General features: G+C 36.5%; 94 protein-coding genes, 1 pseudogene and 1 riboswitch. Of the genes and pseudogenes, 5 read left to right on the forward strand and 90 right to left on the reverse strand.

What is annotated here, in order from left to right; translation table 11 throughout:
• Positions 1–108 precede the first annotated feature (108 nt).
• The 10 genes from panD to ACFSUL_RS01870 form a co-directional block, all read right to left on the reverse strand.
• Positions 109–492, reverse strand: a complete 384-nt coding sequence (gene panD, locus ACFSUL_RS01825; RefSeq protein WP_377932167.1) for an aspartate 1-decarboxylase — start codon at positions 490–492, stop codon at positions 109–111.
• A 17-nt stretch (positions 493–509) separates the two neighbouring features.
• Positions 510–1,355, reverse strand: coding sequence for a pantoate--beta-alanine ligase (panC, locus tag ACFSUL_RS01830; protein WP_377932169.1), 846 nt, complete (start codon positions 1,353–1,355; stop codon positions 510–512).
• The gene (gene panB / locus ACFSUL_RS01835; RefSeq protein WP_377932171.1) at positions 1,355–2,191 is read right to left on the reverse strand and encodes a 3-methyl-2-oxobutanoate hydroxymethyltransferase; all 837 of its coding nucleotides are present in this window, start codon (positions 2,189–2,191) and stop codon (positions 1,355–1,357) included. The genes panC and panB overlap by 1 nt, the downstream gene beginning before the upstream one ends.
• Positions 2,192–3,097: 906 nt before the next feature.
• Positions 3,098–4,081, reverse strand: a complete 984-nt coding sequence (locus ACFSUL_RS01840) for a biotin--[acetyl-CoA-carboxylase] ligase (RefSeq protein ID WP_377932173.1) — start codon at positions 4,079–4,081, stop codon at positions 3,098–3,100.
• The gene (locus tag ACFSUL_RS01845) at positions 4,066–5,259 is read right to left on the reverse strand and encodes a CCA tRNA nucleotidyltransferase (protein ID WP_377932175.1); all 1,194 of its coding nucleotides are present in this window, start codon (positions 5,257–5,259) and stop codon (positions 4,066–4,068) included. Before ACFSUL_RS01845 ends, ACFSUL_RS01840 begins: the two co-directional genes overlap by 16 nt.
• A 17-nt stretch (positions 5,260–5,276) precedes the next feature.
• On the reverse strand, positions 5,277–6,404 hold the full coding sequence (gene bshA / locus ACFSUL_RS01850) for an N-acetyl-alpha-D-glucosaminyl L-malate synthase BshA (RefSeq protein WP_377932177.1): 1,128 nt from the start codon (positions 6,402–6,404) through the stop codon (positions 5,277–5,279).
• Entirely contained in the window at positions 6,401–7,102 is a 702-nt protein-coding gene (bshB1, locus tag ACFSUL_RS01855; protein ID WP_377932179.1) for a bacillithiol biosynthesis deacetylase BshB1, read from the reverse strand. The genes bshA and bshB1 overlap by 4 nt, the downstream gene beginning before the upstream one ends.
• A gap of 6 nt (positions 7,103–7,108) precedes the next feature.
• On the reverse strand, positions 7,109–7,510 hold the full coding sequence (mgsA, locus tag ACFSUL_RS01860; RefSeq protein ID WP_071411509.1) for a methylglyoxal synthase: 402 nt from the start codon (positions 7,508–7,510) through the stop codon (positions 7,109–7,111).
• A gap of 13 nt (positions 7,511–7,523) precedes the next feature.
• Positions 7,524–8,297 carry a 4-hydroxy-tetrahydrodipicolinate reductase gene (dapB, locus tag ACFSUL_RS01865; protein WP_377932181.1) on the reverse strand — a complete coding sequence of 258 codons (774 nt, stop codon included), beginning with the start codon at positions 8,295–8,297 and terminating at the stop codon, positions 7,524–7,526.
• On the reverse strand, positions 8,284–8,634 hold the full coding sequence (locus ACFSUL_RS01870; RefSeq protein WP_377932183.1) for a nucleotide pyrophosphohydrolase: 351 nt from the start codon (positions 8,632–8,634) through the stop codon (positions 8,284–8,286). The genes dapB and ACFSUL_RS01870 overlap by 14 nt, the downstream gene beginning before the upstream one ends.
• A 205-nt stretch (positions 8,635–8,839) precedes the next feature.
• Here ACFSUL_RS01870 and ACFSUL_RS01875 point away from each other — a divergent pair, with 205 nt between their 5' ends.
• A complete protein-coding gene (locus tag ACFSUL_RS01875; RefSeq protein ID WP_377932185.1) occupies positions 8,840–9,712 on the forward strand; it encodes a YitT family protein in 873 nt (290 codons plus the stop codon).
• Between the two features lie 97 nt (positions 9,713–9,809).
• Here the strand turns inward: ACFSUL_RS01875 and ACFSUL_RS01880 are convergent, their stop codons facing one another.
• The 32 genes from ACFSUL_RS01880 to ACFSUL_RS02035 all read right to left on the reverse strand — a co-directional run bounded on the left by ACFSUL_RS01880 (position 9,810) and on the right by ACFSUL_RS02035 (position 39,380).
• A complete protein-coding gene (locus tag ACFSUL_RS01880; protein WP_377932187.1) occupies positions 9,810–10,490 on the reverse strand; it encodes a zinc metallopeptidase in 681 nt (226 codons plus the stop codon).
• 59 nt (positions 10,491–10,549) lie between these two features.
• Positions 10,550–11,341 carry a sporulation protein YpjB gene (gene ypjB, locus ACFSUL_RS01885; protein WP_377932188.1) on the reverse strand — a complete coding sequence of 264 codons (792 nt, stop codon included), beginning with the start codon at positions 11,339–11,341 and terminating at the stop codon, positions 10,550–10,552.
• Positions 11,342–11,520: 179 nt separating this feature from the next.
• On the reverse strand, positions 11,521–12,111 hold the full coding sequence (locus ACFSUL_RS01890) for a DUF1405 domain-containing protein (protein ID WP_377932190.1): 591 nt from the start codon (positions 12,109–12,111) through the stop codon (positions 11,521–11,523).
• A gap of 179 nt (positions 12,112–12,290) precedes the next feature.
• Complete coding sequence (locus tag ACFSUL_RS01895; RefSeq protein WP_377932192.1) at positions 12,291–13,070, reverse strand: menaquinol-cytochrome c reductase cytochrome b/c subunit; 780 nt, start codon at positions 13,068–13,070, stop codon at positions 12,291–12,293.
• Positions 13,071–13,123: 53 nt separating this feature from the next.
• Entirely contained in the window at positions 13,124–13,798 is a 675-nt protein-coding gene (gene qcrB, locus ACFSUL_RS01900) for a menaquinol-cytochrome c reductase cytochrome b subunit (RefSeq protein WP_071411502.1), read from the reverse strand.
• Between the two features lie 14 nt (positions 13,799–13,812).
• Positions 13,813–14,322 (reverse strand): ubiquinol-cytochrome c reductase iron-sulfur subunit, encoded by a 510-nt coding sequence (locus ACFSUL_RS01905; protein ID WP_377932194.1) that lies wholly within the window; start codon positions 14,320–14,322, stop codon positions 13,813–13,815.
• A gap of 140 nt (positions 14,323–14,462) precedes the next feature.
• Positions 14,463–14,927: a YpiF family protein gene (locus tag ACFSUL_RS01910; protein ID WP_377932196.1), complete on the reverse strand. Its 465-nt coding sequence runs from the start codon at positions 14,925–14,927 to the stop codon at positions 14,463–14,465.
• Positions 14,928–15,169: 242 nt separating this feature from the next.
• Entirely contained in the window at positions 15,170–15,727 is a 558-nt protein-coding gene (locus ACFSUL_RS01915; RefSeq protein WP_377932198.1) for a ReoY family proteolytic degradation factor, read from the reverse strand.
• Positions 15,728–15,757: 30 nt separating this feature from the next.
• Entirely contained in the window at positions 15,758–17,017 is a 1,260-nt protein-coding gene (locus ACFSUL_RS01920; RefSeq protein WP_377932200.1) for a tetratricopeptide repeat protein, read from the reverse strand.
• Positions 17,018–17,056: 39 nt separating this feature from the next.
• Positions 17,057–17,953, reverse strand: coding sequence for a hypothetical protein (locus ACFSUL_RS01925; protein WP_377932202.1), 897 nt, complete (start codon positions 17,951–17,953; stop codon positions 17,057–17,059).
• A 277-nt stretch (positions 17,954–18,230) separates the two neighbouring features.
• On the reverse strand, positions 18,231–19,526 hold the full coding sequence (aroA, locus tag ACFSUL_RS01930; RefSeq protein ID WP_377932204.1) for a 3-phosphoshikimate 1-carboxyvinyltransferase: 1,296 nt from the start codon (positions 19,524–19,526) through the stop codon (positions 18,231–18,233).
• A gap of 15 nt (positions 19,527–19,541) precedes the next feature.
• On the reverse strand, positions 19,542–20,645 hold the full coding sequence (locus tag ACFSUL_RS01935) for a prephenate dehydrogenase (RefSeq protein ID WP_377932206.1): 1,104 nt from the start codon (positions 20,643–20,645) through the stop codon (positions 19,542–19,544).
• A 69-nt stretch (positions 20,646–20,714) separates the two neighbouring features.
• Complete coding sequence (gene hisC, locus ACFSUL_RS01940; protein WP_377932330.1) at positions 20,715–21,821, reverse strand: histidinol-phosphate transaminase; 1,107 nt, start codon at positions 21,819–21,821, stop codon at positions 20,715–20,717.
• Between the two features lie 182 nt (positions 21,822–22,003).
• Positions 22,004–22,369: a chorismate mutase gene (gene aroH / locus ACFSUL_RS01945; protein ID WP_377932208.1), complete on the reverse strand. Its 366-nt coding sequence runs from the start codon at positions 22,367–22,369 to the stop codon at positions 22,004–22,006.
• 10 nt (positions 22,370–22,379) lie between these two features.
• Positions 22,380–23,462: a 3-dehydroquinate synthase gene (aroB, locus tag ACFSUL_RS01950; RefSeq protein ID WP_377932210.1), complete on the reverse strand. Its 1,083-nt coding sequence runs from the start codon at positions 23,460–23,462 to the stop codon at positions 22,380–22,382.
• Positions 23,463–23,465: 3 nt separating this feature from the next.
• Positions 23,466–24,638 (reverse strand): chorismate synthase, encoded by a 1,173-nt coding sequence (gene aroC / locus ACFSUL_RS01955; protein ID WP_377932212.1) that lies wholly within the window; start codon positions 24,636–24,638, stop codon positions 23,466–23,468.
• Between the two features lie 280 nt (positions 24,639–24,918).
• On the reverse strand, positions 24,919–25,692 hold the full coding sequence (locus ACFSUL_RS01960) for a CheR family methyltransferase (protein ID WP_377932214.1): 774 nt from the start codon (positions 25,690–25,692) through the stop codon (positions 24,919–24,921).
• Between the two features lie 289 nt (positions 25,693–25,981).
• Positions 25,982–26,428: a nucleoside-diphosphate kinase gene (ndk, locus tag ACFSUL_RS01965; RefSeq protein ID WP_377932216.1), complete on the reverse strand. Its 447-nt coding sequence runs from the start codon at positions 26,426–26,428 to the stop codon at positions 25,982–25,984.
• A 98-nt stretch (positions 26,429–26,526) separates the two neighbouring features.
• On the reverse strand, positions 26,527–27,489 hold the full coding sequence (gene hepT, locus ACFSUL_RS01970; RefSeq protein WP_377932218.1) for a heptaprenyl diphosphate synthase component II: 963 nt from the start codon (positions 27,487–27,489) through the stop codon (positions 26,527–26,529).
• Positions 27,490–27,589: 100 nt separating this feature from the next.
• Positions 27,590–28,291 carry a demethylmenaquinone methyltransferase gene (locus tag ACFSUL_RS01975; protein WP_377932220.1) on the reverse strand — a complete coding sequence of 234 codons (702 nt, stop codon included), beginning with the start codon at positions 28,289–28,291 and terminating at the stop codon, positions 27,590–27,592.
• A 5-nt stretch (positions 28,292–28,296) separates the two neighbouring features.
• Positions 28,297–29,133 carry a heptaprenyl diphosphate synthase component 1 gene (locus ACFSUL_RS01980; protein ID WP_377932222.1) on the reverse strand — a complete coding sequence of 279 codons (837 nt, stop codon included), beginning with the start codon at positions 29,131–29,133 and terminating at the stop codon, positions 28,297–28,299.
• A 360-nt stretch (positions 29,134–29,493) separates the two neighbouring features.
• Positions 29,494–29,715 carry a trp RNA-binding attenuation protein MtrB gene (mtrB, locus tag ACFSUL_RS01985; protein ID WP_377932224.1) on the reverse strand — a complete coding sequence of 74 codons (222 nt, stop codon included), beginning with the start codon at positions 29,713–29,715 and terminating at the stop codon, positions 29,494–29,496.
• 73 nt (positions 29,716–29,788) lie between these two features.
• A complete protein-coding gene (folE, locus tag ACFSUL_RS01990; RefSeq protein WP_377932226.1) occupies positions 29,789–30,355 on the reverse strand; it encodes a GTP cyclohydrolase I FolE in 567 nt (188 codons plus the stop codon).
• Positions 30,356–30,621: 266 nt separating this feature from the next.
• Complete coding sequence (locus ACFSUL_RS01995) at positions 30,622–30,894, reverse strand: HU family DNA-binding protein (protein ID WP_071411483.1); 273 nt, start codon at positions 30,892–30,894, stop codon at positions 30,622–30,624.
• 490 nt (positions 30,895–31,384) lie between these two features.
• On the reverse strand, positions 31,385–32,863 hold the full coding sequence (gene spoIVA, locus ACFSUL_RS02000; RefSeq protein ID WP_377932229.1) for a stage IV sporulation protein A: 1,479 nt from the start codon (positions 32,861–32,863) through the stop codon (positions 31,385–31,387).
• A gap of 390 nt (positions 32,864–33,253) precedes the next feature.
• The gene (locus ACFSUL_RS02005) at positions 33,254–33,967 is read right to left on the reverse strand and encodes a hypothetical protein (protein ID WP_377932231.1); all 714 of its coding nucleotides are present in this window, start codon (positions 33,965–33,967) and stop codon (positions 33,254–33,256) included.
• Between the two features lie 21 nt (positions 33,968–33,988).
• On the reverse strand, positions 33,989–34,186 hold the full coding sequence (locus ACFSUL_RS02010) for a DUF2768 domain-containing protein (protein WP_377932233.1): 198 nt from the start codon (positions 34,184–34,186) through the stop codon (positions 33,989–33,991).
• Positions 34,187–34,964: 778 nt separating this feature from the next.
• Positions 34,965–36,017: an NAD(P)H-dependent glycerol-3-phosphate dehydrogenase gene (locus ACFSUL_RS02015; RefSeq protein WP_377932235.1), complete on the reverse strand. Its 1,053-nt coding sequence runs from the start codon at positions 36,015–36,017 to the stop codon at positions 34,965–34,967.
• A 17-nt stretch (positions 36,018–36,034) separates the two neighbouring features.
• Positions 36,035–37,345 carry a ribosome biogenesis GTPase Der gene (der, locus tag ACFSUL_RS02020; protein ID WP_377932237.1) on the reverse strand — a complete coding sequence of 437 codons (1,311 nt, stop codon included), beginning with the start codon at positions 37,343–37,345 and terminating at the stop codon, positions 36,035–36,037.
• Between the two features lie 348 nt (positions 37,346–37,693).
• The gene (locus ACFSUL_RS02025; RefSeq protein WP_377932239.1) at positions 37,694–37,879 is read right to left on the reverse strand and encodes a capping complex subunit for YIEGIA; all 186 of its coding nucleotides are present in this window, start codon (positions 37,877–37,879) and stop codon (positions 37,694–37,696) included.
• Positions 37,876–38,772: a YIEGIA family protein gene (locus tag ACFSUL_RS02030; protein WP_377932241.1), complete on the reverse strand. Its 897-nt coding sequence runs from the start codon at positions 38,770–38,772 to the stop codon at positions 37,876–37,878. The genes ACFSUL_RS02025 and ACFSUL_RS02030 overlap by 4 nt, the downstream gene beginning before the upstream one ends.
• On the reverse strand, positions 38,769–39,380 hold the full coding sequence (locus ACFSUL_RS02035) for a YphA family membrane protein (protein ID WP_377932243.1): 612 nt from the start codon (positions 39,378–39,380) through the stop codon (positions 38,769–38,771). The genes ACFSUL_RS02030 and ACFSUL_RS02035 overlap by 4 nt, the downstream gene beginning before the upstream one ends.
• A 107-nt stretch (positions 39,381–39,487) precedes the next feature.
• On the opposite strand from ACFSUL_RS02035, the gene ACFSUL_RS02040 reads away from it, so the two are divergent.
• Positions 39,488–39,622 carry a YpzI family protein gene (locus tag ACFSUL_RS02040; RefSeq protein ID WP_071411474.1) on the forward strand — a complete coding sequence of 45 codons (135 nt, stop codon included), beginning with the start codon at positions 39,488–39,490 and terminating at the stop codon, positions 39,620–39,622.
• Between the two features lie 268 nt (positions 39,623–39,890).
• Here the strand turns inward: ACFSUL_RS02040 and fni are convergent, their stop codons facing one another.
• The 9 genes from fni to prsW form a co-directional block, all read right to left on the reverse strand.
• Complete coding sequence (gene fni, locus ACFSUL_RS02045; RefSeq protein ID WP_377932246.1) at positions 39,891–40,940, reverse strand: type 2 isopentenyl-diphosphate Delta-isomerase; 1,050 nt, start codon at positions 40,938–40,940, stop codon at positions 39,891–39,893.
• A gap of 12 nt (positions 40,941–40,952) precedes the next feature.
• Entirely contained in the window at positions 40,953–42,089 is a 1,137-nt protein-coding gene (rpsA, locus tag ACFSUL_RS02050) for a 30S ribosomal protein S1 (protein WP_377932248.1), read from the reverse strand.
• Positions 42,090–42,199: 110 nt separating this feature from the next.
• Positions 42,200–42,781, reverse strand: coding sequence for a lysophospholipid acyltransferase family protein (locus tag ACFSUL_RS02055; protein WP_377932250.1), 582 nt, complete (start codon positions 42,779–42,781; stop codon positions 42,200–42,202).
• Position 42,782: 1 nt separating this feature from the next.
• Positions 42,783–43,454, reverse strand: coding sequence for a (d)CMP kinase (gene cmk, locus ACFSUL_RS02060; protein WP_377932252.1), 672 nt, complete (start codon positions 43,452–43,454; stop codon positions 42,783–42,785).
• Positions 43,455–43,629: 175 nt separating this feature from the next.
• Positions 43,630–43,818: a YpfB family protein gene (locus ACFSUL_RS02065; protein WP_377932254.1), complete on the reverse strand. Its 189-nt coding sequence runs from the start codon at positions 43,816–43,818 to the stop codon at positions 43,630–43,632.
• A gap of 54 nt (positions 43,819–43,872) precedes the next feature.
• Positions 43,873–44,520: a flagellar brake protein gene (locus tag ACFSUL_RS02070; protein ID WP_377932256.1), complete on the reverse strand. Its 648-nt coding sequence runs from the start codon at positions 44,518–44,520 to the stop codon at positions 43,873–43,875.
• A gap of 409 nt (positions 44,521–44,929) precedes the next feature.
• A complete protein-coding gene (gene ypeB / locus ACFSUL_RS02075; RefSeq protein ID WP_377932258.1) occupies positions 44,930–46,276 on the reverse strand; it encodes a germination protein YpeB in 1,347 nt (448 codons plus the stop codon).
• 14 nt (positions 46,277–46,290) lie between these two features.
• On the reverse strand, positions 46,291–47,175 hold the full coding sequence (sleB, locus tag ACFSUL_RS02080) for a spore cortex-lytic enzyme (protein ID WP_377932332.1): 885 nt from the start codon (positions 47,173–47,175) through the stop codon (positions 46,291–46,293).
• 233 nt (positions 47,176–47,408) lie between these two features.
• Entirely contained in the window at positions 47,409–48,095 is a 687-nt protein-coding gene (gene prsW, locus ACFSUL_RS02085) for a glutamic-type intramembrane protease PrsW (protein ID WP_377932260.1), read from the reverse strand.
• 90 nt (positions 48,096–48,185) lie between these two features.
• Here prsW and ACFSUL_RS02090 point away from each other — a divergent pair, with 90 nt between their 5' ends.
• The gene (locus ACFSUL_RS02090) at positions 48,186–49,160 is read left to right on the forward strand and encodes an asparaginase (protein WP_377932262.1); all 975 of its coding nucleotides are present in this window, start codon (positions 48,186–48,188) and stop codon (positions 49,158–49,160) included.
• Between the two features lie 379 nt (positions 49,161–49,539).
• On the opposite strand, the gene ACFSUL_RS02095 is transcribed toward ACFSUL_RS02090, so the two are convergent.
• The 11 genes from ACFSUL_RS02095 to ACFSUL_RS02145 all read right to left on the reverse strand — a co-directional run bounded on the left by ACFSUL_RS02095 (position 49,540) and on the right by ACFSUL_RS02145 (position 59,595).
• A complete protein-coding gene (locus ACFSUL_RS02095) occupies positions 49,540–50,502 on the reverse strand; it encodes a YpdA family putative bacillithiol disulfide reductase (RefSeq protein WP_377932264.1) in 963 nt (320 codons plus the stop codon).
• A 209-nt stretch (positions 50,503–50,711) separates the two neighbouring features.
• Complete coding sequence (locus tag ACFSUL_RS02100; RefSeq protein WP_377932266.1) at positions 50,712–51,989, reverse strand: Glu/Leu/Phe/Val family dehydrogenase; 1,278 nt, start codon at positions 51,987–51,989, stop codon at positions 50,712–50,714.
• 411 nt (positions 51,990–52,400) lie between these two features.
• On the reverse strand, positions 52,401–52,979 hold the full coding sequence (locus ACFSUL_RS02105; protein ID WP_377932268.1) for an adaptor protein MecA: 579 nt from the start codon (positions 52,977–52,979) through the stop codon (positions 52,401–52,403).
• Between the two features lie 255 nt (positions 52,980–53,234).
• Positions 53,235–53,999: a metallophosphoesterase gene (locus ACFSUL_RS02110; protein ID WP_377932270.1), complete on the reverse strand. Its 765-nt coding sequence runs from the start codon at positions 53,997–53,999 to the stop codon at positions 53,235–53,237.
• On the reverse strand, positions 53,992–54,375 hold the full coding sequence (locus tag ACFSUL_RS02115; RefSeq protein ID WP_377932272.1) for a hypothetical protein: 384 nt from the start codon (positions 54,373–54,375) through the stop codon (positions 53,992–53,994). Before ACFSUL_RS02115 ends, ACFSUL_RS02110 begins: the two co-directional genes overlap by 8 nt.
• A 126-nt stretch (positions 54,376–54,501) precedes the next feature.
• Positions 54,502–55,137 (reverse strand): CBS domain-containing protein, encoded by a 636-nt coding sequence (locus tag ACFSUL_RS02120; protein WP_071411458.1) that lies wholly within the window; start codon positions 55,135–55,137, stop codon positions 54,502–54,504.
• A 72-nt stretch (positions 55,138–55,209) separates the two neighbouring features.
• Positions 55,210–55,665: a DUF2663 family protein gene (locus ACFSUL_RS02125; protein ID WP_377932274.1), complete on the reverse strand. Its 456-nt coding sequence runs from the start codon at positions 55,663–55,665 to the stop codon at positions 55,210–55,212.
• Positions 55,666–55,781: 116 nt separating this feature from the next.
• Positions 55,782–56,462: a LysM peptidoglycan-binding domain-containing protein gene (locus ACFSUL_RS02130; protein ID WP_377932276.1), complete on the reverse strand. Its 681-nt coding sequence runs from the start codon at positions 56,460–56,462 to the stop codon at positions 55,782–55,784.
• Positions 56,455–57,060 (reverse strand): CPBP family intramembrane glutamic endopeptidase, encoded by a 606-nt coding sequence (locus ACFSUL_RS02135; RefSeq protein ID WP_377932278.1) that lies wholly within the window; start codon positions 57,058–57,060, stop codon positions 56,455–56,457. Before ACFSUL_RS02135 ends, ACFSUL_RS02130 begins: the two co-directional genes overlap by 8 nt.
• A gap of 10 nt (positions 57,061–57,070) precedes the next feature.
• Positions 57,071–58,540, reverse strand: coding sequence for a RecQ family ATP-dependent DNA helicase (locus tag ACFSUL_RS02140; RefSeq protein WP_377932280.1), 1,470 nt, complete (start codon positions 58,538–58,540; stop codon positions 57,071–57,073).
• Positions 58,537–59,595: a helix-turn-helix domain-containing protein gene (locus ACFSUL_RS02145; protein WP_377932282.1), complete on the reverse strand. Its 1,059-nt coding sequence runs from the start codon at positions 59,593–59,595 to the stop codon at positions 58,537–58,539. Before ACFSUL_RS02145 ends, ACFSUL_RS02140 begins: the two co-directional genes overlap by 4 nt.
• 373 nt (positions 59,596–59,968) lie before the next feature.
• On the opposite strand from ACFSUL_RS02145, the gene ACFSUL_RS02150 reads away from it, so the two are divergent.
• The gene (locus tag ACFSUL_RS02150) at positions 59,969–60,217 is read left to right on the forward strand and encodes a ferredoxin (protein WP_032087848.1); all 249 of its coding nucleotides are present in this window, start codon (positions 59,969–59,971) and stop codon (positions 60,215–60,217) included.
• Between the two features lie 136 nt (positions 60,218–60,353).
• On the opposite strand, the pseudogene ACFSUL_RS02155 reads toward ACFSUL_RS02150, so the two are convergent.
• The 17 genes and pseudogenes from ACFSUL_RS02155 to ACFSUL_RS02235 all read right to left on the reverse strand — a co-directional run.
• Positions 60,354–61,725, reverse strand: a pseudogene (locus ACFSUL_RS02155) (IS1182 family transposase); the annotation flags it as partial.
• 133 nt (positions 61,726–61,858) lie between these two features.
• A complete protein-coding gene (locus ACFSUL_RS02160) occupies positions 61,859–62,425 on the reverse strand; it encodes an ECF transporter S component (protein WP_377932285.1) in 567 nt (188 codons plus the stop codon).
• A gap of 150 nt (positions 62,426–62,575) precedes the next feature.
• A riboswitch (FMN riboswitch) is annotated at positions 62,576–62,713 on the reverse strand.
• Between the two features lie 173 nt (positions 62,714–62,886).
• Positions 62,887–63,801 (reverse strand): peptidoglycan DD-metalloendopeptidase family protein, encoded by a 915-nt coding sequence (locus ACFSUL_RS02165; protein WP_377932287.1) that lies wholly within the window; start codon positions 63,799–63,801, stop codon positions 62,887–62,889.
• A 546-nt stretch (positions 63,802–64,347) separates the two neighbouring features.
• Positions 64,348–65,556, reverse strand: coding sequence for a hypothetical protein (locus ACFSUL_RS02170; protein WP_377932289.1), 1,209 nt, complete (start codon positions 65,554–65,556; stop codon positions 64,348–64,350).
• Positions 65,525–66,079: an RNA polymerase sigma factor SigX gene (gene sigX, locus ACFSUL_RS02175; RefSeq protein ID WP_377932290.1), complete on the reverse strand. Its 555-nt coding sequence runs from the start codon at positions 66,077–66,079 to the stop codon at positions 65,525–65,527. Before sigX ends, ACFSUL_RS02170 begins: the two co-directional genes overlap by 32 nt.
• Positions 66,080–66,758: 679 nt before the next feature.
• Complete coding sequence (locus ACFSUL_RS02180) at positions 66,759–68,528, reverse strand: ATP-binding protein (RefSeq protein WP_377932292.1); 1,770 nt, start codon at positions 68,526–68,528, stop codon at positions 66,759–66,761.
• A complete protein-coding gene (locus ACFSUL_RS02185; RefSeq protein ID WP_071411447.1) occupies positions 68,525–69,241 on the reverse strand; it encodes a response regulator transcription factor in 717 nt (238 codons plus the stop codon). The genes ACFSUL_RS02180 and ACFSUL_RS02185 overlap by 4 nt, the downstream gene beginning before the upstream one ends.
• A gap of 158 nt (positions 69,242–69,399) precedes the next feature.
• Positions 69,400–70,584, reverse strand: a complete 1,185-nt coding sequence (gene ccsB, locus ACFSUL_RS02190; RefSeq protein ID WP_071411446.1) for a c-type cytochrome biogenesis protein CcsB — start codon at positions 70,582–70,584, stop codon at positions 69,400–69,402.
• Positions 70,581–72,221 carry a cytochrome c biogenesis protein ResB gene (resB, locus tag ACFSUL_RS02195; RefSeq protein WP_377932295.1) on the reverse strand — a complete coding sequence of 547 codons (1,641 nt, stop codon included), beginning with the start codon at positions 72,219–72,221 and terminating at the stop codon, positions 70,581–70,583. Before resB ends, ccsB begins: the two co-directional genes overlap by 4 nt.
• A 271-nt stretch (positions 72,222–72,492) precedes the next feature.
• Complete coding sequence (gene resA / locus ACFSUL_RS02200; protein ID WP_071411444.1) at positions 72,493–73,026, reverse strand: thiol-disulfide oxidoreductase ResA; 534 nt, start codon at positions 73,024–73,026, stop codon at positions 72,493–72,495.
• A gap of 328 nt (positions 73,027–73,354) precedes the next feature.
• On the reverse strand, positions 73,355–74,086 hold the full coding sequence (locus ACFSUL_RS02205; protein WP_377932297.1) for a pseudouridine synthase: 732 nt from the start codon (positions 74,084–74,086) through the stop codon (positions 73,355–73,357).
• Positions 74,087–74,247: 161 nt separating this feature from the next.
• The gene (locus ACFSUL_RS02210; RefSeq protein ID WP_071411442.1) at positions 74,248–74,778 is read right to left on the reverse strand and encodes a spore maturation protein; all 531 of its coding nucleotides are present in this window, start codon (positions 74,776–74,778) and stop codon (positions 74,248–74,250) included.
• On the reverse strand, positions 74,779–75,372 hold the full coding sequence (locus tag ACFSUL_RS02215; RefSeq protein WP_377932300.1) for a nucleoside recognition domain-containing protein: 594 nt from the start codon (positions 75,370–75,372) through the stop codon (positions 74,779–74,781).
• Positions 75,365–76,516, reverse strand: coding sequence for a D-alanyl-D-alanine carboxypeptidase family protein (locus ACFSUL_RS02220; RefSeq protein ID WP_377932334.1), 1,152 nt, complete (start codon positions 76,514–76,516; stop codon positions 75,365–75,367). The genes ACFSUL_RS02215 and ACFSUL_RS02220 overlap by 8 nt, the downstream gene beginning before the upstream one ends.
• A gap of 314 nt (positions 76,517–76,830) precedes the next feature.
• The gene (locus ACFSUL_RS02225) at positions 76,831–77,322 is read right to left on the reverse strand and encodes a DUF3907 family protein (RefSeq protein ID WP_377932302.1); all 492 of its coding nucleotides are present in this window, start codon (positions 77,320–77,322) and stop codon (positions 76,831–76,833) included.
• A 178-nt stretch (positions 77,323–77,500) separates the two neighbouring features.
• Positions 77,501–78,094: an SMC-Scp complex subunit ScpB gene (gene scpB / locus ACFSUL_RS02230; protein ID WP_377932304.1), complete on the reverse strand. Its 594-nt coding sequence runs from the start codon at positions 78,092–78,094 to the stop codon at positions 77,501–77,503.
• A complete protein-coding gene (locus tag ACFSUL_RS02235) occupies positions 78,081–78,842 on the reverse strand; it encodes a segregation/condensation protein A (RefSeq protein ID WP_377932306.1) in 762 nt (253 codons plus the stop codon). Before ACFSUL_RS02235 ends, scpB begins: the two co-directional genes overlap by 14 nt.
• Before the next feature lie 223 nt (positions 78,843–79,065).
• On the opposite strand from ACFSUL_RS02235, the gene ACFSUL_RS02240 reads away from it, so the two are divergent.
• Positions 79,066–79,605, forward strand: a complete 540-nt coding sequence (locus ACFSUL_RS02240) for a DUF309 domain-containing protein (protein ID WP_377932308.1) — start codon at positions 79,066–79,068, stop codon at positions 79,603–79,605.
• 64 nt (positions 79,606–79,669) lie between these two features.
• On the opposite strand, the gene ACFSUL_RS02245 is transcribed toward ACFSUL_RS02240, so the two are convergent.
• From ACFSUL_RS02245 to ACFSUL_RS02295, 11 genes are all read right to left on the reverse strand, one after another.
• Positions 79,670–80,026 carry a GNAT family N-acetyltransferase gene (locus ACFSUL_RS02245; RefSeq protein ID WP_377932310.1) on the reverse strand — a complete coding sequence of 119 codons (357 nt, stop codon included), beginning with the start codon at positions 80,024–80,026 and terminating at the stop codon, positions 79,670–79,672.
• A gap of 357 nt (positions 80,027–80,383) precedes the next feature.
• Positions 80,384–80,578 (reverse strand): hypothetical protein, encoded by a 195-nt coding sequence (locus ACFSUL_RS02250; protein ID WP_377932312.1) that lies wholly within the window; start codon positions 80,576–80,578, stop codon positions 80,384–80,386.
• Between the two features lie 62 nt (positions 80,579–80,640).
• On the reverse strand, positions 80,641–81,948 hold the full coding sequence (lysA, locus tag ACFSUL_RS02255) for a diaminopimelate decarboxylase (protein WP_377932314.1): 1,308 nt from the start codon (positions 81,946–81,948) through the stop codon (positions 80,641–80,643).
• Between the two features lie 209 nt (positions 81,949–82,157).
• Positions 82,158–83,636: a spore germination protein gene (locus tag ACFSUL_RS02260; protein ID WP_377932316.1), complete on the reverse strand. Its 1,479-nt coding sequence runs from the start codon at positions 83,634–83,636 to the stop codon at positions 82,158–82,160.
• Positions 83,614–84,198, reverse strand: a complete 585-nt coding sequence (locus ACFSUL_RS02265; RefSeq protein WP_377932318.1) for a stage V sporulation protein AE — start codon at positions 84,196–84,198, stop codon at positions 83,614–83,616. Before ACFSUL_RS02265 ends, ACFSUL_RS02260 begins: the two co-directional genes overlap by 23 nt.
• 20 nt (positions 84,199–84,218) lie before the next feature.
• Positions 84,219–84,641: a stage V sporulation protein AB gene (locus ACFSUL_RS02270; RefSeq protein ID WP_071411432.1), complete on the reverse strand. Its 423-nt coding sequence runs from the start codon at positions 84,639–84,641 to the stop codon at positions 84,219–84,221.
• Entirely contained in the window at positions 84,631–85,251 is a 621-nt protein-coding gene (locus ACFSUL_RS02275; RefSeq protein ID WP_377932320.1) for a stage V sporulation protein AA, read from the reverse strand. The genes ACFSUL_RS02270 and ACFSUL_RS02275 overlap by 11 nt, the downstream gene beginning before the upstream one ends.
• Before the next feature lie 320 nt (positions 85,252–85,571).
• A complete protein-coding gene (gene sigF / locus ACFSUL_RS02280; RefSeq protein WP_377932322.1) occupies positions 85,572–86,330 on the reverse strand; it encodes an RNA polymerase sporulation sigma factor SigF in 759 nt (252 codons plus the stop codon).
• A gap of 12 nt (positions 86,331–86,342) precedes the next feature.
• A complete protein-coding gene (gene spoIIAB, locus ACFSUL_RS02285; protein WP_377932324.1) occupies positions 86,343–86,786 on the reverse strand; it encodes an anti-sigma F factor in 444 nt (147 codons plus the stop codon).
• 2 nt (positions 86,787–86,788) lie between these two features.
• Entirely contained in the window at positions 86,789–87,139 is a 351-nt protein-coding gene (gene spoIIAA, locus ACFSUL_RS02290; protein WP_377932326.1) for an anti-sigma F factor antagonist, read from the reverse strand.
• Positions 87,140–87,254: 115 nt separating this feature from the next.
• Positions 87,255–88,421 (reverse strand): D-alanyl-D-alanine carboxypeptidase family protein, encoded by a 1,167-nt coding sequence (locus ACFSUL_RS02295; RefSeq protein ID WP_377932328.1) that lies wholly within the window; start codon positions 88,419–88,421, stop codon positions 87,255–87,257.
• Positions 88,422–88,912: the final 491 nt, after the last annotated feature.

The raw sequence follows: 88,912 nt of genomic DNA on the forward strand, positions 1-88,912 counted from the left end.
ACGAGGGAATTCTATCGAGATTTTTATGTTTTGTCTATTGCCAAGATTGTTTTTCAACAGTATGAAAGGATTGATTCTTTTTTAGAATCAATCCTTTCTAGTACATTTTTAAAAGATTGTTGCTTCTGGTTCATAGTTTATCATTTCGACAACATGATTGTTTTCATCCATTATTGCTACTTTAGGATAGTGGCTATTTACTTTTTCCTCGGAAATAAGCTTGTACGATATGATAATAACGGTATCATCTTTTTGAACTAATCTAGCAGCCGCGCCGTTTAAACATATTACACCGCTACCTCTTTCCCCAGCGATAATATAAGTTTCCAGCCGTGCACCATTATTATTATTTACAATCTGTACCTTTTCATTTGGGAGCATGTCCACCTTGTCCAGAATGTCTTGGTCAATCGTTATACTTCCTACATAGTTTAAATTAGCTTCTGTTACTCTTGCACGATGAATCTTTCCATTCATCATTGTTCTATACATACATAGTCCCCTTTTCGCTATACATTGATGATTATGTTATCAATAAGGCGTGCCTCTTTAAATTGCACCGCTAACGCAATAATAATTTCCCCTTGGAGCTTCTCTACTCTTTCTAGTTTAGGATAAGAATAGATTTCAATATAATCTATGGCACCAGTTATATGAAGGCTAAGAAAGTCTTTTATGGAATTCTTTACTTCCTCCGGGTCATCACGACCATTTTCTATTTTTTCTTTAGCCCTTTTCAAACTTTCATATAAAGCGGGTGCCTCTGCTCTTTCTGTTTCTGACAAATATACATTTCTAGAGCTTTTTGCTAAGCCATCTATTTCTCTAACTGTTGGTACTCGTACTACTTCAATTGGAAAAAAGTAATCTTCTACAAGTCCTTCTATTACGGCAATCTGCTGAGCATCCTTCAACCCGAAGTATACTTTTTCTGGTTGAATAATATGGAATAGTTTTGTTAAAACAGTAACGACTCCATCAAAGTGTCCTTCTCGTTTTGCCCCGCATAAGACATTAACTCTTTCTTTTACGAGCATTTTCACAGAAAGAGGTTTAGGATACATTTCAGATGCATCTGGATAGAAAAGATAATGAACCCCTGCATCCTCTGCAAGGGCAGCATCTTTTTCTACATTACGGGGATAGCATTCAAAATCTTCGTTAGGTCCAAATTGTAATGGATTAACAAAAACACTCATTACAATGATATCATTTTCTCTCTGTGCTTCTTTTACAAGGGATAGGTGCCCTTCATGAAGAGCACCCATCGTCGGGACGAATCCAATTGATTTCCCCAAACTTTTACTATATCGAATTTCCTGTTGCATTTCCTTTATATTTTGAATAATTTTCACTACTTCACACCGCCGTATAAGGATTTCAGTTCCTCTTCTTTCATCTTGAAGGTATGTTCCTCACTTGGAAATTTCCTGTGTTGAACATCCTCCACATACGAGCGAATGCTAGATAATACAACTTCATTTATATTACTATATTGTTTTACGAATTTAGGTACTCGTTCTACTCCATATGTTATAAGATCATGAAAAACAAGGACTTGCCCATCAGTTTCATCTCCAGCACCAATTCCTATTGTTGGGATAGTTATCGACTCGGATACTTCCTTTGCTATTTGCTTTGGAACACATTCTAAAACAAGAGCAAAAGCACCTGCTTTTTCACATTCTTTTGCATCTTCCACTAACTTTCTTGCCGTTTCAGCCGTTTTCCCTTGAACTTTATAACCTCCCAACACACCGACAGATTGTGGTGTTAATCCTAAATGGGCTACAGTAGGTATTCCTGCCGAAGTCAATGCTTTTATCATTTCAATAACATGCTCTCCACCTTCTACTTTAACAGCATTTGCCCCCCCTTCTTGCATCAGGGTAGCAGCTGTTTTTAATGTTTCTTCCCTTGATAGGTGGTACGTCATAAATGGCATATCCGTTACAATGAATGTGTCTTTAGCCCCTCTTTTCACTGCCTTCGTATGATGTACCATATCTTCCGTTGTAACGGGAATAGTAGAATCATAACCAAGAACGACCATACCTAATGAATCACCGACAAGAATCAAATCTACACCTGCTTCTTGCGCAAGCTTAGCAGATGGATAATCATAGGCTGTTAACATCGTAATCCTTCTGTCGTCCTTTTTCATTTTTAAAAAATCCGTTGTCTGCTTCATTTTTCTCCTCCTATTTTTCTGAAGTTAAATGAGAAAACTCTTCCCATTTTAGCGAAAACTTCTAGAACAATAGAGGTGACGAAACGGTGGATGAAAGCATTTTCATTTAATAGAACAAAAAACATTACATAGTTAGTCCTTGAAGATAACTATCTATGTTAGCCTTTTTCCTAATAATGAAAAAAATCCCCTCATTAAAAAATGACAAAGGGATTCGTGCATTCGGTATAATTGTTTCGACCCTCTGTCCCAGTCCTCGATGGATCAAGGCAGAATCATATAAAAATAGTACTATAATACACTGCAGGTGCAGTTCTTAGAAGATACTGCCCATTAAAAGTATAGCATAATCATATTGCAGTGTCAGTCTCCGACCAATAAAGTGTTTCGATAGGAAGGGAAAGTAGGTCATCTACGCTTTAATTAGATAAGAGGACAGACCCGTCTGCATTTGAAATCGGTAGTTTATATACCCGTCCAAGAGGCAGAGAGGTCTGTCCCCCATACTTGTTATAAAAAGGCTATTTTCGTAAAGATTGTTGCTTTTAACAGAAAACTAAGTTGGACCTACTGAGTTGATTCTCGCTGCGGGAGGAGAGGAAAGTGGGAGACCCCGCAGACGACGATGGCTAGCTCGCTGTGAAAAAGATAAAATTCCCAAAAGGCAAAAAGCGCCTTTAGGAAATTTTCCTATTTTCTTCACGAGCCGGGCAAGCCGCTTCCGCTTTTCTAGGAGGCTCCCATTCCTTCCCGAGGAGTCTTGTGCTCGTAGCTAAAATCAACGGACAAAATTCGTAAATAAAAACAACAATCTATGAGAAAAGAGCCTATAAAAAAGAATGATTTACATACACACTCGTCCAACAAAGTGGTCAGGACTGTAGGGGACTAACACCGCACACTACTTCAATCATTCAATTCAATATCTGCAGAATAAATTTTATGAATCGTCCCTGCTTCGTCTTCTATTTTCAATACTCCATCTTCTGTTATCCCTAATGCTTTTCCTCTAATAATCCCCGTTATCGTTGTTGCTTTAATTGTTCTTCCAATACTGATAGCATAACTTTCCCACAACAACTTAATTGGTTTGAATCCTTCCTGCAAATATACATTATAGAGATTTTCCATATTTTCAAGAATAGATTGTACAAGTGCCGGCCTACTAATATTATCGCCTTTTTCAATAGCTAAAGAAGTAGCAATCCTTTGCAGTTCATCAGGGAAATGTTCTTTTTTCTGGTTTACATTAATTCCAATTCCCATAATGATAGAATTGATTTTGTCAGACTCGGCTTGTAGTTCTGTTAATATCCCTGTCACCTTTTTTCCTGCTAATAGAATATCATTAGGCCATTTAATCTCCGGCTCAAGAGTACAAACTTCTTGTATTGCCTGTACAACCGCTACCGCAGCTAGTAATGTAAACTGTGGTGCTTTTTGCGGTGGCAATGCTGGTCTTAATATTAAACTCATCCAGACACCCGTCCCTTTAGAAGAATGCCATTCCCTCATAAGTCGGCCTCTTCCTTCAGTTTGTTCATCTGCTATAACAAGTGTTCCTTCTTCTGCACCGTTTTGAGCAAGCTTGTGTGCAATTTTCTGAGTCGATCCTACCGATTCCTCATAATGAACGACACTGCCAAGTTTTTTTGTTTTTAATCCTAATAATATTTCATTTTGCGATACTTTATCAGGTGTATCAATAATTCTGTATCCTTTTTTCCTTATAGCCTCTAGCTGAAAACCCTCTTTACGAAGTTCTTCAATGTGTTTCCAAACCGCAGTTCTAGAACAACCGACAATATCAGCCAAAGCCTGTCCTGATAAGAATTCTCCTTCAGCTTTCGTAAAAGCATCTAATATTTTCTTTCTTAAATTAGTTTGCAACGATGAAGCCACCCCCTTATAGCGTTTTTCTCATTCTGTATTTCGCCGTTAATAACTGACTTTTCTGCAGTATCCAAAATTTGTTTGATCCATCGTCCAGGTTTTTTATTTGTCCATTGTAGTAAATCATTGCCTGTTAAATCCAATTCACTCCGATTCTTTATAGGCAAACTTTCATATATAGTAGTGATGTAGTCTACCTCAACACTCTTTTTTCCTTCTAGAACAGAATATACGTTTTCTACTCGATGCGCTGTTGGTAAGCCCGCACAGTACACTAAATAGTTCGACCAGTCATTACCCAAACGTTCTTGTAAAAACGTCAGGTCTTTACACAATCTTTTTATCGTCTTAGTCGATAATCTCCACTTAATTAAAAAATGCTTCGGTTGCTCTTCCTGTAATAGATATAGAAGTAGTAGCCAGCTTTCAGCACTTGTTAATGAATGAATTGGAAGATTAGTCATTCGAATTAAAGAATCCTGTTTACTAGATAAACCAGGCAAGTGGTTATATAATTTCGAGGACAATAAGAGTTCTAGCGCTTTTTGCTTGTTTTGTCCGGATAAAAGTTTTTCAAATTCTTGCGTTACTCTTTCAATTGCAATATGTCTTAATAAAGAATGATGTTCAGCTAACGCTTTGCTTGTTTCCACTTCTAATGCAAACCCCAATTGACTGACAAAACGAACGGCTCTCATCATTCTTAAAGCATCTTCTGAAAATCTTTCTTTTGCTGAACCTACCGATCTAATAACCCTTGATTGAATATCCTCATACCCATTAAAAGGGTCATGAATTTCACCAGATATGTCCATTGCTATACTGTTCATCGTAAAATCTCTACGTTTTAAATCTTCTACTAAAGAGCGAATGAATTCAACAGCTTCTGGTCTTCTATAATCATTGTACTCTGACTCAGTCCTAAAAGTGGTTATTTCGTATTCTTCTCCATTTTCAAGTACTAAAACTGTTCCATGTTCAATCCCCACATCTACCGTATGCGGAAAAATCTTTTTTACTTCAGAGGGAAAAGCAGAGGTAGCAATATCAACATCGTTTATCTGTCTACCCATTAGATAGTCACGAACAGAACCGCCAACAAAGTATGCTTCATAGCCTGCTTGTTCTATCTTATTTAATAGTGGAATTGCCTTTTCAAAAAGAGTCGGTACCATCTGCATCCCCTCCTTGTTTAAAGTAAATTGTGATAAATTTCTTCATAGTGTTCAACGATTTTACTCCAATGAAATTTATTTCGAACAGTTGATAACGCATTTTCGGAAAACTGTTTATGTAATTCAACATTTTGCAGCAACTGTAGCGATTTTTTTCCTACTTCATCGGTATTACCCAGTTCACATATGTAGCCATTATAATTATTCTCGATAACTTCTGGAATTCCACCAATATTCGTTCCAATACAAGGAACACCACAAGCCATCGCTTCCAATGCGACAAGTCCAAAGCTTTCCTTTTCTGAAAGGAGAAGCATTAAATCACTAATCGAATATAGTTCTTCCAAGTTATCTTGCTTTCCTAAAAATAAAACTTTATCGGTTATTCCCAAGTCATTAACTAGTTTACAAATTACTGTCATTTCCGGACCATCTCCAACTAACAATAACTTTGTAGGAATAGCTGACTGGATATAATAAAAAGATCTTACTACATCTTGTACTCTTTTCACTCCACGAAAATTAGAAACATGTATGACAACCTGCTCATCTTCGTCTATCCCGTACTCTGACCTTAAATCAGTGGAATCAACACATTGATAAACTCTTTCATCAATAAAATTATAAACAGTATCTATTTCTTTTTGCGGTTGTATTAAATCATATGTTTGCCCTACTAATGATTTCGAAACAGCAGTTACATAATCAGACTTTTCAATTCCAAAACGAATTGCTTCTTTTAAAGAAGGATCATCCCCAAGTACCGTAATATCTGTACCGTGTAATGTTGTTACAATTTTAACGTCTGTACCAGACATTTGTTTTCCTAATATCGCACATACTGCATGAGGTATTGCATAATGCACATGAAGAATATCAAGATTCTCTCTTTTTATTACTTCTGCCATCTTATTGGCAAGCGCAATATCATACGGTGGGTATTGAAAAACAGAATATTGATTCACTTCTACCTGATGAAAATAGATGTTGTGATACATTTTATTCAATCGAAATGGGATACTCGATGTAATAAAATGTATTTCATGTCCTTTTTCTGCAAGAAGTTTTCCAAGCTCTGTTGCTACCACACCGGAACCACCCACAGTCGGGTAGCAAGTGATACCTATTTTTAATTTCATGGTCATTCTCCTATCAAGTCATCCTTCAATACAAGGGTCCCTTGGGAAAAAAAGCCTTCTGCATACTGTAGTCCTGCTTCTTTTCCCATCATTTTTTCCCGTGCTTTTACTGATTCAATATACCCATCTGTTAAGGGAGTCTTTACGCCGCTCTCCCCCTGAACAAATTGACTTTTATAAGACAAGAGACTATCTATTTTCCTATCTATGTATCCTTCAATATCTACTAAAAAATCGGGGTTATGGAATCCATTTATCATGTAGTAATATACTTTATTTACTTTATGTTTTTCCAACTTGGGAAGGAAATTTTTTATTCCCGCTGAAAAACAAGCCTCTCTTATTAACCTAGATGCATTGCCGTGATCGGGATGGCGATCGTGTTCATATGGAGCAAACACTGCCAATGGTTTGTACTTTCTAATCACTTCTACTGCAGCTTGTATATTATCTTGATTTAAGAAAACACCCCGATCTGGAATTTGTAACGTCTCCCGCTTTACTACTCCTAATTTCTTTGCTGCGTCAAGTGCTTCTTGCTTTCTAAGCGAAACAGTTCCATTAGATGACAATTCAGCCTCTGTAAGATCACAAATGACTACTTTCTTCCCTTCTGAAGCAAGTTTCGCAATTGTTCCTCCCATACCAATCTCTACATCATCGGCATGGGCACCGAAAGCCAATATATCAATAGTTTCACTCATGATGACTTAATCCTCCTTCTGTAAACTCCGCCACTCGATATCACCACGTTCTAATCCCTTCACGAGAACTTCTGCCGTTCCCATATTCGTTGCAAGTGGGACAGTATATACATCACAGAGCCTTATTAATGCGGAAACGTCTGGCTCATGAGGCTGAGCTGTCAAAGGATCACGGAAAAATAATACTAAATCCATTTTATCGTTTGCAATATAGGATCCGATTTCTTGATCGCCGCCTAACGGTCCTGATTTAAATCTGTGAACAGGTAGTTTCGTTTCTTCTTGAATTCTTTTGCCTGTCGTCCCAGTCGCAAATAATTGATGCTCAGAAAAAATAGGTTTATATGCTAATACAAATCGTATTAAATCGTCCTTTTTTTTATCATGAGCTATTAACGCAATATTCATGAACTCACCCTTTTTAATCTAGTATATTTTCTAAACCATATACAAGCGTTTCTAGAGTCATAATCGTATCTACACATACTTTTACACCTGACATAAAGCTTCCACGATGAAAAGAATCATGCTTAATCGTCAAAGCTTGCCCATCTGCGCCGAACATAACTTGCTGATGTGCCACAAGGCCTGGCAGACGAATACTATGTATATGCATACCATCTATATTTGCTCCTCTTGCTCCATCGATTGTTTCTTTTTCATTTGGATGTCCTTGCTGTTTCAAGTTTCTTTGTTCTCGAATCATTTCAGCTGTTTTAACAGCTGTTCCTGAAGGAGCATCCAATTTTTGATCATGGTGCATTTCCAATATTTCAACATCCTCAAAATATTTTGCAGCCATTTTGGAAAACTTCATCATCAAAACAGCCCCCACCGCAAAATTCGGTGCAATAATACAGCCTAATTGTTTTTCTTCACTAATCGCTTTTAATTCTTCAAGCTCGACCGAAGTAAATCCCGTTGTACCTACTACAGGTCTTACACCATATTCAAGAGCTGTTTTTGTATGTACATAGCCGACCTCTGGCGTAGTTAAATCAATTAATACGTCCGGCTTCTCGCTTTGGAAGCACTCCTCAATATTAGTGAATACAGGTATAGTTGTTTCCTTTTCTGGCTGCTTTCGATCTAACATACTTATTAGCTGAAAATGTTCTGTCTCCTCTACCAATTTAACTGCTTCTTTCCCCATTCTTCCTCGTGGTCCTGCTATCGTAATTTTAATTGGATTCATTATTGTTTCTCCCTTCAATTCTTGTCCATCTATCTTTATCTCTTGTATTAAATTTGTGCATCACTCTATCGTGTGCTTCTTCTAAATTAATATTTAGTGAGTTAGCCAAACAAATCGTGACAAACAAAAGATCTCCCAGCTCTTCTTCCACTGTTTTCTCTTTTTCCGTCTTCTTTTTTGGTTTCTCCCCGTAATAATGATTAATTTCCCTTGATAATTCACCAAGTTCTTCTGTTAATCTTGCAATCATTGCGAGTGGACTAAAGTACCCTTCTTTAAATTGACTTATGTAATCATCCACTTCTTTTTGCATTTGCTCCATTGATTTATTGGACATAATAGCTACCACTCCTTAACCTTACTCCAAATCCTGAATTAAACAAAATATACCTTCTCTCATGTTAGCTAAATCATTATACTTTTACAAATATTAAGTACAACTTTGATAAGTATAAAAGGCGGCTCTTATTGCTAGTTTTATCTTATTACATTATAATGTGTCTGTTATTGGGGAATATCAATAACAAGGAGGGAGAACGAACATGTTAGGATTACGATGGAAGAATATTATTTTCATTTTATTAGGTTCTGCTGTATTTGCGTTTGGACTTGTACATTTTAATATGCAAAACAATCTTGCAGAAGGTGGATTTACTGGGATCACATTATTGCTTTATTTCTTATTCAATATAGACCCTTCTTATTCCAATCTCGCTTTAAACATACCGTTGTTTTTTCTTGGATGGAAGTTGTTAGGCAGAAAGGCTTTTTACTACACTATTCTCGGAACTGTCAGTCTCTCTGTTTATTTATGGATTTTTCAACGCTATCAACTACAAATTCCTTTAGAAGGAGATTTATTTTTAGCTGCGTTGTTTGCTGGGATTTTTCTTGGAATTGGTTTAGGAATTATTTTTCGATACGGAGGAACTACCGGCGGAGTAGATATTATCGCTCGTTTGGCTCATAAATACATAGGATGGAGCATGGGAAAAACGATGTTTATGTTTGATGCGGTTGTTATCGCTATCTCACTCATCACTTATTTGGATCATCGAGAAGCAATGTACACACTTGTAGCAGTATTTGTTGGAGCAAGAGTCATCGACTTTATGCAAGAAGGAGCCTATGCAGCAAGAGGTGCTATGATTATATCAGAAAAGAATGAAGAAATAGCGGACGTTATTCTCGAAAAAATGGACCGCGGTGTAACTGTTTTAAAAGGTCATGGGTCATTCACCAAAACCGATCGTGAGGTTCTTTATTGTGTTGTCGGTAAAAATGAAATTGTCCGTCTTAAAAATATTATCACAGGAGTCGATCCTCATGCTTTTGTATCCGTAACGGTTGTGCATGATGTTTTAGGGGAAGGCTTTACATTAGATGCAGATAAAAATCCACTAGATGATCATTAATAATACTATTAACTAAATGTTTTCAATATAAAAGCTGAGTGGAATACACTCAGCTTTTATTGTTCCGCAAATCAAAGTTTTCGCTTCTATTTTTGTTTTAGTCGTCACTTTGCATTCCCGTAAAGATTAACACTAAACGAAGAAGTTCAATAACAGCTACTGCTGCTGCTGCTACATATGTCATTGCTGCAGCATTTAACACTTTACGTGCATGCCTTTCTTCTTCATTACGTATTAATCCCAAAGAAACAATTTGATTCATCGCTCTCGATGAGGCATTAAATTCAACAGGTAGTGTAATTAATTGAAAGACAACTCCAGCTGCTAGTAAAATGATACCTAGTAAGAACATTCCTGAAATTTGTGAAAAAATCCCGATTAATAAGAAAACCCATGATAGGTTTTGTCCTATATTTGCAACAGGTACAAGTGCATGACGGAAACGAAGAAATGCATAACTTTCTGCATCCTGAATCGCATGACCTACTTCATGTGCAGCAACCGCTGCACCAGCAACGGAATGTCCATGATAGTTATTTGGTGATAAGGCAACTGTTTTCGTAACGGGGTTATAATGGTCACTCAAGAATCCTCTTCCTTCCACAACCTTCACGTTATAGATACCATTTTCATCCAAGATTCTTCTCGCCATTTCAGCCCCTGTCATTCCTGATGTCGTCGCAACTTTTGAATACTTTTTAAACGTGCTCTTCACACGTAATTGTGCCCAAATTGGAATAAGAGCAATCAATAAAAAGTATAGTATAAAACCAGCCATTTAATGATAACCTCCAAAAAGTTATATTACTCAAATTTTATATGGCGATAGAGCTGTTGTCAATCTTTAAGCCTTTTTGCCTTTTTTGATTCTTCTGACTCCCCTTTATATTTTCTCCAACCTACATAGGACAATGTAAGAATAATAATGCTCCCAGTCGAAATGATTACCCACCATAATGATGGGTCACTTTCATCCTCCGTTACACCATCAAACAGGTTCTGCAAATCCTTTTCCAAATCAGAAAGGGTTTCTTGTGGGTTTGTACTTTGAATTACATCTTGACGATATTGATCTATATAAGAGATCCTTGTGTCTAATTCCTGTGCTTTATCTACAGGTATATCTAACTTCAAGCTCGGTTGGATGATATTGTACTTTGTTAAAAAAGAATTTAGTGTACTATGATACTCTTCACTATTGCCATTCTCCGCTGCTGTTTTCACTTGCTGAAAAGTTGTCATAATTGGATCTTCCATCTCCGTCCATAACGGCTGGTATTGACTCGATAATGTGTCCATAACAAGCCTAAAGCTTGTTACCGTATTTACTCTTTGTTGTAAATTCATGCTTGTACTATTTACGGCTTCTACTGCTTGATTATGCGCAACCGTTAACACTCTCAGCTCATCCATAGAAAATGAATGATGAACAGAAGCAACAGAAAACTCATCTGAAAAGTGTTGCAACAACTGCTTTGCTTCTTCTAAACGACCAACTTTTGTCATTTGCAAAGCTTGATCTGCAATATTATCTAATTCACTAATCGGAGATTCCTCAGCTAGCATTGAACTTGGAAATAAAAAAAATAGCACTAGTAAAGGTATAATATATAATCGGATAATCTTCATACTTGTCCCTCCTCAAACTACTAATAAATTGTATGAAAGGGTGGACAAGAGTAGACCAAGAAAAGTGGAAGCCCCCATTCAGTTCGCGAAGAAAATAGGAAACTCCCCCTAAAGGAGCTTTTTTGCCTTTAGGGGGAGTTTCCCTTTTTCACAGCGAGCTAGCCGCTGAAGCTAGACAACTACATAGAGAGGTCGAGCCTTTTGGTTTTTTGTGTATAAAAATAACATATTCCTATAGAGACAACGCTCAACCAAAAAGTAAAATAGCCAATATGTTGAATATATAAATATAGTTTAGAATAGACAGGAAATTGCATGTAAACATAATCAATAATATCATTATGTATAGTCCAAATGGCTCCAATAACAATATGCCACAGTTTCACACGATAAAACGATGAATACAGAATACCTTGAACTGCCATCGCAAAATGAGAGGCAATAAGCATATATCCTTCCCACGGCATTTCTCCTGAAACAATCAGTGTCAAAATATTCATAACTACCGCCCATACCCCATACTTGAAAAGTGTAATAATTGCCAGTACCTCAAATATAGGCCAATTCCTTTTTAATAAAAAAGCGATTAGAACAAAGCAGAAAAACAAGCTTGCTGTTGGACTATCAGGTACAAATACTAAGAATTCTGGAGAAGTCCTTTCAAGCTGCGGTAAGTACCATATATATCCATACACAGTACCAAGTAGGTTAATAATTAACAGCAACCAGAGAAAAGACCTTGACTTTAATACTGAAAGAATCCAAATCACGTGAACCTTTCCTTTCTCACTAAGGTATTGCCCCCCACTTAGCAAGTTTGAAGTGAGGGATCTTCTTTCGGGAAATGATAAAGTGAAACTTCAATCCGCAGGGATTCCCCTATTTCCTCAAGACACTCAAACTGAACAAAAAAGAGCCAACGCTGTGCTGGCTCTTTTTGTATAGTTAGTTATTCTGCTTTTAGACCTGAGATAAACTCACCAAGTTTATCCAGTTCTTCATCCGAACCTTTAAACAATCCTGCAGGCATGCCAGGTGGTTTACCATTTACCGCAATATCTTTTACTTCGTCAGCGGAAAGTCCAGTGTCGACTAATGCCGGACCAGCTCCACCATCAAGATTTTCACCATGGCAATTGATACAACCATTTGCTTGATCGGAATAAATTTTATAACCTTCAGACTCTTTATCAATCTCTACTTCTGCAACAATCTGACCTTGTTTCTCTGCAGCTTCCCAGTCATGATTGACAACAGACTCCCAAGTTAAGTATATTACACCTGCAACAGCAAGTAGCATAAATCCAGTTGCTAAAGGGCGTTTTAATGGTCGGCGATGTGGTCCCCTGTCGATAAATGGCGCTAACAATAAGCCGCCAAAGATGATACCAGGAATTACGAAAGCACCAATTATATTATACGGTCCTGATGCATAAGTATACTTTAACAATTGATATAGAAATAGGAAATACCAGTCTGGCAAAGGTATGTAACCAGTATCCGTTGGATCAGCCATACGCTCCAATGGCGACGGATGTGCTACCGTTAAGCATAAATAACCAATAAGAAAAACAGCACCAACTAGCCACTCTTTTAATAAAAAGTTAGGCCAAAAAGCTTCTGTTTTTCCAGGGTATTCCGAATAATCTTTAGGTATATTCGGCTTACGTTCAGAAAGTGCAGGAACACGTGAATCTCCTACAAACTTCATCCCTTTTCCTCGATGCATTGCGTCCCCCTCCTTTAAGTTAGGCTATTAGTATTCTTCAATTATGCTAGATTTTATAGTGGACCTGAGATACCTTGTTTACGAATCATCAGGAAGTGAGCCCCCATTAATCCTAGCAATGCTGCAGGCAAGAAGAACACGTGGATTGCAAAGAAACGCGTAAGTGTTTGAGCTCCAGTAATATCAGGAGATCCGGCAAGTAATGTTTTAACCATATCACCGATAAACGGTGTACTTCCCGCAATTTCAAGTACAACCTTTGTCGCAAATAAAGCTTTCATATCCCAAGGTAGAAGATATCCTGTTACTCCAAGACCAAGCATTACAAAGAATATAAGTACTCCAACAACCCAGTTTAATTCACGAGGTTTCTTGTACGCACCTTGGAAGAATACACGTAGCGTATGTAAAAACATCATTACAATTACTAAACTTGCTCCCCAGTGGTGCATTCCACGTACGATTTGACCAAAAGCAACCTCATTTTGCAAATAATATACGGATTCCCAAGCGTTTTTAATATCTGGTACATAATACATTGTTAAAAACATACCAGAAAGGATTTGAATTACAGTAATGAAGAAAGTCAATCCACCAAAACAGTAAACGAACGCGGAAAAATGATGCGCTGGGTTTACGTGTTCAGGAACTTCATGATCTGCAATATCACGCCACAAAGGCGTAATGTCCAAACGCTCATCGACCCAATCATAAATTCTATTGAGCACAGATTACGCCCCCCTTACTTAACAAATTTATTTGGTTCCGGTTTACCAAGATAAAGAAGTCCATCTTTTTCTTTAACTGGATAGGAATCCAACGGTGCTGTAGGTGGTGTCCCCGGAACGTTTTTACCGCTCTTTTCATAAAGGCCACCATGACATGGACAGTAGAACATGTTTGGATTACTTTTGTCACCATCCCAGTTAACTGTACATCCTAAATGTTTACATACTGGAGATAAAGCAACAATTTCCCCCTTATTGTCCTTATAAACCCACGCCGTTTGCGTTACATCAGATGTGTACCACGCATCTTTTTGTTCATAAGTAAAGTCTACACGCACTGGTTTTTCCGTTATCTCGTCAATTTTCTGCTTAGTAGCTTTGAAGTCTCCCGCAGCTTCAGCTGACAAGATTGGATCAACTGCAAATCGAACCATTGGCATTAGCATACCAGCAGCCATGAAACCGCCTACACCAGTTAGTGTATAGTTAAGGAATTGACGTCTTGATACACGTTGTTTGCTCATCCTTTTCCCCCCTCTATCGTAAGGTAAGTCCATCGGACATTTTTCGCACAAATATAAAACTAGGACATCACTATGATATATTAAAGTTGGTACAAGGTCAATAACTGACAGAATCAATTGATGTCAACAATGTGACGTTTTTATGAATTCTTTTGCCACTTCTGAACAATTACATTTAATAACTGCTTTACCTGATCTTCCATAATCGAATGCTTGTACTGCTCCTCCATATGTTCAAGTGGTATTGACGGTACCCAGATTAAATTATCACCGAGGTCTTCCTCAACTTTTTTCCAGCCACTATCAGACGTTAATAAGAAAGCATGTTTTATCCCACTCTGTGTCACCGCTTCTGTCCACATAGATAAATTCGCTTTTAAATCCTCCTTTGTTTGGCTTAGTAAGTATGTAAATGGGGGGGTGATAATCATACGACCTTTAAATTGTCGTTCTAAATGAAGTTGTAATAAAGAAATAAATTCATTCTGAGCAGCTGATGTTTTTATCTCATCAAGAAAATCCACAGGAATCAACGGAATAACAGCAGTATCAATAAACTCTTTTTCTCTCAATAACACATCAATATCTTTCCCAATCCAGTTCATATTAAACCCTCGCTTTTATTGTCTTATAGTACAAATCTAATCATATCATTTTTCATTCTAACAATAAATTTTTATTAGAAATGTGGAAGCTGCTTATCGCCCTCCTTTAGCCGCCCGAATTGGACAAACAAAAAAGCGAAGCACCATAGCAGGTCACTTCACTTTTTCCCATTTATTAATATCAAGTATATAAGTATCTACCGAAAATCCAATGAGACTTTCACTACTTCGTGGGGGTTTTACTAACTATAGGCTTCACTTCCCCCTACTTTTTTTAGTTGTTCTGAAAGCTTTTTAAACATCTCCTTGTCCTGACGATCTAAAGCCTCATCAATTGCTTTTAATAACCTGTCTCGCTGAAAAGTTTGGATACTTTCTTTCAAAAATTGTTCTGCGATAATCCGGTCTTTTTCATTTATTACTAAATACTTTGGCATAAAAGGATTCTCTTCTAGTACAGCGGCATATTGATAGCTTGCATTTGACTTGCTAAAATTCAACTGAATATAAATGTCCTCTTCCTTATTCAATCGAATATCATGGAAAGACTTTTCCGCATCAGTTGTCATAATGTTTTCCTTATAAAAACGAAATGGAACATCCTCTACACAATGCGTTGACATAACTAATCCTCTTGGACAGTATTGAGCTTCCTCGACGAAGTGTACTTTTTTCATCAGTTGATCGTGACTCATTAAATAGTTAAGAATCCAAACGCATTCTCTTCTTTTCAGTTGGTATCGATTCAGAAACCAACGAATAAACTCCTTCTTCTCGTTGACAGAAACAGGGGTGGTCATCGTATTCCCTCCTCTGTAAAATACATTTTCTTAGTCTCTCAAACTTTCAATCATCTCTTGCCATTCAACATTTGATGGATCCTGACGAAGTAATTCCTTATATATTTCGATTGCCTCTTCCCTCAGCCCTTCTTCGATGAGAAATTCTCCATATTCAATTAAAAATCCCTCATGATTCTTAAAGTAAGTATATGCAGTACGGTAATGATTTAATGCATCATTATATTGTTCAAGTCCTTCAAATGCTTTTGCAGAATCCCAATGAATTTGCGGGTCTTCTTCTCCTTCTGCTTTCAACATATTAATAATTTCAAGAACATCCGAATATCTCTCATTAGTGAAAAATAATTTATTTAGAGTAAATGCTGCCTCAGAATAACCTGGGTCTAATGCTAGTGATTGGCGCAGCAATGACTCTGCATCTTCCTCTAGTGCCTGCTTAAGGGCTATTTTCCCACCAAACAAGTAAAGTTCTTTATTGAACTCATCCTTACTTATTCCTTCTTGTACTGTTTCAAAACTCTCTTTCAATTTTTCTTCATGTTCGTAAGCTTTAGCTAACAATAAATATACGGAATTATATTCAGGGTCTAATTCTTTAACAGAAATAAACTTTTCAATTGCTGTTTCGTAAAACCCTGCTTGATAAGCAGTAAATCCATAACCAAAAAGCGTATTAATTTCTAAGCTGTTACTGCTAGCTTTTTCATAGTGTTTAAGAGCTTCTTCAAATGCCCCCCCGACGCTATAAGCCTCCGCTAGCCGTTGATGAATGTGTACCCCTGCAAATTCCGTTGTACCTCCTGCTAGCAATGAATTGTAAAAGCGAATTGCTTCTAGGAAACGTCCTAATTCCATATATAATTCCGCTAAAGCGAAATCAATAACCTCCTCATTAGGTAGCAACTGCTTCGCTTGTACTAATTTGCGCTCACTTACTTCATGAAGTCCTTGCATTTGATACAGGTCAGCGAGTAATAATAGAGCCCGCGGATATTCTGGATCTTGTTCAGACAATGTTAATAATAGTTCAATTGCTTTTTCCTCATTATCCATTTCAACAAAAACTTCAGATAACCCTACTATTAAGTCACCTTCACCGGGGTATTTTTTTAGAAGATTTTCGTACAGGTCCACTGTTTCCTGTAAAAAACCTAAATGCTGCAGATCTTCTGCCAACAAATATTTCTCCTCATCTGTCCCCGATTTCATTACCTTTTTATAGTCTTTTTTTGCTTTTTCTAAGTTGCCCTCTTCTAATGCAGTTATCATTTGTTCTCTGTATGACATTTGTTAATCCTTTCTTCCTTTTACTCAATTTCTCTAAACCTAAATAAAAAATCTTGGAGTATTAATAATTAGTTCTTTCCCCTCTCCAGGGTAATAAAAGGTTTGATTGTTTACTTTATATAGCTTGCCCTTATTTATAGTTAACCTTGGACAATGACTATCATAATCAATAGACCAATTATCATCAACTGATATTACCTCTGGAATTTCATATAGGTTATAACTTACTTCTCCACCAACTAAAAAATTCCCTCTTTTCGGGTAAATACCAAGTTTTTTTAATTCCTCCAACGAAAGAGGCGTTTTTTGTGATATTTCTTTTGAAAAATGAGGAATATTTTCAGATTTCATCGTTTTTTGCCAAATCTTCAATTCTTTCGCTTTACTATTATTGTCTATTTCTGACGAAAAAAAGGGGGCGAAAATAATGGGATAGTGAAATAATACGTCCTTTATCCATCCCCATTTAATATTTAAAAAGCTATCTCTACTAGATAGATCAATCCAGATAATGGGGATTTTATGCTTTTTACATAAACGTACGAGTTCAGAGGTGATTAATGATGCAGGAGCTACTGCACCTAATAGATAGTCTATGGGGCTATTCAATAGAGTCTTTTTTTTCTGCCGCAATCTTTCTTGAAAATGATGAAAAAAGTCTATTTTAAAAGAAGTTAGTAAGGTTGTACAACCTTTTGAAATAAAGTGCTCAATAAAATAATCTTTCATCATTTTGTGATTTACTGTTTCTGGTAGTGCATTATCACACATTACATGGACAGGTGTCATAATGAAAGGAGATACATCCATTTTCATGTAACGATAGCGGTCAAAGCTTTTTCTTATCGCTTGTATACGGTCCTGTTTCACTAATATGGAAGCTTGTTTCACTTTTTTGTCACTCACCCATTTGGCATTATTTATTATATAAGCCATCCTACCCTTCTCCCTTCTTTATTAGACAAGCTATGATAAAAAAGAGAAAAAAATGCCTCATTTTATCCAAAACTGAAATCACTTTGAACACCTAAAACTAAAAAAAGAAGGTTTCACCATAAGGCTACACCTTCCTGTATATCAAGATAAAGTAAAGCTTCCATTAATGAGAGGCTTTCCCCCGCTGATTGTTAGTTGAACTATTCAGGCTTTTACGAACGGTTATCTCCCCTCTATACTTTCTTCGGTTCCACTAAGTCTTGAGGAGAGAGGTTTACTACCCGTCAATGCGTGATAAAAGTTTTTTTATATCGTCAAAAAAAGTAGGGTAAGAAATATTCACCGCTGCTGAATTTTCTAATACAACATCTGTCTCACAGATTAATGATGCGATAGCTAACGTCATACCGATACGGTGATCTCCCCACGAGTCAACTTGCCCTCCAATTAGCTTTGTAGAGCCTTCAATAATCATACCATCATCTGTCGCTTCAATAGACGCACCCAATTTTTTAAGCTCTTTGACAATAGCATCAATTCTGTTTGTTTCTTTTACTTTTAACTCTTCAGCATCTTTAATAATTGTTTTCCCCTTCGCTTGTGTAGCTAATAGGGCAATAACGGGTAATTCGTCAATTAGAGAAGGAATTAATTCACCACCTATTTCGATACCTGTCAATTCAGATGTTTCTACCGTTACAGTACCGTACGGCTCTCCAGTCGATGACACCTCTTCTACTTGAAGAGACGCACCCATTCTCTTCATAACTTCTATAATACCTGTTCTAGAAGGATTTAACCCTACCCTTGTCAATGTAACTTTACTATTTGGCACAATAGCTCCAGCTACCATAAAAAAAGCTGCTGACGATACATCACTTGGCACAAAAACATCTGTACCTTTCAAGGGCTGATTTCCAATAATTTCAATGGTTCGATTATCTACCGTAACATTACCACCAAATTGCTGAATCATTTTTTCCGTATGATCTCTTGTCTGAAGAGGTTCACGAATGATTGTTTTCCCTTCTGTCTGTAATCCTGCTAAAATAATGCATGATTTCACTTGGGCACTAGCTACAGGCAATGTGTAGTCAAATGACTCCAAGTCCCCACCTCTTATCGAAATAGGGGTGAATTGCCCTTCTTCTCTACCATCAATCTTTGCTCCCATTAACTTCAACGGGTCCGTTACCCGCTTCATTGGCCGCTTCGCAATTGATTCATCACCAATAATTACCGAGTGAAATGGTCGTCCAGCAAGAATTCCTAACATTAATCTTGTCGTAGTTCCTGAATTTCCTACATCAAGAATTTCTTTTGGTTCTTCAAGACCTTCCCAACCGTTACCTTCAACGGTTATGACATTGTCTTCCTCCTTAATACTAACTCCCATGCTTTGGAAACAACGGATTGTACTAAGACAATCTTCTCCTTTTAAAAAGTTATGTATTGTCGTTTTTCCCTCCGCAATAGCCCCAAACATGACCGCTCGATGGGAGATGGACTTATCTCCAGGTACTTGGAGCTCTCCTTTAATACCATTTCTTGCGGGTTTTAATATTAGGTTCATTTATTCCTACCACCCTTATGTTAAAAATAACTCATAGCTTGTTTTATTACTTAAGCATACCCTCGCTCTTTCTCTATCTTTAGATGTCTGAAAACTTATTACTAGGACACCATATATATCTTCTCTTGTTTCCATAATTCTAATATTTGTTAAACTGATTCTTTCCTCTGCCAAATAACCTGTAACTTCAGAAATTATCCCTGGATAATCTGGTATGTCCACATATAAATCATAAAAAGAAGGAATTGCACCTTTAGCTTTAACCGGAAGTTCGTCACGAAATTGTTTTGCATCAGCAAAATACGCTTCTACCTTTTCAGCATCTTCTTGTTGAATCATATCCATTACCCTTTCCATTTCCACTTTCCATTTTTCAAGGATATGAAGAAGTACATTCTTATTTTGAAGCGATATATCCTTCCACATTATCGGACTTGAAGATGCGATTCTTGTAATATCTCGAAATCCTCCTGCTGCCAGTCTTTTTAAATGGGGGGATGTCTCGGATGCAAACTTTACCTGGTGAACCAGAGATGCAGCAACAATATGAGGAAAATGACTAATTGCTCCAGTTAATTCATCATGCTCTAATGCATCCACTTCCAAAAATTTAGCACGGGTTCCTTCTAGCCAATATTGTAACTCTATCAAAGCTTGCCTACTTGTTTCTTTAGAAGGTGTTAAAAGATAAAATGCATTTTCAAATAATAGTGTTTTTGCTGCTGCTACTCCACTTTTATGTGATCCAGCCATAGGATGCCCACCAATAAATATAATTCCTTTTTCCAAAAGTTCTTGTGCTGATTCCATGATACTTGCTTTCGTGCTTCCTGTATCCGTAATAATAACACCGTTCTTTAAAGTAAACTGACTTAACTCCTGTAACAGTTTTTTCGTTTGAAAGACAGGAGTAGCTAAGATAATTAGATCTGCACATTCAGCGGACGATTGAAAAGAGAGTGACCCTTCATCAATTACACCCATAGCACTCGCTAATCTAGTTTCTCTCTCATTTGTGTCATATCCGATAATGTTCGCTTCTGGGTGTGATTGTTTAATACAAAGTGATAAGGAGCCGCCAATAAGACCAAGGCCGACTATTAAAACTGTTCCTTTCACTAGACTCATCTCCTCCTAATCTTTCTGAGCATAGGCATACTTTGTAAAATCACTGTCAATTTAGTTAGATTAAACAATCCTATTTTTCTTAGTTGCCAAAAATCCCTTCATCACTTCAATTACTTTTTCATTTTCCTGTTGTGATCCAACAGTTACTCTGACACAAGTTGGATAGCCTAAAGCTTGACCTGATCGAACAATAAAACCTTTACTCATCAAATACTGAAAAACTTCATCTCCATCCATTTTAAAGTCTATTAAGATAAAGTTTCCCTGGGATGGAAAGTAATTTAACCCCTCTGTTTTACAAAATTCATAATACTGTTCTAATCCTTTACGATTTTCACCAACGCACTTTTCAATAAACTGTTGGTCCTGTAATGCCGCCACTACCGCTCCTTGGCCAAGTGTATTAACATTAAAGGGTTCCCTTACAGGCTCAAGCATAGCAATAATCTCTTCACTTGCAATACCATATCCAACTCTAAACCCTGCCAACCCATATGCTTTAGAGAAGGTTCTTGTTATTAGTAGCTGGGGATAATCTTTCAATAATTGTAATGCATCATAATAATCATCTGCGACAACATATTCATAATATGCTTCGTCTAATACTACAAGTACGTGCTCAGGAACATTATCTAGAAATTCAATTAGTTCCATATTTCGGATATATTCTCCTGAAGGGTTATTTGGTGAACAAAGCCAAACAACGGAAGTAGATTCATCTATTGCCTCCAACATCTTCGTTAGTTGATGTTTACCATTTTGATCTAATGATACCTCTCTTACCTCCGCTCCTTCTACAATTGCATTATGTTTGTATTGAGGAAATGTCGGTGTTGCCATTACTGTATTGTTATCCCTTGTAAGTAGAGCTTTTGAGATGATTTGAATTACTTCATCAGATCCATTACCAAATAGTAGTTGAGTAGGTTTTACCGACAAATGGTCAGCCAGAGCAAACCTTAGCGTTTTAGCATAACCATCAGGATATATATTCGGCGATAATGCAGCCTCCTGTAAAAATTTTCGAACAAGACCTGAACATCCAAATGGATTTTCATTAGATGCAAGCTTTGTGACCTTTTCTAGTCCAAACATTTCCTTCACATCTTCCATTGTCTTTCCAGGCTGATAGGCTTTTAAATTTTCCAATTGCGATTTCCATTTCATTGTTCTTCTCATCCTCCCAAAACTCCCCCTCTAATTTAGTAGAGTAAGATAAAGTAAAACTTCAATTAGTGGGGGTTTTACTACCCGTTAATGCGGGATAAAAATACTCCCCTTATTTTGCATAGAATGATCTATGAAAAACTAAGGGGGCACCTATTTTTCTAAAAACAGAGTGTAAATTATTATTCATTTAAATCCGGTCGTAATGAAACAGCCTTCTTTAAATAAACATGTTTTATTTCATCCTGTTCTTTGTCTGTATTGTAATGAATCATAATCCGAACACATTGTGATAACCCACCAGGCACAGCTAGTTCCTGCATACACATAACAGGAACATACTTCCATCCAGAAAATTGTCTTAATGTTTTTGCAGGAAATGTACTAGTCAAATCTGTTGTAGCAGAAATAAACACGGACGCAACATTTCCTGGTTCTATTTCATTTTGATTAATCAATTGTTCTACTAACTGCTTTGTTGAACTTATTACATCAAATTCATTATCCTCTTCAAATGTGGTTGCTCCCCTGATTCCCCTTATCATCATTTACTCCCCTTCATATACTGCGTATATATTGATCGGCCTCTATTAAAATTTCCTTATCGATGTTTTCAAGCAGAGGCTGACCTATTTTGTCTAATAGTACAAATTGCGGTGTACCCGCTTTTGCTTTTTTATCACGAGTCATCAACTTATACAGAAGATCAAATGATAATTCGTTCGAAACGTTTAAGTTGTATCCTAACCCTTTAATCCATTGAATGAAATTTTCTAATGGAAAGTTTAGTCCCTTAAGCTTGTTACTTAAAAATAATGCATAGACCATTCCAACCATAATCGCTTCGCCATGTGTACGATTACCGTAGCCACTTGCACTTTCAACCGCATGACCATATGTATGGCCAAAGTTAAGAAAGGCACGGACCCCTACTTCCTTTTCATCCTTTGAAACCACTTCGCCTTTAATTTCTACTCCTCTTTGAAGACAGTAGGATAAAAATTCATCCGTTAAACTAGACAAAGTGCCCAAGTTTTTGTATAGAAGTTCCAAAAAATCACCGTCAGCGATAAGAGCATGCTTAATTACCTCTGCCAACCCTGAAAGTACTTGATCTTGTGGTAATGTTTTTAGAAAGTCTAATTCGAAGAACACTGCTTCTGGCTGATGAAAGTGACCTACCATATTTTTTCCTAAACGATGGTTTATAGCTACCTTCCCGCCTACCGAACTATCATGGGCTAAAATTGTTGTTGGAACACCGATAAAAGGAATGCCTCTCATAAAGCTTGAAGCGACAAAACCCGCTAGATCTCCAGTCGCCCCTCCGCCAAAAGCAATCACAAGCGATTTACGATCGACACCATTTTCGAGTCCATGAGTAATTGCCTCCTCATACACCGTAAAGGATTTCGCTTCTTCTCCCACAGGTGCAATAAAAACAGTTACTTCCCAGGCTGTTTTCAACAATTCTACTAGTGCTTTTCCATGAAGGGAATAAACACTTTTATCGGCAATAATCCAGACCTTTGTAACATGCGAAAAATTCTTTTGCATAAACTCTTGCATTTTATGTAGAGACTGATTTCCAATAAAAACAGGATACCGATTAGATGGCGTGTTGATCACCACTTTTTCCATATCTTAAAACTCCTTCGAATATTGACGATGCTGTTCAATCAATTCTTTTAACCTTTCAAAGCGATCACTATCAAATTGTTCTGTCAACGCTTTTGCAAGTTCCCAAGACACCACTGCTTCTGCAACTACACTGGCAGAAGGAACGGCACAACTGTCTGATCTTTCAATACTCGCTTCAAATGTTTCTTTTGACTCAATGTCAACGCTTTTTAATGGTTTGTAAAGAGTAGGAATTGGCTTCATTACCCCTTTAATATGGAGCGGCATTCCAGTAGTCATTCCGCCTTCAAATCCGCCTAAACGATTTGTTTTCCGATAATAACCTTGTTCATCATTCCATGCTATTTCATCGTGAACTTCACTACCAGGTTTTCGTGCCATTTCAAAACCAAGTCCAAATTCAACACCTTTAAAAGCATTGATACTCATGATGGCCATCGCAATCTTTGCATCTAATTTACGGTCATAGTGGACATAGCTACCAATTCCAGCAGGCATACCTTCTACAACTACTTCTACAACCCCTCCAATGGAGTCACCTTTTTTCTTCGCATTGTCTATTGCATCCATCATCTCTTGAGATGCCTCACTATCAAAGCAACGTACGGGAGATTCCTCCGTAACTTCTTGCAATTCTTGGATAGATTTATAATTAGGTTCCTCTGCCTTTATGCCACCAATTTCAAGAACATGGCCAACAACGTTAATTCCTAATTGATTTAATAATTTTTGTGCTACTGCACCAGCTGCTACTCTCACAGTCGTTTCTCTTGCAGAAGACCTTTCCAGTACGTTTCTCAAATCTCTATGACCATACTTCATACCACCATTAAGATCAGCATGTCCTGGTCTTGGTCTAGAAATCTTCCGTTTGATCTCATCTTCTTCTCCTGGCTCCAACGGCTCTATCCCCATAATCTTCGTCCAATGTTTCCAGTCTTTATTCTCTACAACTAAAGCAATAGGGGATCCGAGAGTAGTCCCGTGTCTCACACCGCCTACGATGTTGACTCGATCCTTTTCTATTTGCATTCTTCTTCCACGGCCATGACCTTTCTGCCTTCTCGCTAAGTTTTCATTTATATCATCTGCTTGTAATGGTAATCCTGCGGGTACGCCCTCAATAATAGTGGTTAACTGCGGACCATGGGATTCTCCTGATGTTAAGTACCTCATCCACTTTCCCCCTTCAACTCGTTAAAGAAATTATGTATCAATATAACATATAATTCAGATTAATTCCTAGTATAAATTTTAAAATTATATGAAGTTATTCAAATTTTCTGGTAGCATCTATTCTCGAGAAAGTTCTTCTCCCTAGTATATAGAAAAACAGGACTATCCCTAAATGCTAGGAACCTTTCTTAAAATCCATACTCTTTCTCTTTATAAGTGAATGTTTTCGGATAAGGTGTCCTGCTCTTCAACTATGGGGCAGTCCCGCTCGGCAGACATATTATTTCTTTCTATAAAAAAATGTATCTTCTGTTTCAAAATTAAACTGATCAGGGTGAAAAATTTGTTCGGTGCTACCGACAAAGAGTACTCCTCCAGATTTTAACGCGCTATTGAATTTTTTATATAGCTGGTTTTTTGCCTCTTCTGTAAAATAAATTAAGACATTTCTACAAACGATTAGGTCATAGTTTTCTTCAAATTTATCTGCTAACAAGTTTTGCTTCTTAAAGGAAACAGCTTTCTTAATATCGTTTGACAGGGTATACATAGAACCTTCCTGTGTAAAAAACCTTTTCTTTATTTGGACGGGAACCTCGTTTAATGAGCGCTCTGGATACACAGCTAATTTTGCACGTTGTATTGCATTCACATCTATATCTGTTGCTGTAATAGATATTTCCGATAATGGCAGAAACTGAGAAAGAACCATCGCTAACGAATACGGTTCCTCACCTGTAGAGCAAGCAGCACTCCATACCTTCAACGATTTCTTTTCTTTTAATAGCCTAGGAATAATCTTCTCTTGCAAAACTTCCCATCTTTTATAATTTCGATAGAACTCTGAAACATTTATAGTCATTCGATCTAGAAATTCATTCATTAATTGTGGATCCTTATCTATCGTTCGAAAGAATTCATGGAAGTTCTTACATCCTTTTTTCTCATAAAGAGAAGTTAATCGTCTTTTCATTTGTGCCTCTTTATAAAGAGACAAATCAATTCCTGTTTTTCTTTTTACATCTTGTATGAATTCTAAATAGTCATTTCCCATTTTTTTCTCACTCTCTTAATAAAATCTTATATATAGTATATCGAACAAAGAAAGGTTTTTTTGAAGGAGTTTTGTAAAATTGATGAAATTTATGGAAAAAGACCTCACTCTCTAGTAGCTAGAACTAGACAATTGTATTGGTGATTTTATCCACAGGAGAATATTCTACAATACACATATAATAAAAAGGACTTGCCCATAAGTTCTGTAACTTCTCTTCTGGGCAGTCCCTTTTAACTCTTCTCATATATTCTTAAAATAAATTATCTTTGTTACCGCTTAAATTTTATTAGTAAATCCACTCATTTATTAATTTTGAATATTCAATCAGTTCATCTTCTTTGAAAAATAAACCAATTTCTCTAACAGCACTTTCAGAAGAATCAGAACCGTGGATAATATTTTTTCCGACAGTTAGACCAAAGTCACCACGGATTGTTCCTGGTGCTGCTTCCTTAGGATTAGTAGCACCCATCATTCCACGTGCTGTAGAAATAACATTTTCTCCTTGCCATACCATTGCAAATACAGGACCAGAGGTAATGAAATCTACTAATTCACCAAAGAATGGTCTTTCTTTATGTTCACCATAATGCTCTTCTGCAAGTTCTGTTGAAACGCTCATTAGTTTTGCCCCAACAAGTTGAAAACCTTTCTTTTCAAAACGTGAAGTAATGTCACCGATTAACCCTCTTTGAACACCGTCTGGTTTTACCATTAAAAAAGTTTTTTCCATCTTCCCCACTCCTAAATATGTATAGTACGCTCTAAGACGTCCCACAAAAATAGTAACATTGAAAAATGGTTTTGGCAACGTTTCCATTTTAAATTTTCTTAATATTTTCGGTTACCGATGAAATTTGCTATGTTTTTCAAGGTTTTCTTCACACGGTTATTCGGTAGCATTGATAGTTCCTTTAACGCTTTATCTAAATACATTCTACTGATCGCATGAGACCGCTCAATAACATCCGTTTCGAGCATCTGAGAAATAATCTGCTGCATCTCTTCTTTTGTTGTCTGCTCATTCACCTTAATAATTTGGTTATAAAGGTGTTTATGTTCCATTGCATACAATACAGGCAGCGTAATGTTTCCCTGAAGTAAATCGCTTCCTGCTGGTTTTCCTAACACTTTTTCACTCGACGTCAAATCAAGGATATCATCTGTAATCTGAAAACTCATTCCCACATTGTATCCGAATCGATATAGTCTTTTATGTACTTCCGTTGGTGCACCAGATGAAATAGCACCAACTTGGCAACTTGCTGCAATGAGCAAAGCCGTCTTTCTTTTAATTCTTAATAAGTAGTCTCTTAGGTTTTGATTAAATCGATACTTATCTTGTATTTGAGCAATTTCCCCTTTACACAGCTCTACCATTGTATTGGATAGAATTTGATGTGCTTCTGGAGCATCTATTCTGGTTATGTACTCTAACGAGCGGGCAAAAATATAATCACCAGTATACATGGCAATTCGGTTATCCCATTGTGATTTTATCGTCTGCCTTCCTCTTCTCATCTCTGCATCATCAATGACATCGTCATGAACAAGGGATGCGGTATGTATAAGCTCGAGCGCGACTGCTACATTCTTAACTTGATGAATATCATATTGACCAAATTTAGCAGAAAGCAACACAAATATAGGTCTAATCCTTTTGCCGCCAGCTTGCAACAAATGTAATGATGCTTCTTGCAGGACAGGGGAATCAGATTCTATAGCCGCCTCAAGTTCTTTTTCTATTTCATCAATATCCGCTTTTAAAAACGAATACATCCTATTTAGCTTCATATCTTTCCACCTAGCTATCTCGAGTTTAAACCCTCTTGTATTATATTTGAATACAGAAATGGACGCTAATCTACTCATTCAATTTAATAAAGAAAAACGTCTACTTTTCACCTAAATGCATAGCAGCCACTCCACCACTAAAAGGCTTTACTATCACTTTCTCAAAGCCCGCTTTTTCGAACATTTGGGCTAATTCTTTCATTCCTGGAAAATCCCTAGCCGATTCTTGCAACCAAGAATATTCGGAGTAGCTTTTAGCAAACAGCTTGCCGAAAACAGGCATAATAAAACGGAAATAAAAGAAATACATTTGTCTAAAACCAACCATTGTCGGCTGGGAAGTTTCTAAGCAAACCGCTTTCCCTCCAGGCTTTAAGACCCTGTTCATTTCTTTTAACACTTGCATATAGTCAGGTACGTTTCTTAAACCAAATCCGATGGTGACATAATCAAATGTGTTATCATCGAATGGTAACTCCATGGCATTTCCGTGGAGGAGTTCTATCTGCTCCATTCCAGACTGTTTCACTTTCTCCTCACCAACAGAGAGCATATTTTTACTAAAGTCTAAACCGTATACCTTCCCCTTTTTACCTACAACCTCACCAAGAGCAATTGTCCAATCAGCTGTTCCACAACAGATATCTAGAGCCGAGGATCCTTCAGCAACATTCATCCGTTTCATTGTTTCTTTGCGCCACTTTATATGTTGTTGAAAACTAATAATAGAATTCATCTTATCATAGTTATCGGAAATTTTTTCAAAAACATGATGTACACGTTGTTCTTTAGATTGTTGCATCTACTTTACCCTTCTTCCGCATATAATTTCATTTGTGGCATTGTATATGATTGTTCAACCAATTTTAGTATCTGACTATAAATAAAGGGAGATTCACTTTTCACTTGTTCTAATTGATAAAGAATTTCATTTTTTGACTGTATGAGAAGTTCATCTAAAATACTGTTCGTCATTGTAACTTGTTCTTGTGACAAAATGAAAGGATGTTCACTTTTCATGGTCTTAGAAAAATGAATCTTCACCACAGATTCAATAAAAGGAGTTGTATCTCTACTACCGAAACTCTGTTTTTCTCCAACAAGTTTTTTAAATAGAAGTACCTCCTCTACGAGTGGACTCCAACTTTCTTGATGAAAAAAAGACAGGAAATGAGAAATGATAGAAGACTCCATTATCCTAATGTTTTCAAGGAGCGATTCCATATCATTTTCTTCTTTTTTATAGATAGAAATTTTACTTTCGTTTATATCTGTAATAGCTCGTGCTAGCTTTCTAATCAGGCCTATATTATCTGCTTTGGCTAGTATTTTATAATAAAGACTACTAAAATAAACTCCTGCAAGAACAGTCAATTGTCTTTCTAGTAGTGACTCTTCATCGGAAACTGTTACCTTTTCATGGGTATCAAGGGCTACTTGTAATAGCATTGCTGTGGATATCCACTGAACAATCTCTTGCCTTGAGGACATATCAGACTCACTAAACGGCAAAAGGAGAAAATAAATCCGATCCCTGTCTACAGTAGGCTCCTTTATATATTCCTGCAAAAAGGAATGATGTAATTGTTCGTCCAAGTAATCTTGAATAATATTCGCTTGGTGGTTCCAATCAATGAATTTCATAACCCTTTTCCCCATTTCTAGTAGCTATCGAACAAAAAAATTTCAGTAATATATATTATAGCATAAAAAGTGCATATAAAGTATAAGAACCTTTATTATACACATTTCACCTAATAACAATTTATGTAAACAATTCTTGTAAGAGTAATGTTTAAAAGGCAGAGTTCCTTGACTAGCCCCAATAGGATTAAGGAGTTAGGTGCTAAAGCTAGATGAGGCAATCCTAATAGAAAAGGAACCTACAAGCACAAAAAATAAAGGGATAGTCAAATGACTTCTCCCTCCAATACTTCTAACTCTTTTCTAAAGAAAGCATGGTAGAAAGCATAGACAGTTTCCTGAGCTACAATTCTGCCACCTTTATTTCCTATTCTCACTTTCCACTTCTCCATAGCTTGTAAGAATCTTTGCTTTACCACGAACTTTTATAGCAGATGTATGATCTGTAAACTGAGCTATCATTACCTCTCCACTATCTAATTTTTCTGAGTGATGAAACCTTGTATCCGTTCCACGGGTTAATCCGATAACGTTTACACCATCTTCAATTGCTTTGATGACTACATATTCATTTTTTTCCATATTGCCACCCCTTTATTCTCTAGTTCCGGTAGATAGTTCGCTGTGAAAAAGATGATGTTACTTTTTGTATTGTCTAAGCGTTAATAAACGCAAGCACTTCATTTCTAGATTGTGCATCTTCTTTTAAACTTCCTCTAACCGCTGTTGTAATAGTTTTACTTCCAGGCTTTTTAACACCTCTCATTGTCATACACATATGCTCAGCCTCAACCACTACCATTGCACCATATGGCTCTAATGTTTCCATAATAGAATCCACAACAGTTGAAGTTATTCTTTCTTGTAATTGAGGACGCTTGGCAACCGTCTCTACAGCTCTAGCCAATTTACTTAAACCAGTTACCTTTCCATTTCTAGGAATATACGCAACATGTGCATGACCATAGAAAGGTACAAGGTGATGTTCACACATTGAATAGAAAGGAATATCCTTTACAAGCACCAACTCTTCATGATCTTCACTGAAAATAGTTTGAAAGTATTCTTTTGGCTCAACATCAATTCCTGAAAATACTTCTTCATACATTTTAGCGACACGTTTAGGTGTATCTAATAATCCTTCTCTAGTAGGATCTTCTCCGATCGCTTCTAATATTAGTTTTACTGCTTCTTCTATTTGAGCACGATTGACTTCTGCCATATTCGTTTGTCCTCCTACATTTCAAAAAAAATTTTAACATTTTCAATCTTAGCATAAGCATATAATACCATCAAAATCCTGTGCTCAGCCAAATCTTTTAATAAATTCAGAGCTTTTAATCCATACTAAAGGCAACTTAATTTATAAAAAACTCATTGGGATATAATTTCTTTCATTCAAAGCTTTCATTACCAGATATTGATTTTATCTCCTCAATAAAAAAAGGCCGCAATAATGCGACCTCAACTTACGCTCAAAGTATGTAATTATTTTACAGCATCTTTAAGCGCTTTACCTGGTTTGAAAGCAGGTACTTTGCTTGCTGCGATTTCGATTTCTTGTCCAGTTTGTGGATTGCGACCTTTGCGGGCAGCACGCTCACGTACTTCAAAGTTACCAAAACCAATTAATTGTACTTTATCACCGTCAGCTAGTGAGCTTTGAATTGTATCAAAAACTGCATCAACCGCTTTTGTAGCATCTTTTTTAGAAAGCTCAGCAGCTTCTGCAACAGCATTAATTAATTCTGTCTTGTTCATGCCATTCACCTCCTCCCAAAGGAAATGTTTTTGTCATGATTAATTCTATTATTTACATTAGTAAACAATTTTCGCGAATTCTATACATAGAGGTAGAAAAATCGCTAAAAACGTTGATGAATCAATATTCAACAACAATTCTGTTAAAAGATTATCACATAAAAATTCCCTTAGCAACAATAAACCAAGAATTAATGGGAATCTTTTCTTATTTGATACAAAAATGTAACAAAACATGATTATTTTTAACTATGCAGAAAGAAGGGCTTAGACCTCAAAAAGAACAAAAGCGGAAGCACATTAGAGTAGCTCGTGAAGAAAATAGAGATTTCTTTCAAAGAGCATTTTTGGCCTTTAGAGAAAAATATAAAATTATCTTTTTTGCAGCAAGCTAGTCGCTAGAACTAGACAAATCACTTTATGTCTTAATCATTCACATGAAAATACTTTATAATTTATTCAACAATAAAAAAGACCCTCAATTGAGAGTCTAAAGAATAATAGCGATCAGACCGCCAGAACCTTCATTGATAATTCTTTCTAATGTATCTTTTAATTTATAACGTGCATTTTCAGGCATTAACGATAGCTTTGCTTGAATTCCCTCACGAACGATGGAGCTTAAGTTGCGACCAAATATATCAGAGTTCCAAATGGAAAGGGGATCATCTTCAAAGTCCTGCATTAAATAACGTACTAGCTCTTCACTTTGTTTTTCGGTACCGATGATAGGTTCAAACTTGGATTGTACATCCACTTTAATCATGTGAATCGATGGGGCAACTGCTTTAAGGCTAACCCCGAATCTAGAACCTTGGCGAATGATCTCTGGTTCGTCCAAACTCATATCCGTTAATGAAGGGGACGCAATGCCATACCCTGTTTGTTTTACCATTTTTAGTGCATCAGCAATTTGATCATACTCTTGCTTAGCATGCGCAAAATCCTGCATTAGCTCTAACAAATGGTCTTTCCCTCGAATTTCTACTCCTACAATTTCTTTTAGTACTTCATCATATAGCTCATCTGGCGCAAATAAGTCAATTTCTGCTACCCCTTGCCCCATTTCAATACCCGCTAGTCCTGCACGCTCAATATACTCAAAATCACTGAAGTAGTCTACAACCCTGTCTACATCTCTTAAGCGTTTAATATCCTTCACTGTCTCTTTCACGGCTTCTTGATAATTTTGGCGAAGCCAGTGGTCTTCTTTAAGTACCATTACCCAGCTTGGTAGGTTCACGTTTACTTCTAGTACCGGGAACTCAAACAGTGCTTCTCGTAATACATTCAATACATCCGCTTCTCTCATACTTTCAACACTCATCGCAAGAACCGGTATGTCATATTTCTCTTCAAGCTTTACCCTTAAATCCTCTGTTTCTGGTGCATGAGGGCGTGCCGAGTTAATAACCATAATAAATGGTTTTCCTACTTCTTTTAATTCCTCAATTACTCGTTCTTCGGCTTCAATGTAGTCATTTCTGGCAATTTCCCCAATTGAACCATCCGTTGTCACAACAACACCAATTGTAGAATGTTCTTGAATAACTTTTCTAGTACCGATTTCCGCTGCCTCATGGAATGGTATCGGCTCTTCATACCAAGGGGTATTGATCATACGAGGACCATTTTCATCCTCATATCCTTTTGCACCTGGGACCGTATAGCCGACACAGTCCACTAATCTTACGTTTACATCTAACCCTTCATCAACTTGAACCGAAATCGCTTGATTTGGAACAAATTTTGGTTCAGTTGTCATGATTGTTTTCCCTGCTGCGCTTTGCGGCAGTTCATCCTGTGCCCTCGCACGTTCTGATTCATTCGCAATACTAGGAAGGACAACGAGTTCCATAAATTTTTTGATGAATGTTGATTTTCCTGTACGAACTGCTCCTACCACACCTAAATAGATATCTCCACCAGTTCTTTCAGCAATGTCTTTGAATAGGTCTACTCTTTCCAAGAGATTTCCCTCCCATCTTTATATTCCAGGGATGTTTCATCCGAATATTTTCGTTTGGACATTCTATTTTTATGATGTTGTCCTAATGACTTATGACTATTAATATGCTTTTTTTACCTCCTTATGCCTAAAGGGTATAAAATTTATTCTGTCAGAACTTTTTTTGTAAGATTTAGTGATGAATACGACCCCTTTGGGTAACGAAAAAATAAAAACCCTTCCCCTACAATATATTTTGCAAGGAAAAGGTTATGACTATTTTTGTTATTAACTTTACTTAACTAAAGAAGAAACCTTTATATTTTATTAAAGCAGCCATAGCTACTGCGGTTTAAAGCGATAATTACATTTTTAACCGTAGTTAAATCACATAAATTCAGGATCTATTACCTATTGTTGAAGAAAAATTGGCTCATTATTTTCATCAATAGTATATGGCAAAGAATACGCGGGTACAAAATAAGAGTCCTCTGTTAAGACATTTCTAATATCAGCACCTTGTTTAACGTCTAATTCTGAGTTTTTTAATTTCTCATATAAATCAACTGAATAATCAACGAAAATTTCACCATCTCCATTGATGACAAACGGTAAATTTTTGTTAGAATATGGACTTACTACAAGAGGTTCTTCCTTATATCCAAGTGTTTTATAGTTTAATGTATAGACATTACCAACTACTTGATTTTTAAACGGAGGATATCCTTGTGCCTGAATTCGAATAGTAAGTTCACGAATTTTTTCCGCTATCCGTAAATCAAAAATTTTCACTGTCGGATCTTCTTCAACATTGTATAACACATACTGAAATATACCTCCATTTTCAAAAGCGTTTCCTGGTATTTCAGGGGTGTATTGAGGTACAATCTTTTGGAAGTCAATCGGGTATTTTTGATAAATTGCTGTATCTTGGTCCCTTGTTTTTATTGGAAGTAATCCATTGTTATCTTTTTGATATTGATCGATTGCATTTTGTACTATTTTAATTTGCTCTTCATATGGCACTTGATTTTGCTGTTTTTTTTCTTCCGGAAATAGACATCCTGTTAGCATCGGTATCGTTAAGACAAGAAATAATGCCTGTCCTATTCTCTTTAAAGCCATAAATACTCCTTTCCTATCTTCTTAGTTCGTCGGACCACTAAAAACGATATAAACCATCATTAGTCCCCCAGATATCATAAATATGTAGGCTATAAGGGCAGTGATAAAACGAAAAACACCCTTTTTTAATTTGTAACGACTAAAGTATATTGATAATATCGCAAAAAACATAAAGCCCATAGAAGCAAATGAAATCCACATTTTTGTCATTGATGACATTGTAACACCCTCCTTTATTAAAAGAGTCTTCTACTTAGTAAAAGATATAATCTAAATTAATTATTCTGCAATACGGGTATTTTTAACGTATGTATTATAACATAACAATTATTTTTATTAGCCATTTATTCCGTTTGTTCATGAAAAAGTTAAAATGTTATCCTTCCGAATTTTGTTGACCACAGAGTGAACCAGCTCTCATTTTTGAATGTTTCTTAATATAGTAAAATACTATTTCTACACTTCTCCATTAGATAATGGTAATGCTTCCATTAGTCGATATCAATTATAATTATGAAAATGATGATAGGAAAAGGCTGTTTTCATAAAGTTTGTTGTTCGTGGATAATGGACCGTTCCGCTGCAAGCACTTGCTTTGCTTTGCTTTGCTTTGCTTTCCTCTCCAATTCACTCTATATTTTCAACTGTTGTTAAAAGCAACAATCTTTTAGAAATCAGCCCAATAAAAAAAGGACAGACTCTACTTTCCTAAAAATTCTAGGTTTTTTAATAACATGCAAAAGAATGCAGCATCTGCCAAGAAAAATTATTTTTTCACATGTTAAATCTCCTATTTTTTCTAGAAAGTTCGAGCTGCCCTAACTATTGACCTTCCCATCCAAAGGCAAAGCTGTTTGTCTTCAAGACAGTTTATGCAATAGATAGCACGCGTGTATCCTCGAATGCCTATTATAAAAAGATTTTATTAAGAAAAGTTATACGAACGAATTTTCCATGCATTAACATGCAGCATCCTCTAACTAATTGAGGTTTTACTTTATTCGTCTGTCATTCTTTCTCCTAATATGTTCACAAGGTCTTCCATTTCATTTGTTTTCATGCGACCCATCAATGCATCTGCTGCCACCGATGCTTCAACATTACTAAATAACACGGAGTAGAGTGCCTCTGTAATTGGCATTTTCACATCAAATCTCTTTGCTAGTTGATAGGCAGCCTTCGTTGTTCGAACCCCTTCTACCACCATACCCATGTTAGCTAAAACATCTTCTAAATTTTGTCCTTTACCAAGCATATTGCCAGCACGCCAGTTTCTTGAATGCACACTTGTACAAGTAACAATGAGGTCTCCAATACCTGTGAGTCCGGAAAATGTTAATGGGTTCGCACCCATTTTTGTACCTAAGCGGGCAATCTCTGCTAGCCCCCTGGTAATCAATGCTGCTTTTGCATTATCTCCGTAACCTAGTCCATCGATTATTCCGGCAGCAAGCGCAATAATATTTTTTAAAGCACCTCCGATTTCCACTCCGATCTCATCGGGGTTTGTATATACACGAAAATGCTGGTTCATAAACAAATCTTGGATTTCTTCTGCAGCTTTCATATTCTTAGATGAAACTGTTACTGTAGTCGGATGTCTTAAACTGACTTCTTCTGCATGACTTGGTCCCGATAATACGACTACATCTTTAAGATTATTTCCTTCCATCACATCTTCAATCATTTCAGATATCCTTAATAATGTATCTGGTTCAATCCCTTTACTTACATGAACAACAGTAAGCGGCGACTGTTGTACTTGTTGAACATTCCCTAGGACTTCACGGATTGCTTTTGTAGGAACAGCTAAGATAATTAATTCAACACCTTGAAGTGCCTCACTTAAGCTTGTGTACCCTTTTATACGAGGGGGTAGTTGTACATTTTTTAAATACTTTTCATTAGTATGATGATGATTGATTTCATCTATCTGTTCCTTTTTATGACCCCATAATCGAACTAAATGTTGATTATCAGCTAGTACCATTGCTAGAGCCGTCCCCCAACTTCCTGCTCCTATTACAGCAATGTTCCTTTTTTCATTCATAAAAAATCCCCGCCTCTCTATTTTCTTGCACGAGCAATAATCCGAATTGGCGTTCCTTCAAAGCCGAATGCTTCACGAATTCTATTTTCTAAGAAGCGCTCGTAGGAAAAATGCATTAATTCTGGTTCATTTACGAATACAACAAATGTCGGCGGCTTAACAGCCACTTGTGTAGCATAATAAATTCTTAATCTTTTCCCCTTATCTGTTGGGGTCGGATTCATTGCAACAGCGTCCATCACCACTTCATTAAGAATACTCGACTGTACTCTTTGCGAATGGTTTTCACTAACAAGATTGATGATAGGTAATAGCGTGTGTACTCTTTTTTTCGTTTTAGCAGACAGGAATGTAATTGGTGCGTAGTCTAAAAACTGGAAATGATCTCGAATATTTTGTTCAAACTTTTTCATCGTTTTTTCATCTTTTTCTACAGCATCCCATTTATTGACTACAATGACTACGGCCCTACCTGCTTCATGAGCGTATCCCGCAATTTTCTTATCCTGTTCAATAATACCTTCCTCAGCATTAATAACTACCAAGACAACATCTGAACGTTCAATTGCTCTAAGGGCTCTTAAAACACTATATTTTTCAGTAGTTTCATACACCTTACCCTTTTTTCTCATTCCAGCAGTATCAATAATGACATATTCTTGTTCATCAAACGTATATGTAGAGTCAATAGCATCCCTTGTCGTTCCTGCTACATCACTTACAATAACTCGTTCCTCTCCTAATAGCGCGTTAACAAGCGATGATTTACCAACATTAGGTCGTCCAATTAAAGAAAATTTAATAACGTCTTCTTCGTATGGATCATCTTCAATGTTTTTAAAATTTTTCACCACTTCGTCCAACAAATCTCCTAGTCCCAGACCATGAGAGCCAGAAATAGGATAAGGTTCTCCAAATCCAAGAGAATAAAAGTCATAAATCATTTCTCTCATCTCAGGGTTGTCTACTTTATTTACCCCAAGAACTACTGGTTTATTGCTGCGATATAAAATTTTTGCTACTATTTCATCGGCAGACGTGACACCTTCCCTGCCATTTACCATAAATATAATAACATCCGCTTCATCTATTGCTATTTCAGCTTGTTGACGGATTTGCTCAAGGAAAGGTTCTTCCCCAATTTCAATTCCACCTGTGTCAATCATATTAAATTCATGTGTTAACCATTCTGCTGAACTGTATATTCTGTCTCTCGTTACTCCAGGAACATCCTCAACAATTGAGATTCTTTCTCCAACTATTCGGTTAAAAATTGTCGATTTCCCCACATTTGGACGCCCTACAATGGCTACAACTGGTTTAGTCATATTAGTCACCCTTTCAAAAAGAAAGTATTGCATTCTTTTATCCGTTTTCATTTAATCATTTACCTTATTTTAAAATAATATATCCTGTAGCTGCAGGCAATCAATTGAACATTTACGGGTAGTTGTCCCTGCCTATGCTTCTATGATTTCTTAAACCTTGAGGCGGAGAGGGATACTGCCCGTTAACGCGGAATAAAGTCAGCCTAATTTAACAAGCTACTAAGAAAATCCTAAAGGAAATATTATAAAGGCTCCTACAAGTAAAAAGGCTGACCCTTAAGGCCATTGATTACCTTATGGGTCAGCCCCTAACTTTGTTATTTTATCAGTAAAAGTGGAAACTCGCAATCAATGTTTTACGATAATAAATAATCCAGGGTCTAGCTCATGGGCAATACCATCTAAAATGGCTTCAAGATTTGCACATATTTTTTGCAACTCTTCTTCGGTTTTACAATGAAAAACAGCCGTCCCACTTGGTACCCTTTCCGGGGAGGTTGTTACTGCTGCCAATATATACTTTTCTATCTTCATTTTGAATCGCTCTCCTCGTTATTGGCCTTTGATTCAGTTGGCATTCGTATGGCATTTTCGAGGGTTGGTACTTGCCCTAAAGTCGCTATTGCTTTTTCAATATCCCTGCGTTGAGGAAGAACGAAAATCCCTACACGTCCATCATCTAGATCCCTTTTCGCAAGTGGTGTTAGCGCAGGAGTACCAGAGTCTTTAAAAATCCCAAGAGATGTAGACATATCGTGTAATATTGCCTGCCTTTGCCCCAAATTTGATATTGTAGACCGTGCATCAAAACTTTTCGGAGTTAATATAAACCCCATACCATACTTTAGTATTTCTTTTTTCCTAACCTCTAAACCAATATTCATAATATAAATATCATCTACGTATAATCCCGGACCATCGAAGTGAGGTGAAACAAACTCAATGTCTACAATATCTTTCAACTTACCTCCAGCCATAAGAAAATGGGCAACAACCATCGCTAAAATACCAATCACTAAAGCTACGTAAAAATTTATTACAATATAAGCTAAAGTGGTGAGCAGGGAAGTAAAAATCACCAAATAGTTACGACTTTCAAACGCGACCGCAATACCTTCTATATACGTTTTGCCTCGAGGTACTAATTCATAGCTATCCAGCTCGGTAAGCGTTCCTCTTTCCATATTCCGGACATCCCTAAATTGTGATGCAGCTACTGTCAAAAATGTAATTGCAGTGAAGTTTTCTTCCAATAGTGCAGGTACTGCAATTGTTCCCAATCCTGCCGCAATAAACCCTAAGGCAATATGTATAATCTTCCCGTGTAGATAGGTAGGATACTGACGGTAATCCGTTCTAAGCATATAAATTCGGGTTAAAGTCCCAATTACTACACCGAAAATAACTGGATAAACATACTCATTCATAAGTTTTTCATTTCCCCTTTTCTAGTTGGAATTCTCACGATTGAGGCATGAAGTCCACTAATAATATGCATGAACATAATGCCTAGTAAACAAACAGAGAGGTAATCTAGAAACGCATAGCTTCCAATTGTGTATGGAAACCCAACATTTAGAAGAACGCTCGCCGCAAAAAACTCACCAATTATACTTCCCATAACAAGTGTTACGATTCTTTTTTTAGAAGTATGTGCATTAGAAAACAAAAGGTATACACTAACCATACTTATTATGGAGAACATCCATTTTTGGTCAACGATGACCCATACCGGGTCGTATATCGCCAGTAATTGTAAGCTTGAATAGATTAAACCAACGGTAATAGAAGATAATAGAAGGTAGAGCTTTTCCTTCAATAAAAATGTTCTACTTTTGTAAATCCCCACAGTCAACAACATTAACAATGGGGCTGATATTTTATAGGAATATATAGTCAATTCAATAGGAAAAAGAATAATAAGAACTAATAAAAAGCAAGATAATGAATATCGATAGGCTACGTTTTTGTTAAGTAAAAACGTAGTATATACCCATATAGCCCAAAGTATCCATAAATAAAATATACCTTCCATTTAACCCAACTCCCTCCTATTATTCACATTATGGAAAAATTTTATGTATTCCATTCATGTATGCAAAAATTAATTTGAAGAAAAATGAAGATAGGGAGGTGGAAATCATGGGAAAAGACCGTCAAGAAAGAAAACTTAGAAAAAGCAATAGAGTAGAAGCGGATCGGGACCAAGCTCTTCATTACGGTGGAGCAACAAGAATGCAAAGCCCCGAAGAAGCAAGAAAAGAACAACGCCGGTAAAAAGAAAAGCGGCAGCGGCTTGATCAGCTCGCGAAGAAAATAGGAAATTCCCCCAAAAGGCGCCCTCTGCCTTTAGGGGGAATTTATCTTTTTCACAGCGAGCTAGCCGGTGGCGCTAGACAAAGAAAAGCAGCAGTGGCTTGATCAGCTTGCGAAGAAGATTGACACCGCAAGTAATCAGCAGATATTAAACATAAAACTAAGCTAAACGTTAGAACTAGATAACAAAAAAAGGACAAATCCACGGAATGGATTTATCCCTTTTCTACTACCTTTGACTAAAACGATCAGGTTCTAGCCCTCTAACTTTTAACCAATGATAAACTTCCCCGGACAATATCATCGGTTTGTCTTGAAGTTCAGACACAGAAGTGCATCCTAGTGCACAAAGTAGAAATTTTAAATCATTTTGCAATTCGTTTATTTCTTCAATTGCCTTGTCTAAACCACTTTCATTTAATACTTTTAATATGTATCCTGCAATGCCTACAGCAGAAGCTCCTAATCCTAATGCCTTCACCATATCGAGACTATTTTGAATCCCCCCTGATGCAAGCACAGGTTTAGGTCGTGCTGAACTTGTTGTTTCTACTATAGAAACCGCTGTTGGAATTCCCCAATTATTAAAATAGTGAAGAATTCTTCTTCTTCTTTGATTTTCAATTTTTGAGAAATTCGTGCCGCCAAAACCTCCAACATCTATTGCAGCCACAGAAGTCTTAGCAATTTCCGCAGCTGCTTCTTTGCTGATTCCAAATCCAGTTTCTTTCACTATAACCGGAACTTTTAGGCTATCAGCAATTAGTCCAATTCGGTCTATAGCATTACGAAAGTCTCGATCTCCTTCAGGCATTACCAACTCCTGAATCACGTTTAAATGAATCTGCAAGGCATCGGCCTCAATCATTTCCACAGCTTGATTAGCTTGTTGTACAGTTGCCTCGCTCCCCAAATTCGCTAATAGCGTTCCTTTTGGGTTTTTCTTTCGTACAATTTCATATGTTCCACGCTCTGAGGGATTTTTTATCGCTGACATTTGAGATCCTACAGCCATTGCTGCACCTGTTTCCCGTGCAATAATGCTTAAGCGCTCGTTGAGAAGTGCTGTTTGTTCACCACCGCCTCCTGTCATAGCATTTATAAAAATTGGCGAACTCCAATATAGTTCGCCAATTTTAGATTGAAGACTCACATCTTCAACTATACTATTCGGTAAGCTTTGGTGGACAAAAGCAACATCATCAAAACCTGCTTTTCTTTCCTGCCCTGTTGATAGGGCATATTGGATATGTTCTTGTTTTCTGTCTGCTCTAGTCACTATTCATCACCGTTATTTTCTAAGATCTTTTAATTTATCTCCAATCATTTCACCTAGTTGGAAGCCAGTATTCTCTTCAGGCATTTCATAGTCAAAGTTCTCTTCTTCTTTCTCTTCTAGGGCCTTTATACTTAATGAAAGTCGTTGTTCATTTTCATTCACTTCTAGAACCTTCACTTTAACCGTTTGCCCCTCTTTTAACACTTCATGAGGTGTTCCGATATGTTTATGAGAAATTTGAGAAATATGCACGAGACCTTCAACACCTGGGAATACTTCTACAAAAGCACCATAGGATACAAGTCTTTTCACTTCACCCTCTAAGATAGTTCCTTTTGATGCTCTTTCCGAAAGATTACTCCATGGCCCTGGAAGTGTCTCTTTTATAGAAAGAGAAATTCGTTCATTATCACGATCAACTGAAAGTACCTTAACTTGAACTTTTTGTCCCTCATGAACGACATCAGAAGGTTTATCTACATGCTCATGAGACAGTTGGGAGATATGAACGAGACCATCCACTCCTCCAATGTCAACAAAGGCACCAAAATCAGTAATGCGCTGAACAGTTCCCTCTAGCACATTATCTGGTTGGATATCTTCTAATACTTTTTTCTTCTGCTCTTGTTTTTCAGCCTCTACAACAGCGCGGTGAGATAAGATTAAACGATTCTTGTCTTGGTCTAACTCTACTATTTTAAATGTTAATGTTTTATCTTTATAATCACTAAAATCTTCAACGTAGTGATCTTCCACTAATGAAGCAGGCACAAATCCTCTTACACCAAGGTCAACTACTAATCCACCTTTTACAACATCTTTTACATCTGCTTCAAACACTTTTTCTTCTTCAAAGAGACGCTTCATTTCATCCCATGCTTTTTCAGCATCAACCTTGCGTTTAGAAAGAACAAGTAACTCTTCTTCTACTTTTGTCACGATTAACTCAAGTACATCTCCTTCTTTCACCGCATCGGAAGCCGTTTCAATATGAAGACTTGATAGTTCACTAATAGGGATAAGTCCATCTACTTTGTTGCCCTCAACATCTACAAGGACCTGTTTTTCTTCAACTTTGGTTACAGTACCTTTTACTTTATCACCAATTTCAAGATTTCTTACTTCCACATTATTCATGTCTTCTACCATATGTACTCCTCCTTAATCCATGACTACAGAATTTGTGTTTTTTCACAATTTTCCTAAAATATTCTTTCTATAAACTTCTAACAAATCAAACTATTTGTCAAGCAAGACGCTTATTTGTTTTGTTCAATTAATAGCTTAATTTGGTCCATGATAGCTTGGGTTGCTTGTTCCGCATTCACTTTTTGTTCACGAAGTTCTGACATAGAAATCGGTTTTCCATAAACGACCTTAAGCTTTCTAAAAGGTTTATAGGGGCCAATAATGGCACAAGGTACTACATGCGCATTGGAGCGAAGGGCAAAAAAACCTGCACCGGAAAGTCCTTTACCCAGTTCTCCAGTCTTACTTCTTGTTCCCTCTGGAAATAGTCCTAAAACATTTCCTTCTTTCAAAAGCCTCAGTCCACTTCTTAGTGCTTCCCGGTCACTCAATCCTCGTTTTACAGGAAACGCCCTGATATGGGGTAACAGCGTTTTTAGAATAGGTGCTGAGAATAACTCTGCTTTAGCCATAAAAGAAACAGGTCTTGGAGCGGTAAGGCCAACGACCGGCGGATCTAAATTATCAATATGATTGGCGCAAAGTAAAACACCACCGTCCTTCGGAAAGTTTTCCAATCCAATTGTTTCAATTCTATATAAAGGAGTCAATACTACTTTTACTACTCCTCTTGCGAATGTATAAAATGTCACCTTAACCGTTCCTTTCTAAAGTGAGTTTCATTATTTCATCTACTACCTGAGGAATGGTCAAAGAAGTTGTATCAATTTCGATGGCATCTTTTGCTTTTTTTAATGGCGCAACTTCTCTTTCAGAGTCAAGTTTATCTCGTGTTGCAATTTCTTGTTTTAATTGTTCTAAATCGGAAGGAAAACCTTTTGAAACATTTTCCTCGTGCCTTCTTTTAGCTCTTTCATCTACACTCGCAAGCAAAAATACTTTTATTTCTGCATCTGGAATTACATGTGTTCCAATGTCTCTTCCATCCATTACAACACCGCCCGCACTTGCCAATTCCTGCTGCCTTTTCACCATCTCTTCCCTTACAAGAGAATGCTTCGCAACAATTGACACAGAGTTTGTCACATCACTTTGTCTAACCTCGTTCGTGACATCTTCTCCGTCTACTATCACTGTTTGACCAGTGGCATTTTGTTCTAGCTTTATTTCTGTACGGAGTAACAAATTTAGCAGCTTTTGTTCATCATTTAAGTTAATATTTTGTTTTAATGCTTTATATGTAAGCGAACGATACATAGCTCCAGTATCAATATAAAGATATGTTAGTTTCTCGGCTACAATTTTTGCCACTGTACTTTTCCCAGCAGCAGCTGGTCCATCAATTGCAATTCTTAATTTTTCCATATAATCCACCTACTCAATTTCTATATAGTCCACTATTTTATTTTAACATAAAACATGTGCTTAATTTTGAAGCGTACACTACTATATTAAAAAAATGGGACAGTCTCTACAAGTTTAAAAACTATAAGAGTCCGTCCCCGCTATATGACTACATCGCGTAAATAATAATGCTTTTTTAGTCATCTACTTTTCCTGATAATGTTTCAATAATTTCGCTATACTTCATTTTTTCTACACCTTCATAAAATACAATTTTATTTACTTCAGGAAGCACTTCTAGTTTATGAATAAAAAATTGCACCGCTAAAAGAAATAGAAAATGAATAAATACTAATTTGATAAGGATTCTTTCTACTCTTTTCATTTTACCACTACTTTCCTACATATATAGAAAAAGTATGTGTAAAATTACTTTTTTTTATTCTTTTAACCCTTTCCTCCTCATTTCTAATTGCTTTTCAAAGCAATATCTCATAATAATTTGACGATCATTTTCAGCCAAGTTAATGAATTGAATAGAGGCAATTCTTTTTTTATCTTTTTCCCATAGTCGGACCACTCTACTATCTATTTCTAAATAATGATATTCACCAGTTTGCATAGGAAAAACTAATAAAACAGGGAACTGATTACCTTTTGCGAGTTCAATCTCTCTATTTAGAATAACTGCACATCCACCTGCGCTTATATCCTCTGTTATTGTTGGAAATGGATTTTCTTTCATCATTAAGGAAATATCTATTGAGGTATCAACCCTCACAAACTGTCTTCTTTGAATTTTAATTAATTGGTCTTCACCTTTAAAATCAATATGTACCATCGGTATTTTCGATTTTTTTCTACCTAAGACTTCCGTATCGAACATATATACCGTTTGATCATTAAATACAAAACTTGCTTTTAATTGCGTCCCATCCATTAAAAAAATTGTTTTATCCGTTTTCATATGGATTGGATAATCAATATAGAGTACATTTTCATCGAATTCCACTACTTTACATTTATATCGTTCGTTTTCAGTGTTGTCGAGGGGTTCTAATTGCAAAACAATTCCTACTTTTATCATGGTATTTAACTCCCTTTTTCTGTTTTCCTTCAATTTTATTTTTCTTATATTATGTCATGGTTTTTCCACTTTTTCTATAATTTTAAAGGAAAGACTTTATAATTAACCGCAAAATGTTTATTTAGCTCTTAATTACCAACAGTCTTAAATACCCAATACTTATTTACTATAAAAAATAAAAGAAATTACTTTTACCCTCCATTGTTTTCAAAGGTTATTTTTAACAACATTTGAAAATATAAAATAGAGTGGAACCGAAGGCAAGTGCCTGTAACAGAAAGGAAGTATCCACTCCCCACAAACAACAAACTTTACGAAAATAATCTTTTCTAAAAATCACCCGAACCTCTTTCTACTGCAACTGAAGAAAACCCGTTTTTTGTAAAAACGGGTTTTCTTCACGATACTGTTATACTACTTCATCATATACTGGTTCTGCATTTTTTAATTTTTCTACTTTTTCTTCTTCCCCACTATCCGCATTAATAAAAATACGATAAGTATCTTTCCCAAGCATTCCTAAAAATTCGTAACACAGCACTTCTTCGTTCAAATCATTAACAATAATAGCTTGACGTGTTTCCATCACCTTCAGATTTGGATTAATATCTGTTTTTGCTTCTTTCTCAGAAATTGTTGGCTTTGGAATATCTCGTTCATGACTATTCCTTAAATATTCCTCTGCCGCAAAACCGATGATCTGTCCGTTATCTAATGCCACTTTCATTTTGACTGAATCAGGGTAAATTCGCACTCCATCTAACGTTGTTACATAAGTAAAAACACCCATATTGTCATACTGTGCGCTTTCAAACATCTCAAGGTTTTCAAAATCGTTATCTTTCAAAAATTTAGTTGCTTTTTCACCGGCCTTATTCAAGCTTAACTTACTTTTTTCGACATCACGGTTATGGATATACCATATCGGATATCCACCTTTTTTCGTAATATCCATGCTTGCTTCAGTTTTCCCATTTCCGATTGATACACTGTAAAACTCGTAATCAGCTCCTTTACCACTTTGAACTACTTTGGCATCTTTCGTTTTATCTAGTGTTGAGTATTTACGTAAGACATTGACCGCTTCCTTCTCCGTTATTTCCTTCCCTTTTATTTTTTTAAAGCTTTCTTCTTTCTTCGCAGTATTCACGAATGTTGTTCCACCGAAATTTGCCTCATCATACCCATCTACTTGTTTTTCTACCGTTTTAAACCCGTCAATTATCGTATTGTCAGAAGTTTCTTCACCTGAGGCTAAGGCCATTTCTACATCCATCCATCGTAAATTGTTCTCAAGTACCATATGCTGAACTTTTCTTAATTCACTTTGAATATCTGCACTCTGCTTGTATAGTTTCTTTAGTGATCCGTACTCCTCTTCAGAAAGAGGTTTCTTATCTAGATCTCTTACTGCTACCCGGTAGCTAAAATCACCTATATTACTTAAAAACTCTTCCGTTTTGTTAAAAGGTAACAATGTTAATGGGAGCTGCCCCACATCACTATGTGCTTGAGAAGTAAGTCTCCATACATCCGCCAGTGCAGGCGACAAAGATTCTCTCGAGTTCATTGCAAGTGTTGTCCCAATTTTATCGTGCAGTAAATCCATTTGGTAGGTAAGTTCATGGAATGCCCGTTGATAATTATTTTCCGCATTAATAAGAATAGCATTTTTTTCTTGGTGTTCTTGATAGCCCCAATACGCCGCTCCAGCAACACCTATCACTAAAACACCAACTAGTATATTACGTAGCATACCTTTTCACCCCTTTAATCACAGAATATATGTTTACCTATTTTTTTAATTTGAGGTCTTGACCATATCCAATCACTAGTTGCCGTTACAGGATTAAAGTAATATAGAGCATCAGATGTAGGGTCCCACCCATTAATTGCATCTAGTACAGCTTCCTTTGCCCTTTCATTTGGTGTTAACCATATTTGACCATCCGCAACAGCAGTAAATGCACCTGGTTCAAAAATAACTCCGGACGCTGTATTAGGAAATGATGGACTGTCAATACGATTTAAAATTACAGCCGCAACAGCTACCTGTCCTTCATAAGGTTCACCGCGCGCTTCCCCATATACAGCATTTGCCATAAGTTGAATATCATTTTGCGAGAAACCATTAGGAGTATTTACCGCAGTTGGTTTTGAGGCCTCTTTCTTAGGTGCTGGTGCTGGTTTTGCTTCCGGTTTTTTTTCTGGTGCTGGTTTTGCCTCTTGGTTCGCTTTTGGTGCTGGTTTCGCACCTTTTTTCACATCACCGTTACGCCCACCGCCACTATCTGCTTCTTTTTGTTTTGCTAGATCGACTCCTCCGTAGTGGCTGAAGTTTTTCCCTTCTCGAATTTGTTTTTTAACAAACTCCTTATCATATTTAGAAGCTTTGACGAGTTTTTGTTTTGTTTTAGATCCAGCAAGACCATCAATGGGAAGACCAAACTCGTACTGGAAATTTCTTAATGCCCAGTATGTCCCCCAGCCAAAGACGCCATCAATATCACCATTATAATAACCTATATATTGGAGTCTTGATTGGAGCTCTATAACATCTTCACCCGTTGCTCCTTTTTGGATGACTTGATTTGTAAATGCCTCTGCCTGTCTATCAAACGTAGTGATAGAAAGAACAAAACAAACAAGCACCATGACTATGAAAGTAGTTATCCATTTGAAGCAATTCTTCATAATGCTTAACCTCCAAATCTTCAATTAACATTAAACCTAGTTTTTGTAGTGTTAGCCATTTTATACAAGATGATTTATTATTTGTCTTTTCTTCGTTCGTTTTAAATGAGAGCCTATGGTAACTAATTTTCTCCTACCTGACTCTTCAGGGGGTAAGGTTAAATAAAAAAAGACGATTCAAACGAATCATCTTTTTAAAGAACTTTCTTTTCCATTTTAGCAGTTTCATACTGTTTTGCAGTCATCCTGTGGGCACGCTTTACTTTTCTAAGGCCTAACCACCATAAAAACAGCATAAATGGAACCATATAGTACAACCAATTCTTTTCTGCTAGGAAAATATAATTATAAGTACCGTGCAAAATAGTGGATACAAGCAAGGAAATAATTAACCACTTCCCCTTCTCATCCTTTACACTGAATTTTGCCTTACCAAGATAATAGCCCATTATCACTCCAAAAAGCGCATGACTTGATACAGGTAAAAGCGCACGACCAAATGCGAATTCTACCCCATGTGCAATTAGATAAAGAATATTTTCAACTGTCGCGAAGCCTAATGAAACACTCGCCCCATAAATAATCCCATCATACGGCTCATTGAAGTCAACATGGTGAAATATAGCAAACATTAAAATAAACCATTTAAAGAATTCCTCTAATGTCCCAGAAGAAAAATATGCATTTATCCAGTACGACTGTGTAATACCTTCAAATTCTAATATATATTGTAAAAACATGATTGGAAAGGTGATTAAAGCACCATATAAAAATGTTTTAAAAACTAGTGTAATTGGTTCAGTCTCGTATTGGTCACGCAGATAAAAGTAGCTAAGTAAAGCTAATCCTGGTGCAATACCAGCTGACAAGATCACCAGCATAAAAAGTCCTCTTTTCTTTCTGTTTTCTTAATCGTATCATGTATATGTAGGATTGGAAATATCATTTTATTCTAGTTTGGAGGATTTACTATGAAAAAAAATATACTACTCATACATACAGGCGGTACCATTTCGATGATGGAGGATAGTACTACAGGAGCTGTTATGCCAAATGAGGAGAATCCGTTGTCTATACAGTCTTCTATTGTTCAAGATATAGCTAATATCCAAATGAAAGAGGCATTCCATCTTCCATCTCCTCACATTACCCCTTTTCATATGCTTAAACTAAAAAGCATAATCGAAGAAACATATGAGAAAAAACCTTTTGATGGTGTTGTCATCACTCATGGAACAGATACATTAGAAGAAACTGCCTATTTTCTAGATTTAACGATATCATTACCCGTTTCAGTTGTTGTAACAGGAGCTATGCGATCTAGCAATGAAATTGGTGCTGATGGCTTATATAACCTTATTTCATCTGTTAGGGTTGCCTCAGAAGAAAATTCTAAAAATAAAGGCGTATTAGTTGTACTTAACGATGAGATTCACTCAGCAAAGAACTGTACGAAAACTCATACGAGCAACGTCTCTACCTTTCAAAGTCCGCAATACGGACCAATCGGTATCGTAACGAAACGTGGTGTTCTCTTTCATCATCATCCTACATCAGTGGAAAAATATACTATTAATGATGTTACGAAAAGAGTTACCCTCATTAAAGCATATGCAGGAATGGACTCTGGATTACTTTTTGCTATAAAGAATCTTCAATATGATGGAATTATTATTGAAGCTTTAGGACAAGGAAATTTACCGCCTCAATCTCTTGAAGGTATTCAGGCGTTAATCGAATCAAATATACCTGTTGTATTGGTTTCAAGATGTTTCAATGGAATCGCTCAAGATGTATATGGTTACCCTGGCGGTGGCAAACAATTGAAAGAAATGGGTGTTATTTTTTCAAACGGTTTAAATGGACAAAAAGCACGAATAAAATTAATGGTTGCCCTCTCCAAAACAAATGACTTAATGGAATTAGAAAAAATCTTTAAAAACTAAGAAAAGCGGAAGCGGCTTGGTCAGCTCGTGAAGAAAATAGGAATTTCCCTCAAAAGGCGCCTTTTGCCTTTAGAGGGAAATTATCTTTTTCACAGCGAGCTAGCCGCTGGAGCTGGACAAACAGAAAAGCGGAAGCGGCTCGATCAGCTCGTGAAGAAAATAGGAATTTCCCTCAAAAGGCGCCTTTTTGCCTTTAGAGGGAAATTATCTTTTTCACAGCGAGCTAGCCGCTGGAGCTGGACAAACAGAAAAGCGGAAGCGGCTCATTTAGCCTTAGGCATAGCACAAGACAAGCACCAATGTAGAAACTTTTCTTATCCCTAAAAAATGAACTGCCTACCCTAACTAATTAGGTAAGCAGTTCATTTTCACTTATACTTTAATTATTTTTATTAATAGACCTCGCAATTAATCCCCCGTGTTCCCGTCCATTTTCAATAAAAATTTCGTTTGCGTTATTTCCTGCTGCGATGACACCGGCTATATAAATACCTTTCACATTTGTTTCCATCGTTTCCTGATTGTATGCCGGTCTTCCAGTTTCTGCATCTATCTCAATTCCGACTTTTGTCAAAAAGCTATGGTCAGGATGATAACCAGTCATAGCGAAAACAAAATCATTCTTTATTACTCTCGTTTGACCATTCACTTCAAATACGACTTCTTTTTCCGTAATTTTTTTTACTTCTGAGTTAAACACCATATCAATTTCTCCATGCCGAACAAGTGCTTCAAAATTGGGCAAAATCCATGGTTTTACACTTTTTGAGTACTCCGACCCTCTATATAAAACCGTTACTCTTGCGCCTGCTTTATTTAGTTCTATTGCTGCATCTACCGCTGAGTTCTTTCCACCGATTACAACTACATCTGTATCAAAGAATGGATGCGCTTCTTTGAAATAGTGGAAAACCTTTTTTAGGTTTTCACCAGGAAGATTCATATAATTTGGATTATCGTAGTATCCAGTAGCAATGACAACATTGTCTGTTTCATACTGTTCGTTAGAAGTATATACAATAAAGCTTCCATTCAATTTTTCTACCTTATTTACCTTTTCAAACCGGTTTATCCGTAAATTTTTTCTTTTTACCACTTCCCTATAATACACAAGTGCTTGATTTCTCTTTGGTTTATGTCCCTCAATAATAAAGGGTACATCCCCTATAGAAAGTTTTTCACTTGAACTGAAAAAGGTTTGGTGTGTAGGGTATTGATAAATGGCGTTAACAATATTCCCTTTTTCTATTACTAAAGGATCGACACCAACTTCTTTTAAAGCAATTGCGGTTGATAATCCACAAGGACCACCGCCAATAATGATGCATTTTTCTTTTTTCAAGCTCCGACACTCCTTATAATTCTCTATCGGAAATAAGATGATTTTATTATTTAACATGCCCTTTTGGGGGATATTTAGGAGAATCACCATTTTTCTTCAAAAAGAGACTCTCTAAATCTCTCCAACAAAAAATCCCCTATCTTATGATAGGAGATTTTTCCTTATTATGCAAAAGAGAAGCTTTATTAAAATGTTTACAGAACATTAGACTATATCCAACCTCTAAACCTACATGCTTCTGCCATTTTCCGTACACCTACCATATATGCAGCAAGTCTCATATCTACTCTTCTAGATTGGGAAGCTTCATATACATTACTAAATGACTGCACAAGGATATTTTCTAATTTTTCCTCTACTTCTTCTTCTGTCCAGTAGTAACCTTGATTATTTTGTACCCATTCAAAATAAGAAACGGTTACTCCTCCAGAGGAAGCAAGCACATCAGGTACAAGCAGTACTCCACGGTCAGTCAGGATTTTTGTTGCCTCTAATGTAGTAGGTCCATTCGCCGCCTCAACGACAATTCTCGCCCGTATATCATGTGCATTTTCTTCAGTAATTTGATTTTCTATTGCAGCAGGCACCAGTATATCGCAATCAAGTTCCAATAGTTCTTTGTTGGAAATAGTATTCTTAAACAATTTTGTAACAGTACCAAAGCTATCACGACGATCGAGTAAATAATCTATGTCTAATCCCTCTTCATCGTGCAAACCGCCATATGCATCAGATATCCCAATTACTTTCGCCCCTGCGTCATGCATAAATTTTGCTAAAAAGCTTCCTGCATTACCAAAGCCTTGAACAACTACTCTTGCACCTTCAATATTAATACCTTTACGCTTGGCTGCTTCCCTAATACAAATTGTTACGCCTTTGGCAGTGGCCGTTTCGCGACCATGCGAGCCTCCGAGTACTATCGGTTTTCCTGTAATAAACCCTGGCGAATTGTATTCGTCAATTCTACTATATTCATCCATCATCCACGCCATAATTTGTGAATTTGTAAAAACATCAGGTGCCGGAATATCTTTTGTTGGACCAACAATTTGACTGATCGCTCGAACATAGCCTCTGCTTAGTCTTTCTAATTCTCTAAAGGACATATCACGCGGATCGCAAATAATTCCTCCCTTACCGCCTCCATATGGTAAATCAACGATTCCACATTTTAAACTCATCCAAATGGAAAGAGCTTTTACTTCTTTCTCTGTCACGTTTGGGTGAAAACGAATTCCACCTTTTGTTGGACCAACTGCATCATTATGCTGTGCCCGGTAGCCAGTAAATACCTTTACGGTTCCATCGTCCATTCGAACAGGTATTTTAACTGTTAACATTCTAACAGGTTCCTTTAATAGTTCGAAAACTTCCTCCGGATAACCTAATTTATCAAGTGCATGATGAATGACTGTTTGTGTCGACTTTAGTACATCATGCTTGTCTTCTGTATGGTTATTTTCTGTTCCTTTCTTGGCTACCATTTATGTAAACCTCCCAGTTATTTTCCCTGAATTGCGGAATTTATATCCGCTTTCAGACACTAGTATACACGTTTGGATACTGCTTGCAAAGATGGAAAATGGAATTCAATAAAGTTTTTTGAAAACGCTATCATAATTTTGAATTTATAACTTTATTATAGCTTATACCCTGCATCAGACTTTTTAAAACATGTATTTTTAAAGGTTTATTATTTTCAGGGAGTCCCATTATAATTTTAATTATACAAGCAGAAAAACAAAACACCTGCTATCCTATAATTCAACTTCAACATCTTACTCTTTAGATTCATATGCTATATTGTTGTAGGGTAAACTTGTGCCGCTTTTCAGTTTATCTTATGGTACAATCACATCTGCTATTTGATTATTCCATTAGGATAGTAGGTGATTTTATGAAAAGTAATCTTTTATTGTTTGAATTGTGTTTTTAAGCAGAATAGGCATTCCATATTCTTTTACCATATGGACTGTATAATTGCTATGCTTTCCGTATTCTGTACCTAATGAATCAATCAGTGCAAACAACTCGCTTGGTAAGTTCTCATAAATAATAATATAGAGATTTTTCCAGCTATATAAGGAACAAGCCCCAACTGTTTCAGACATACTTATGTCCAGTCTTAGAAACATAGATATGACGTCTTCAAAGTCAGTAAACTCGTATACAGATGTTAACTCATCGATTGTACTAGTGGAAAGCCTGCTTTCTCCCTCAGTAAAGTCATCTTCAGAATCCAGTGTTAAAATCAAACATATTTCCGTATCATTAACAGACTCTATCTCGACCGTAACTTCCATCTGTGCTTCAAACCCAAATTTTTTTTGAATTTCATCCAACATATCTTCAAAAAGATCATGCCAAACAAAAGAATCCTTCCATTGCTCTTCGTCAAAAATCCCCTTATCTTCTAACTCATTTACATCTATAGAAAACTTTATTTGGTTTTCAGAAATTTTTTCGAGCCTCATAAAAATTGCCCCCTGAGTGTGACGACTTATCATCATACTATGTCGAGGGCAAAATTAAGTGCTTGTGATACCTTTATAATTTATTTCTAACTATTTATCCTCGCATTAACGAGCTGTAAGCCCCTGCTTCAAGATTTGAAAAATCAGATAAGCACAACATGTGGGGGATAACTGCTCCTAAATGCCTGATTGGTTTCACTAACAATTAGTGAGGGATGAGATGAAGGACTCCTCTTCACTTTATTACATATCTTTTTACTTTCCAATTGTAATAAGATGTGTTTCTGCTCTTGCTCCCAACCTTAACGGTAACGCTGTCGTTCCATATCCGTTACTCACTAATAAAGTCGTTTCAGATTTCCTTTCCAGACGTCCCTTTTTATAGAGACCCCAGCCAAATAAACGGATTTGTCCTCCATGGGTATGGCCGCTAATAACAAAATCAATACCATCCTTTTTTTTAATTTCCTTTACCATTCTCGGGTTATGACTGATTAATATATTAAAATCAGCAGGAGTAACATGCTTCATTGCTTGAGATAAATAACTTTGATTTGTACTTGCATCATCTACACCAATAAGGTTAATTACCTTCTCTTTACCTGAAGCTAGCACAAAGGCATTGTTAACTAATTCTATAACACCCTTTTCACGAAACAAGTTCTTCAGATAATCCGCATCTACCTCATAGTCATTATTTCCCCAAACAAAGTAAACTGGTGCTATTTCTAACAGCATATCAAGATTTTTTCCAACTCTATCAAATGGAACATCCTTTTCTAGCAAATCTCCTCCAATAATAACTATTTTAGCCTTCCCTTTCACATGATTAATTATTTTTTGTGAAATTTTACGTTTATGTATATCCGAAATAAAAAATATTTTTAAAGGGGCCACATCATCCGGAAAGTTTAGAAAAGAAATTTCTTCTTCCTTTACATAATTTCGAAATGCTTCCCTTAACATAAATACAAATAGGCAAATGCCTGCGATAGCTAGTATGAGTAATAATTCAACCATGTTGTCCTCCTCGGCCATGTAAATCTAATGAAATAATACCATAAATAAATGCCAGTACGGAAAAAACAAACGTCTGCCACTCTCCAAACAATGTTAGAGCGTATAATGTTACCATATGAATTGGAATTAACAATATAGGTGATTGCCATCTCCCTTTAAACGCTGTAAAAAGAGATCTAAACTCTACTTTTAGTAACCCACCTTGAATTATTAATCCCATCATTAAAGCAATTGATCCAAAAAAGAATTCAATAGGGTTTAATACAAGTTGAATGACAAACTCGGAAAAATATATTGGTTGAATATCAGGAAACCATTTAATGAATAAGTAGCCTAATATAAAAGTTATCGCGAGTTTTAGTAAATGTATATACAAAAAAATCCCTCCCATAAAACAATATGAGAAGGATTTTTTTTAATGAAACATTTTATCCCACATTAGCTGCTAAGAAGCCTCATTCCCCGGGCAACCAGCAGTAAATGTCCGATTGTTAGTTTCACTTTATTCATCTTCTTGTATATGCAAAATCCGAAAACCTGATTTTTCCAATTTCTTCAAAAACTTATCTAAGTTGCCCTTCTTTTCTATCTTTAAAACAATTCTTCTAAGGAGCTTGTCTGAAGCGTCGAACGTCACGAGTGAGATGACTGATTCTGAATATTGTTGAATAATATCACCTAACCTAGCAATACGTCCTTCCGTTTCAACAGAGGTAAATGCAATGCGTACTCCTTTTTGCTGTAATCCAAAAGCACTCTTAAATTGATCAAGTATATCAAATCGAGTAATGAGTCCCATAAAGTTTTTATTTTCATCTACAACGGATAGAATTGGGAAGTCTTGCAAGTCTACAAGCGTATTTTCAAAAATATCATCACCTGTTAATACCTTCTCTTTATTGGCAGCAATATCTATCACTTTTGTTTCCTTTAAATAAACTTCTTTTTCCAGAGTAGACTGAAAAAATCCCTGATAAATATTATATCTAGTTGCAACCCCAACATATTTATCTCCAGAAAGAATTGGAACCCCATCAATTTGGTGTTTCTCCAACATTTCTAATACTTTTTCAATTGTATCGTTTTCACTAACTGTATAACATTTATGTTTTGGTATCATTGCGCTTTTAACAAACATATGATCCCTCCAATTTTATTAGTAAATCAATTACTATTCAACATCTATATAATCATTTCTAAATACCCTTCTTCATTTACTTTCATGAAATAAATTGATATCCCAATTTTTTTTCATTAATTCGTATACTTGATGTCTTTTTTTCCAAGCATCTTCTTTCCATAAGTCTTTACTTCGGTCGATGATTTCACACCTCAATGCTTGATATTCTTTTTCCGCTTTTTCTTTTTTTTGATACAGGACTTTTGTCGCACCAAATAACCCTATTATAACCATTGTTATATATACATGAAAAGACTTAGATACATAGACAGAAAACATTGCAGCAAAAGAATAGGAATAGGGACCCATTACATATTTATATAAATAATAAAAAAAGAAAAAGGCAGTAAAAACACTTATCCATAAAACAATTAAGTGATTTTTCTTAGCTTTATCAAATTTTTGTTTCCTTTCCACTACATTATGAAGCATCTGCTTTGTAGCATGGTCAGTCCATTCGCTTAAATTTTGAATAGTTGAATTCACAACTCTCCCCCCTTACTCTAATCATATGAACATGTCCAGTCCAATAGAATACCTGCAAGTACTGTTTTAAAAGTTAGTAACGACTCTACAAGAATAAGGGGGGAATTAAGCTAACATTAGTTCGTCTGTTTATCAATTGGAATTTCTAATACCTGTCCGGATTGAATTTCGTTAGTAGATAGGTTGTTCCAACTTTTTATCTTTTCAATGCCATTTGAAGATTGATAATACTTCATAGCTATACGGTACAATGTCTCTTTTGGCTGCACCGTATGGTAGACTGTGCTGTGTTCTGTTAGCTCCGATGATGAATCAGTTGATTGAGGAGGAGTCTCTTTAGTGTTGTCCACTTCCTTACTTAGAGACAGCTCATCTTGGAGATCATCCTTGCTTTGAGAACTCGTTGGTGTCGTTTCCTTCTCTTTGTCTTTATTATCTACAGTTTTCCCTTTTGAAGTAGACTGTGTATCCTTAATATTTTCTTCCTCGTTGTCCAGTGGTTCCCCATTATCAATTTCAACCTCTTCCACATCATCCGAGGCTTTTGTTGGATTTAATGGTAAATCCCTGTTATTTAATATTGAATATAAGCTAAAAAATATAAGCGGTAAAAGGATAAAAAATAGCAATAATACCCTGATTAAAGGATACTTAAATTTTTTCTTCGTTTTTTTATTTTGGTGAACTTCACTTCTAGAAGGTAGAGATTCTTTCACTTTTTCATCGGACTCTGGGCTAACCTTTTCAATTTTCTGTTTAAGTTGAGCCGCTTTGTCTCTGTATGGATCTTTATTCATCGGATATCCCTTCTTTTTTTTCAGCCTGTTTTGCTTTCCATCTCATGTGTACTCCTAATAGAAAATCAATGACAAAGTGCATCATGATTGTTACTAATAAATTTCCTGTCCACTCATAAACCCAACCTATCCAAAGGCTCAATAGTACGACATTACTAATTAGAAACCAATGTGCAAAGTAACGGAAATGTATTACTGCAAAGATACCGCTCGCAATCAACCATCCGAAATGGTATTGAATAACTCCGCGAAATAATACTTCTTCACTGATTGCTATGACTGCAGCTAAAAATGCTATCTCAGAAATACTACGAGAAGAAAAAACCCTTTTGTTAATTCCTCCATCATCATAATACTTTTCCGGAATAATTTTCATTAAGCACAAATCTAAAAGTACAATAACTATTCCGCTCAATATACCAATCAAAAAAATATCCCAGGACAATTGAAATTGATAGAAAAATGTCGAAAAGTTATTAAATAAAAATATACTTAAGACGAACGAAATTGTTAATAGTAAAATTTGCGTAAAATATAGATGATACGTCAATTCTTTATCAGAAATTTGTTTTATTAACTCTTGCTGACTTTTTCTCATTGTTTCACTCTTATCCAAGTAAAATTTTTTCTAATCTTTTTTCCCATGATAACCATTCCTCTTGGTTTCTTTCTTTATTATTACGATTTGATTCATAGCGTTTCATAGAAATCCCGCATATGTCACAACATTGTTCAGGTTTGTCATCTAATTTTTCATTAAAATGGCGAAGTATTCCTTCTCTTCGACACGTAGAAGTCATTAGCCAAGTATTCATTATGGAAAGCTTCTTTTTTTTATGTAAAATCCTGTTGTCCCGTATCTGTTTTATTTCCTTCTTCATTTCTTTAATAGAAACTTTTATTTTTTGGAGCTCACTAGCGTAATATTGTAGAAAACGCTGCTGTATATCTGTTAATTGTAGTTGGAAACTTAACTCCTCTGCCTTCATTTTTGTAAAGGAACTTAAATACCCTTCCACTTGAGCATCCGTCGGTAGCTCTTGCTCTATCAAATGAAGCGGAAGATTAAGATCATGCTCTGCATAAAGAATAATCGAAATGGCTTCCTTTCCATCTCGCCCAGCACGGCCTATTTCTTGCAGGTAAGACTCCATAGAAGACGGAAAATGATAGTGTATAACATACTTAATATTTTCTTTATTCACTCCCATTCCAAAAGCACTAGTAGCACAAATAACATCAAGCTGACCTGAGAGGAATTGCTGTTGTATTAAAATTCTTTTCTCCTGTTCCATTCCCCCATGGTAATACGAAATTTTGTCTATTCCTTTAGACTTCAACCAATCCACTGATTCTTCAACCATTCTTTTGCTTGAAAAATAGACGATTCCTGGTCCTTTTAAATCACTTACCAGCTGAAGCAGCGACTCTAATTTTTCGTCCTGGCTTTCATGTTTTTTCACTGCTATTGCAATATTCTTTCGATCTACTGAGTATATATGTTCGCGGGAATCTGTCATATGTAAGACCCCCTTAATATCACTTCTTACTTCCTTTGTTGCAGTGGCGGTAAGAGCAAGTGTTACCGGGTTTCCTATATCTGCTTTAATTCTCCCTAGTTTCATGTAATCTGGCCTGAAATCAGGTCCCCACTGTGAAATACAATGTGCCTCATCAATGACATAGAGAGAAATACTTAATGTAGATAATTTCTTTATTATATTTTCGTTCCAAAGCATCTCTGGAGAAATAAAGATAAATTTATAGTAGTGTAAATTTCTTAAAGCATACTGCCTTTCCTTAAAAGGTAAAAAGGAATTAAGTGCTATGACCCTTTTTTCACCATTTACTTTCATTTGTTCCACCTGATCCTGCATTAGTGAAAGTAACGGAGAAACAATTAATACATTTCCTTCCATAAGGTAACCCGGCAGTTGATAGCATAATGATTTTCCTGTTCCAGTCGGAAGCATTGCAATGGTGTCATGATTACTCAGAACTGATTGAATGATTTCTTTCTGCCCCGTACGGAATTTTTCATAACCAAATCTGCTTTTCAGTATTTCGTTCATATTCATAGTTTTTCACCATTCTTTGCTAATACCATTCTAATTTGAAAATAAGATAAATGTGGAAAGGCTTCTTTTATCGGTTTAAGTTTTTTCGTTTTCAGTTGTTTAAGTCTTTCGGTAACATTCTCCATTTCATGCAGTGTGATAAATTGTTCAATCGGGAAATCTTTAATTGTAAACGTAATTTCCACTATATGATCCTCAATCGTACTTTCTTTCAATCCCCGCACCGCTGATATTTTATCTATAGTAAATCCTTTCTTTAAGTAAAATAATGTTTTTTTAGTAGAATCTGTTAGCACGTATGTCTCAAGTAAATCTTGAGAAATAGAATAAAGGACAGGGAATTTTTCGGTGTGTTCTTGAATTTTCACTAGTATGTAGTGAAGTATATCAAGAAAACAAAACCGATATTCTATTTCATCAGCATCATCATGAACAGCTATTTGTTCATCCGTGCCCCCAATATTTTTGTATCCAGTGAGTTTATAAACAAAAATTTTGGGACCTTTTTTATTATTATTGTTATCGGTAAAAATACTGTAAAGCTCTTCAAATATTTTTTTCGATAATAGCTTTCTGTCTGCTGTTTTTTTGATGTAAATCTTTACCCAATTTTGAATTTCCTTTTCTCTTTGAATTGGAAAAAAGTGATTTTCTCCTTGATTTAAATTCGACAATACCTGTATAAGCAGAGAAGTTCGTTTCCAAAAAACAATCGAATTATCACCAAACTTAATACCATCCATATGTGTAGGAAAAAACTTTTCTTCCTTACAACTATTTAGTACTTCTTCTCCTGCTTCTGTTAATTTCCCGCTATCATTATCGGCTATAAAGATATAACCTTTCTCTACTAATTCGCCAATTTTCTCATCATAAAATGTACGATGTAAATTCGGTAAACTATAAAAATAAGAAGAGAGCTTAAACAGATGCGAATCCTGGATTGTTTGAGAAGACTTTTTACCTTTTAGAATATGATAAATAGAATATACCGACCTTTCGCCATTTACTTGCTGCAAACAATGTAACAAAATGGTCTCTAAATAGGTCAACATTTTATGCTCCTTTAATTATCGTTATTTGTCAAATATTGTACCATGAAATTGACTATTATCGTTGTTTTCTTTTTCGTTTAAAGGGTAAAGTTATAAGAGAGTGCATTCTTTCATTCGTTAAAAGCTTGAGTGGTAGGATATAGTGGCTAACTTGCTCTGAAAAAGATGACTTCCCTCTAAAGGCAAAAAACGCCTTTTGAGGGAAATCCCTATTTTCTTCACGAGCTGACCAAGCCGCTTCCGCTTTTCTATGTACATTATTATTGAAAAGTTTGGAATTCCCCTTTACAATAAAATATGTGTAATTTTCTTTCATACAATATGGAAACTTACAGTGATAAGTTATATAGATAATAATTCGGGAGGTTTTTTTATGCCAAAATATACAATAGTTGATAAAGATACATGCATTGCATGTGGAGCTTGTGGAGCGGCTGCTCCTGACATTTATGATTATGATGATGAAGGAATCGCATTTGTTACCCTTGATGATAACCAAGGGACTGTCGAAGTTCCTGACGTTCTAGAAGATGATATGATCGATGCTTTTGAAGGATGTCCTACAGATTCTATCAAAGTGGCGGATGAACCTTTTGATGGAGATGCTTTAAAGTTTGAATAATTAATGAACGCAAAAAAGCGTTTGGCCTAAGGCCAAACGCTTTTTCAGAGTGTCGAGAAACCCTTTAGGTTCCCGACAACTTGAACTGTTTTTGATAGAAAACAGGGAAAAAAGGATTGAAATAGAAGGATAATTCTTCAAAATAGCCTTCCATCCCATCTTTTTGATGAGATGGAGGGCTATTTTCTTCATATTTTGGCAAGCAGCGGTCATAAATGCCTGCTCTTGGACAGACTTCACCCCTCGAAATCGTGCGTACCGATAACCATGAAGCTCTTTCGCATCGGCAAAACTCCGTTCAATGGTAGAACAGCGAAGCCTATATAACTGTTTTCCTTCGTTTGTTCGTTTATGCTGACGTGTGATTTCCTTATATCCTTCCCAGATATGCCGTGTAATCGTGCGTTGTTTTTGCTTCGTAGACATACAATCTGAGCGAAGAGGGCAGACTTCACAGTCACTCTTTTTGGATTTGTAATGACGATACCCATCACGATCTGTTGTAGAATAAGAAAGAATACATCCCATTGGACAAGCATACACATCCTTTTCTTCTACATAATGAAATTTACGCTTCGGCAGACTCTTCTTGGGGTTTCCAAAGCGTCGGTACCCCATCACCGCGAAAATACTTTGTTCGTTAAGTTTCTTACAAATATAGTTGTTAAAATAACCAGCGTCTAAAGCGATCGCTTCTACGTTAAATTGAAATTTCTCTATTTGCTTTTGAAGGCGTGCCAAATACGGCTCGGAATCTGCCACATTTCCAGCCGTGATAAACGTATCTGTAATGATATTATATTTCGCATCTACCGTGCGATGATCTAAATAGTAAAACCCTTTAGGCTTTCCATCGCGCATAAGAAAGCCACTTTCCGGGTCCGTTTTACTCACTCTCGTTTGTTTTGTTTTGGCAACGCCTTCCTTCTTTGGTTTTAGTGCTTTTTTCCGTGTTGAATACGATCTTCTGTCACAGCTGCTTCTAATTCTTCTAAGTACTCTTTTGGACGCTCTTCTTTTGCTTTTCGAATAAATTTATTTTTATTCGCGTTTGCTTTGATATGAGTGGAGTCGGACGTTAAAATACGCCCTCCTACCATTTTCTGTTCTGCAGCTTGATGGATAATTTCATCAAAGATGTCTTCGAAAATCGTGGTGTTAAGGAAGCGAGTACGTCGGTTAAAACTGATGGTGGAGTGGTGAGGAACTTGATCGGATAAAGACAATCCTAAAAACCAACGATACGCAAGGTTCATTCCAATATCTTTCGCTAATTGACGTTCGGAGCGAATGCCATAAAAATAACCAATAAACATCATTTTAAAAAGGGTAATAGGGTGAATGGAGGGCCTTCCATTATCTTCACAATAATAAGGTTGTAACTTTTCTTCAATAAATGAAAAATCAATCGTGGCTTCTATGGCACGTAAAAAGTGATCCTCTGGAACTAAGGATTCAACCGATGCGGTTACCTCTTGATCTCGATGATTCTGTAAAGCTCCCATCATACTGCATCTCTCCTTCTTCTTTTCTTTTTAGCAGTGTTAACAGATAGGAGTACATATAGACCTAAAAAAGGCTGTTGAGAAAAAACTTTCTCAACAGCCTGAAAAAGCGTTTGGCCTTAGGCCAAACGCTTTTTTATGCTTTATTGAATGAAAATTGCTTAGATAACCAATTTTGAAGTCTTTGGAATAAAATTAAGAAAACAATTGTAACGAGAACTCCTTTTAGAATATTAAAAGGTACAATTCCAGTCACAATAATTGCATTAGGCAAATCAAAATTCATAAAATATTTATATGCAGGTAAGAATACGAAATAATTCAATACTCCCATTAATATGCTCATTATAATAGTTCCTGCTATTAACCCCATTATTAATCCCTTTTTGGTTTGGAAGTGACGGTAAATATAATAGGTTGGCAATATGAACAGGACTCCCGTTGCAAAGTTTGCTACGTGACCTACCGGAACACCAGTATCACTACCTGTTAACACATAATCCACAATATTTTTCAATAGTTCCACCAAAACACCAGCTAGTGGTCCTAGCGTAATCGCAGCGATTAATGCAGGTACATCACTAAAATCAATCAATAGAAAGCCTGGAAATGGCGGTAAAGGGAAGTTTAAAAGCATTAACACATAAGAAATAGCACTTAACATACCAATTGTAACAAAAGCACGTGTGTTCATTTTTTTCATCATTCTCTCTCCTCTATTGTGACTCATCTCACGAAAGGAAGAAAGTTTAGCCTAAGGAACCCAAAAAAACTCCTAATTCTGATCATTAGGAGGTAAAAGGCATACCCAAATAGACGTTCAGTTTCCCTTTTTTTGAACGTTGGCTAAAACCCTCATCTTCTCCCATCCAGACTGTACTGTCGGCTTTGGAATTGCACCAAATCCTGCCACTTGCATATCGGCTCGCGGGCTCAGAAACATAGTTTCATTACCGCCGGTCGGGAATTTCACCCTGCCCCGAAGACGAATCTTATTTAATTACAACTATATTATACAAAAAGAATAACAGTTTGAAAAGGAAATTGTTTCGAATCCAAGACATTTTTTCGAAGAGAGCAAGCTCATTTAGAGAAAGGTACGGTACAGTCCTGCTAACTACTGCACCATTAATTTATACCCTAAGGTTTTTAGTGGAATTAGTATTAATTTTTATACACTACTAGTACTTGTTCAGGAAAAATATTTTGTTTACTAGTCAATCCATTCCATTCTAGTAACGAAGAAAGGGTAACGTTGTTATTTTTCGCAATAGAAGTCAATGTATCACCTTTTTTTACGACGTATTCCATTTTTGAATCTTTTGGAATCGACAAAACATCATTTACTACTATAGTAGAATTACTTATATTATTTTTTTCCTTCAGATCTTCTACTGAGATATTATACAATTGTGCTATTGACCAGAGCGTTTCTTTTTCTTTAACAGTATGTACCCTTGACATTTGTTTTGATTGCTTCGAATTTTCTTCTTTTAATGGAGCATTAACAGGTGCTGTCATTTCTACTGCTTTATAGGGATCATGTTCTAGCGCAACAACGACTTGTCCAATTTCTCCATCCCCATATACATTAAATGGATCAACAGCATGATCTTTTGTTATATTCCATTCACCATTATGTATTTCAAAATGCAAGTGGGCTCCGGTAGATCTCCCTGTATTTCCTAGTGAACCAATCTGTTCTCCTTTCCTAACAGCTTGTCCCTTTGTAACTTGTCGATTATGTAAATGTGCATAGACTGTCTCGTAGCCGCTCGGATGTTGTACAAAAACTACATTACCATAAGAATCGGAATAATAGGATTTTTTTATGACTCCTTCATCCACCGAGTAAACCGGACTTCCCACTTCTCCCCCTATATCAATACCTTTATGGTGGCCAGATCTTGTCCCAAATGCATCTGTTATATACCCTTCAACTGGAAATATCCACGATTCCGTTATTTGGCTAATATCATGGACTTCTGCCTTAGCCTGACGCCCACTAAGTATCAGAAAACTGACACACAATGCTAAAATAAACACAATTAAAAAACGTCTAACATAATCAAAAATCATCGTTTTCCTCCTTGATATCTCTCATTTCTAAAATTAAACAGATTATCCACCGCTATTATTTATTTAAATTTAACCCCCGTTAAAACAGTATGTAGACTTATACTATGATAGAACCATTATCTACCTCCACTCACCGCACAATAATAAGCAATAAGATTTCCTTAAGCAGAAAAGAAATCAATATTGCAAAATGGATAATTCCTAAATCCACCAAATATTCCTTTCGATAGTATCTCTAAAATTAAAGTAAATATTCAAAGAAAAACAGAAATGGAGCAACTCTTTCAATAAGGCTGTTTTGCATAAAGTTTGTTGTTTTTTAGCTAAAAACTATGTTAGATCTACTGGGTTGATTGGAGCGGAGGGCGCTTGACTCCTGCGGGAAGAGAGGGAAGTGGGAGATCCCGCACGAGCCCAGTGCTTGTAGCGGAAATCAACGGGCAAAATTCATAAATAAAGACAACACTCTATAAGAAAAGCTCCTTCAATAAAAAAAGCTCTAAACAAGATAAATCAATCTCATTTAGAGCCTCTTTGAGTACTTTCCTATTGAAGAATTTTTTTATTTGGACTGATAGGTGTCTTGATTGGAGCGCTAAAATCAAACCTATTCCACTTTGATTGTTTGATATTTTTAAATTCAACATATTTATACCCAAAGCTCTTTGCAGTTAATAATATCCCTTCTATTAACTCCATTATTGTTTGATTTTTATATTGAGTCAGATCCAGCTCGTTTAAACTAGTTACTATAACTACATCCTTTCCCTTTTGCTCAACACTCATATTAACACCTTCTGGAATAACAGCTTGAAAATAATCAGCCGGCGCTACTTTCATGCTGTCAATGGCTTTTGATATCGTCGAAAAGGCTTCTTCTTTTGGTACAAAATAACGATTACTATCAGTTGGGGAGTAAATATAGAACGAAGTCCCTTTCTTCAGATCTAAATTTAATTCTGATAATTCTCCCACTTGACTAAAAATTGGTGTGTCGCCATCTTCTGTAACCAAACGGATATTATTGATATTTTGATTTTCAAAGGAATATTGTAATGCATAAATAAATGCATACTCACTCGCACTACTTCCGCTATAAGGATTGTCATTAGGTAATTCGTACACTATTTCATTACGCTTAGAGTCCCATTCCATGTTCCCTTGTAAGGGATAGTAGTCGTCAAATCCCCATTTCTGTTCTGGTAGTCGAGTTGAAACCTTTTTATATTCCTCTAGCCAGTCGTTAGAAGCTGACTCTGGAACAAGAACACTTACCGGTACTGTGATGGCGTCGTTTGTGACAAGACCATAGGTAAGAAGTTGTTGATTTACTAGATCTTCCTCATAAACAGAATTTCGTTGTATTCTCTCTTGCTTTTTATCAAACGTTGCAAATTGTCTTCTCTCCTCTGAATTTTCAGAGAAAGAATAATTATTTTTTTCATTTGAAGATTGAACCGCTTCACTACTCTGTTCCTGAGCCTCCGAAGAATTCCCACGGTTACCTTCCATACCTTTTTCAAGAGGGAATTGATCTAAGTTAGAAAAAAGGGCTGGCGATAAGAGAACAAGGATAAATAGTACTGTAACCGTTGATAGTGCTGTAATCCATCGTGTTCTATACACTTTATTTTTATGTTTTTTCCGCTCAATACTTGCATATATTTCCTGTGGAGTTTGTTTGTCTTTCACTTTCGGAAGCTTTTTTAATAACTCCTCAATATCATGATCTTTCCACTCGGACCTTTTCACCATCTTCATCCTCCCCTCTTAACCTTCGGCTCATTTCTTTCCTTAATAATTTTATTGCACGATGTTGGGTTGTTTTCACTTTGCTTTCTGACCACCCAAGCACTTCGGCAGTTTCAACAATACTGAGTTGCTGCAAGTATCTCGTGATAATCACCAGTCTATAATCAGTAGAACACTTTTTTAAACAATCGTATAGTAACCAGACTTCCTCATTTGCTAATGCAATTTCCTCTGGAAGAGCTTCTTCTGTCTTTAAGTCTTGTCGGTTCCAATCAAATTTTTCGGCTATCCTATTCTTCCAATTCTTTTGTTTACGAAAATGATCAATCGCAACATTTTTGGCAATGGAAAATAACCAGGTCTTTTCTGAGCTTTTCCCTTCAAAATGTTGATAGGATTTCAATACACGAATATAAACTTCTTGAGCTAAATCTTCTGCTTGCGATCGATTTCTCACCATATAAATTAAAAATTGAAATACATCTTGATGGTATTTATTGTATAAGTCCTCAAAAACGGAGTCCAAATTATTCCCCCTTTCCATTCAAAAATATTAGTCGTAATTCATGTAAGTAAGTTTCATATTATTAATATAGTATTTTTACTAAAGCACTTTCCGTGAAGTTTGTTGTTTATCGGCAATGAACCGTTGTTAGAAGCAATAATCTTTTAGAAAGGCTATTTTCGTAAAGTTTGTTGCTTTTTGACGGAAAACTAAGTTTACCTCACTGAGTTGATTGGAGCGGAGGGCACTTGACTCCTGTGGGAAGAGAGGGAAGTGGGAGACCCCACAGGCGAAGCCTGAGGAGGCTCCCATTCCTCCCCACGGAAAGCAAGTGCCTGTAGCGGAAATCAACGGGCAGAATTCATAAGCAAAAACAACAATCTATGAGAAAAGAGCCTTTAGAAAATAGCGTTTATTAAAACACATGAATACCACAAATTAACATTTCGAATAATAAGAATACATTCTCTCTATCTATTTTAGTAAGAATGAACTCTAGCTTCTATAGCTTAACATAAACATTTTCCAAAACAGCTATCTAAAAGAGAAAAATCATTCCATAGACAAAAGGCCGATCAAAAGGGGGTTACTTCCTTTTGGTCGGCTGCTATTTTCTGTACTGTTTCTCATGTAACAAGAATTATCGCCAATTTCCTCAATGTTGAATCGAACAACGAAGAATCTTCGCGACTTGTGGCGATTATTGAGGCAAAAAGAACGTAAATGTTGTTCCTTGGTTCTCCTTGCTTTGCACTTGAATATGACCTTTATGAGCTTCTATCATATTTTTAGCAATGGAAAGACCTAGTCCTGTTCCCGATTTTCCTCTTGTCCTTGCTTTATCCGCTTTATAGAATCGTTCAAAAACAAATGGTAAATCCTCCTCTGGAATACCAGATCCAGTATCTTGAACATAAAAAACAAATCCATTCATTGCTTGTTTTAACATAACTTTCACTTCTCCACCTGCTGGAGTATGACGAAGTGCATTATCTACTAAGTTTGTTAGTACTTGCTCAATTCGATCGGGATCCATTATCAATTTTTCATTTATTTCTACTGAACTCTCAAAGTATAACGATACGTTTTTTTCTTTAGCTAGTCCTTGAAACTTATTTGTCACTCTCTCCGCAAAAGGAACGAGCGTGACAACGTCCTTGTTTAGCGTAATATGTCCGGCTTCCATTCTAGCTAAATCTAACAAATCGTTTACAAGTCTTCCCATACGAAGCGATTCATCATAAATAATTTTGGCAATCTCTTTCTTCTCTTCCTCCGATGCAGCAATATCATCAACTATTGCCTCACTGTATCCCTGAAGCATTGATATTGGTGTTCGAAGTTCATGTGAAACGTTTGCAATAAAATCATTCCTAAGTTTATCCAATCTTCTTTCTTCTGTCATATCCCTCAGTACCGCTACTGCACCCCTGACATTATCATTATTATACAGAGGACTTATTATAACAACGTAGGATCGCCCTTGAAGATCTAATTCCCCCGTTTGCTCCGTCTCCGTCATAATAACACGTTGCAGTAAGTCTTTAACCGTTGTTGGGATTGCTACCTCACTACTACCTTCCTGCTGATAATACCACTGTTGTAAAAACCTATCTGCTGGTGGATTGGTAATAAGTATAGTTCCGTCTCTGTTGAAAGTAATAACACCATCTGCCATACTACTTAATATGCTTGAAAGCTGTTCTTTTTCTTGACTAAGTGCATTGATGTGGAAGTTTAGTTGTTTCCCCATCTGATTAAAAGCAATCGCTAACTCTCCGATTTCATCTTTTGTTAATATCGGCACCTTTGTATCAAATTTTCCTCTTGCGACTTCAAAAGCAGCCTCTCGCATTTTACGCAAGGGACTTGTAATCCTTGTAGATAGGAAAAAGGCAAAAATGGTAGTTAACACAATGGCAATACCCGCAGCTAATAAGATTAGCTTTGTTGTTTGTTGCGTTGTATCCTTTATAACTCCTAATGACTGATACAAATAAACTGCACCATGCTGGTTTTCACCTACTGCTAAGGGAGTTCCAACAATTATGATATTTTCGTACCGATTCGTTGTGTCCTGCTCTGGAAACTCCATTTCCATTTTGACTGTTTTCCTTTTTGTCCGTACCGATTGGAGTTCTTTATTCGTTTCAATTTTTTCCTTGATATCACGATGCATGCTTCCACTGTTCTGTGAATATACTTTTTTACTGTCGTCCATAACTATTACAATATTTACTGGCTCATCAATAATTTCTTTCCCAACTTCTATACCTAAATCAAGATTTTCATGGTTTTCTACTATTTTCGCTACTTTTTTCGCTGTATCTGTCAATTCATTTTCGACTACTTCTACATGATAATTTTGGAAAAATTCAAGTTGTAGAATAGTGAGAATGAATAGAACAAACGACACTAATAAAAGAATCGTCAGCCATAGTTTTCCTACAACGCTTCTCCATAGTCTCATTCATTCGTAACCTCAAATTTATAGCCGACACCCCAAACTGTAATAATCATTTTTGCAGCATTTTCTGACACCTTATTCAACTTTTCACGAAGTCGCTTTACATGTGTATCAACTGTCCGTAAATCACCGAAGAACTCATAGTGCCAAACTTCTTTAAGCAAGTGTTCTCTATCAAACACTTTATCTGGTGCTTTGGCCAAGAAGTATAGTAATTCATATTCCTTCGGAGTTAAATTTACATCTACACCGTCAGCTGTTACTCTATGTGCATCATTATCAATTGTTAAATGAGGGTATACAATTAAATCTTTTGCTTTTGTATCTGTATGTAAAAAACTTGTAGTAGAAGACCTTCTTAAAAGAGCCTTTACCCGTAACACTACTTCTCGAGGAGAAAAGGGTTTAACAATGTAGTCATCAGTACCAACTTCAAATCCTTGGACCCTATTTGCTTCTTCACCTTTTGCCGTTAACATAATAACTGGAGTAGCTTTCTTTTCTCGTAAATTTTTACAGACCTCTATGCCATCCATTCCGGGCATCATTAAGTCTAATAGAATACAATCGTAATCATTTTCTAAAGCCAATTCTAATGCCTGCTCACCATTTTCTGCTTCATCAATAATGTAATTTTCTCTTTCTAGATACATTTTTAATAATCTTCTAATTCTCTCTTCATCATCTACCACTAAGATTTTCCCTACAGGTTCCATATTTATTTCCCCCTACATATTAGTTAGCAATTAAAATGCTTCCAAAATCTGACTGGCTGTTCCCTGAGTTTTTCGCGCCTCGACTTATAGAAAAAATGGCTGACTCAAAAGGTAGTATTTCCCTTTCTATCGTCAGCCCTTTTGATTATTTTATGATATTAAGCATAGGAATGTAAACCAGCAATAATTAAGTTAACAGCAACTAAATTGAACATAATAATAACAAATCCAACTACTGCTAGCCACGCTGACTTTTCTCCGTGCCACCCTTTCGATAGCCGTAAATGCATAAACGCTGCATAGAAAAGGAATGTTACAAGTGCCCATACTTCTTTAGGATCCCATCCCCAGAATCTTGTCCAAGCTATTTGAGCCCAGATCATTGCAAAAACAAGCCCACCAAGTGTAAAAACAGGGAATCCAATTAATACTGAACGATACCCAATTTCATCCATTAAGTCAAGATTCACCTTGTTTACTGCAGGTTGGAGTTTATGAGCAAGACGTTTCCTGAAAATAAGGCGGAGAACCCAGTAAAGAACAGTTCCTATAGCAAAAGACCAAATAACGGTATTTAGTTTTTTTGCATTAATAACGCTCGGAACTTCAACAAATGGCTCCATTACACCGTCCGTTTGAAGTACCCCTTCATTAGGACCCACGATAGCTGGCATTGTATACTCCGCTATTGCTTCCGCTTCTTGTTGATCAACATATTGGAATGTTGCTTCGTATCCTTGAATAGCAAATGTCGATGATGCAATAACAAAACCTGCAACAACAACTAGAGAATATATAATTGTTTCAAGCCAAAAAGATTGCTTGGAACGTTTTGTGTGATCTACGTGCTTTAACAGGTAAATTAACCCGGCAACAAAGCTTATCGATAATATAGCTTCCCCGGCGGCTACCGTTGAAACGTGTATTTTCAACCAATCACTTTGAAGTGCCGGAATCAATGGACTGATTTCTTTTGGAAACATACTTGCATAAGCAATGATTAGTAACGCGATTGGTAAAGCAAACACGCCAAGAACAGTTAATCGATACATAAAATAGATTATGATAAACGCTGCGACAAGCATCATACCGAAAAATGTTGTGAATTCAAATAGATTACTAACAGGTGCATGTCCTGAAGCAATCCACCGTGTAATGAAATATCCTAATTGTGCCGCAAACCCTATAATGGTTAGAAAAATACCTATTTTCCCCCATTTGCTTTGGTTCGTTTCTTTTGTTTTCTTAGAGCGAATCGATCCACCGAAAAACAACGTGGCGACCAAATATAAAATAAATGCTATATAGAGCAAATTACCGCTCCATTCTGCAAGTCCACTCACTTAGATTCCTCCTCACTATTCTTTTGTTGATGGTCTATAGGTTCATTAATCATTGTTCCTTCCAGAACATATTGAATATCTTTTTTCAATCCGTGCCAGTTCTTATTTGTATGCCCGGCCACTAATACTCCATTTTCTTTGCGACGGAGCCATATTCTACGGTGATTCCAGTATGCTCCTTGAACAACTCCAATCATGAAGATTGTCCCACCAATACCAAGGATCCATAGTGTTAAATCTTTACGAATTGTTAACGCAGATACATCCCGAGTATCAATTCCAGCGAATGACATTTTATATACATTATCACCTAGTGGTTCCAAATTCTTTTTAATTCCAACAAAACTAACTTCCCCTTCTGGCTTTTCAGGAGAAATCATTTTAAATAGAAATGCAGGATTATCTGGTACAGGAGAGTCTGTTTGTGGTTCTCCTTTGTCATCAAAGCCGGAAAAGTCAGGGTAGTACCCCATCAATTCTATGGAGTGACCATCTTCTAATTCATATTTTTCTTGCGGATCAAATAAGTCAACGGTTATCTTTCCGAATTCTTTCCCTGTCTCTTTATTTTCTAGTGTAAAAGACATGGACTTAAATTCATCTAGTTTATAACTTGTTTGATAGACAGCAAAGTTATCAAACTTTAGTGGCTCGTTAACCTGTATCTCCTCTTCCTTTACTTCATCTAACTTTTCTTCTTCCCCAGGTATTTCTTGTTTTTGCTTTTTATAGAGGATTACATCCGATTGAAAGTTTTTCGCAATTGTACCGTTATTATCTATCGCTTGGTCAAAAACCTCTTTATCATTTTCTTTATCATATGTTTCGAGTGTAAACTCTTTATTTTCCAGGTAATACTGCTGATCTGTCCCTGGAATAACCTGGGTTTCCCCCTCTCTGATCCAAAGAACTTTATCAACATACATTCCGGGAACGAAGCGGAGCATACCACCGATTAGGAAAATAATTAACCCGATGTGGTTAACATACGGACCCCAGCGAGAAAATCTATTTTTTTCCGCTAAAATATTTCCATCTTCTTCCCGAATATTATAGCGCTTCTCTTTGAGCCTTTTCTTTACTATTTCCATGCTTTCATCAACATTATTTATTTCTGTTACACCGGATAAACGTTGACGTTTTAAAAAACCTTCATGTCTTGAAACACGTTGCTTCTTCAGAGCCCGATAAAGTGGTACCACTCTGTCCAAACTACAAATGACGAGTGAAACACCGATTGAGGCTACTAACAGCAGATACCACCATGAGCTGTATAAATCATGGAAACCTAATTGATAATAAAGGTTCCCAAATGACCCGTAGACATCTTTATAATACTCTTCAGCAGGCACTGCACCAGGTATGTACATTTCTTGGGGTAAGATTGTACCCACGGCTGAAGCAATTAATGTTACCACTATTAACCATACTCCTACTTTAACAGACGAGAAGAAGTTCCATACTTTATCCACAATTGACTTATTATACGTCTGTGATCGCCTAGCACTTCCTTCATATCGCATATCATGTAAAGTATCTTTTTTTGCTTTTTCCGTTAAAGCACGTCCACATGACTCACACAAAATGGTACCGTGGGGGTTTACGTGGCCGCATTCGCACTTTATTATTTCTTTCATGGTAAAACTCCTCTTGTAGTTTCAACGGCTAGTAACTCTTAGCAAACCGCTTTTGCTTTTCTTTTGTCCAGTTTCAGCGGTTAGAGGCTCGAGGGCTTTTCCAGGAAAAGCTTGTCGCCCCTAGACAAACCGCTTCTGCTTTTCTTTTTGTCTAGCTCCAGTGGCTAAGCCCCTCGAGGGCATAAGCCAACCATCCCCCAAAGGTGAAAAACGCCTTTCTGGGATACTCGTCTTATGCTTGTCAGGGCTAAACAAGCCGCTTCCGCTTTTCTTATTGCGGTTTGATGCTTTCCAAATGTTGTTGAATATCTTTTTCTGTCATTGTTCCTGTGATCACTTTTTCTACTTTTCCTTCTGGATTAATTAGTATTGTAGTAGGAAGTGGGTCAATCCCGTAAGCATGTTGAACATCCTTTTCCTCATCTACAAGTATTGGGAATGTTAGTCCATGTTCTGAGACAAACTTATTTATTAAAAAATCTGATTCCCCTACGTTAACGGCTAAAATCTGCACACCTTGATCTTTATATTTGCTATATTGATTTTCCATGTACGGCATTTCTTTTTCACATGGTTTACACCAAGTACCCCAGAAATTTAAAAATACGCCTTTTCCCTCGTAATCCGATAATTGATGCTTATTTCCATCCATGTCTTGCAGTACAAAATTAGGGGCTTGATCCCCTTCAGTTATTTTCCCGCGCGCCTCTTTCGTAAAATTAGCATATAGCGTATAAGAAACTGCAGAAGCTAGTACGACTAAAATTATTGTGCGCATCAGGAGTCTACGTTTCTTTTTGTTCATTTCTTGTCCTCCTATGTAGAGATATCCTAAAGCCCTAATTATTTAATTGTCCTTAACATTAGCAAAGGGCCTGATTTCATAAGATAATATAATCTACTTATGAGCTCAGTCCCTGCAAAGGTTTCCTGTTATTCAACTTAATAATAAAATGCAGGGAATGGTTTGAGTAGAACTAAGCCAAATCTAGTTCTAGCGGCTAAGGGGGCCCGAGGTCATTGTCGACCCTATACGAGTCACCTTTACCTTTCGTTAAAATTCCCTTCCCATTATAACACTATTGAAAATCTATATAGCCTTTATAATTTGAATGAAGTGTGACACTTTTCCCTTATCGTAAACTACCAGTTTCTGCAAGGGTTCTTAACTGCTTTACCTCATGGGGAGTTAATTCTCTCGCTTCCCCTGCATTTAATCCATGTAGTGTTAAAAATGCAAACCTTTCTCTTTTAAGTTTCTGGACAGGATAGCCAATCGCTTCAAACATTCTTCTCACTTGGCGGTTACGACCTTCATGGATGGTAATCTCCACGATGGACTTATTTTGTCTTTTATCACTGCTTAACATTTTTACTTTAGCAGGAGCCGTCATACCATCTTCCAACTTTATGCCTTTTTCCAATTGTCTCAGCGTGCCCTTATTCGGAATTCCTTTTAATCTCGCTACATATGTTTTATCTATTTCATTACTTGGGTGCATTAATAAATTTGCAAATTCACCATCATTCGTCATTAAAAGTATGCCTGATGTGTCATAGTCTAAACGCCCGACTGGGTAAATCCTTTCATCAATCCCTTGTAAGAAATCTGTTACCACTTTCCGCTTTTTATCATCACTGACAGCAGAAATAACTCCTCTTGGTTTGTAAAGCAAATAATAAACTTTATTTTCTCTTTCTATTTGCACTCCAGCGACCTCAATTTTATCTGTGCCTGTAACTTTTGTTCCTAACTCTGTAACTTTCTCTCCATTCACTTTCACTTTGCCTTCTATTATTAATTGCTCTGCTTTTCTTCTTGAAGCTACACCACTATGAGCAATAACTTTTTGTAAACGTTCCACGGTCTTCCACCTCATTTTTAAACAGTTGTCTCATGAATTATTACATATTACACAAAAAATAGAAAGGATTGTTGAATTTTTTAAAGCCCTCTTATTATTATTCTGCAAAAAAAAGAACAGATCTTCTACTTAACATAGAGATCTGTTCTTACTAAATATATTCAACGAAACATCAACGTCACGATAACTATCGCCGCTATGATCCCAACTAAATCCGCTAGTAGTCCCACTTTCAACGCATCTCCCATTTTCCGAATGCCAACCGCACCAAAGTAGACCGTCAGTACATAAAATGTCGTATCTGTACTTCCTTGAAGGGTAGAAGCAAGAATACCGATAAACGAGTCAGGTCCATGCGTAGCAACAATATCACTCATCATACCTAGAGCTGCCGTACCTGAAATTGGACGTATCGCCGCCAATGGAACTATTTCAGGTGGAATCCCCATTGCTAGAAGTATAGGGCTAATTAAATTCACAAAAAACTCAAGGGCACCCGACACACGAAAAACGGTGATTGCTACCAACATGCCAATCAAGAAGGGGATGATGGAAACCGCAATCTTGATTCCCTCTTTCCCACCCTCTACGAAACTTTCATATGTTGGTACTTTTTTAAATGTTCCATACAATAATATAAAGCCTATCATCAGAGGGATAAGCCATAAAGAAATAGCGGAAATAAACTGCATCTATTTCACCTCATTGCGAGTACGTCGATAATGAAAATAACGATCTATTAATATAGCACCTACTGTAGAGAGAAAAGTAGCAATTAATGTAGGTCCGACAATCTCTGTTGGAGAAGCAGAATCATATTTCATCCTAATCGCGATAACTGTTGTCGGGATAATAGTTAAACTAGAAGTGTTTATTGCAAGAAAGGTAATCATTGACCTACTTGCATGATCACTCCCCCCATTCAACACTTTTAACTGCTCCATCGCTTTAATCCCTAATGGCGTTGCAGCATTCCCCAATCCGAACATATTCGCCATCATATTGGATAAAATATATCCCATTGCAGGATGGTTGTCCGGTACCTCAGGGAACAGACGTTTCACGAGCGGTCGAAACAAGCGAGATAATTTCTCTAGTAGGCCAGAATCCTGAGCAATCCTCATTATTCCAAGCCAGAAAACTAATATACTGACAAGACCGATACAAAGAGTAACGGCCTCGTTTGCCGATTGAAAAATCGCTTCATTTACTTCGGACATTCTCCCATTAATCATCGCGAACACTAATCCAACAATTGTCATTCCGACCCATATTAAATTAACCATCGTCTTTAACCCCTATCAGCGCCTGAAAAGAATATGCCCAAAATTGCCACCATTTCTTCTCCTCTTTCTTTTCTTCTCCTTTAAAATAGATTGGGAGAGAATCCACTTCCCTTTCATCAAGATAAATAACTGCTTTTCCAACTACGTCAGGGACATTATCTCCTTCGAGCCATTGTTTATTTGGCTTTAGCATTTTATACTGTACCCGTACATCCTCTTCTTCTTCCTGTGTAAGAGAAAGTACAGCCTCTCTCTTTACATACGTTCTACCTTTATATATTTCATTATCAATATTATCTAATTGCCCTTTCGGTACAGCTACTTTATAATCATAATTTTTAAAACCATACTCAAACATATTAATGTGATCGTTCCAATCGTCTGGTCCGTTAAGTGTTACCGCAATTAGGTTTTCGTTATCCTTTGACGCTGTCGTTACAAGCGTTCGTTTAGCTCTCTTTGTATATCCTGTTTTACCACCAGTAGTATATTTATATAATTGTGTTAACAAACGGTTTTTGTTACGCCATGTTCGGTCCCATTTATTATTTGGATCAGGAGATTTGTAACTTTTAGTTCCTGCAATTTTTTTATACGTTTTATTTTTCATTGCATACCGGGTGAGAATTGCCATGTCGTACGCTGTGGAATAGTGATTTTCATGATCGTCCAGCCCATGTGGGTTTTCAAAATGAGTGTTTGTCATTCCTATTTCCTTTGCCTTCTCATTCATCAAATATACAAATCCTTCGAGACTACCTCCAACATTTTCTGCAATAGCTACCGCTGAATCATTCCCAGACCGCAGCATAAGTCCATACACTAAATCTTCAAGCTTTATCTTTTCACCAGGCTTTAGATAAATAGATGACCCTTCTGTTCCAGCCGCGTTTGCTGAAACTGTAACTGTTTTGTCCATTTTCCCGGACTCCACTGCCAGTATCGCTGTCATTATCTTCGTTATACTAGCTATTCTACTTTTTGTATGTGCATCTTTTTCATAAAGAACTCTTCCCGTCTCTTGATCCATTAAAATAGCTCTATGTGCACTTACTCCTGGTTTTGCTTTTACTTCTTGTGTTAGGAAAACAAATAAAAAAGTGAAGATAACAAGGTAGTATATGTGTAATTTCTTTTTCCGGATGTTCACGTCCAATCTACTCCTTTAGTCTTGCAAATATCTATTTGTACAAGTGTATGCAGGACAAGTTTCAATATGATTAAATCCATCTCAAATTGACACTTCTAATACTGTTTTCCCCATCTCTTCCACTCTTAACGTTAGTCCTATTCTTTGTTGTCTCACCCACTACTTATAGTAGCTGTAAAACGTCGATAGAAGCTCACCCCATTCAGCTAAACCTCTAAAGCATGTATAAGCTGACTTTTTTCTGATTGAAAAAAGCAGCCATTTAGAACGGAAAAGTTCTAAATGGCTGCTTTTTGATTTATATTAGTTTATCCTTTTGATTGCATCATTTTTGTTCGATAATCTGTTTCGTAATACTCAAGTTCTTCTCGGACAGAGTGAAAATCACCTTCTATATTATTTAATAATTGTACAATACTATTTGGTGCTTCTTGTCTAAATTTTATTAAACTTTTACCAGTATAAGCTGACCTACTGTCTTCATACCACAAATCATAGCGGGGATTAAAAAACTCTTCAATACAATAATGGTATACCTTATACAATGTTTTTTCTGCTACACCTTTTAGAAATAACTCGTTCTGAATGACAGTGGTACATGCATCTAAACCTTCTTCACAATAAACAAGCAATCTTCTTATATTTGAAAATAATCCCTCATAATAAGCCCGGTCTCCTTGTTTCTCCCTCACTAATGTATCTATTGTAGAATTATTTAAAAATCCTTCGATTTGGTCGACCATTCTCTCTAAAAAAGCATGTACCTCTTGCACCTGAGATTTAACAATTAAATTGCTCATCTGGTCCCCTCCAAATGGTTTTATATAACTTAGTTTCATCATATCTTCACTTGCATAAAAAAATGTCTATTAAACTGAATTTTCCGACCTCAAAATATAAAAAGAAAGAAGATCTTTCGGTTTGCTCGTCCGATTGATCATCCCTTCTGTACCTCTTATTTATATACTATTACTTAACCTAGGACCTAGAGTCGATAGTTTCTTGGAATTTTTCAAAAAACAAATCAGCCTCATCTTGCATTAACTCCTCTTGAATATTCTCAGGCAATGGTGGAAGCTCTTTAATATTTTTCAAACCGAAATAGTCTAAGAACTCAGTAGTTGTTCCATAAAGAATAGCTCGTCCAGGTCCTTCTGCCCTACCAACTTCTTTAGCAAGCCCTTTTGATACTAAGGCTTGAAGAGGTCTTTCCGTTTTAACTCCTCGGATTTCCTCCACTTCTATCCTTGTTATCGGCTGTTTGTAAGCAATTATTGCTAAAGTCTCTAAAGCAGCTTGTGACAAGGAACTGACCGTCGGAGATTCAACCAGCTTTTTTAAATATGGAGCATGGACTTTTTTCGTTACTAATTGATAAGTTCCTGCCAGCTCCTTCAAAGTAATACCTCTTTCTTCATTCTCTTCATACTCTTCCATTAAAGCATGCAAGGTATCCAATGCTTGATGTTCCTCTATCTCTAATACTGAACATACTTGTTTCAATGAAAGGCCTTCATCACCTGCTGCAAATAATAAACTTTCGAGTATTCCCTTCCAATTAATGATGTTCAACAAGCATTTCCTCCTCTGTCGCTTTCACAAAAATATCTTCAAAGTTACTGTTTTGACTGACAGCTATTTGTTTTCTTTTCATTAACTCCAACATAGCTAAAAAAGATACTACCAAATCTTCTCGGTTGCTGGCAGTAAATAATTCAGTAAACTTTCTTTTCTTTTTATCTTTTTTTAGCATGATTAAAATATCATCCATTCTTTTATCAATCGAAATTTCTTGACGGGTGATTTTTGTCTGCAAAGGTTTTTGAAGTTTTTTCCTTCTGAGTAATTTATGAAAAGCACCTAACATATCATATAAGGACACATTTATTTCTGGTCTAGCTTCTTCTCCTGCTTCGGAGAATTCTGAGAGGTCTGTCGGAGGCTTCGTGTATATTTGGCCTCTGTCCTCCTCTCGCCTTTTTAACTCATTGGCTGCACTCTTATATTTCTTATATTCCATAAGTCTTTCCACTAGCTCATCTCGAGGATCTTCTTCAAAGTCTATCTCATCCTCTGCAAATTCTTCTTCATGTTTAGGAAGCAACATATTACTTTTAATCGCAAGTAAAGTAGCTGCCATTACCAAATATTCACTTGCAACGTCTAACTCTAATTCTTTCATTGTATGAATGTAGAACAAATACTGTTCTGTAATTTGTGACATGGGGATGTCATAAATATCAATTTCTAACGAATTTATAAGATGCAATAACAAGTCCAATGGGCCTTCAAATGCATCCGTTTTCACATTATATTCCATTGTATCACCGTTTCTCTAGACTACCTAATAGTATAGTAGATAGGGTTTCAAATCTCCAATAGTAAATTTTATATATGTTAATATTTCTAGGTAATTGTTGAATTTCCCTTCATGAGCAGTAGTGCAGTAAAGTAAAGGCAAATTTCATTTGTGGAGGTTTACTATTTTTATTTCAGCTTACCAAATGTCTATGCTACACTTTATTTAGAAAGGGGGAGATAACTTGAATTACCCAAATCCGTATATTCAGTTTTTAGTTCATTTCCATGGTGATCGTGATTACTTTGAATGCCATGAACTATTAGAGGAGCATTGGAAGAATACAGAACCTGCGGAGAAAGATTCAGTTTGGGTAGGACTTATCCAAGTTGCTGTAAGTCTCTATCATTATCGAAGAGAAAACCTGCAAGGAGCGAAAAAAACCATTAATAAAGCAATTAATATTTTATCTACACGACAATCAAGAGTAGAAGAGCTTGGTCTAGATTATCAGTCGCTTATTGAACTACTAGATGATATTCAGTCAAACATGGATGATAAACAGCACTATACTAGTGTAAATCTACCGATAAAAGACAGTGCTCTATTAACTAAATGTAAACAAGTATGTAAAGAAAAAAGGTTAAATTGGTGTTCAAGCAGTAACCTTTCCAACATCTCCCTTATACACAGACATAAGTTGAGAGACCGCTCGGAAGTAATTAATAATCGCAAACAATCTTTGCTTCACAAAAGAAAAAGCAGAATTGAAAACAAGGACTGAACAAGAAAATTCTCTTCAGTCCTTAGTACTTGTTACTGGCTTATAAAATAATTTATGGCTACTCTTACTGTTCCTCTACTTCGCGCTCACATTTCTCAAAAAAAGCGGCCGTTTGATTATTCGGTACAATTTTATGATCTGGAAACATTTCTTTTAAGGTTTTAACCATCGTTTTTCCTATACCTTCATGGCGATGGGATGGATTAACAGATACATGCTGTACTTCCAATATTTCATCTGTTTTATATACACCAATCAACCCGATAATATCCTCTTCTTTCCATAAGTAAAGCTGCCAATTTTCTTCTGTCTCATATTGCTTCATTGTTTGTTGAAGCTTTTTAAGATCCTTTTCATTTGGCATAAAAGATAATAAACCCATTGCAATCTTTTCAAATGCCTTTTTATAACGTATTAGCATAATAACCCCTCGTTATGTTTTGTGTATAAAACACATTGATATACATTATAGTCAAAAATTTGTAAATTCAAACATTCAATCCGCTTATATCTTACTAAACTCTACTACTAGAATCAACCTCTTATCTTTCTGCTAAAAATCCCCAGTAAATGGCACCCCAAGCTAAGCCGAGGATAAGCAATATTAAAAATAGTTTTAAATTACTTACTTTCATACCAGACTCCTTTAATTTATATGTATTCTTTTTTTATCCAATTGTTATTGTATAGTAAAATATTCGTTTATAAAAGAGTTATCTTAAAATAGCATAAGAAGGACTGCCTTTACACAAATTGCAAAGGCAGTCCTTCTTTGTTTTCACTTATTATTAAGTTTTGTCCAGCTCCAGCGGCTAGCTCGCTGTGAAAAAGATGATTTCTCTCTAAAGGCAAAAAACACCTTTTGAGAGAAATCCCTATTTTCTTCACGAGCTGACCAAGCCGCTTTCGCTTTTCTATTTCCAGCTCCAGCGGCTAGCTCGCTGTGAAAAAGATGATTTCTCTCTAAAGGCAAAAAGCGCCTTTTGAGAGAAATCCCTATTTTCTTCACGAGCTGACCAAGCCGCTTTCGCTTTTCTATTTTATTATCGGTATATCTAGATTCAATAAATCTTCATAACTTTCTCGTCGCATCACAAGTTTAGATTCTCCATTTTCCACAAAGACAACTGCTGGGCGAGGTAAACGATTATAATTGTTTGACATAGCATAACCATACGCGCCTGTACAAAAAACAGCTAAAATATCATCAGAAACTGCTTCCGGTAAGGGAAGATCCCAGATTAACATATCTCCTGATTCACAGCATTTCCCTGCGATAGAAACGGTCTCATGATGTTGTTCATTTGCCTTATTCGCAAGTATTGCCTCATACTTTGCATTATATAGTGCAGGGCGAATGTTATCACTCATTCCTCCATCAACAGCTAAGTATTTCCTCACATCCGGTACATCTTTTCTTGAACCTATTGTATATAAAGTTGTACCTGCATCGCCAACTAAAGAACGTCCAGGCTCTATCCAAATTTCCGGCATTGATAATTGATACTTTTCCACTTCTTGCTGAACCGCTTTTATCATTTCTTCTACATAGCGGGAAGGAGGAATCGGATTATCTTCTTTCGTGTAACGAATGCCAAAGCCACCACCAAGGTTCATTACCTCTGGTTCAAACTCAAAGCTAGCTTTCCATTGTGCTATTTTTTCAATAATTTTTTGAGCAGCCAAAATAAAACCTGTTGTTTCAAATATTTGTGATCCAATATGACAATGTAACCCAAGGAGGTGTAAGTGTTTTGATTTCAAACTAATTTTCACAGCGTCTTCAGCTTGACGGTTCTGTAAATCAAAACCAAATTTTGAATCTTCCTGCCCTGTTAGAATGTAATCATGTGTATGCGCTTCAATTCCCGGCGTAACGCGAATTAAAATTTTCATTGTAACAGCGTACTCTTCACATAACTTTTCCAATAAATGCAATTCATGAAAGTTATCAACGACAACACAGCCGATGTTATGTTCAATTGCCATTCTCAATTCTTGTTCACTTTTATTGTTCCCATGAAAATGTATACGATGTTTTGGGAATTCCGCTTTCACTGCAGTATACAACTCTCCCCCTGATACTACATCTAGTGAGAGTCCTTCTTCTTCCATAAGCTGAAATATCGCTAATGAAGAAAAAGCTTTACTCGCATATGCAACTTGTGCTTTTACTCCAAGTCGTTCAAACGTTTCTTTAAACCCTCTAGCTCTTTCTCTTATTAAAGCCACATCATATACATAAAGTGGAGTACCATACTCTTTAGCCAACTCTGTTGTATCCACTCCACCAATTTGTAAATTCCCATAATCATTTATATTTGCTGTTCCATAAAGATGCATATTGGTCTCATTCCCCTCTTTACCCCGTTACGAAAATGCAGAAGTAACTCGACTAGCCTCAGGGATAACATAAGAAATGCACCCCGGAAAAACCTTTATTACCTTTTAGGGGTGATTAACTTATGACCTCGAGGGACTAGACGCTACAACTAAACAAATCCTAAGTTAAAAGTAAATTTATCATAGAATGTGACCTGTTGCAATATTCATTATTTTGCTGACTGCTTATATTTGTTTCGAGGCTGCACAATGCTTGGACGTATTGTGGCTCCGGGCGCAGAACGACGGATAATAATTTGCAAAAATGCTTTCGGACTAAATGGAATAAACGGCCATAAATAAGGTGTGTTTAACGACCTTATACTTACAATAAACAAAAGAAATATAGTGGACCCTATTATTAGGCCTGGAATATGGAATAATGCTACCATTGCAAGCAGGAACAGCCTAGTAATCTTATTCGCTGTACTCAACTCATAGCTCGGTGTTGCAAATGTCCCTATTGCAGCAACAGCTGTGTAAAGAATTACTTCTGGTACAAACAGTCCTACGTCTATGGCGATTTGTCCAATTAATACCGCTGCTATTAGGCCCATTGCAGTTGATAATGGGGTAGGTGTATGAATGGCGGCTATCCTAAACATTTCTATTCCAAGTTCCGCTAAAAATAACTGAGCAATTACCGGTATATTCGTTTCTTCATTCGGCCCTATATACTCGAATTTCTCCGGCAACAACGAAGGATCTAAAACGAATAAATACCATAGTGGCAAAAGAAACAGAGAAGCTAATAAACCTAATAGTCTTGACCATCTAACAAAAGTTCCTACAGCTGGTGATTGCCGGTATTCTTCTGCATGCTGAAGATGGTGAAAAAAGGTTGTTGGCGTAATAATTACACTCGGAGATGTATCAACAAAAATAAGAACATGTCCCTCGAGCAGGTGAGTTGCCCCAATATCTGCTCTTTCGGTATATCGAACAAGCGGGTATGGATTGTATCCTTGTTTAACAAGAAACTCCTCTACTGCTTTATCTGCCATCGTTAAACCATCTATATCAATGTTTTTTAATTCTTTCTTGATTGTATTTACTAAATCTGGGTTTGCAACATCATCAATATACGCTATAGAAATGTCTGTTTTAGATCGTTCTCCTATTCGCATAATTTCAAATCTTAATCTAGGATCACGAATTCTTCTTCTTGTTAAGGCCGTATTAATAATAATATTTTCCACATAGCCATCACGTGAACCACGAACAACTTTCTCCGTATCAGGTTCTTGCGGAGTCCTTCCCGGATAGCTACGTACATCTACAATAAATGCTTCTTCATTTCCCTCTACGAATACAGCTATTAACCCTGATAATACTTCATCTACTGCTTCTTCAACAGTTTTTACAGGATCGACTGACTGGTGTACTAAACGATTATGGACGATTTCTGCTAAATGAGTGGATAAACGCTCATTATCATTAATCTCCACGAGTTGTTCTACAATTTCAATAATATAAGCAGCATCCGTAAGTCCATTAATATAATAGATATGAACATTCTTTTTTAAAACCTTTAATTTTCTTACTCCTAAATCAAAGCTTGTGTCCAACCCTACCCTATTTTTCATATACTCTTCGACTTCTGATAACTCTTTGGAGATTGGTGTTTTATTCTCCTTTTGTTTCGTCATAGTATCCACTCCTCTCTAAGATGATTTCTACTGCTTTTTTTGTAATAGGTGATCCTTCTTTATAATCATCTCGTTTTGCCATTTTCCCAATATCTCCGACCCCCACAATTACTGGGACATTTAGCGCATCCAAACTATAAACAGTATCACCGTTTAATTTTCCCATTTCTAGTTCTGGTACACCGAATTTGTCGACACCATAAGGAGTGAGCTCACCAAACTTATCAATACAAACATCTACTCTCGTCCACTCAGCCTGCCGCGTTTTTGCTGCCACAGCAATTACTCCTAAAACGTCTACTGAAGGATGATTAGCAACAAACTTTAACGCCCGTTCTCCTAAGCCTTCACCTAAAAATCCACTGTCATCAAACATAACAAAGACCGGATCACTTTTCGCTTTTTGTATTAATTTAATGATTTCAGGTCCTGTTAATACAGAAGGGTTTCCCTGAGAACTCGAAATACATCGTCCGCCATACTGTTTCGCAACGCACTCTACAGCTCGTTTTGCATATTCGTCTCCATCTGTTATGAGTATGACTTTTCTTTTTGTTGTCATGGGTAACCCTTCTTCCAAAATTATTGATTAACAAAATAGACCCAGTGAAATATAGAACCAGCAATTTTCCCTAAGACGATGGCCATGATCAAAATGATAATTTGTCCATCAATCCCAATTCTTTTTGCTAAAATCGGAAATACATTTAACACCTCTGTTAAGGCTGCTGCTAGCATTCCAAAGAATATACCACTTGCTAAGCCTAACGGAATTAGCACAAGAGGAGAAAGATATAAAGAGTAATTATTCAAGCTGAGTGTCCCCCAAATAATTACTCCGGAAACGACTGCCCATTCATAGAATTGAATCATTTTCATTGTTTTCGTTAACTGCGTCAGTCTCGGAATAATTCCTAAGACTGTTAAAAATGCAACAAAACCTGAACCCACCGCAAGACCTTCAGCAAAGCCTATAAAAGCACTCATTATTACCTTAATCGTCATCTAAATGCTTCATACTCTCTTTATTTTCATGAATCATTACATAATTATCTAAGTCTTGCTGGTATTTGAACATTTCTACTTCGAGTGGACTAGGTTCTTCATTAATTCTCTTTTTAAATACGTGATTAAAAAATAAAATCATACCTATTCCGAGCCCCAAGGAATAAGGAATTTGAAAGAGAAGTGGATGAGGGTCTTGACCGCCAGTAATAATGGTATAGAGACGTTGATGAACCTCTCTCATACTTACATCTTCATGAAAGTTCATAATTGCCATGCCTGCTCCTACAAATAACAGCACCCATACACAAATAAACAGAGGAATGGAAATTTTCTTTTTCCGAAACACTACTTCTATGATACTTTGTGATGGTCCTATTGTTTGTACTTCAAGAGTAGGATTGTATTTTTGTATTTCAGCAATCACCTTCATCACATCGACAATAATAATATTTTGATCATCAGGAGTCACCGTATGGACCGGAATTTGTTGCAGATCTACTAGCACTTGTTCTGGAGCTATTACTTGCGCCAACTGTCCAAGCGTTACTACACTTCCCGAATGTACTTGAACCTTCAGACGCAAACGTAAGTATACAGTTCCCTCCACGTCATTCACTTCCCATAAACATGATTTTCCTCCTCGTACCAATAGTATGGATTGCCAATAAAATTTTATGTAAAAATAGAAAAGCGCAAGCGGCTTGGTCAGCTCGTGAAGAAAATAGGGGTTTTCCTCAAAAGGCGCCTTTTGCCTTTAGAGGAAAATCATCTTTTTCACAGCGAGCTAGCCGCTGGAGCTGGACAATACGAAAAGCCCAAGCGGCTTGGCTTATGCTTGTCGCCCCTAGCCGCTGGAGCTAGACACCAAAGGCTTGAACAAAAAATAAGGTGCATCCCTCACCGCTCTCATACAGTGAAGGACGCACCTTATTGATTCATTTTTTCTTTCATGTTTTTGAGAATCTTTTTTTCTAGCCTTGAGACTTGGACTTGTGAGATTCCTAACCTGTCTGCTACTTCTGATTGGGTTTGGTCTTTGTAATATCGTAAGTAAACGATAAGCCGCTCTCGTTCATCAAGTTCAAGAATAGCTTCTTTTAAAGCGATTTTATCGAACCATTGTTGGTCGGTATTATCAGCAATTTGATCTAATAATGTTATAGGATCTCCATCATTTTCATATACTGTTTCGTGAATGGATGACGGAGATCTACTTGCTTCTTGAGCCATGATTACTTCCTCAACATTGTAGTCCAAGTGCTCCGCGATTTCATTTACAGTCGGTACACGACCAAACTTTTTCGAAAGCTCATCTTTTGCTTTACGGATTTTATTTCCCATCTCTTTTAAAGAACGACTTACCTTTACCGTTCCATCGTCACGAATAAACCTTTGAATCTCTCCAATTATCATCGGTACCGCATATGTTGAAAATTTCACATCGTAGCTTAGATCAAATTTATCCACCGATTTCAATAATCCAATACTGCCAATTTGAAATAAATCATCCGGTTCATACCCTCTATTAAGAAACCTTTGCACAACGGACCAGACTAAACGCATATTTTTTTGAACAATCAAGTCTCTTGCACTCTGATCTCCGTCCTGACTTCTTTTTATAAGCTCTTTGACTTCGTGGTCTTTTAAAAATGTCTGCTCTTTAGTGTTTTTCACTTCCACATCCATCGGCACGACTCCTTAATTGCATAGCGCTTTACTGCCCGCCAATTGCTTATTTAGTCTAATCGTGGTGCCTGTTCCTGGGTGTGAGATAACTTCTACTTCATCCATAAAGTTTTCCATAATTGTAAAGCCCATACCTGATCGTTCTAACTCAGGTTTTGATGTATATAAGGGCTGTCTTGCTTCTTCCACATTTTGAATGCCTAATCCTTCATCACGGACTGTCATTTCAATCGATCCGTTTTCTTCCAGCACAACAGAAATATACACCATTCCACTAGGATTATTATCATAACCATGAATAATAGCATTTGTTACAGCCTCTGAAACAACTGTTTTTATTTCAGTGAGTTCATCCATTGTCGGATCTAGCTGGGCAATAAAAGATGCCACTGTTACACGAGCAAATGACTCGTTTTGACTAAGAGCACTGAATTGGATATTCATTTCATTCCTCATGATTACGCTACCCCCAATCTTTGTAATGCGTTTTCTTCTGACGTTTCAAGTCGGATAATCTTGAACAACCCGGACATTTCGAACAACCGCTTTACTACTGGGGATATTGCACATACAATCATTTCACCATGTTTTTGTTTAATTTGCTTATACCTACCTAAAATGACACCTAATCCAGAGCTATCCATAAATTCTAGAGATTCCAAATTTAACATAATATGTTTTACATTATGTTCTTCAATAAGTTTTGAAGCTTGTTCCTTTAGCTGCTCTGCGGTATGATGATCTAATTCTCCACTCAATCGAATGCATAGTACATCCTTTTTTACTTCTAAGTTAATAGCAAGACTCACTATCGATAAGCCTCCTTTTTTGTTGTATAGTGAGTCATTTCGCTATAACTTTTCTTTATTCCTTCCCTATGACAAAACTAGAAGGATTTCGTCACAATTAGTGGTTTTTCTGTGATTACTTTTCTAGTTTTGAGAATATACCGAATGCACGTTTATATAATTGCCACCAACTTGCTTCCGGAACGTCTTCTTTTGCTACTAATATGCTTTCAGATACCTTCTTCCCATTGTTTTCAATGACAACCTTCCCTAATTTATCCCCTTTTTTAATCGGTGCTTTCAAGTTTTCATTGATTTTCACTTTCTTTTTAACACCATCAAGCTTTTCCCCTTTTTTCATCAGTAATGAAATTGGTTGGTCCGTAACAGCTTCGACTTTGCTCGTTTTTCCTTTCGAGAGCTTCGCCTCCGCTAAAGACTCCCCTTTTTTATAAATTGGCTTTGTTTGATATTGATTAAAAGCAAAATCTAACATTTTACTAACTTCACTATTACGTTCTTTCGGTGTTGGTTCACCAAATACTACGGCTATCACTCTCATGCCGTTTTTTTCAGCAGTGGCTGTTAGACAATATTTCGCTTCATTTGTAAACCCTGTTTTCAACCCATCGACACCGGGGTAGAAACGGACTAATTTATTTGTATTGACAAGCCAAAATTTATCTTCTGTATCTTCTCGTAAATAGGATTCGTATGTTCCTGTAAATTTAGTTATTCCTTCATACTTTAATAGTTCTTTTGCCATCATCGACATATCATGAGCCGTACTGTAATGGTCTTTAGCAGGAAGTCCAGTAGGATTTTGAAAATGTGTATTTTTTAACCCTAACTCTTTAGCTTTCTTATTCATTTTGTCAACAAACGCTTCTTCACTACCTGCAATATGTTCTGCTAGAGCTACAGACGCATCGTTTGCTGAACCAATTGCAATTCCTTTTAACATTTGCTCGACTGTCATTGTTTCTCCTGGCTCAAGAAAAATTTGAGATCCACCCATTGATGCAGCGTATTCACTTGTTCTTACTACGTCCTTTTTCTTAATTCTGCCTGTGTCTAATGATTCCATAATTAGAATCATTGTCATAATTTTCGTCATAGATGCTGGCGGCAGCTTTTCATGACTATTTTTTTCATATAGAATCGAGCCTGTATCCCTTTCAATTAAAATGGCGGACTTCGCTACTTCCGCAAGCTGCGTCTTTTTTTCTTCTGCAGAAGCTATAGGGGAAAAAGATGAAGCTATAAGGAAAAATGCCATCATCATACTAAATATCCGTTTCATTTTAAATAACCTCCATTCGGTCCTCATAGTAATCAGTACTTACAACCCCATTTTTTCCATATCCATCTTTTTTATACAGCTATTTCCAAGTTGTTTTGACTTTGAAACAATAAAACTTTAAATAACAGGCTGTTTGTATGAAAAAAGTATTTTTTAAGCATTGTAAAATTATTTAGAATAACCAAAATGAATCGCTTCTATACCACTTTGGCCACCAAATTTGCTTTTTTATAATAGATGGTGACAGCTTGGTTTCAGCCGCCATGTGAGTTTTTCGTAAAGTTTGGTATTTGTAAGCAATGAATCGTTTCTTTCCGCTCCAATTCACTCTATCTCTTCAACTGTTAATAAAAACAACAATCCTTACGAAAACACTCTTAAGAAAACAAATAAAAAACAAACGCTGCTTTTTTTAGCAGCGTTTGTTCACTGTGTTGAAAAAAGATTACGTCAATGAAAATGCCGCAAATTTTTTGTGGCATTTTCTTGTC

Source organism: Bacillus seohaeanensis (assembly GCF_042684945.1).
GTDB classification, from domain to species: domain Bacteria; phylum Bacillota; class Bacilli; order Bacillales; family Bacillaceae_B; genus Rossellomorea; species Rossellomorea seohaeanensis.

What these genes read in the sequence shown, in the direction of transcription:
- panD (WP_377932167.1), bottom strand. Translation starts at nt 492, where the DNA reads ATGTATAGAACAATGATGAATGGAAAGATTCATCGTGCAAGAGTAACA.
- panB (WP_377932171.1), bottom strand. Translation starts at nt 2,191, where the DNA reads ATGAAGCAGACAACGGATTTTTTAAAAATGAAAAAGGACGACAGAAGG.
- ACFSUL_RS01845 (WP_377932175.1), bottom strand. Translation starts at nt 5,259, where the DNA reads ATGGTACCGACTCTTTTTGAAAAGGCAATTCCACTATTAAATAAGATA.
- bshA (WP_377932177.1), bottom strand. Translation starts at nt 6,404, where the DNA reads ATGACCATGAAATTAAAAATAGGTATCACTTGCTACCCGACTGTGGGT.
- bshB1 (WP_377932179.1), bottom strand. Translation starts at nt 7,102, where the DNA reads ATGAGTGAAACTATTGATATATTGGCTTTCGGTGCCCATGCCGATGAT.
- mgsA (WP_071411509.1), bottom strand. Translation starts at nt 7,510, where the DNA reads ATGAATATTGCGTTAATAGCTCATGATAAAAAAAAGGACGATTTAATA.
- dapB (WP_377932181.1), bottom strand. Translation starts at nt 8,297, where the DNA reads ATGAATCCAATTAAAATTACGATAGCAGGACCACGAGGAAGAATGGGG.
- ACFSUL_RS01870 (WP_377932183.1), bottom strand. Translation starts at nt 8,634, where the DNA reads ATGTCCAATAAATCAATGGAGCAAATGCAAAAAGAAGTGGATGATTAC.
- ACFSUL_RS01875 (WP_377932185.1), top strand. Translation starts at nt 8,840, where the DNA reads ATGTTAGGATTACGATGGAAGAATATTATTTTCATTTTATTAGGTTCT.
- ACFSUL_RS01880 (WP_377932187.1), bottom strand. Translation starts at nt 10,490, where the DNA reads ATGGCTGGTTTTATACTATACTTTTTATTGATTGCTCTTATTCCAATT.
- ypjB (WP_377932188.1), bottom strand. Translation starts at nt 11,341, where the DNA reads ATGAAGATTATCCGATTATATATTATACCTTTACTAGTGCTATTTTTT.
- ACFSUL_RS01895 (WP_377932192.1), bottom strand. Translation starts at nt 13,070, where the DNA reads ATGCATCGAGGAAAAGGGATGAAGTTTGTAGGAGATTCACGTGTTCCT.
- ACFSUL_RS01905 (WP_377932194.1), bottom strand. Translation starts at nt 14,322, where the DNA reads ATGAGCAAACAACGTGTATCAAGACGTCAATTCCTTAACTATACACTA.
- ACFSUL_RS01910 (WP_377932196.1), bottom strand. Translation starts at nt 14,927, where the DNA reads ATGAACTGGATTGGGAAAGATATTGATGTGTTATTGAGAGAAAAAGAG.
- ACFSUL_RS01915 (WP_377932198.1), bottom strand. Translation starts at nt 15,727, where the DNA reads ATGACCACCCCTGTTTCTGTCAACGAGAAGAAGGAGTTTATTCGTTGG.
- ACFSUL_RS01920 (WP_377932200.1), bottom strand. Translation starts at nt 17,017, where the DNA reads ATGTCATACAGAGAACAAATGATAACTGCATTAGAAGAGGGCAACTTA.
- ACFSUL_RS01925 (WP_377932202.1), bottom strand. Translation starts at nt 17,953, where the DNA reads ATGGCTTATATAATAAATAATGCCAAATGGGTGAGTGACAAAAAAGTG.
- aroA (WP_377932204.1), bottom strand. Translation starts at nt 19,526, where the DNA reads ATGAACCTAATATTAAAACCCGCAAGAAATGGTATTAAAGGAGAGCTC.
- hisC (WP_377932330.1), bottom strand. Translation starts at nt 21,821, where the DNA reads ATGAAATGGAAATCGCAATTGGAAAATTTAAAAGCCTATCAGCCTGGA.
- aroH (WP_377932208.1), bottom strand. Translation starts at nt 22,369, where the DNA reads ATGATGATAAGGGGAATCAGGGGAGCAACCACATTTGAAGAGGATAAT.
- aroB (WP_377932210.1), bottom strand. Translation starts at nt 23,462, where the DNA reads ATGGAAAAAGTGGTGATCAACACGCCATCTAATCGGTATCCTGTTTTT.
- aroC (WP_377932212.1), bottom strand. Translation starts at nt 24,638, where the DNA reads ATGAGGTACTTAACATCAGGAGAATCCCATGGTCCGCAGTTAACCACT.
- ACFSUL_RS01960 (WP_377932214.1), bottom strand. Translation starts at nt 25,692, where the DNA reads ATGGGAAATGACTATTTAGAATTCATACAAGATGTAAAAAGAAAAACA.
- ndk (WP_377932216.1), bottom strand. Translation starts at nt 26,428, where the DNA reads ATGGAAAAAACTTTTTTAATGGTAAAACCAGACGGTGTTCAAAGAGGG.
- hepT (WP_377932218.1), bottom strand. Translation starts at nt 27,489, where the DNA reads ATGAAGCTAAATAGGATGTATTCGTTTTTAAAAGCGGATATTGATGAA.
- ACFSUL_RS01975 (WP_377932220.1), bottom strand. Translation starts at nt 28,291, where the DNA reads ATGCAACAATCTAAAGAACAACGTGTACATCATGTTTTTGAAAAAATT.
- ACFSUL_RS01980 (WP_377932222.1), bottom strand. Translation starts at nt 29,133, where the DNA reads ATGAAATTCATTGATTGGAACCACCAAGCGAATATTATTCAAGATTAC.
- mtrB (WP_377932224.1), bottom strand. Translation starts at nt 29,715, where the DNA reads ATGGAAAAAAATGAATATGTAGTCATCAAAGCAATTGAAGATGGTGTA.
- folE (WP_377932226.1), bottom strand. Translation starts at nt 30,355, where the DNA reads ATGGCAGAAGTCAATCGTGCTCAAATAGAAGAAGCAGTAAAACTAATA.
- ACFSUL_RS01995 (WP_071411483.1), bottom strand. Translation starts at nt 30,894, where the DNA reads ATGAACAAGACAGAATTAATTAATGCTGTTGCAGAAGCTGCTGAGCTT.
- ACFSUL_RS02005 (WP_377932231.1), bottom strand. Translation starts at nt 33,967, where the DNA reads ATGGCTTTAAAGAGAATAGGACAGGCATTATTTCTTGTCTTAACGATA.
- ACFSUL_RS02010 (WP_377932233.1), bottom strand. Translation starts at nt 34,186, where the DNA reads ATGTCATCAATGACAAAAATGTGGATTTCATTTGCTTCTATGGGCTTT.
- ACFSUL_RS02015 (WP_377932235.1), bottom strand. Translation starts at nt 36,017, where the DNA reads ATGAATGAAAAAAGGAACATTGCTGTAATAGGAGCAGGAAGTTGGGGG.
- der (WP_377932237.1), bottom strand. Translation starts at nt 37,345, where the DNA reads ATGACTAAACCAGTTGTAGCCATTGTAGGGCGTCCAAATGTGGGGAAA.
- ACFSUL_RS02025 (WP_377932239.1), bottom strand. Translation starts at nt 37,879, where the DNA reads ATGAAGATAGAAAAGTATATATTGGCAGCAGTAACAACCTCCCCGGAA.
- ACFSUL_RS02030 (WP_377932241.1), bottom strand. Translation starts at nt 38,772, where the DNA reads ATGAATGAGTATGTTTATCCAGTTATTTTCGGTGTAGTAATTGGGACT.
- ACFSUL_RS02035 (WP_377932243.1), bottom strand. Translation starts at nt 39,380, where the DNA reads ATGGAAGGTATATTTTATTTATGGATACTTTGGGCTATATGGGTATAT.
- ACFSUL_RS02040 (WP_071411474.1), top strand. Translation starts at nt 39,488, where the DNA reads ATGGGAAAAGACCGTCAAGAAAGAAAACTTAGAAAAAGCAATAGAGTA.
- rpsA (WP_377932248.1), bottom strand. Translation starts at nt 42,089, where the DNA reads ATGGTAGAAGACATGAATAATGTGGAAGTAAGAAATCTTGAAATTGGT.
- cmk (WP_377932252.1), bottom strand. Translation starts at nt 43,454, where the DNA reads ATGGAAAAATTAAGAATTGCAATTGATGGACCAGCTGCTGCTGGGAAA.
- ACFSUL_RS02065 (WP_377932254.1), bottom strand. Translation starts at nt 43,818, where the DNA reads ATGAAAAGAGTAGAAAGAATCCTTATCAAATTAGTATTTATTCATTTT.
- ACFSUL_RS02070 (WP_377932256.1), bottom strand. Translation starts at nt 44,520, where the DNA reads ATGATAAAAGTAGGAATTGTTTTGCAATTAGAACCCCTCGACAACACT.
- ypeB (WP_377932258.1), bottom strand. Translation starts at nt 46,276, where the DNA reads ATGCTACGTAATATACTAGTTGGTGTTTTAGTGATAGGTGTTGCTGGA.
- sleB (WP_377932332.1), bottom strand. Translation starts at nt 47,175, where the DNA reads ATGGTGCTTGTTTGTTTTGTTCTTTCTATCACTACGTTTGATAGACAG.
- prsW (WP_377932260.1), bottom strand. Translation starts at nt 48,095, where the DNA reads ATGCTGGTGATCTTGTCAGCTGGTATTGCACCAGGATTAGCTTTACTT.
- ACFSUL_RS02090 (WP_377932262.1), top strand. Translation starts at nt 48,186, where the DNA reads ATGAAAAAAAATATACTACTCATACATACAGGCGGTACCATTTCGATG.
- ACFSUL_RS02100 (WP_377932266.1), bottom strand. Translation starts at nt 51,989, where the DNA reads ATGGTAGCCAAGAAAGGAACAGAAAATAACCATACAGAAGACAAGCAT.
- ACFSUL_RS02105 (WP_377932268.1), bottom strand. Translation starts at nt 52,979, where the DNA reads ATGAGGCTCGAAAAAATTTCTGAAAACCAAATAAAGTTTTCTATAGAT.
- ACFSUL_RS02110 (WP_377932270.1), bottom strand. Translation starts at nt 53,999, where the DNA reads ATGGTTGAATTATTACTCATACTAGCTATCGCAGGCATTTGCCTATTT.
- ACFSUL_RS02120 (WP_071411458.1), bottom strand. Translation starts at nt 55,137, where the DNA reads ATGTTTGTTAAAAGCGCAATGATACCAAAACATAAATGTTATACAGTT.
- ACFSUL_RS02130 (WP_377932276.1), bottom strand. Translation starts at nt 56,462, where the DNA reads ATGAATAAAGATCCATACAGAGACAAAGCGGCTCAACTTAAACAGAAA.
- ACFSUL_RS02135 (WP_377932278.1), bottom strand. Translation starts at nt 57,060, where the DNA reads ATGAGAAAAAGTCAGCAAGAGTTAATAAAACAAATTTCTGATAAAGAA.
- ACFSUL_RS02140 (WP_377932280.1), bottom strand. Translation starts at nt 58,540, where the DNA reads ATGAATATGAACGAAATACTGAAAAGCAGATTTGGTTATGAAAAATTC.
- ACFSUL_RS02145 (WP_377932282.1), bottom strand. Translation starts at nt 59,595, where the DNA reads ATGTTGACCTATTTAGAGACCATTTTGTTACATTGTTTGCAGCAAGTA.
- ACFSUL_RS02150 (WP_032087848.1), top strand. Translation starts at nt 59,969, where the DNA reads ATGCCAAAATATACAATAGTTGATAAAGATACATGCATTGCATGTGGA.
- ACFSUL_RS02160 (WP_377932285.1), bottom strand. Translation starts at nt 62,425, where the DNA reads ATGAAAAAAATGAACACACGTGCTTTTGTTACAATTGGTATGTTAAGT.
- ACFSUL_RS02165 (WP_377932287.1), bottom strand. Translation starts at nt 63,801, where the DNA reads ATGATTTTTGATTATGTTAGACGTTTTTTAATTGTGTTTATTTTAGCA.
- ACFSUL_RS02170 (WP_377932289.1), bottom strand. Translation starts at nt 65,556, where the DNA reads ATGGTGAAAAGGTCCGAGTGGAAAGATCATGATATTGAGGAGTTATTA.
- ACFSUL_RS02180 (WP_377932292.1), bottom strand. Translation starts at nt 68,528, where the DNA reads ATGAGACTATGGAGAAGCGTTGTAGGAAAACTATGGCTGACGATTCTT.
- ACFSUL_RS02185 (WP_071411447.1), bottom strand. Translation starts at nt 69,241, where the DNA reads ATGGAACCTGTAGGGAAAATCTTAGTGGTAGATGATGAAGAGAGAATT.
- resB (WP_377932295.1), bottom strand. Translation starts at nt 72,221, where the DNA reads ATGAAAGAAATAATAAAGTGCGAATGCGGCCACGTAAACCCCCACGGT.
- resA (WP_071411444.1), bottom strand. Translation starts at nt 73,026, where the DNA reads ATGAACAAAAAGAAACGTAGACTCCTGATGCGCACAATAATTTTAGTC.
- ACFSUL_RS02210 (WP_071411442.1), bottom strand. Translation starts at nt 74,778, where the DNA reads ATGCAGTTTATTTCCGCTATTTCTTTATGGCTTATCCCTCTGATGATA.
- ACFSUL_RS02215 (WP_377932300.1), bottom strand. Translation starts at nt 75,372, where the DNA reads ATGGTTAATTTAATATGGGTCGGAATGACAATTGTTGGATTAGTGTTC.
- ACFSUL_RS02225 (WP_377932302.1), bottom strand. Translation starts at nt 77,322, where the DNA reads ATGAGCAATTTAATTGTTAAATCTCAGGTGCAAGAGGTACATGCTTTT.
- ACFSUL_RS02235 (WP_377932306.1), bottom strand. Translation starts at nt 78,842, where the DNA reads ATGGAATATAATGTGAAAACGGATGCATTTGAAGGCCCATTGGACTTG.
- ACFSUL_RS02245 (WP_377932310.1), bottom strand. Translation starts at nt 80,026, where the DNA reads ATGCTAATACGTTATAAAAAGGCATTTGAAAAGATTGCAATGGGTTTA.
- lysA (WP_377932314.1), bottom strand. Translation starts at nt 81,948, where the DNA reads ATGCATCTTTATGGAACAGCAAATATAAATGATTATGGGAATTTACAA.
- ACFSUL_RS02260 (WP_377932316.1), bottom strand. Translation starts at nt 83,636, where the DNA reads ATGACGAAACAAAAGGAGAATAAAACACCAATCTCCAAAGAGTTATCA.
- ACFSUL_RS02265 (WP_377932318.1), bottom strand. Translation starts at nt 84,198, where the DNA reads ATGACAACAAAAAGAAAAGTCATACTCATAACAGATGGAGACGAATAT.
- ACFSUL_RS02270 (WP_071411432.1), bottom strand. Translation starts at nt 84,641, where the DNA reads ATGACGATTAAGGTAATAATGAGTGCTTTTATAGGCTTTGCTGAAGGT.
- sigF (WP_377932322.1), bottom strand. Translation starts at nt 86,330, where the DNA reads ATGGATGTGGAAGTGAAAAACACTAAAGAGCAGACATTTTTAAAAGAC.
- spoIIAB (WP_377932324.1), bottom strand. Translation starts at nt 86,786, where the DNA reads ATGAGGAATGAAATGAATATCCAATTCAGTGCTCTTAGTCAAAACGAG.
- ACFSUL_RS02295 (WP_377932328.1), bottom strand. Translation starts at nt 88,421, where the DNA reads ATGAAACGGATATTTAGTATGATGATGGCATTTTTCCTTATAGCTTCA.